Raw genomic sequence first — 115,343 nt, 5'->3', positions numbered from 1 at the left:
GAATTTGTTCATTTGTAGACGTTACATGTAGTTTCTTATCATCATGATTTAACGTTACAATAGAACGAATATCATCACCCAGCCCTTGGTATACAAGACTATCTCCATATGTTACTTCTACTGGTACTTCCGTTACTTTCTTATTTCCAAAACGGTCTTTCGTTTCTACTTTTACTGTTTGTTTACCGATTTTTGTTGTATTTGGTTTTTCTACAAATCCAATTACTTCTCTATCTTTCACTTGAACAAAGTTTTTTGCATCTAATTTATCAGCGTTTGTTGCGATTACTACTTTTTGCGGTATAGCTGTTACTTCTTGTTGTGCTTCCATTCTCTCAAAACCTTGCTCTGTCACTTTAAAGAGCACTTCATGAACACCATACTGCGCATTCATTAGTTCATTCTTTTTATACACTTTAAATCTATCAAACTCTCTTTGATATACCTTTATTACATCACCGTATTCAAAAGTCATTCCATTAAATTGTTCTGCAAATACTTTCGTATTCTCCGATGCTTTTACTGATAAATCTTTCTTCTCTTTTCCATCCTTATCATACACAGTCATTCCCATATACTTCTCATCTGCAAATGAAGTATGCATTGGACCTTCTGAATCTGTTGTACTGAATTTCTTTTCTTCATGATTTAATGTAACAATCGATTTAATATTCGTTTCGTCGTGCCATGTACCGAAGAACATAATGCTATCTCCGTAAATCACTTCTACTGGCACTTCTGTTATTTGCTTATTACCAAAGCGATCTTTCGTTTCTACTTTTACTGTTTGTTTTCCAACTTTTGCTGTAGTTGGTTTTTCTACAAATCCTACTACTTCTCCGTCTTTCACCTGAACAAAATTTTTCGCTTCTAATTTTTCAACATCTGTTCCGATTACTACTTGTTGAGGTTTCGCTGTGACTTCTTGCAACATGTCCATTCTCTCAAAACCTTTTTCTGTCACTTTGAAGAATAGTTCTTTTGTTCCTTTTTTCTCACCTTGACCAGTAAGTGTATTATTTTGATACCATTTCAAACGATCCGGTTCTGCGTGGAATACTTTCACTACATCTCCATACTCGAACTGTATACCATTCACTTGCTTCGCAAAGTTCTCTGATGTTTCTTGTCCCTCTGCTGTTACATGTTTTTTCTCTTTTCCTTCTCCATCGTATAACGCGATCCCCATGTATAGCTCTTTATTAAAATACTCATGAATTTCGCTATCCATATCAGTTGCATGGAATCTCTTCTCTTCGTGCTTTAAAGTTACAATTGAAGCAATATCATCGCCATTTCCTGCATATGCAATGCTATCTCCATAAACCACTTCTAATGAAACTTCCGTCACTTTCTTATTACCAAAGCGATCTTTCGTTTCTACTTTTACTGTTTGTTTGCCGATTTTCGTTGTATTTGGTTTCTCCGCAAATCCAACTACTTCTCCGTCTTTCACTTCAACAAAAGCTTTTGGATCTAACTTTTCAACATCTGTTCCGATTACTACTTGTTGAGGTTTCGCTGTGACTTCTTGCAATGATTTTAATCTCTCAAATCCATTTTCAGTAATTTCGAAGAATAATTCTTTTATTTCTTTATTTTTTCCTTCTCCCACATATAAACCTTTTTGATACCAATGTAAACGTGAAGACTCTGCATGGTATACTTTCACCACATCTCCATATTCAAATGCTAACCCATTTGCTTCCTTGGCAAAAGCTTCTGTATTCTCCAAGCCTTTTACCTCTATATTTTTCTTCTCTTTTCCCTCTTTATTGTACAAGGTGAATTCAAAATACTTCTCATCTCCAAAGTAATCATGAATCAAATTATCCGTATCTGTCGCACTCATTTTTTTCGTATCATGATGTAACGTTATAATCGATTTCATATCGTCACTACCATAACTTAATCCATATACAAATAGGCTATCTCCATAAGTTACTTCTACTGGCACTTCCGTCACTTTCTTATTTCCGAAACGATCTTTCGTTTCTACTTTTACTTTTTGTTCACCGATTTTCATTGTATTCGGTTTTTCTACAAATCCAATTACTTCTCCACCTTTTACTTGAACAAAGTTTTTCGCTTCTAATTTTTCAGCGTCTGCCCCGATTAATACTTTTTGCGGTACTGCTTCTACTTCCTGTATACCGTCTATTAGTTCATATCCTTGTGGAGTAATCTTAAAGAACTTTTCTTTTTTATTCTTAGCTCCACCTTGATCTACAAGTTTATTACTTTGATACCAATCGAAACGACTTGGTTCTGCATGATATACTTTCATAATATCGCCATATTGAAGTTCAACACCTTCAAGTTGCAAAGCAACTTTTTTAGAATTTTCTTGCCCTTCTATAGAAATATTTTTCTTTTCATTTCCATCCTTATCATATAAGGTAATCCCTACATACTTTTCATTTTTAAAGCGCTCATGAAACTCATTACCAACGAAAGAAACGTTGATTTTCTTTTCATCATGAAGGAGCGTTATAACAGAATTTACCTCATCACCGTAACCTTTAAATACCATAGTATCTCCATAAAGACTGTTAACTGGAACAGAAATGAAATTTCTCTGTCCTTTCTCATCCTCAATTTCTACTAATACCGCTCTTTTTCCAACCTCTAAATACGGCCACATAATTCTACCTGTTACTTTTACATTTTCACCTAAATTTTGAACAAGACTATTTGCTAGATTTTCATTAAAATTCGCACCAACGATGAGATCTTGTACCACAGTAGACGCTTCACCATAAGGAAGCCCGCCGTATGGTTTCACTTGTTTTTCACGAATAATATTACTATCTGTTGCTTTCCATATTTCTTTTTCTAATTTAGGTAAATTTAAATTTTCGATTTTCCCTCTAACCTCATCATTTGGACCTAATCCCCATTTCTCAAAAAACGGCACTAAGTTTTGTTTAGCCGCTTTCGATGCCATATAAATAAACATTTGCTTTTTATCTTCATCTGAAGCAGGCATTTCAGATTCTGGTAATAAGCGATACATTTGATGTAAATTAGGGTAAAAATGCTCTCCATAAGCTAAATCAAGTTGCCAAAACATTACTAGTTTCTCGAATTCTTCCATCTTTTTTTGAGCATCAGGATTATCTAAGTAAGCAAAAGCTTTTTTATAATGACCATCTTCTTCTAGACTTGATTTATTGCCTAACATTCTTTGAACCGATAATGAATATATATTTACTGTTACTTCTCCTACACCTGACCAAAACCAAGGAGCTTGCTGATGTAAATGCCCTACTTCATGCCACGGTCCCCAGCCATCTCCTTGTAATCTCTTTATATTTAAAACCCTATCCATAGTCTCTGGAACATACCCTGTATGATAATGAGTAGCAAACATCCAATCATCTTTATCTGGTTTTCTCTTTTCAACAAATTGGATATAGTGGTTTGGAGCTTTTGACACCCCTATACCATCTTCAGATAATCCTGCTACAGAATTTTCAAAGCGAATAATCTTATCATGTAGCCTCATTAATTCTACTGGATCCGTCTCTCCCATATAGTTTGCCACTGCTTCAGGACTTGCAGTAATTAAACTTCTCTCACCCTTCAATTCAACTGCATAAGGATTTTTATACTTTTTTAACATTGCATCCCAATCTTTTTTTGTGTGTTTCCCTAATACAAATAATGGAAAATGACTTCCTCCATGAATAACTGAAGCTGTTACTTCGCCATCATTATTCATGTTATAAAAATATAGTATTCCACCTCTTGAAGATGAAATATTATTTTCACCAGGTTTTAACTCAAATTCTTCAAACCCTTTTTCATCATATGACTTCGTTCCTATGAACGCTTTAATAGATTGCGTTCCTTTTATTTCAATTTTAATTTCTTCATTTGGACCAGCATAAATTCCAGTTGGTTCATTTGTTGAAAGTACATAACGTACTTTTAAGCGTTTTTGCTCTTCTTCAACACTACCTTTCCCAGGCAAATGAAACGTTCTCTGCTCCAAACGATTCTCTTTACTCTCTTCCAACTGCCCGCCCTTATTCTTTTCCAAAGGCGCCGCATATCCTTTCGATGCTTCGAAAGCTACTGGTGATAATAATGTAGATATACAAATACCAGCTACTAATACCCTACTCTTTTTCTGCTTTGACATAATCTGTGTCCCCTGTCCTTTTTTTAGACAAACCATCCTATATATTCATTTAATAAGAAATCCTATTATTTTTATAAAAACATTCATTGAATAGACTAACACCTCTCGCACCTATATCAATTACTACCGCATTTCTCTAAATGTATTCGCTTTCTTATATTGTAAATTTTTTATGTATTACGCCCTCCTCACTTCGCTCTACTTGTGATGAGTTCTCTTCTTACATAAAAGGAAAATAGTAAAAGATATATTTTAGTCTCGTCATCTATACATCTAAAAATAAAACCTTACATTTTCTTCATATATGACCATCTATAGGTAGTTTTTCCAACTGAATTTTACACGCTTTTACCTGTATTTAATAGCCTCCCCCCAAGAATAATATTACAATTTTGTGAATTTAATCTATTAATCGTAACGTTAGGATTTAGTTATATTTATATTATTTTAAAATATAATTTACTCTGTAAAAACACTATTTTATCTATTTTATTATTTTCTTAATATAACTTTAATCCTTGCGTACAAAAAGCATTGGCATAGGCCAATGCTTTTATTTACCTTTTATATTGATTCGGTTTATGCGGTTCATTTGGAGTATATGGCTTATTTGGTTTATTTGGAGCCTCAGCCTTTTTCCAACTTACCGCTAACTCAGGGCTCGTTTTCTCTTCACTACGCTCAAGTAATACTACTGCATTTTGAATAGTCGGTGTACCTTTATGCGCAATCCCTTGTAATTTCGTTAAATTTCCTGATACTTTAAAGCTAAATCCACCAGCTGGTGTTTGTTTCGGAATTAAAATGCGGAACTTCTCTCCTACATTAAATTCTGTTTTTGTTTCGCCTTTTTCATTTGCAAACTTCACGCCCGCTGGTGCACCTGTTGCTTGCACTTTATACGTTCCGCTTTTTGCATTTGTTTCTACTGTATATAAACCTGTTTCAAAGAAATCATTTTTTAATACTGCTTCTTGTTCTTCTGTAGGAGTTACACTCATCGTAATTTCTTGTAACTCTTCACTAGCGTTTGCTTTTGCAACGATGTCTTTCGTTACTTTCTCTACATTTTTATTGCGGAAATCTAAATCATTAACATCAATTTGTTTTAACGCATTCCACACTGCCAGTTGCGTTGCGTAATGCGCCTCTCTCCAATCAGATACCCCTAATTCTTGTGGGCTCTTTTGTGGATATCCATTCAACAGTACACGGTACACGTTAATATCTACTTTCCCCATTTCTGGTAAGTCTTGACCGCTCGGAGATTTTAAGTCTACATTTAAGCAAAATGCAATTTTTCCATCTGCCGTTTTAATAAGTTCTGTTCGGATTGGTTTCTTCTTTGACCTACTATAACTCCAATCCATTTCATACTTTGTATGGTCCATAACCTCTGCGAATGCTTTTTGAAGTGGGAATAATACAAATAAGACACTTAAAAACATAGCTAAAAGTTTGAACGATTGCTTTATATTCATATTTACAGCCCCTTAATAACAAACTTAATACTAAGTAGTATTTAATTAGAAAATATTTTTATGCACAAAAAAAGAGTGCATAAAAGCACTCTTTTTTCTTTCTTACTTTAATCTTAGAAATCGAAGTTATCAGGATCTGGACCAACGCGGTGATTTTCGTTTAACGCATCGATTGTTTCCATGTCTTCTTTTGTTAATTCAAAGTTAAATACATCCGCGTTTGCAATAATGCGGTGTTCTTTCGTTGATTTTGGAATTGTGATTATTCCGTTTTGAAGATCCCAACGTAAAATCACTTGTGCTGTTGTTTTACCGTGTTTCTCAGCAATTGCTTGTAATGTTTCGTTATCTAATAATTGACCTTGCATAAGTGGTGACCATGCTTCCATTTGAATACCTTGTTCTTTACAGAAAGCTTGTAATTCTTTTTGTGTTAAACGAGGGTGGTATTCTACTTGGTTAATCATTGGCTTAATTTCTGCATCTTTCATTACATCTTGTAAGTGGTGAATTTGGAAGTTACTTACGCCAATTGCACGTACGCGATCTTCTTTATAAAGTGTTTCTAGCGCTCTCCACGTATCTTTATATTTTCCTTCTACAGGCCAGTGAACAAGATATAGGTCTAAATAATCTAGTTCTAATTTCTTTAAGCTCTCTTCGTATGCAGCAATTGTTTCTTCGTATCCTTGATCTGCGTTCCATACTTTTGAAGTGATAAATAATTCTTCTCTTGAAATACCAGTCGCTTCAATACCGGCACGGATTCCTTCACCTACAGCTTTTTCATTTCCGTAAATTGCAGCTGTATCGATGCTACGGTATCCTGCTTTAATCGCTGATTTTACAGCTTCTACAAGTTCTGGTCCTTCTTCTACTTTAAATACACCTAAACCGAACCAAGGCATTTCTACACCATTATTTAATACTGTTTTACTTTGTAAGTTTTTCATTTTATTTTCTCTCCTTTTATTTTACTTGATCTCTTTTTTCTAATGTCATGCTCCACGCTGTTAAAATCACAGCACCTACTACCATAATTCCGCCTACCCAAGCCGTATGAATTAATCCTAACGAGTTCGTTACAATACCGCCCAAGTAAGCACCAAGAGCAATTCCTGCGTTAAATGCTGCAATGTTAATCGCTGATGCTACATCAACAGCGCTAGGTACAAACCTCTCAGCCAAGATAACGACATACACTTGTAGCCCTGGGACATTCATAAACGCAAATAGTCCCATAAAAATAATTGTAATGAATCCAGCAACTTTAAATGGCGCTGTAAATGTTAAAACAAATAATACAATCGCTTGAATAAAGAACATGTAAAATAACGCTCGAATCGGATTATAATTTGATAATTTTCCGCCGACCATATTCCCAATCGCAATTGCAATTCCGTATACTAACAAAATAATTGTAACGGTACTTGCTTTAAATCCTGTTACTTCTTGTAATAACGGAGATAAATACGTAAATGTTACGAATGTTCCCCCGTATCCTAATGCAGTAATGATAAATACAAGTAATAGTCTTCCGTTCGTAATCAACTTAAATTGATCGTGAAATGATACAGACGTACCCTTTTTTAAGTTAGAAGGAATTAGCATACTGTTGGCGATTAAAGCAACGACTCCAATTGCCACAATAACCATAAACGATGCTCTCCAGCCAAATTGTTGACCGATAAATGTTCCAATTGGTACACCTGTAATAGTCGCAACAGTTAAACCAGTAAACATAAATGCTATTGCACTTGCACGTTTATTCTCAGGTACAAGCGCAGCCGCAATTGTAGATCCAATTGACATAAAAACCCCATGCGCAAACGCAGATACAACCCTCGCGATAAGTAGCACAGTAAAACTTGTTGCTACTGCCGCAATACCATTGCCAATAATGAAAATAATCATAATCCACATTAACAACGTCTTTCGCGACATACTAGCTGTTAATGACGTCAATACTGGAGCACCAAACGCTACTCCTAATGCATATAAAGAAACGATTAAACCAGCTGTTGTAACCGAAACATTTAAATCTTTCGAAATAGATGGTAGTAAACCGACACTAATAAACTCGGTCGTACCAATCCCAAATGCACTAATTGCTAGTGCTAATAAAGCAAACATACTTCTTCGATTCGTCTGAACTTCTGAAGATGGTACTGTATATGAACTCAATTGAATTCCTCCTTATTACAAGAAATCCAATCATAATAGTGTGATAAAAAGGCCCTTTTATCTTCTAAAAAATATATTTTATACTTACAAATGCTATTATGAATGGTTTCATTTCTTTTTTGAAGAACGCACTTTAAAGTACGATAGGCACTAAAAAGTAACATAGTCACTTTTTGGTACCGTACTACTCACTTGCTTCTCACATGTGCTATTATGAAACATATTTAACATGATAAAAAGTACGTACTTTAAAGTGCTATAGGTACTAAAAAGTAACATTTGTATTATTAAGCTTACTTTACTCATAAAAGGAGGGTTTCATATGAAGAAATACAATATTCCTGTAGAGGCGACTTTAGAGGTTATCGGTGGAAAATGGAAGGTTGTTATCCTTTGTCATCTAACGAAAGGCACAAAAAGAACGAGTGAACTAAAACGTTTAATGCCTGGTATTACACAAAAAATGTTAACTCAGCAATTACGCGAATTAGAGGACGACGGGGTCATTCAAAGAAAAGTCTACAACCAAGTCCCGCCAAAAGTAGAATACTCCCTTACTGATTACGGTTGGTCTTTAGAATCAATTCTTGACTCTCTTTGTACTTGGGGCGAATGTCATCTTGAAAAAGAAGGTAATACATCGATGCTAATTGCAGAAGGTGAATAATAGGAAAAAAGGAAAAAACGAACATGAATTTGTTCGTTTTTTCCTTTTTTCCTATATATATATGTACATTTCTAACTAAAACAAAATATTTTATACGCTTTCATACCTTGTCAGCACTAGGTTATACACTCAATATCAAATAATTAGGAATCATTTTTATGTTAACATAGGTGCATATAGTATATAATATAGGATATATATTATATACACTTTCCGGTAGCGGAGCTTTTCCATTATGCGGACAAGCCATGTATCGGACAGTTCATAAACAATAGGTAAGAAAATGTGGTTTTAGATCTATGTCAGCTTGTTTGCTGCCATAGATTTAAAGGCATTTTATTGTGTTTTGTGAAACTTTGCATAAAGTTTCGTAAACATTTACTATCTTACTTATAAAAAATAAGAGTATTGCTATCGTAAAGGAGAATTGGAGATGCCAGAAACTATGACTCAAACAAAGCCAGAACAAGAAACTGTACAAATTTCTGCTAGCCAAGGACAACTTGATGTACTTGATCAGTTGTTAAAACCTGAGGTACAAGAATCATTAACAACACTAGTAGAACAGCTTCCAAAATTAACTGAGCTTGTTAACATTTTAACTAAGTCTTATGACTTCGCTCAAACTGTTGCTACTGATGAAGTATTAAAAAGCGACACTGTTGGTGCAATTACAGAGCTTGTAGAACCTGTAAAAGATACAGTGAAAAGCATGGCTGCAACTGCAATCGAAGCGAAAGATCGTGCTGACGAAAGTACTGAAGTTATCGGCCTATTCGGTCTATTAAAATTACTAAAAGATCCACAAGCACAAAAAATGTTCCGCTTTGTGAACGCATATCTTCAAATTAGTGCAGAACGTAACAATAAATAATTTAACTTATAACAACAATTAGTAAAGACGGGGGATATCATACTATGTCAAAACAAATTGTCATCTTAGGCGCTGGTTATGGCGGTCTTCTTGCCGCTTTAAACGTACGTAAATATTACAGCAAATCAGAAGCACAAGTTACAGTGATTAACCAATACCCAACACACCAAATCATCACTGAACTACACCGCCTTGCAGCTGGTAACGTTGCTGAGCAAGCAATTGCAATGCCACTTACAAAGCTTTTCAAAGGCAAAGATATCGATCTTAAAATCGCAACAGTTGAGTCATTCTCTGTTGATAGCAAAGAAATCAAACTAGCTGGCGGCACTAATTTATCTTACGATGCACTTGTAGTTGCTTTAGGAAGTAAAACTGCTTACTTCGGTATTCCAGGACTAGAAGAAAACAGCATGGTATTAAAATCTGCTGCTGATGCAAACAAAATCTACAAACACGTTGAAGACCGTATTCGTGAATACGCGAAAACGAAAAACGAAGCTGATGCTACAATCGTAATCGGTGGTGGCGGATTAACTGGCGTTGAGCTAGTTGGTGAGCTTGCTGACATTATGCCTAAACTTGCAAAAAGCCACGGCGTAAATCCAAAAGAAGTTAAACTTCTTCTTGTTGAAGCAGGTCCAAAAATCCTTCCAGTATTACCAGACCACTTAATCGAACGTGCAACTACTAGCCTAGAAGCACGCGGTGTTACATTCTTAACAGGTCTTCCTGTAACAAACGTTGCTGGCAATGAGATCGACTTAAAAGACGGTCAAAAACTTGTTGCTAACACATTCGTTTGGACAGGTGGCGTACAAGGTAACCCATTAATCGGTGAATCAGGTCTTGAAGTTAACCGTGGTCGTGCAACAGTTGATGCATACCTGCAATCTACTTCTCACAAAGACGTATTCGTTGCTGGAGACAGCGCTGTTGTCTTCTCTCCAGACGGTCGTCCATACCCACCAACTGCACAAATCGCTTGGCAAATGGGTGAGTTAATTGGATACAACTTATACGCAGCACTAGAAGGCAAAGCATTCGAAGAGTTCGCACCTGTAAACTCTGGAACACTTGCTAGTCTAGGACGTAAAGATGCGGTTGCTACAATTGGAGCAAGCAATACTCCACTTAAAGGCTTACCAGCATCATTAATGAAAGAAGCAAGTAACGTTCGTTACTTATCACATATTAAAGGTCTATTCAGCTTAGCTTACTAATCTGAATATAAGCCCGAATCATGCCCAGCATGGTTCGGGCTATTTTTATCCCGCATTAACGGGCAGTAAAACCTCCACCTTAAAATCCAGTGAATGCAGGGATGAAGTCGGAAGATTAACTGCCCGTAAAAGCCCGATTGGTTCAACTAATAATCAGTGGGGAGGAACAATCCCCCCACTGATTAAAGTTTCACTTTATCCGTAATTTTCTCTAACTTATATATTCGGCAGAAGAATAATATAACCCTTTTAATTATCTAAATTTACTGATTATTTTATGTCCAAATTGTGTATATGAAAGGGGTGGAAGTATTCTTCCTACTCCCACCCCTTTCACACAAACTATTCGCCTAACTTCACAAGGCTGTAGTTCTTCTTCCCTTTACGAATAATAATAAATCTTCCATCAAATGAATTTTCTACAGTAACATCCGTACCCACATCTGTTACTTTCTCACCATTCATAGAAATCGCACCATTATTAATGTCCTCGCGTGCTTGTCGTCTGGATGGTTCAATTCCTAAATCAACTAGCCACTCTACAATATTTTTTGTCTCTTTTGAAGAATGGAATGTTGGCATTTCTTTAAAACCTTGTTCAATTTCATCAGCTGTTAACGATTTAATATCTCCGCTAAATAACGCTGCTGTAATTTTCTCAGCTTGTAATAACGCCTCTTCTCCATGAACGAATTTCGTCATTTCTTCCGCTAGCACTTTTTGCGCTTCACGTTTATGAGGCTCGACTTCTACCTTCGCTGCTAATTCATCAATACGCTCTTTCTTTAAGAACGTAAAGTATTTCAAGTATTTAATTACGTCACGGTCATCTGTATTTACCCAGAACTGGTAAAATTCAAACGGTGTCGTTTTTTCAGGATCAAGCCAAACTGCACCACCTGCTGATTTACCAAACTTCGTACCGTCCGATTTTAATAATAACGGAATCGTTAATCCGAATACTTTAGCCTCATGACCTTCTAACTTACGAATTAAATCTAAACCACTCGTAATATTTCCCCATTGGTCACTACCACCAATTTGAAGTTGAACATCCTCTTTCGTGTATAAATGGTGAAAATCCATCGCTTGCAAAATTTGATATGTGAATTCTGTGAAAGAAATACCTGTATCTAAGCGGCTTGCTACAATATCCTTCGCTAACATGCTATTGATGCTAAAGTTTTTCCCGTAATCACGTAAAAACTCAATAATATTTATTTCATGTGTCCAATCATAGTTATTTACCATCTTCACTTCGCTATTTCCACCAAAATCAAATAGCTTTTTCATTTGTGCTGTTAACGCATCTACATTATGCTGAACCACTTCTAACGTTTGAAGTTGACGCTCTGATTGTCGTCCACTCGGATCACCAATTGTTCCTGTTGCCCCGCCAATTAAAATAACAGGATGATGGCCAGCTAATTGGAATCTCTTCATCATCATAAACGGAATCAAATGTCCGATATGCATACTATCACCAGTTGGATCAACTCCGCAGTATAGTGAAATCTTTTTCTCTTCTACTAGCTTACGTAAGCCTTCTTCGTCAGTCTGCTGATTAACGGCGCCGCGCCATTCTAATTCATCAATAATATTCATCTTTTGTCATCCCCTTTATTTTTTAAAAACAAAAAGCCCCTATGTCTACGATAGACATAGGGACGATTATTCACCGTGTTACCACCCAGTTTGCATAAATAGCATAGCTACTCATACCACTCTTAGCAATAATATCGATTGCTAGTCCGCTTAGCATTACCTAAGATACTCCAGAGTGTAATTCGCAAGTTTGTTTGTGCTAGGTTCCAGCAACCCCTAGCTCTCTCGTTAACAGTGACAAACTGCTACTGGGCTCTTTCAACGTATGTTATTTGTTAAATTATTAGCCATTATATTGAATTGAAAACAAATTGTCAACAATACCCAAATATTATTTTAAAATAATTCATATCTTCATACGTATTTCGTTATTCCTTATCTTCTCCAATAATCCTTACTTCTCGCTCTAACTTCACGCCAAATTTCTCTTCAACTGTCTTTTGTACGAAGTGAATTAAATCGATGTAATCTTGTGCTGTTCCGTTATCAACATTCACCATAAATCCAGCATGTTTTAAAGAAACTTCTACTCCACCAATTCGCTTACCTTGTAGTCCTGAGTCTTGAATCAACTTACCAGCAAAGTTATTTGGTGGGCGCTTAAATACGCTACCACAAGAAGGGTATTCTAGAGGCTGTTTTGACTCACGCTTAAACGTTAAATCATCCATTTTTGCTTTAATTTCTTCACGTACACCTTCTTCAAGTTCAAATCTCGCTTCAAGAATAATGTAATGGTTGTTCGCAAATACACTCTTACGATATCCAAATTCAAATGCTTCTTTCGTCAAAGTACGTAGCTCTCCATCACCTGTCATTACGACAGCTTCTGTTAATACAAACGAAATTTCACCGCCGTATGCACCAGCATTCATATATAATGCTCCGCCAACTGAACCTGGAATACCACAAGCAAACTCAAGACCCGTTAAATTATGATCTAATGCAATGCGTGATACATCAATAATTGCTGCGCCACACTGTGCTACAATCGTCGTTCCTGTTACAGTAACACCTGTAATATGAATTAAACTTACTGTAATCCCGCGAATTCCACCATCTTTAATAATGACATTCGATCCATTTCCTAAAAACGTAACTGGAATATTATATTCGTTCGCATATTTGATAACTTCTTGAATTTCATCATAATTTGTAGGCGCAACGAAAACATCTGCTTTTCCGCCAACTTTAATATGCGTATGATTCTTTAACATTTCATCTTGTTTAACATGTCCTTCAGGCAATACCGTACTTAAATATTTATAAACCTCTTGCATATTCATTTTACGATTCCTCTATTTCTATATTCATTTTATCCCGTTATACGGGCCCATAATATCCCCACGTACATGAAAGAACCTAAAGTGGTGGATACAGTGTACCCAAAATCAATTCGAGACACCTATAAACCTCTTAATTTATAAGAGGTGCCACTCATATTAAAATATATATTGCATAATAAAGCAACCCAAATGGACTACTAAACTTGACATGTCATCAGAAAGACAACAATTTGTAAAATATGTGACTTTTTCAAAACACTATCCCTCAGTATCTTACTATACCATACAAAAAGAAAGTGGTATTTTTTTGTACTTTTTACTTTATTTACATCAATGAAAAAAGAGCACATTCCACAGAATGTGCTCTTTCTATACTCATTAAATTATTTTTCGTTCTCTTCTTTTTCCTTATCAAACCATAATAGCTCATCGTCATCCACTTCACCATTATAATTGATTAAAATTTCTTCTCCCGCTTTTATATCCTTATACGCGAAGAAGTTAAAAGTATGATTCTCGAAGACAATTTCATACGTTGCATTCGGATTATATGCATGATTAAATAACATGCCATATCCTAACAGGAATGCCGTATGATTTACCCCATACTCAAATGCGTAGTCAGCAAGTAACGTTTTTTCAATGTGTTCATGCTGTTCATTCGGATAAGAGATAACTGGTGCTGAGTGAATCAACTCACCCTTTTTAATATCACGAGTTGCAAATACACCTCTATTAAATTCTCCATCACTAAGTTCAGAAGTCTTAACTTCAATCATATTCGTCACCTATATAATTCTTTCTTTGAAGTATTTTATCCCGCTATTTGCGAGGTTCAACTAATAATCAGTAGGTATTAGTCTCACTTTATCTCCTTAAGCTTGGCAGAAAACGCGCAGAAAAGCAATTAAATTACTATCAAGTATTCATTTAAATGAAAAAAGAGCACACATGGTGTGCCCTTTTCAAGAAATATTACTTTTCTAGAATATCTTCTAGTAACTTCACTTGCTCGCTAACAGTATGTAACGTCTTCACCGATATATCATTTCGATGTTTTTCTTCTTCCACACTCGCTAGCACTTCTTCTGTAGCTGTAGAAGTTTGCTGAATTACGTTAGAAGCATGCGTAACATCCTTTACAATATTCGTCGTTTTAACTTGGAAACTTTCTTGATGAATAACAACCTCTCGCATTACTTTATTAATCGCATCAATAAACTTCCCTAAATCAGTTACGTTTGTTAAAACGCTTGCTAACATTTCGTTACACTCTTCTTGTACTCTTTCTGACTTCTCTACCTGCACTTCTACCTTACTTGCTTGATTACTAAACTCCTTCAAAATCCCTTGAATTCTTCCCGCAGAATGATTTGATTCTTCAGCAAGCTGTAACACTTCACTCGCTACAATAGCAAAACCTTTTCCATGCTCACCTGCCCTCGCAGCTTCAATATTTGCATTTAAAGCTAGCAAACTCGTCTGACTTGAAATATTCGTTATTACATCTACAATTTCATTAATTTGTTTCGATTGCATCATTAAATCTCTAAATATAATTCCAGACTGTGAAACAACATCATTTAAACTTCTCATGTTAGCTTCAAAATTTCTTAAAGTATGTACACTACCTTTTGAAATGTCTAAACTTTCATCCACACGAGCCGATGCAGTTCTTACTTGAGAGATGATTTGTTCAATATTTCCCTCCATATCATTCAATACCTCTACCGAACGATACATCATTTCTGATTGTGATTGCGTACCAACTGCTACCTCTTCAAAGGCAAAATTAATTTCACTCATCGATTCCATCGACGTGTTCATATTTTGTCTTAAATGATTGAAATTACTATCTAGTTTCACAACTGTTTCTTCAATAAGTCTTTGCGTCTCTTCTAACTCCTGAGCTTTTCTCATTACTTCTTGCTTCTCATCACTTAAATGAAGGAGCAGATTAGAACCGATTTTCGTGACGCCCCACATAGCAATTGTTACAATCGCTAACAAACTTGCAAAATTAGCAGCTTCAGACGAGGCTGTATAAGCAAAAAATTGCTTCGGCCAATAGCTACAAAGAATAAATGTGATTACAACAGCTACCCCACCAAGAATTAAAATGAGGCGCTCACTTAAGTAAATAAGTGAAACAGCTAATGTAAAATAAACCATTTGAAATACAGCCGGGCTTTCATTAAAAGCTTGTACCATGATGTAAGACATGGTAAGCAACATAAATGTCATGATATATTTATACGCTGATTCCATACTTTTTATAAAAGTAAAAAGCGTTCCAAATGCAACGACAGAAATACCACAAATCCAAAACGCTATTGCTCTCTCTGTAAAAATATATCCATAATACCCAATCGCGATTATCCCAAGGCAGAAACTACAAATCGTTATAAACAGTAATAAATGATTTTTCTGTGATTCTTTCTCAAGGTTAGAAAAACAAGTCCTCTTTAACCACTCCATATGAAGCCCCACCTTCTACTTATACATATCAATTACTTCAGTTTAAATACCGCACTCACTGGGTTATGATCGCTATTTTCAAACTTTAAATCTTTCCCTTGTACATTTACAATCTCTACATTCGGTGAAACGATAAAGCCATCAATAATAGTGACGAAATTTTCACCTTCGACATATTTCTTTACATCATCTCTCACAGTCATAACAGACGGATCTACAGCCCACTTAAAGCCACCGTCCGTAAAATCCTTCGGTAACTCTACTAACCACTCAGGACGCTCTTTCACAAACTTCGGATCACTTAATTGAGCGTTCGAAACTAATTGATTCCAATCTCCGCCCATTATTACGTAATCACCATTTTCATAATGCTTGTTCATATATTCTTTTAAATACTCTACTTGCTGTTTTCTAATTTTCCCGCCTTCATCATAAGCAGACAAATGTAGATTTACGAGTCTAACATGTTTCCCATTATTAACAGGAATTTTATATTCCACAATTGCTCGATCTAAATCAAACAAACGCTTTGGCCAAGGCTCCATTCCAGGCAGCTGGAACCTCTTCGCTTCTTGAACAGTGTATTTAGAAAACGTACTTAATCCAGCCTCCGCATATCCCATTGGATTTGTTATTGGCACTGGAACCCATTTCGTATCGTAGTTCTTGCCAAATGACGAAACATAATCAGGTAATCCTTTTTTCAAAAATTCATGTCCATTTACATCAAATGAACGAAGTGACTTTATATCAACTTCTTGTAATAGCGCAAAATCACTATTCTCATTTTGTAAAAACGAAAGCATATTCTTTAAATTAATTTCCGTTTGCTCTTTACTACTTGAACCAGATCCCTTTCCACCATCCATAAAGAAATCTTGATCCTTATCTAACCCAGCATATCCAATATTAAATGTTGTAACTTTAAATTCATTTCCAGTCGCTAATACGCGCTCCTTATTATTCTCCACCTTCAAGCTTATAACATCAGCAGGCTGTTCTTTAGTAAGTGTCATATACGCTAGAAATCCTCCTACAATGCCCGCTAATACTAAAACACATATAAATACGATTTTTAAAAATTTCTTCAAATAAATGACTCCTTTTCACGCGAATTTATTTTTCTTTATTTTCAGTCAAATAAAATAAAACGACACACATAAGAAACATTTTATCATAATTAAAACTGTATATCACTATATTTAGTTGATAAGTAATCGATCTCATTTTAATTACTAAAAAACCTTCAGACATCAAAAAAAGAAAAGTTACACCCACCTCCTCACTAGAAATTAGACGGTATATTTAGTACACTATATGTAATAATCAGAGGCGATGGAGTTCGCCATAACTGCTGCTTAGCTAATGACTCCTACCAGTATAACTACTGGTAGGAGTCATTTTTTTGAGCAAGCTATTTAAAGAGGTGAAAAAATTGATTTATATTATCGTTGGCATAGCCGGTATATTAGGAGCCCTTTCTCGCTATTATTTAGGTCTTACTATTCATACTTCATGGAATCATTCATTTCCGCTAGCTACATTGCTCATCAACTTACTCGGCTGCTTCCTATTAGCGTGGCTAACTACCTATATCGCTCGGCGAAACATCTTACCATTAGAAATTATCACAGGCATTGGGACTGGATTCATCGGTTCCTTTACGACGTTTTCAACATTTAGTGTAGAAACTGTGCAACTAATCAATCATTCTGAATGGGATACGGCTTTCTTATATGTATCATGCAGCATACTTGGTGGTCTCATTATGTCTGGTCTTGGCTATACACTAGGTGATTTCTTAATTAAGAAACATCTTACGGAAGGTGATCACTTATGATAGAAGCTTTATTAGTGGCAACAGGTGGATTTTTCGGCGCGATTACACGATTTGCAATTAGCAATTGGTTTAAGAAAAGAAATAAAACACAATTTCCAATTGCTACATTCCTTATTAATATAACAGGGGCATTTTTACTTGGATATATAATTGGCAACGGAGTCACTACAGGCTGGCAACTATTATTAGGTACTGGATTTATGGGCGCATTCACTACATTTTCTACGCTTAAATTAGAATCTGTTCAGCTTCTCAATCGTAAAAAACTGTACATCTTCCTTTTATATTTAAGTGCTACTTACATAATTGGTATCGCCTTTGCCTTCCTTGGAATGAAGCTAGGCGGAATATAAAAAAAAGCGACTCTAACCAGTCGCTTTCTTTCATAAGAAGTATGTCCCGCCATATGGAATGGAAAATAAACCAGCTGGATGTACATCGTAATGTACAATTTGCATCGGAAGTTGTGAATACGGCATATACTGACTTTGCATCATTTGTGCAAAATATGCTTGTTGTTGCATTTGAATAGCCTGATTCACAGCATGAATTGTCCCTTGTGCCCCAGCCAGCGTAATAGCTGCTCCTACTTGTCTACCATTATAAAAATAATGATTCATCATGATTCATCTCACTTATTCTTTTTCTTCCATATGGTATGTTTCTATTTCATAGTGAGTGTTTTGTCCCTATTGGTAGCTCCTATCTATTGCCCTTTTTCAGCTTTGAAGTAATAAATCCAAATAGTAATACACCAATACCACTAAGGAACAATACATAACTTATCGGTACTAGGAAAAAGAAAGGTTCTTCAAGGAATCCATCCGCTCCTATTTTACTGTTTGAAGCATGTATAGTTAAAGAAATAATCGCTAAAATCATTAAAGAAATAGCTACTACGTATTTATTTTTCATTTCACATTCTCCTCTACTCATGTAATTCTCCTTAGATCGTTAACATCATATTATCTAAAACAACATTAACAGTCAATAATTATTTATTGTTTAACAATAAATAATTATTGACTAAACTAATAACAAAAAGGTTTACGAAGCATCTTAAATCACTTCGCAAACCTTCTAAATCATAAATATTTACACTTCAAACCTCTTGCTTAATACAACATACATTGCGCAAAATAGCACGAATATCCCAGCATAAATTAATAAAACCTCTACACTAAACATATCCGACAATGGACCAAATATTATCATTCCTAAAGGAAGCGCGCATGAATTCGCAATTTGTACAAGGCTAAACATCCGCCCGTGCATCGATGGTTCTACTTTCTCCTGCAATAACACAGTAACTGGTGTATTGAAGCACGGCATTGTTATACCAATTAAAAAATTAAATACTAAATACATAGTAAATATCGGTGCTATTCCGAGTCCAATCATAAGCAGTCCATATAATGCACAAGCTAGCGCTGTTGTATGCATACGATTAGGAAAACCACCCCACGCCGCAATCAATACGCCACCAGCTGCCGCACCCGCACTAAAGGTCATCTCACTCGCAGTAAGTCTCCACATTTCGGCCCCGAAAGAACGAGTTACCATTAAAGGCGTTAAAAAAGCAGCTGGACTTATTAAAATCATGACGATAATCAATAAAAGGATTAGCCTTTTAATAAATACATTTTCTTTTAAATAAGAGAACCCTTCTTTAATTCCTTGTAGATTAGATTTTTGCTTACTCTCTACATTCACATGTCCTTCGACCTGAATAACAAACATAATACTAATTCCAAACATGGCTGTAATAACATCAATAAAAAATGTTGTTTCAATGCTGGCAATAGAAAGAATCGCAGCACTTGCTGCTGGAGAAAGAAACATAATTAAAGATGTAATACTGCTATTTATTCCATTTACTTTCATAAGATACTCTTTCGGAACGATTTGCGGAATTAATGCATTCACAGCTGGCGTTTGTACTCCTGTTCCAGCTGAACGAATGAGTAACACAATAAAAAGTAACCAAATACTTTTATATCCTGTTAAAAATAAACTTGCTAAAACTAACGTCGCAATCGCTATAACCCCATCCGATAACATAATCATCTTTTTACGGTCATAACGATCAATCCAAACACCTGCAAACAAAGATATCGCAATTTGTGGTAGAAAACCGCAAACAGTTGAAATAGTCAACATCACTCCTGATGATGTTGTAAGGGTGATATACCATATAATCGCGTATTGCACGAGAGAGGAACCGAACAACGAAATAGTTTGAGCGGTCAAAAATAATATAATTTTCGTTTTCCAATTGTTTTCACTCATATGTTTCACACCCCCTTAACTAATCCTGTCTCTATATCAAAGATGCTATCTGCCCAATCAAGATAAAAACTTGCTTCGTGAGATACGAGTATAATGCTGCCCTTAAACTGAATTAGCGCCTTTTGCAAAGCTTCCTTCGCTTCTGCATCTAAATGATTTGTCGGCTCATCTAAAATTAAGAATTTACAAGGTGATAGTAATAATCCGCACAGTTTCACCTTCGATTGTTCACCACCACTTAACGTCCGAATTTCTTGCGAAACGTGCGTATCCTTCACACCACACGCAGCTAAATGATGGCGTATTTCCTTCATATTCAGTTTAGGAAACTGTTCTGAAATAATTTGAAGCGGCGTTAAAGAATCATTGCTCCAATTTAAATCTTGCTCATAATATCCAATCTTTATTTGCTCTGAAAAGTGAAACTCTCCAGAAATGCTAGCAATATTTCCAACGATTGTTTTTAATAAAGTAGATTTCCCTACTCCATTGAAACCTGTAATAACAAGTTTTTGCCCACCCATTACTGAAAAATTTAACTTTGGTAAGAGAGCGAAATCGTAACCAACTTCAAGGTTATTTACTTCAAGAACTGTCTGAACTGAAATGGGAAGTTCCTGAAAATGAATAGACGGTTTATGAGTAAAACTTGGTGGCGCAATTCTTTCCATACGCTCCAATTGTTTTCTACGACCTTGCGCTATTTTTGAATTCACCCCAGCAATATTTCTACGAATATACTCTTCCGTTTTTTCAATTTTCTTTCGCTGTGCATAATATTGGCGAATATAATCTTTTCGCAAATGCTCCTTTTGTCTTACAAAATCTGAGTATTTTCCGTAATACTTCTTAACCGTTCCGAACTCTACATCACATATGCAAGAAGTTACCTTTTCCAGAAAATCAAAATCATGTGATACGACAATAAACGCTCCTTCAAAATTCATTAAATAATTAGCAAGCCACTCCACATGCTCCTTATCGAGAAAATTCGTCGGTTCATCTAGTAATAAAATAGTAGGCTCTTCTAATAAAAGCTTTGCTAAAATTACCTTTGCACGCTGCCCTCCGCTTAATTCACCAATAACACGATCCATCCCAATCGCATCAATACCTAAACCGGCTGCCACCTTATTTATTACGCTGTCTACTGAATAAAAATCACGAGCCTCAAGCTGTTCTTGTATTTCAGCTGCTTTCAATAGTTGATTCTCATCTCCAGTCATCGCACTTTCTTCATATAACTTATTCATTCTCTTTTCCATTTCAAACAAATCATAAAAGGCTCGCTTTGCATATTGTGAAATAGTATAGCTCCCATCAATTTCTGCATATTGATCAAGATGTCCAATTTGAATATTAGGTTGCCACTTAATGCTCCCCTTATCAGAAATAATTTCCCCCACCAATATTTTCATTAATGTGCTTTTCCCTGCACCATTCTGTCCAACAATTCCCATATGCTCGCCTTTATGCAAATCAAAAGAAGCATTTTCGTATAATACTTTATCAATAAAACTATGTGATAAACTTTCAACTTTAAGTAAACTCATTTTTATTCCTCTTTTCCTGAAATTAAAAAAAGCAGAGAGATAGCGTCATTCGACACTAGCCCTCTGCTTCGTGGTTTTTCCTATACTACTCCAATTTACAGTAAATACTCATCGGAATAATATACACAAAGGGCCATAGACAAAGCATTGTCTATGGCCCCTTAATCTATTTTATACATCAACTGAAAAACCATAACCAAATAAGCATAGATAAACTATACTTTTTTAGAAAAGTTATTCAGTCGATGAATATAGGGATTTATGCCCCTTGATTAAGCTCCGTACAACGCTTCACCGTATACATTTGTGCGGAGCAAAGTTTTCTAATGAGTTTTACAAATTTTATATAAAGCATGTTCTGCACCTTCCTTAATACTTAAAAGGGATTTTAGCATACAGTTTTACGAAGCGTCAACATTACCTCCAAATCATTCAACTACTTATTTTTAAAATATTCCTTCTGAAACATACACATTCTTATCGCATTATGATAGTTACCATCAACGAAAAACTCGTCTAAAAGCTCGCCTTCCACTATAAATCCAACCTTTTTATACACATGGACTGCTTTCTCATTTTCTTTATCCACAACTAAATAAATCTTATGCATATTTAATACAGAAAAAGCGTAATCCATCGCTAAACGCGTCGCCTCTGCTGCATAACCATATCCTTGATAATTTGGATCAATAATAATTTGGAATTCTGTTCTACGATGAATATAATCGATTTCTACTAACTCAACTAATCCAACCATCTCATTGTCTTTCTCAACGATAAATCGGCGTTCGCTTTGATCATGTATATGTTTATCGTATAAGTCTTGCAGCTCCACAAATGCCTCATACGGCTCTTCAAACCAATACGACATAATATGGGCATTATTATTCAGTTCGTGTACAAACTTTAAATCTTCTCGTTCTAATGGACGTAACTTCAATTCCTGATTCATTCCTATAACCTCCAAGTAAAAGAAACCTCTTCACTTAATTTCTCAATTTTTTTCGATTTCAAACGCCCTAATTTCATTGTAAACTTTCAAGCAACTTGAAGGTCAAGATGTAAAAACTAATGTAAAAATATTATGCCGAAATTTATAACTAATTAATAAAGAATGTAGGTATTTACAGTAACTTAACGAAAAAAGAACAGTCTTTTTGCTTTCCAAAAAGCTCATTAAGATAAAATAAAATTATAAATATATCATCGTTAAAAATTAAGAAAAGGAGCTGAATCTATGAGAATACAATATAGAAAATATGCGTTATCTGTAATCTCATTAGCCTTATTTACTCTTATTGGTTGTACTAATAATGAGCAAAAAAACGATAAAAACGAGACATATACTTTTGAGGCTTCCAAAAAACGTGGTGATATTATTGAGAAAAACGATGAAGTTTATAACATAGAGAAATTAGATACTTTCGTAAAAAACTATAATTCAAATAAAGACGATTCAGTTAGAATTACTAAATTTAATAACAAGAACGAGCCTATTATTATTGATTTAACTGTAAAAAAAGAAAAGGAATCTACCTCCGTCTATTATGATGTCGACTACACAAAAACAAATGAGAAACATAATGAAAACCAAGAGATACAATATTCGAATACTACATGTCAAAAGATAAAGAAAGATATTGAAGACAACAAAGTAACTTATAAATTAGAATGTCCTGACACTATTCATTTGATTACAGCCCCAAAATCATAGGGTGGAAAATTCCACATAAAAAAGTAGTGCAAACTTACGTCTGCACTACTACTCTTTTCTCAAATCTCTCATATTCGATATGTATAAAGCAATAACTAAAACAAGAATTGCTCCTGCGTATAATAACGTCTCCATCGGTTCCTCATGAGACACAATAATCAACCGAATTAAAGCCGTAATTCCGATATAAATAAAATAACGTAACGGGAAATGATAATTCGATTTAAAATACTTAATAATTAATGCAATGAACTCGAAGTATAAGAAATAGACGATGATACTTTCAACCAATTTATAAGACGTATACTCTTTTGACGAAAAAATATACTGCACAAACGTGATCGTCTCATTCACTAAGAAAATCGATAACACAATGGATAATATAATTAAAGCTATATTTAATATCCATTGCAAAATACTAGCTATAACATGATCGATATTAAACGACTTCATTTTATCTTTAAACTCCCCTTCGTATAAGTACTTATTTATTATAGCAAAATTACGATTGGAAAGAAGTTAAATCATATATTCGTCCTTTGTTGTTGCCAGTATAGGCCAGATTTAGTGTGTGGAGAATTCTGTTTACAACCATACCTGACGAAACATGGAGAAACTCTTTCAAATTACCGTTCGTACATGTCGTACTAATGAGCAATGCATAATCTCGTATAGCACCCTCATGTGCCACTTTTGAAAAATCTTTACAACTTGTACAACGCCACCCCTTCTTAACTTTAACCATTGGAATAACTAAGCATTTCTCACATTGTACTCCATTTAGCAACTCCTCTTTTTCTATTTTATATTGCTCAAGTATATTTTGTTGAAGTGGAGAATGCTCCGCTATTATTTGATGAATGAGCCTATCTACATTATCTATAACTTTTTTCTTATATTTACTTTCAAACCACTTTATTTTATGAGGTAGATTTGCACTATGAATAATTGTATGAAGAAGATTGTGATCTGAAGATTTTATAATGGTACGGGGCGAGCTAATAACAACGAGGGACTCGATTGGAAGACTAGAAGAAAATCCATGTAAGCTTAACCATTTTTTAAGTTGTATTTCCTGCCTTTTTATTTGTAAAACAGGGTCTGGAAATCCCTCTGAATTTCCTTCTGTTATTCGGATAAGTTGATTAAACTTTGTATCAAATATTAATGTACCTGCTATATTTTTTATCTCAAGAAACAGAAGAAACTTTGTGGAAATGATAATAGTATCAATTTGAAAGTATTGATCATGATTAGATAAGCGAACATCATGTAAAACACTGTACTCTTTCTCAGAAATAAAACTAAGTGGATAATCAATCGCTTGCTCCCCTTTATACCCCGCCATGTGTTTTGCCAAGTTTTCTCCAATTATATTTCGTTTCGGATGATATACAGGTAACCTTCTAAGAAGCGCTTCTAACTGTCTTATATAAATCGGTATTTTTCTTTCTTTCACAATCACCTCAAACACCCCTTTACAAATATATCAACGATTTTTTCAATATATCTATCACAACTAGCAATATATCAACGATTTTTCCAATATATCTATCATAACTCACAATATATCAACGATTTTTCTAATATATCGATCGGTCGACAATATCCGACACTACCTCACTTCAATCACTCACAGCATATCCTAGAAAAACATCTTCAGCAAAAACTTAAAATCGCATTTCCTCATAAAAAAAACCATAACCCGATCCTCCAGCAAAGTTATGGTTTTTATCCTACAACGCCACTCTACCTATAACTTTGCCGTGAATTCCACAAAATCCATTTGTGCCTATACCAACTTTCACCTTTTTCACAATGAAACTATATACGTTAAAATCGTTTCATAACGCTATTACTTCCGCATACCTACACTTTATATAATAACGGTACAGTTCAAACAACGTACTGTACAAATATATGTGGGGGGATTAACTATGAACGAAGCGTTACTATTAGTCGACATACAAAATGATTACTTTGAAGGTGGCAATATGGAATTACATCAACCTGAAAAAGCCGCACAAAAAGCGAAAGAAGTTTTGAGAGTATTTCGCGAAAAGCATAAAACAGTTATTCACGTACAACATATTGCGAACAACGAAGGGGCTACTTTCTTCTTACCCGATACAGTAGGTGTTCAAATTTATGATGATGTACAACCGATTGCTAACGAAAGAGTCATTCAAAAACATCATCCTAACAGTTTTTTAAGAACAAATTTATTAGAAACATTAAAGACAGAAAAAATAGATCAACTAGTCATTTGCGGTATGATGACTCATGTATATATTGATGCAACAGTACGCGCTGCCAGTGACTTCGGATTTCAATGTATTGTAATTGAAGATGCTTGTACAACAAAAGATTTAGAATTTCAAGGAAATCTAATCCCCGCAGTACACGCTCATCAATCGTTCATGAGTGCATTAGAGTTTGGTGATATTTATGCAACAGTCATGTCAGCAAACTGTTTTATAAACAAGAGCAAATAAAAAATTACAGTTCAAAAAAAAGAAAGGATAAGTATCTTATTCTTTCTTTTTTTCCATTGTCTTAATGACAGTATTTATACGATAATCACCATAATGTAAAACATCTGCAAGAGTCTCTTCTAATTGCTGATGCGAAGATGTGTGAAGAGTCATGACATAGCACCCATCACCGCTTATACGATACATTTCAGTAATTACGTCCGTTTTTTCAAAAAATTTTTGAATTTGATTATGATAGTGCGGTGCATGCAAAAATAGTGTAACAAAGGTCATAATAGATCCTTCTAGCTTAGCCCTATCGATATTTATCGTATATTTTTGAATGACACCTGCCTCTTCTAATTTATGAATTCGTTTCCCGACAGCCTGACCAGTCAAATGTACTATCTCCCCAATTTCCTTCCAGTTCATTCTAGCGTTTTCTTGTAGTAATTGTATAATCTTAAAATCTGTTGAATCAAACATGGACATCCCCTTCCTATACGAAACGAATTCTATAAAATCTTCATTTCCCCTACAGTTTAGCTCGAAAATTTTGCAATACAATCGATTGGCTCCATTAGGAATTACATTATTGTTAGCGACTTTCCTTCTTCATTACAATGTATTTGTTGGATTACTCGTAGGCACTACAACAAGCTAGCGATTTTTTATAAATATGAACATTTTTTAGGAATTAGTTTATCTTTTTTTAATGTTTTATTTAGAGGCAGTTTATAGTCGGGTATTAACATAAGAAACGTAGCAACTAAGTTCATATATGACGCACTGCTACTATAATCGCAAACCGTACTACTTAAAATCATAAAATAAGGAGACGATAAAACATGAACAAAAAAACAAAAGCACTATCATCCGTACTGCTCGGATTCACATTAGCATTAACAGGGTGTGCTGGTACTAAAGCTGAAGAAAATCATAGTAAACAAAAACAAGAACAAGTTGCTAAAGAAACAAAAAAGGAAAATAAATTAACTAAAGGGCAAAAAATGGCTAATATTCTTAGCAAGACAAATTGGCAAGGTACACGAGTGTATGACAAAGATAAGAATGACTTAACAAAAGAGAATGCAAACTTCATTGGTCTTGCAAAATATGATGCGAAGTCAGGCAGATATGAATTTTTTGATGCTAAAACAGGTGCAAGTCGTGGCGATAAAGGAACTTTCTTTGTCACAAATGATGGGAAGAAGAGAATATTAATTTCAGAATCAATGAAGTATCAAGCTGTCGTTGACATGACAAAACTAAATAAAAATGTATTTACTTATAAACGAATGGGGAAAGACGCTAACGGTAAAGATGTAGAAGTTTTCGTTGAACATGTTCCATATAAAGAAAAAGAACTTTCTTTCACTGATCCGGACAAGCAGCTGAACACGACTACAGGAGATATTGTTAAAAATGTTGATGGAGATAAAATTTTAGGCGGTACCCTTTGGCACGGAACAAAGATATTAGACGAAGCTGGTAACGATGTAACACAATTTAATTCGAATTTTATAAGTCTAGCAAAATTTGATGACAAATCTAATAAATATGAGTTCTTCAATAGCGAAACAGGTCAAAGCCGCGGTGATTATGGCTACTTCGATGTTGTACATGAAAATAAAATAAGAGCCCATGTTTCAATTGGAAATAATAAATATGGTGCTGCTCTTGAACTTACTGAACTAAATAAGAATAAATTTACGTATAAAAGAACTGGTAAAGACCAAGCTGGTAAGGATATAACTATATTCGTTGAACATGAACCTTATAAAGGGGATATGAAACCACAATTTAGCTTTTAAAAACGTTTAATTAAAGATCCTGTACTGAGTTGCAAGATCTTCCTTAAGACAAAATCATTTATGATTCTCTTGAAAGAAATCGTCTCATATCCCCCCTCAACACTTCAGCTTAATTGTTGAATATAACAACTTTAAAAAGCCTTACTACACATAAATTGTAGTAAGGCTCTGACTATTTAAGATAAACATTAAACGACTTCATTATCTCTATACAAATAAAGTTTAGCAAATAACGTTACTATCTCCTCCAAAGAAAAGAAACCTTATTTCAACTTTCCTATTGATAAGTTAACACGATAGTTCCCGTATTTTAATAGTCGTCCTAGAAAGTTATCTAAGTCTTCGTTGGAAGCAAAATGTGTTTTTAATAAATAACACCCCTCACCACTTATACGGTGTACTTCAGAAATCCCTTCTTCTCCTTGAAAGAAATTCATAAACTCTTGGTGATTAGCTGTTGTTACGAACAAAGTAACAAATGCAGTCACTACTTGTCCTAATTTGATTCGGTTTATTGCAATTGTATACTGTTCAATAATCCCTAAATCCTCTAATCTTCGAATTCGATTTCCTACAGCTTGCCCCGTCATATGTATTTTTTGGCCAAGTTCTTTCCATTGTATTCTTGAGTTTTCTCCTAATAATTTCAGTATCTCAAAATCTGTTTGATCAATGATATAAACCAATCCTTTCACCGTGAAAGTAGAAAGCCCGAAAGTGTTTCGCCAACTTATTCTGCTTATCGATACAATTCACTATACTTAGTTTATCCTCTTACATCACATTATTTATCAGCTATATTTACTTATAACACAGAGGACACAACAAAAAAATACATCTAGATTTAAAGGAGGTTACAAATATGTTATTACAAGAAATTCTATCGTTCAATGAACATTTTGTAGAAAATAAGGAATACGCTCCTCGTGAAGCGACAAAAATGCCTAAAAAACGTATGGTTGTTGTTTCTTGCATGGATGCTCGTTTAATTGAGCTACTTCCAAAAGCTTTAGATATACACGATGGTGATGCAAAGGTTATCAGAAATGCAGGTGGTAAAATTGCTTCTGCTTTCGATAGTGTTATGCAAAGTGTTGTAGCATCAGTATACGATTTAAATGCAGATGAAATCTTCCTTATTGGACACCATAGATGTGGCGCGAGCCAAACGAATCCAAAAGGAACACTTCAAAAAATATTAGATCGCGGAGTAGCTTCATCAGAAATTTTATCAGCGATTGAATATGCTGGTATTGACCTTGAAAAATGGTTATTCGGATTCGATGATGTTTGCGACTCAACGCAAGCTAATGTTGATTTAGTAAGAAATCATCCACTTATCCCAAAAGATGTTCCTGTACATGGTTTAGTTATTGACCCTCACACAGGTAAATTAGATGTAGTGGTTGATGGATATAAAGCGTTAAATAGTAAAACAAAATAATAATTATCACGTATATGAAGGGAAGTTATGAGATATGAAAAAACAAGTATTAGATATGAATAGACAAGAAGCTACGCAAAAAATTTTAGCGGCAAAAATTGAAAAAGGGTTAACTTGGGAAGAAATTGCAAAAGTAAGTGAACACTCTGAGACTTGGGTTGTAACAGCGTTATTAGGACAAGCTACAATGACACGTCCAGAAGCAGAAAAAATTGGTAAACTATTAAAATTAGATGAAGAAGTAGTTCAATCATTAACAGTAGTTCCACTTCGCGGCCAAGTGATGGAAATGCCTCCTACGGACCCGATTGCATATCGTTTATATGAAATGATGTTACAATATGCACCAACTATTAGAGAGTTAATCTTAGAAAAAGCGGGCGAAGGTGTAATGAGTGCGATTAACTTCAACCTAGGTGTGGATACACAAGAAGATCCAAAAGGTGGCGATCCTCGTATCGTGATTACACTTAATGGGAAATTCTTACCATTCCGTACATGGTAATTAATTAAAAATCTATCTATATAATTAAAATAATTTTATAGATTTAATAAATCTATCCTTTTTAATCTAACTGTGTAGAAAGGATGGATTTTTACTATGAGATTCTTTTTCGGCAAAGGAGAATAATATGAATAAAAAACACTTTGATACGAGTTTTAGTATTCTACAATGGTTTGTGTTTCTATTAGCAAATGCAATTGCGTTACCTATCATTATTGGTGGCATATTCCATTTACCAATAGAGGATGTCTCAACATTAATGCAGCGAACTTTTTTAGTCGTGGGAGTAAGTTCGTTTCTACAAGCGTGGTTTGGGCATCGTTACCCCATTGCGGACGGGCCAGCCGGTTCATGGGTAAGTATATTTGTCATATTGGGACAAGTCGCTATGCATCAGGGACAAAGTGCAAAAGACGTATTGCAACTTTTAGAAGGCGGATTAATTATTGCAGGTATATTACTCTTCTTTCTTGGTATAACAGGGCTTGTTCATCGAATCTTACGCTTATTTACACCCTTGGTTACAGGAACCTTTCTTTTAATATTATCTCTTCAGCTTAGTGGTGTGTTACTAAAAGGAATGATAGGATTACAAGGATCTGCAACCCATCCTGACTATACAACAGCTACTATTGCTCTCTTTGTTTTTGCCCTTATTACTTTCTTATCAATTAAAGGGAAAGGATGGATGAAAAGTTACGCTGTGTTACTTGGAATTTCATGTGGTTGGCTTTTGTATGCAGTATTAGGAAAATCATCTCATATCCCTTCGCATACAACGCTAGTTAAGTTACCAGAGATATTTGCTTGGGGCACACCTAGATTCGATATTGGAATGACTCTAACTGCAACTTTATTTACATTTCTTTTAGTTGCAAATACAATCGCTGCTATTTCGGCTGTAAAACAAGTGGCTCCATTATCTAAAGAAAATGAAAAGCAAACACTGAACCGTGGTGTATGGGTCGGAGGTATATCACATATTATCTCGTCGTTGTTCTCTACAATTGGAATTGTACCATTACCTGCATCAGCAGGATTTATCCAACTAACAGGACAAAGAAAAGTGAAGTCATTCCTTATAGCAAGTCTTATATTAGCAGGAATTTCTTTTATTCCTTCAATTGTAAACTTTATATCCTTGCTACCAGGACCTATTGCTAATGCTGCACTTTTAGCTACATTTGTCCAAGTAATAGGCATTTCATTTCAATCCATTTTACGTGAAGATTTAAATCAACGCCGATTAACTATATTAGGAATTTCATTATTAATCAGTTTGGGAATATTGTTTCTTCCAGAAAGTGCATTTAGCGGAGTTCCTTCTTCCTTACAATATGTTTTAAGTAATGGCTTACTTGTGGGTACCATGCTTGTCATTCTATTAGAACAATTTTGGAAAGAGTAAAAAGCGCCCTACTTATAGGGCGCTTTTTTTATAACTAATGACTAATACTAGCAGTTGGATATAATGTTGTTCCTCCAATTGAAACTTTTATTTCATTTGTTAATGGAACGTTTTGTTCATTAATAATTGTTCTCCACCATTCCCATGCAAGACCTGTACATTCTCTTGCTACAATTTTTATATTTTTTGAGTTCGGTGGAAGAGGGATAACTGTAGAGTAATGAGCCGTTTTGTCTTTTCCGCTACCATCCCATGTTTTATGTGTTAGTACTTCGTTACCCTTTTGGTCAAATGTGAATTCATCCCAAGATACATCAAATTGAGCAACGTAAGCACCGTAATGATCAAGTGTCATTTTAGCACTTGAATATTCTGTAGTTTTCGTCTCAATATAATCTGTATTGTTATGAACAGCGGCAGTTGCATTATCTTTTAAGAAAGTGCTTGTATATGAAATTGGATATGCTGGATTTTTAAGACTTAATTCAGCATTATCTTTAATGATATTTCGGATTTCATTGAAATCTTTAGTAACAACCTTGTTATGCTCTTTCGCATCTCCGCCTAATACTACAGCAGTAAAGGTACTTTCTTCAAAAATATCTTTATACTGTCCACTCGTTTCGACGCTGTTATTCTTAAGTAAGGCTTTAAAAGCAGCTTGTACATCTTTACTCTTAGATGTTGTTTCTAATTTTACATAAACGGTTCTACCATAAGCTACATTTGAAACCATAACAGGTGGAGCCGAATTACTTACACCTTTACGAGTTAACTCGTCAAAAGTAACACTATTATCAAAAAGATCGGATGGATTGTTAGGTAGTTCAGCACTTACCGTATAAAATATTTGCTTATATGCCGCTACCATCACTTTCTTCTCTCCATTTGCAACCGCATTAAAATCAATGTTTAGAGTGTTATCAAGATATTTAGCGTTAACATTAAGAGCACTTGCGATTTGTGATTTACTATAAACCATAGATTCTGTATACTGCATTCTTGCAGGTAACGTATGTGTTGTAGAATACTTTTCATTCCAAGTAGATACTAAATCGTCTACTGCTCCAGCTACATTACCATATGTCGGATTTTGAACAGTGATTGTATTTTCTTTTCTCATGCCAGGTAAGTCTATACTAATATTCAAAGGCTTTCTCTTAGCCACTAATAAACTCGGTTGATTGTCTGCAAAAGCTTTATTTGCAAGTTGTACAGCTCCTGGATACGTGCGATTCACTACAGAATCAATAATTGAAATATCGACCGGTGACGTTGTAAGTGATTTTTTCTCGCGTTCCACTACTACAAATTTACCATTTGAATTGATACTTTCTTTCGGAACAAAACTCTCTACTTTATCACCATTTACAGCTAAAACCTCTTGATTATTATATTTAAGATTTGCTATACCAGTATCAATGCCACTAGCATTTTTAGTTACATCAGTTACATTACTTGCTTGTGTTTCTGCGAAGGAAATAGATGAATAATTAATAGTGCATAAACTAACTAATAAACATGCAAGGAACTTTCTTCTTTTAGTGTTTTTCTTAATATTCAGAAAAATCACCCCGTTCTTTTTTTAGTAAAATATGATAATGATTGATAAATGATAGCTAATTAATAAACTTACATAAATGCTTTTAAAAGTTCTTGAATTAACGGGATTACGCCACCTACAAATTTTAAAACTGCCATTGCGATTTCCATATTATTTCCTCCTTTTTCTTGCTACGATAATGTGGTTTATCTTTATGCCCTCATTATAGTGACACCTTACACTTTTATCAATACACTCTGATATGCAATATTACATATCAAAAACAAACTGAATTCTTTTAAAAAGTTATACAGAGATATTTTTTTCGTTTGGTACATACTTGAAAAGGTGAAGCATTCTTTTGCATTTTATGAGTAATCACATAAAAAAAGTTGCTGCCTATAAAATACAGACAGCAACTTCAACTAGAGTGTCTTGCATAATCTACGCAAGACATTTTATAACTAATAAACTGCTATTGGCCCATAAGGACCATTAATAATTTCTATTTTTGTTTCAAAAATATCTGTCAAAAGTGTTGGATCCATAACCTCTTCTACTGTTCCAAAAGCAGCAATTTGTCCATCTTTCATAGCACAAATTTTATCAGAGTATTTAGCCGCAAAATTTATGTCATGCATGACAGTCAAAATTGTTCGTCCAAATTCATTAGCTGCACGTCTCAAATGCTCCATCATTTGAACAGAACGAGCAACATCAAGGTTGTTCAAAGGTTCGTCCAAAAGTACATATTCCGTCTCTTGGCACAATACCATCGCTACATATGCCCTTTGTCTTTGACCACCAGAAAGCTCATCTAAATATCTATTCTCTAAACTAGTTAAATCTAAGAAATCAATATATTTAGAAATGATAACCTCATCTTCTTTAGTCAATCTTCCCTTTGAATAAGGAAAGCGCCCAAATCCAACTAATTGTCTAACAGTAAGCCTAGTTACAAAATGATTTTCTTGTCGCAATATAGTCAAAATTTTTGCTAAGTCTTTTGATTTGGATTCAGAAACATCCATATTTGCTACCTGAATTTGACCTTCATCCATATCTAAAAGTCTTCCAATCATCAAAAGTGTCGTAGACTTTCCAGCGCCATTTGGTCCAATTAAAGAAGTAAAGCCTGCTTTTGGTATTTCAATATCCAAAGGTCCTATCTTCACCTTATCAGTATAGAACTTTTTAACATTATCAATTTTTATCATAAAGCCCTCTTCCTTAAAACTATAGTTAAGAATATGATTCCACCAAATAATTCAATAATAACTGAAACTACACCTTGAGCATGGAATACATGATACATTAAAAAGTATGCACTCGTCATTATTAAAAATCCTATAGCAAAAGCCATCGGAAAAATGTATCTATGATCATAAGTTGACGCTGCCTGATAACTCAAAGTTGCTACTAAAAAGCCGTAGAAAGTAAGTGGTCCAATTAGAGCTGTTGAAATAGACATCAAAATAGCTACTAATACAAGCGTATAAATTACACTAGGTTGATATTTAACACCAAAAGAAGTAGCAACATCTTTTCCTAGTGACAAAACATTCAAATTCTTAGAATGAGCCAAAATTAATACTGCTACAATTATGATCATAGGAATTACAATAGGAAAATATGCAGGATCTGCATGATTAACAGAACCAAATAATCTTGCTTGTAAAATATCAAATTCTGAAGGCGCAAGTAGTTTTCTCATGAAAGTTGACACTGAATTTAGCCCGGTACCAATAATAATTCCAACTAAAAGCATAAGTTGTAAATTCCCGTATTTACCGGAAAGTAACCATCCATAAAGTATCAAACTCATGAAGACCATAACAACAACTTGGAATAAAAATGATCCAATTCCATTAAAATTTATTAATGCACTAGCACCAAAGAAGAATATTGTACTCGTTTGAATTGCTGAATAAAGTGATTCGAAACCTAAAAGCGATGGAGTAATAATTTTATTATTCGTAATAGATTGGAAAGCAACTGTCGACAAGCTATGGCAAACTGCAGCGATAATCATTGCAACAATAGCTACTATCCTTCTCTTAACGACTGGGATAAAAGAAGGTGAATCTATCGGAACTGGATTGTTATAAACTAAAAGTCCATATGAAGAAAGAAGACCTAAAGCAATCAATGTAATCAGTAAAATCCAATAACGTCTTGCTTCCTTCTTAGACCGAAAAGCGCTAGCTGATCTACTTTCATTATGAAGGCTAGAATCGATTTCGACATTTTCTTTTTTTCTATATTCTAATGTGATCATCGTAGCCTCCTTGGTTTTCTTTGTCTCAATAAAATAGTAATAAACACGACTGCTCCCACTGTTGCAAGTATTAAAGAAACAGGTAATTCAAAAGGCTGTATAATTGTTCGAGAAATGATGTCACAGGCAGTTATTGACCCCATTCCGATCACACAAACCCAAGGTAAATTACTCCTAAGATCATCACCTCTAAACATTGAAACGATATTTGGCACAATTAATCCTAAGAAAGGTAAGTGTCCAATAACAGCTGCAACAATTCCAACTGCAACAGATATAAGAGCAGTCCCAAAAAGAACAATTCTATTGTAATTAACTCCAAGGCTTGTTGCGACATCTTCTCCTAGTCCAGCTAAAGTCAATCTATTAGCATACATAAAAATAAGAAAAGTAATGATAACAATCAGCCATAAATATTCATATCTTCCTACCTGAACGTTCGCAAATGAACCTACGAACCAAGTTTCAATACTTTGCGTCTTTTGAAAAAGGAGTCCCAAAAAAGTAGACACTGCAGAAATAACTGCTCCAAGCATCAATCCAATAATCGGGACAATTAAAGACGAACGAAGCTTAACTCTTCTTAAAAATAGAAAAAAAATCATAGTTCCTATAAAAGAAAAAATGATTGCACCAGTCATTCTTTGAACTAAAGTTGGGGCAGGAAATAGTAAATACACAAAAAGCAGGCCTAAGCCTGACCATTCAATAGTCCCTGTTGTAGTAGGTTCAACAAAGCGATTCTGTGTAATGAGTTGCATTACGAGCCCTGCCATCGCCATTGCAGCTCCAGTAAGCATTAATGCAACTGTTCTTGGAACACGAGTGATGAAAAACATCTCCATTCCGTCCTCTTGTCCACGTATATCATAAACTCCAGTAAACAGTGATATAATCCCTAAAATTAGAACAACTATAATCGCTATTATAAAAGGTTTTGTCCATAATTTATTGTGATTATAAAACTGGGGTTGAGAAATATTCTCAACCCTAGAAATTATATTTTTTGACACTGCTTCGTACTCCTTTACACTACTTAGCTAAAGTTTTTGAAATATTTCCAAATAACTCTATATAAGTTTGAATTGATTCATTTGTGTAAGTATCTTCTGGTGCATAAATAACCTGGTTTTTAGAAACAGCAGTTGTGTTTTGAAGAGCAGGTGATTTAGAAATAACATCCTTAGCTGGAGCTGAAGTGGCTGCATCAGATGTTGCAGCATCACGATCTAATACGAAAATCCAATCAGGATTTGTTTGTGCAATAGCTTCAACAGAAACGTCGTCACCTTTATGACCTGCAGTAGAATTTGAAACTTCTAATGCTGGAGTCCAACCGAAAATTTCATACATTGGTCCCCAAACACGACCAGAGTGCGGCGCAGCAAAACCGATATTCCCACCAGTAACGATAACACTCATAACTTTATCTTTTCCGTTATAAGCAGATTTTGCGTTTTCAATAGATTTATCAAAATCAGCTACTAATTTTTTAGCTTCTTTATCTTTATCAAAGATTTTCCCTAAAGTAACTGTAGAATCTTTAAGTCCTTTTACTAAGTTTTCGCCAGGCTTAGTAGCCTTCTCAGATACATCAACATTAAGATCAATAACAGCTGCATTTGGTACTAATTTTTTGATTTCTTCGTAATGACCAGCAAATCTTTGACCAACGATTACAAGTTCAGGATTTGCAGCTGCAATAATTTCAAGATTTGGTTCACGGTGATTTCCAATGTTTTGAACTGAATCATCCTTTTTATATGCTGAATCTGCAGGCATGATATCCTTTGGAGCAGCCGCTAATTTAATTCCCCAATCAGATAAAGTTTCAAAAGTTCTGTTATCCAAAGCAACTACATTCTTTGGGTTTACAGGGACTTTAACAGTTCCATGAGCATCAGTGATTTCAACCGTTTTTGTCTTATCACTACCATTATCTTTATTAGCTTTTGACTCTTTAGTATCATTACTTGGATTTGAGCAAGCTACTAACATTAAAGTAAAAATTGCTAGAATACTCACTAATTTTAAAAGCATAGATTTTTTCATATGTATACTCCTTATAGTGTAATTTATTTCGAAAATGATGACATCCATAGATTGAATTAGAAATTAATTTTTATTCAATTGAATCGCTATTGATAATCATTTTCATTTGAACATCCTGTTAATTAGTATAGTCATTAATTCTGTGAAAATCTTGTGAATGGTGTGAATTCATAAAATCAGGCACCAAAAGTAATATGTGAAGTCAGGCGTGTTGATTAATCATGATTTCCTCTACAAAACACGCTCATTAATAGCTAATATTTTTATAATCCATTTTTTTACGTCTTTTAATACTTCTAAGAAACTATTTGATTATTAGATTCAATAGAAAAAAGAGTAAAACTGAATGAAACAGTTTTACTTTTTTTTCTATTACCTTATTTTATCATTCAATCATTGAATAACCTCTACCATGTATCGTTTGAATATATCTGTCTTTCTTCTCGCACTTTAACTTTTTTCTTACATACCCAATATATAAATCTACTACATTTGGATTTACTACTACGTTATATCCCCAAACTTGATTCAAAAGCATTTCACGGCTTAATATTGTGTTTTTATTCTTGATTAAAAATACAAGTAAGTCGTACTCGCGCTTAGTAAGCGAGAGGTTTTCGCCACCTTTTTTCACAATATTGCTAGATGCATCAACAAAGAGATCTTTAAACTGAAAAAAATTCGTCTCATTTTGCTGGTTACAATCACTTCTCCTTAAAATAGCTTGAACCCTTGCTACTAATTCTTCTTTCACAAATGGTTTTCTTATATAATCATCTGCACCTGCTTGTAGCCCTGCCACGCAATCCTCGCTAGAAATATTGTCGGTCACAATAATTATCGGTGTCGTTTTAACAAGTCGTATTTGTCTGCAAATTTCCGGTCCCGATATACTTAATGAATCCCAATCCAATACGATAATATCCCAATCTTGTTCATATATTATATTTAAACCTTCGTTTTCATTGTGAAGTTTTAAAATGAAATAGCCTTCTTGCGTTAGACCGCTTACGATTTTCTTCGCTAAAGACCTTTCATTCTTAATTACTAACACCTGCCTCACCGATGGTTCACCTCTACTTCAATATAACTTATTTAGATAAAAAATTATCCCGAAAAAACAATTTAAGATTTATAAATTTAAGATTCCTAAATAATCCATTAAAACAGCTTATTAGGAGAACTCTATATAATCTTACAATAGGTATGGTTAAAAACACAAAACATATGAAGATTGTAATAAATTAAAATTTTAATACAAACTCACCAGTTGGGCGTTTACTAGCAGCTATAGTACCTCCCTACTTATCATCAATAACCATTTTTTTATTCTCTGTTTCAAGGATACCGTCCCATCAACTTCAGCATTCTATAAAACCACAAACAAAAAAACCATAACCTCGCCAACCTGGCAAAGTTATGGTTCATATCATACAAAATAAAAAAACCACCAAATATGTATTGGTGGAGACGGTGGGAGTCGAACCCACGTCCAAAAATATCGGCACTTAAGCTTCTACGAGTGTAGTCGATATATTAGCATTTCGCGAACTCTTCGGCCTATCGACAGGCTTCCAAGTTGCTAGTCTGATTGTTCTCTTCCTTCGCCCTCAGACGGCGAACTCCGGCGTAGTCCACTTAGTTTGAGTCCCTTACCCTACCACATGGACGATGGAGGGAGGAACCTTTAGTGCAATTAAGCAGCTAAAGAAAGATTGTTTTGTTTGCCAATTATAGGCTTTGACGTTTTAACGAGGCCGATCCCCTCGACTCGCAACCTAAGCTCGAACTATCCCTGTCGAATCCGTAACGTCCCCATGATAAAAATGGAGCATACGAAGAAAATATCGTGATAGCTACTAAGAGCTGTTTTTCAATGTGCAACAACCTTACATAAGTTATTATATCATACGCGCGCCGTTTTACAAATGTAAATATCTGTATTACATCTTTTGGCGATCACGGAACACGCGTGCAATTTCACGTTTCGCTTCTTTCTCTTTTAAATCGTGACGTTTATCATATTGTTTCTTACCTTTTGCTAAACCAAGTGCCATTTTTGCAAATCCATTTTTCAAATAGATTCTAAGTGGAACTAATGCGTAACCTGTTTCTTTTGCAGCGCCCGCTAGCTTATCAATTTCTTTTTTATGAAGAAGTAATTTTCTCGTGCGAAGCGGATCATGGTTGAAACGATTCCCTTGTTCGTACGTATTAATGTGCATATTATGAACCCATACTTCACCATTATGTACACGTGCAAACGCATCTTTCAAGTTTACGCGTCCAGCGCGAATTGACTTAATTTCCGTTCCTTGAAGGACAAGCCCTGCCTCGTATGTTTCTTCGATGAAATAATCATGAAATGCTTTTTTATTTTGTGCAATAACCTTACCTGTACCCTTTGGCATATAACGTCCCTCCTCTATTTTTACTATTGTAACAAATGTTAATAAAAAGCGAAAGTGGCTCGTTCAGAATGTGAGACGGATGGAGCTTCTGACCTTGAGGCGCTCTTTGCCTCTCGGGAAGAAGTGAAGCCGCCGAACATTCTAGCCACTGTAGCTGGATTCCATTAGAAAGCGAAAGTGGCTCGCTCTCAAGCCACTAATAAAAAAAGAAAAAGCCTCGCTTTTCATCAAAGCGAAGCCATCCTTTTCTTACTTACGCTTTTTCTTTTTCTTCTTGAATCCTGGTACGTTTTCGAAGAATCCTTTTTTCTTCTTGCCATTACCATCTTTTTTCCCTGGCTGACTAGCAGACGTGGATGCTGTTGCTGATGCGGATCCTCTTCCTGTGCTTTTACCTTTGCCACCACGGTCAAACTTTCTACCTGTGCCACGTTCACCGCCGCGCTCATTACTGCGCTCGCTACGTCCACCGCGTTTCTTTCTGCCTGTTCTTGGCTGCTCGATAACGACTGGACGATCTTTGAACTTACGACGAGGCGTACCTTTCATGCCAACGATTTCAAAGTCGATTGCACGCTCGTCTTTGTTTACGTTAATAACGCGAATTGTAATTTCATCACCGATGCGGAATACGTTTCCTGTACGTTCTCCGATCATAGCGAAATGTTGCTCGTCATAACGGTAGTAATCATCCGTTAAATAACTAACGTGTACAAGACCTTCAATTGTATTTGGAAGCTCTACGAATAAACCGAAGTTTGTTACAGAGCTAATCATACCGTCATACTCTTCACCGATCTTATCAACCATATACTCTGCTTTTTTCATCTCATCTGTTTCACGCTCTGCTTCAACAGCACGGCGTTCCATATTAGAAGAGTGCTCTGCAATCTCAGGTAATTTTTCACGCCATTTTGCTTGCGTTTCATTGTCGACTTTACCATTAATAATGTATTCACGAATTAATCTATGAACGATTGTATCTGGGTAACGACGAATTGGTGATGTGAAATGTGTGTAGAACTCAGTTGATAAACCGAAATGCCCTAAACTATCCGCATCGTAACGAGCTTGCTTCATAGAACGAAGCATAACCGTTGAAATAACTACTTCTTCAGGCTGTCCTTGAACCATTTCAAGAATTTGTTGCAGCGCACGAGGGTGTACTTCATTCGCACGTCCTTTTACCGCATATCCGAAGTTCGTTACAAACTCGAAGAAACGCTCAAGCTTATCTTCTTTCGGATCTTCATGGACACGGTACATAAACGGTACGTTCATCCAGTGGAAGTGCTCTGCTACTGTTTCATTCGCAACAAGCATAAATTCTTCAATTAACTTCTCTGATACAGAACGATCGCGCATAACAACATCAGTCGGTTTTCCTTCTTCATCTACTAATACTTTCGCTTCTTTAAAGTCAAAGTCAATTGCACCACGGCGCATACGTTTTTCACGTAGAATTTGTGCCAATTGACCCATCTCTTTAAACATCGGTACTAATGGCTCATAACGCTTAATTAACTCTTCGTCCTCATCTTCTAAAATGCTTCTTACGTCAGCATACGTCATACGTTCTGTCGTTTTAATCACACTTTGGAAAATCTCGTGTTTAACAACATCACCTAAGTTGTTGATTTCCATTTCACAAGATAATGTCAGACGGTCTACTTTCGGATTTAATGAGCAAATACCGTTAGATAGACGATGTGGAATCATCGGAATTACACGGTCAACAAGATACACACTCGTCGCTCTTTCCGCTGCTTCTACATCAATTGGAGAACCTTCTTGAACGTAATGACTTACATCCGCAATGTGAACGCCAAGCTTGTAGTTACCGTTCTCAAGCTTCGTTACTGTAACAGCATCATCTAAGTCTTTCGCGTCTGCACCATCAATCGTTACGATCATTTGATCACGTAAATCACGACGATCCTTTAAATCTTCTTCTGAAATCGTTTCTGGTACACTGTTTGCATGCTCCATCACTTCTTCAGGGAATGCTAAAGGTAAATGATGTTTATGAATGACAGATAAAATATCTACTCCTGGATCATTTTTATGACCTAGAATTTGAATAACTTCACCTTCTGCGCTTAAACGATTTTCTGGATAGCTCGTAATTTTCACAACTACTTTATGACCTTCTACAGCACCCATTGATGCACTTTTCAAGATAAAGATATCACTCGTCCAGCGCTTATTGTCAGGTATAACAAATCCAAAGTTTTTCGATTCTGTATATGTACCAACAAGTTCTTTCGTTCCACGCTCTAAAATGCGTACAATTGAACCTTCTTGACGTGAACCGCTCGATTGAGAACTAAGGCGTGCTAATACTGTATCGCCATGAAGTGCACCGTTTAATTCTGTAGGAGGGATGAAAAGGTCATCGTCTCCAGTTTTCTTCTCTTCTGGCACAACGAAAGCAAAGCCACGTGCATGTCCAATTAACTTACCTCGTACTAAATTCATCTTTTCAGGAAGACCGTATCGATTACTACGTGTACGAATAACAAGTCCCTTCTCTTCCATCATTACAAGTGCTTTTACAAAATCTTTAAAGCCCTCAGAACCTTCAATTCCAAATGCCTCTTCTAACTCTTGTATCGTTAGCGGTTTATACGCTTCTTCTCTCATAAATAATAACAACTTATCAATATGTTCTTGTGTGATTTCTTCCAAGCAAAAATACCTCCTTTAAAACCTTATATTATTTAGTGTATCCGAAAGATAGGGGATGTATAAAGTGAAACTTCAATACTCCTCTTATGATTTTTACAGTTTTCACAAAAAATTCCTTATGAAAAAAAGAGGCAACTAGATCTTACCAATCTAGTTGCTCCAAGAAGTTATATACATCCTCATGTAGCTCGTCACGTTGTTTATCAAGTGTAATGACATGCGTAGAGTCTTCATACCATTTAATGTCTTTTAACGTAGATTCTACACCGTTATAAATAATGTTAGCACTATCTGTATTAATCATTTCGTCATGACGTGCTTGTACAACAAATGTTGGTGCATAAATCATATCCACATTGTTACGTACGTCAGCAATTAATTGTTGTAATGCTTTTAATGTATTCATCGGTGTCTTTTGGAATTCCAGCATTTCTTGTTCGATTTGCTCTGGTGACTTTTGCTCACGCTTTTTATATTCGCGGGCATATGCCAATATACCTTGGTACATCGTTTCTTCGCTCTTAATATACATCGGTGCACACATTGGTACTACACCTAAAACCGGTACTGTATAACCTAATTTTAAAGAAAATACGCCGCCAAGTGACAATCCAACAACAGCAATTTTCTCAAAACCTTTATCTTTTAAAAGCTGATATGCCTCCGTTACATCTTGCCACCAATCTGTAGGGCCTGTATGAACAAGCTCTTCTGGTGGTACACCGTGCCCTTTATAAATTGGCGCATGACAAGTGTAGCCTTTCTTCTCTAAGAAACGCCCTAACATACGTACATCAGCTGAGTTCCCTGTGAATCCATGTAGTAATAAAACAGCGCGGTCTCCACCCTCAAATGTAAATGGTTTCGGAGATGCTAATTTCATCATGTACTTCTCCTCTTTCTCTTCTGTAATCTAGTCGTATTCTTTCTATATCTAGTGTACCATATTTATATTTCTATAATCTAATTAGAAACATCTTTCAAATGGCAAAACAAAAAAGAAGAACCATTAGTACATCTTACTAACGCTTCTTCTTTCAATTCTATAAGTTTAAGTACGTAACAGCAATTGTTAATACAAAGAACAATACAGCTAAAACAATTGTGATACGGTTTAATACTGCTTCAATTCCACGTGCTTTTTGCTTACCAAATAATTGCTCTGCACCGCCTGAAATTGCACCTGAAAGGCCTGAGCTATTACTAGACTGCATAAGTACCATAACAATCATTAAAATCGATACAGTAATAAGTAAAACGGATAATAACGTATGCACTTGGCGTACCTCCTACAAAGATTCAGTTATTGTAACTGTAGCATAAATCCTATAGAAAAGCGAGAGCTATAGAGTCGCTCCCGCTTTTCTTCCATTACATAAACATCATTGCAAATAACGGTCCAAGTAAACATGTCAAAATTGCTGTTAATGTCATTGTTACCGATCCAATAACACCTTCATGTTCGTTATTTTTCATCGCTCTCATAACGCCCATAATATGAGAAGCACATCCAAATCCGATACCTTTACCAACTGAGTTTGTAACACGGCTCCATTTTAATAAGAGAGGTCCTGTAATCGTTCCAGTAATACCTGCGATAACAACGAAAGCTGCTGTTAAGGAAGGTACACCACCAACTTGTTCAGAAACGCTCATCGCAACTGGCATTGTCACCGATTTTGGTAAAGACGATAAGATTAAGCTTTTATCTGTTCCCATAAGTGAAGCAATGGCAAAATCACTAGCGATTGCAACTGTTGTACCTACTAATACCCCGCCGGCAATCGGTACAACATACTTTTGCAGAACATGACGTTGTTTATAAAGAGGAATTGCAAATGCTACAACACCGGGTCCAAGTAGCTTTGCAATCCAGCCACCACCACTTTCCATATAATGTTGATATGGTATATCAAGCACGATAAATAGGAAAGCCATTAATCCTGTTGCTACAAGCATTGGAATGGTGAATGGTGTTGGAAATAATTTATAGATTTTTTTAGATAATTGATATAATAGCACCGTAAAAAGAACCCAACCGATTCCGATTAATATTTGGCTCATCGCGACTTTCTTTCCTTCCTATTCGCAAGATATTGTCCTGTATGTCCTGCGACAATAATAATTAAAAATGTACTCGCTACAACTGTAATGAAAAGAGAAATTCCTTTACTCATAAAAAAAGCACCGTAATTCATTAAGCCAAGCGTTGGCGGAATTAATAAAAACGGCATAATAGCAACGAGTGTTTCTGCTCCTAAATCGAACCATTTCACTGGAAGAACTTTTAGGCTAAGTAAAACAAGTAAGAGGAACATCCCAATCAAACTTCCTGGAATTGGAATATTTAGCATTTCTTGCACCCAAGTTCCAACCATATAAAACACGTAAAGAGCAGCAATTTGGACAAGAATCTTTGTAAATTTCATGTTCATCATCCCTCATGTTTATACGATCTTCTGTTAATATCTTTATCATAGTATAAATTGTAAAAAGCTGCAATTTATCAACTTGACAGCAAAAACAGCCTGTGTTATACGCTTACAACCTTGATATGACTGCATTTCCAAACGAAAATTACGTCAAAAACCTTGACCTAATATAAAAAGTTTTTATTTTCTGAATTTATAAGACTATTATTTCAATAAAATAATCTTTTTATCCTTAAGCTTACATATATATAAAGTGAAACTTTAATCCATGAGGATTCCCACATCCATACTGATTGTTAGCCCTCATCAAGCGGGTTTGTAAGGGATAAACAAGATAGGTGGTGAACATATGCCAAAAAAAGTTCTCATTTTTTGTGATCCTGGGATTGATGATACGATGGCTCTCCTCTTAGCTTTCTTTATTGATGAAATAGAAATTATCGGTATTGTTGCTGATTACGGCAATGTCCCGAAAAAAATGGCCGTACAAAATGCTCATTTTTTTAATAACGAAACAAAGAATAGAAATATCAAGATATTCGGTGGTTCAGAACGTCCTCTTACTGGTGCCCCACCTGCGTTTTTTACGGATGTACATGGGAAACAGGGGCTCGGGCCAATTATTCCAAAGGTAAATGTGACTAACGGAGAAATGGAGAATTTTTTTGAAGTTATTCCTCTTATTGAGCAGTATAAAGATGAATTAATCATTGTAAGTTTAGGAAGACTTACCTCCCTAGCAATTTTATTCATCGTATGTAAACAGTTAATGAAGCAAGTTAAATCTTACTACGTAATGGGCGGTGCCTTTTTACACCCTGGTAATGTTACCCCTATTTCCGAAGCAAACTTTTATGGCGATCCTACTGCTGCTAATATAGTCCTCCAATCTACAGCTAACATGTACATATACCCATTAAACGTCACCCAATATTCCGTCATTACACCCGAGATGGCGGAGTATATTGAAACAAAAGGAAAAGCCCCACTTGTCAAACCTTTATTCGATCATTATTACTACGGATATTATAAAGACGCCCTACCACATTTAAAGGGTAGCCCCTTCCATGACACAATGCCAATACTCGCTTTACTTGATAACTCTATGTTTACCTATCACAAATCACCTATCGTTGTCATGACAGAATCTTATGCGCAGGGGGCAAGCATTGGAGAATTTCGCTCTTTAGGAGAATCTAAGCCATTTATTGATTGGCCGAGTCATCAAATCGCAATTGATTTTGATTATAACCGCTTCTTCAAACATTTCATGTCACTTATGACGGGCGAACAATTTTAGCATAAAAAAACAGACCGTGATTTCTCACGGTCTGTCGTTATTTTCTACAATTATCGTTTGATGTTATAGAAAGATTTGATACCATCGTAAACAGCGATTTCGCCTAGTTCGTCTTCGATGCGTAATAATTGGTTGTACTTAGCAATACGGTCAGTACGGCTCATAGAACCAGTTTTGATTTGGCCAGCGTTAGTTGCAACTGCGATGTCAGCAATTGTAGCATCTTCAGTTTCACCAGAACGGTGAGATACAACTGCTGTGTAACCAGCACGTTTAGCCATTTCGATAGCTTCGAAAGTCTCAGTTAAAGTACCGATTTGGTTAACTTTAATTAAGATTGAGTTAGAGATACCTTTTTCGATACCTTCAGCAAGTTTTTGAGTGTTAGTTACGAATAAATCGTCACCAACTAATTGTACTTTATCACCGATACGCTCAGTTAATAATTTGTGACCATCCCAGTCGTTTTCGTCTAAACCATCTTCGATAGAGATGATTGGGAAGTCTTTGCAAAGCTCTTCGTAGAAATCAACCATTTCTGCAGAAGTTAAGCCAGTACGGCCTTCGCCTGCAAGGTCATATTTACCAGTTTCTTTGTTGTAGAACTCAGAAGAAGCAACGTCCATTCCTAAGAATACGTTCTCGCCAGCTTTGTAACCAGCTTTTTCGATAGCTTCGATGATTACTTCTAAAGCTTCACGGTTAGAACCAAGGTTTGGAGCGAATCCACCTTCGTCACCTACTGCAGTGTTAAGACCTTTGTCATGTAATACAGCTTTAAGTGCATGGAATACTTCAGCACCCATACGGATTGATTCTTTGAATGTTGGAGCACCAACTGGTAAGATCATGAACTCTTGGAAGTCAACGTTGTTATCAGCGTGAGAACCACCGTTGATGATGTTCATCATTGGAGTTGGTAATTGTTTTGCATTGAATCCACCAAGGTAACGGTATAATGGAAGACCTACGAAGTCAGCTGCTGCGTGAGCTACTGCCATAGATACACCAAGGATAGCGTTAGCGCCTAGTTTACCTTTGTTTGGAGTGCCGTCTAATTCGATCATAGCACGGTCGATACCAGCTTGGTCAGTTACATCGAAACCAGCGATTTCTGGAGCGATAATTTCGTTAACGTTGTTTACTGCGTTAACAACACCTTTACCAAGGTAACGAGATTTGTCACCGTCACGTAATTCTACTGCTTCGTGCTCACCAGTAGATGCACCACTTGGTACGATAGCGCGTCCGAAAGCACCGCTTTCTGTGTAAACTTCTACTTCTACAGTTGGGTTACCACGAGAGTCAAGGACTTCGCGAGCATAAACATCAATAATTGTTGACATAATAAATTCTCTCCTTTTTATATAAGCAAATTATTTAATAATTGTTTTACCTGTCATTTCTTTCGGTTGTTCCACATTTAAAAGTGTAAGCATTGTTGGAGCGATATCTCCTAAAATACCACCTTCACGAAGCTCTACATCATTTTTTGTAACGATGAAAGGAACCGGGTTAGTTGTATGAGCTGTCATCGGCTCGCCATCAGCAGTTAACTCCTGATCGGCATTACCATGGTCAGCAGTAATAAGTGCTACACCATCTTTTGCAAGAATCGCTTCTACAACTTTTCCTAAACATTCGTCAGTTGCTTCTACTGCTTTAATTGTTGGTTCCATCATCCCAGAATGGCCAACCATATCACAGTTTGCAAAGTTAAGAATGATAACATCATGTTTATCATTTTCGATTTCATTTACTAAAGCGTCCGTTACTTCGTAAATGCTCATTTCAGGTTTCAAGTCATACGTTGCAACCTTCGGTGAGTTAATTAAGATACGCTCTTCTCCTGGGAATTCAGCCTCACGACCACCGCTAAAGAAGAATGTAACGTGCGGATACTTTTCGGTTTCCGCGATGCGAAGTTGCTTTAATCCCGCTTGCGCAACAACTTCACCTAAAGTGTTATCAAGGTTCATTGGCTTGAATGCCACGTAACCATTCACAGTTTCACTGAAGTGTGTCATACATACGAATTCTGGAATGTGAGGTACTTTTTCACCACGATCGAACTCACGGAAGTCTTCGTTTGTAAATACACGAGCAATTTGAATTGCACGGTCTGGACGGAAGTTATAGAAGATAACTGCATCATCATCATTGATTGTTGCAACTGGCGTGTTATCTTCGTTAACAATTACAGACGGCAATACGAATTCATCATAGATACCGTTCGCATAAGAGTCTTCTACACACTCTTCTGCTGATTTATAAGTAGGGCCTTCACCATTCACCATAGCACTGTAACATTTTTCTACGCGATCCCAACGCTTGTCACGGTCCATGGAGTAATAACGACCAGAGATAGTCGCGAATTGTCCTACTCCTGTTTCTTTAATTACTTCATTTGCTGCATCGATATAACCTTTTGCTGTTTGTGGTCCAACATCGCGGCCGTCTAAGAACGCATGGATGTAAACTTTCTCCACACCTTCTTTTGCTGCTAAGCGAAGAAGAGCAAACATATGGTTCATGTGACTGTGCACACCACCATCAGAAAGTAAACCGAATAAATGAAGAGCAGTACCTTTTTCTTTTACGCTTTTAATTGCATTTTGGAATGTTTCGTTCTGATCGAACTCACCTTCACGAATTGCAACGTTTACGCGTGTTAAGCTTTGATATACTATGCGGCCAGCACCAATATTTAAGTGACCAACCTCAGAGTTACCCATTTGACCTTCTGGAAGACCTACTTCCTCACCACAAGCTGTAAGCGTTGTATGAGGGAATTTGTTCCAGTAACCATCAAAATTAGGTTTCTTAGCTTGTGCTACAGCATTCCCGTGAGTTTCTTCACGAAGTCCGAAACCGTCAAGGATGATTAAAGCTGTTGGCTTTCTCATTTTACCGCCCCCAGAAGACCTAAGAACGAAGCAGGCTCTAAGCTAGCACCGCCAACTAAAGCGCCGTCGATGTCAGATTGTGCCATATACTCTTTAATGTTTTCTGGTTTTACGCTACCGCCGTATTGAATACGAACAGCTTCTGCAGCTTCTGGAGAAACAGCTTCTGCAACAACTTTACGGATGTGCGCACATACTTCATTTGCATCTGCAGAAGAAGAAGATTTACCTGTACCGATAGCCCAGATAGGCTCATAAGCGATAACAGTTGCTTTAACTTGCTCTTCTGTTAAACCTGCAAGTGCTTTTGTCACTTGACCTGCTACTAGATCAAATGTTTTTCCGCTTTCGCGCTCTTCTAAAGTCTCACCACAACATACGATTGGTGTTAAACCATGTTCAAATGCTGCTAGAGTCTTTTTGTTTACTGATTCGTCTGTTTCAGCAAACATTTCACGACGCTCAGAGTGGCCAAGTACTACGTAGCCTACTTTTAAGTCGCTAAGTGCTACTGGGCTAATTTCGCCAGTGAATGCACCATTTTTTTCGAAGTGCATGTTTTGTGCACCTACTTGTAAATCAGTTCCTTCAGTTGCTGCTACAAGGCGCTCTAAGAATAGAGCTGGAGAGCAAACTACTGCATCAACAGCTGAAGCTGCTGGGATTTGACCTTTAACTTCCTCTACGAAGCTAACTGCTTCAGATAGAGTTTTATTCATTTTCCAGTTACCTGCGATAATTGGTTTACGCATGCTTTGCACCGTCCTTTTTCTTTGGCTGCTACTTATTTGTCGTTAAGACAAACTACACCTGGAAGCTCTTTACCTTCCATGAATTCTAATGACGCACCGCCGCCAGTAGAAATGTGGCTCATTTTATCAGCCATACCGAATTTTTCAACAGCTGCTGCAGAGTCACCACCGCCGATAACAGAGTATGTATCTTCTGCATCTGCTAATGCTTGTCCTACTGCTTTTGTACCTTCTGCGAATGGAGTCATTTCGAATACACCCATTGGTCCATTCCATACAACAAGCTTAGAGTTTTTAATTACATCTGCATAAATTTCACGTGTTTTAGGACCGATGTCTACGCCTTCCCAGTTAGAAGGGATAGAGTCGATACCAACGATTTGAGTTGTTGCAGTTTCAGAGAATTCCTCAGTGATTACAACATCAACTGGCATGTAGAAGTTTACGCCTTTTTCTTTTGCAAGTTGCATAAATTCTTTAGCTAGTTCAATCTTGTCGTCTTCACATAGAGATAGACCAATTTCATGACCTAAAGCTTTAACGAACGTGTAAGCAAGTCCGCCACCGATGATTAAGTTATCTACTTTGTCTAATAGATGACGAATTACACCGATTTTATCTTTTACTTTCGCACCACCAATAATAGCTGTAAATGGACGTTCTGGGTTAGAAAGTGCTTTACCTAATACATCTAACTCTTTTTCCATTAATAGACCAGATACTGCTGGTAGGTAGTCTGCGATACCTGCTGTAGAAGCGTGAGCACGGTGAGCTGCACCGAATGCATCGTTTACGAAGATGTCAGCAAGTGCTGCAAATTCTTTCGCAAGTTCTGCATCGTTCTTTTCTTCGCCCGCATAGAAACGTACGTTTTCAAGAACTAATACGTCGCCTTCGTTCATTGCTGCAACCATTTCTTGTGCAACTGGTCCGAATGCTTCGTCTGCTTTTTTAACATCTTTACCAAGAAGCTCGCCTAAACGTGCTGCTACTGGAGTAAGACGTAATTCTTCTACCGCTTGACCTTTTGGACGGCCTAAGTGGCTTGCTAAAATAACTTTCGCACCTTGCTCTACTAAATATTGAATTGTAGGAAGAGCTGCACGGATACGAGTTTCATCTGTAATTTTGCCTTCTTTCATAGGTACGTTGAAATCAACGCGGCAAAATACACGCTTACCTTTTAAATCTACGTCACGAATTGATTTTTTGTTCATTGGATTTCCCTCCGACTACTAGTTAGGATTGACAAAACCCATTCAAAAGCTTAACACATTTGCTTTTAAAACGAAAGAAGAGAGAGAGGGAACAAACCCTCTCCCTCGTTTTGTCATTGATTGCTTATATAATTAAGAATTAAAGACCTTTAGAAGTCATGTAAGCTGCTAAGTCTACTACGCGGTTAGAGTAACCAGTTTCGTTATCGTACCAAGAAAGTACTTTAACCATGTTACCTTCCATTACCATTGTAGATAATGCATCGATTGTAGAAGAAGCTGTACATCCGTTATAGTCGATAGATACTAATGGCTCTTCGCTGTATCCAAGGATACCTTTTAATTCGCCTTCAGCTGCTGCTTTAAATGCTGCGTTTACATCTTCAACTGTTACTTCTTTGTCAAGTTCAACAACTAAGTCAACAAGAGAAACGTTAGCAGTTGGAACACGTACAGCGCCACCGTTTAATTTACCTTTAAGTTCTGGTAATACTAATGCTACAGCTTTAGCTGCACCAGTAGATGTTGGGATCATGTTTTCAGCTGCTGCACGAGCACGACGTAAATCTTTGTGTGGTAAATCTAAGATTTGTTGGTCGTTAGTGTAAGAGTGAATTGTTGTCATCATTCCGCGTTTTACGCCGAATTTTTCGTTTAATACTTTAGCGAATGGAGCTAGACAGTTTGTAGTACAAGAAGCGTTAGATACTACGTTGTGGTTAGCTGCATCGTATTGTTCGTGGTTAACACCCATAACTACAGTGATATCTTCGTCAGAAGCTGGAGCTGAGATGATAACTTTCTTAACTGATCCACCTAAGTGTTTTTCAGCGTCTGATTTTTTAGTGAAACGGCCAGTAGATTCTACTACTACTTCTACTCCGTAGTCGCTCCATGGTAATTGAGCTGGGTCACGCTCAGCGATAACTTTAATTTCTTTACCGTTAACAACGATGCTGTTTTCGTTAGCAGATACTTCTGCATTTAAAGTTCCGTGAACTGTGTCATATTTTAAAAGGTGAGCTAATGTTTTAGCATCTGTTAAGTCGTTGATTGCTACTACTTCTACCTCAGAGTTGTTAAGAGCTGCGCGGAATACGTTACGTCCGATACGTCCAAATCCATTAATACCAATTTTAGTCATTTGAATTTCCTCCTTGGGGGATTATATTAAAGGGTAAAACCCTTTGTTAACTGTTTTGCTGCACCTTCATCTGTAATTAGAATTGAAGTGTGCCCTTGTTTAATTACAGCCTGTATTGCTTTTGCCTTTGAAGAACCTCCAGCGACTGCAACAACGTGAGATACATTTTGTAAATCCTCTAATTGCATACCAACTGTTCTTACTTTATGAACAACATTTCCTTCTTCATTAAAGTAGTAACCGAAAGCTTCACCAACTGCTTCGCTTGCTTGAATCTTTAACCAATCTGCTTCCGAAGTACTTCTGCGACGTGCCATTGTTAACGCATCACCTATTCCATGAATGACGATATTGGAAGATCGAATCAACTCAAGAACTTCTTTCACGGAAGGCTCTGTCACAATAGACGCATATGCTTCGCTACTAACATGGTCTGGAACATACAATAAGCGATAATTACTCATCGTATTTTGCGCCATCTTGGCACAAATGGTATTGGCTTCTAATTCAACACCTTCTCCGATTCCACCACGTGCTGGGACAAATAGCATATGTAAATCTTTACAATCAAGTTGCATCATGTCCGCAGCAGCAGCTAGCGTAGTTCCTCCAGCCACAGCAACGATATTATTCGCTGTCAGACGGTCTTTTATACAAGTCACACAAGCACGGCCCATCTCCAGTTTGACCCAAGGTGATTCATCACTATCACCAGGGACAACGAAAACTTCATCCAAGTCTAATGTTTCCTTAAGTTGCTTTTCTAAAACCTTTAACCCGGAAATTTCTTTCATAAAGTCTTCCAAAGCAAGAACTAAAGCTGTTCCTTCTTCTGTCAAAGTCATTCCAGAAGAAGCGACGTGAACTAAGTTTTGTTCTTTCAAAACTTGAACTTCACTTCGCAATACTCGTTCTGTCATACCGAGGCTTGCTGATAAGTTTCTTCTTCCAATCGGCTGCATGAGCCTAATGTATTGAAGAATTTGCATTCTCGTTTGCATAACAGGTAGCAGATCAGGTAATAATTTTTTTGTGTTCTGAATCCATGAGCGCATATCTTTTCTCCTCACTACATTGGTTCATTTTTCCTCGGTGGTCACTTTACGTCCCGTAGTGACATTTTGTGTCCCACATAGGTTAAAAAAATAATCCCTGCTACGTGTATTATTGTAACAGGAGATAGAAACTTATTCAACTCTTAACTGCATTCTTTATATAGTTTATTATGACACCTTTGTGAATGTTACCATATTCTACTTGTTTTCCGTCTATTTCTACAACCGGAATCATTAAATGATATTTTTCTAAAAGGTCATTATCTTCATATATATCTATTTCCTCGATTTGAAAAGAATATTCACATTGTACTTCCTGCAAAACTTGTTTCGCCTGCACGCAAAGACCACAATTCTTTTTTGTATACAGCACAACTTTCATCTTCTTCACCTATCCGATTGTTTTTCGCAATGACGAAGCTGGGATATGCATTTGTTCTCTATACTTCGCCACCGTTCTTCGAGAAATAACAATTTCATGCTCTTCTTCTAATAATTTTGAAATCTTTTGATCTGAGAGTGGCTTTTTCTTATTCTCTGCTTCCACAAGCGTTTGAATAAACTGTTTCACTCGCTTCGTTGAAACTGCCTCATCCTCTGTCGTCGAAACTGCATTACTAAAGAACGATTTCATCTCAAATAAACCGTGTGGCGTTTGCACATACTTATTTCTTGTTGCACGACTAATCGTAGACTCATGCACACTTAGCTCTTCCGCCACCTCTTTTAAAGCGAGCGGCTTCAAATACGCTGGACCTTCCCAAAAGAAATCACGTTGTTTTTCCATAATAATCGTCATCACTTGCAGAAGTGTTTGTTTTCTCTGTTTCAAACTGCGCATAATCCATTGCACATGCTGATACTTTTCTGAAACGTAAGATGCTACTTCACTTTCACTATTATTAAGAAGCGCACTGTACTCAGAGTGAATTTCAATTCTCGGCATATTTCTCTCATTCATCTGTAAAACGAGGCGATCGCCTTCTTTTTTCACTGCCATGTCAGGCACAATATACAGTGGTTTATCCGAAGAATACGCAAGGCCCGGTTTCGGCTGCAATGATGTAATACAGTTCACCGCCGATTGTAATTCTTCATTACTACACTTCAGCACATGAACGAGCTTTCGCCAATCCTTCTTCACGAAATAAGCAAAGTGCTCCTCTACAATATCTTCCGCTAATCCATCCCTTCTTTGTAAGCGCTTCAATTGTAAGGTTAAACATTCCTGAATATTACGCGCCCCTACCCCTGCTGGCTCCAGTGATTGGACAAGCTCTACAGAGCGGTCAACTACATGAATATGCGCAGAAAGGAGCTCTGCTAACTCTTCATTCGTTTCTTGTAAATACCCGTTTCCATCCATGTTCATAATAATGAAAGAAGCCACTTTCCGCTCTTCTTCATCTATTTTATAATACTGTATTTGATTTAATAAATGTTGCTGAATCGTTGTAGAATCCACACTGTAGATTTCCATCTGATTCTCGACTTGTTTGCTGGTACTTTTACTGTTGTTAGAGCTCTTTTTCTTCTCCCTCTCAAAACCACCTAACTCAATAAGGGGATTCTCTAACGATTGCTCATACAAAAACTCCGATAATTCTTGTACATTATACTGAAGCATTGTAATCGCTTGCCTTAACTCTTGTGTCATTGCCAAACGTAAGCTTTGTTCTTGTAAAAGACTTGCCTTCAAACTAATCTCCCCCTTGTTTCTATTGTACAATAAGTTTGGTAAAAGGAGAATCCTCACGCAGACGCCCATTCCAAAATATTATTAATTTATATGTATTAATGATATTTACAACTTACAACCGAAATTTGAATAATATTGAAAGAAAATAATAAGTTATAAAAATTATTATCAAGTACTAATAGTAAATCTTATTATCAGATATAACAAGAGGGAAATAAAAAAAGTCCTAACCTACAAAACGTAAGTTAGGACTTTTTGACGCGCCCAGAGGGATTCGAACCCCCGACAGACGTGGTACCGGAAACCACCGCTCTATCCGACTGAGCTATGGGCGCATGATTATAGAAAACACTTCATTTTCTTCTCATAATAATAGCAATAAAATCCATCTAAATCAATAAAAATATCCCCGTAATACCTTATACATCTTAGCTAAAAGCATATAAAATCTATTCAACCCCTAAATTTTCCAATCATAAATTCATCCCAACTCACAAATTATAACCTATGAATTGATATTCCAAAGGGGGCTTCATTCAATGACTGTAATTACGAAACTAAAGCAAACTGTTTCTGGATTAAAAAGTGCACAAGCTAGCTTAGAGGGATTCGCTCTTGATACGGATAACCAACAAGCTAAGCAACTTTTTCAAACAGCTGCGCAGCAAACACAAACGATTATCGATTCTTTAAACCCACGTGTTGAAGAAGTCCAACAGGAAGAACCACAATACTCACAGCAATAACGAACCAATCTTGCTGTGAAATAGAAAAAGGATGATATGCAGTCATCCTTTTTCTATCACATTACATATTGCAATAGAAATGGAATGATAATTATGCGAAAACTCGGCCTCATAACCGCATTATTTGCACTTCTATTTAGCTCTTTTACCGGATGTGATAATAGTCCTTTAGATAAAAAAGTGAAAGAAGAAGCAAAACAAACGGAGAAAGAAAAAGGTCCAAAGTTAACAAAGACGAGTACGGAATCCTTTAATCAATCTATATCACAAGGAGCGAAGAAAAGAGCTCTCGCTATGGATGAAATTATAAAAAGCACAGCAGTGAATTCAAATTTAGATCTCTACATAGCAGTTACACCTGAGCATCACGAAAGGTTTGGATTAAAACCGCTTCGTAAAAAGCTTCAAAAGCAGCTAAGTGATGAGCACCCTACTTTCGATGTTCGTGTAAGTACAGATAAAAAAATCTTTATGTTACTCGAAAAGCTCGAAAGAAAGATTAAGGAAAAAAAAGTATCTAAAGATGAGATTAATAAGCAATTAAAACTCATTGGTAAAAAAATGGAGTCTAACACTTAACGCTTTTTAAAAGAAAAGGAAGGATTGCAATGTCTAGTAAAGATAAAAACTTAACCCCTGTACAACAGGAGTATAAAAAATTCGAACAAGAACGCGAACCGAAACGACCTGTCTTAAAAAATTGTATAAAAGCCTTTTTCGTTGGTGGTTTTATTTGCTTCATCGGACAACTCATTTCTACTTTTTACATCACATATTTTGATTTCACTGAACGTTCGGCAGGAAATCCAACCGTCGCAACTCTTATTTTCATTTCTATGTTACTAACTGGATTTGGTATATACGATCGTTTTGGACAGTTTGCTGGTGCTGGTACAGCTGTACCTGTTACTGGATTTGGTAACTCTGTTATTGCCGCATGTATTGAGCATCGAACGGAAGGATTTGTCCTTGGCGTTGGCGGCAATATGTTTAAACTAGCGGGTTCTGTTATTTTATTTGGTGTATTTTCGGCTTTTGTCATCGCACTTATTAAAACGATTCTCGTTCAATGGGGAGGGCTATAAATGTTACAAGGACACCGAACGTGGGTATTTGAAAACAAACCAGTCATTATCTCAACAGGGGTTGTCGGTGGACCATTTGAAGCAAAGGGAAACATCCCAGAAGACTTCGATATCCTTCATGAAGATTTATGGCTCGGGCAAGATTCCTATGAAAAAGCACATAAAATTTTATTCGAAGAAGCTTGTAGTCGCGCTACTGAAAAAGCAGAACTTCGTAAAGATGATATTCAATTTGTACTCGCAGGAGATTTAATTAATCAAATTACCCCTACAAGCTTTGCTTGCCGCACATTGGGCACTCCTTATCTCGGATTATTCGGAGCTTGTTCTACTTCTATGGAAGGTTTAGCACTTGGGGCAAGTATCGTAAATGCAAAAGGTGCAAAATATTTATTAACTGGAGCTTCAAGCCATAATACTGCTGTAGAAAAACAATTCCGCTACCCTACCGAATACGGTGGACAAAAGCCGCCTACTGCACAGTGGACAGTAACCGGAGCAGGAGCCGCTATTTTAAGCGATACTGGACACGGTCCAAGGGTAACCTCTGCAACAATCGGACGAGTGGTTGATATGGGATTAACGGATCCGTTTAATATGGGAGGCGCAATGGCTCCAGCTGCAGTTGATACAATTGAAGCCCATTTACGTGAACGCCAAATTGATGCCTCTTACTACGATTTAATCGTAACAGGCGATCTCGGACATGTAGGACGCGAAATTGCTTATGACTTACTACATAAACACGGAACGAAAGTAACGAGCGAACAATTTCAAGATTGCGGAATTATCATTTATAGAGAAGGACAACCTGTCATAGCTGGTGCTAGCGGGCCTGGATGTTCCGCAACAGTCGTGTACGGTCATTTATTAAACCGAATGAAAAGAGGAGAGTTCAAAAAAATACTTGTCGTTGCGACAGGCGCTTTACTATCTCCACTTACATTCCAACAAGAAGAAACGATTCCGTGTATCGCTCATGCCGTTTCGATTGAATTTGGAGGTGCAACGCAATGATTTTTTTCTGGGCTTTCGTCATTGGCGGACTCATATGTGTAATCGGCCAACTTATGTTTGATGTCGGCAAACTAACACCCGCTCATACAATGGCAACACTCGTTGTTGCTGGAGCTATATTAGATGGATTTAATTTGTATGAGCCATTAATTGATTTCGCTGGAGCCGGGGCAACTGTACCTATTACAAGCTTTGGTAATGCCCTCGTTCATGGCGCAATGGAAGAAGCTGCAAAACATGGCATCGTTGGCGTTATTACCGGCATGTTTAAAGTAACGAGCGCCGGTGTATCAGCAGCTATTATTTTCGGCTTCATTGGAGCATTGTTATTTAAACCGAAAGGATAAGAGGTGTTTATATGACTGTTATCGCTAGCGTAAAAACTTGCCTTGCTAGTGTAAGAGGCGCTCAAGCAAGCTTAAGTTCCCTTTCACTAAATTCTACAGACGATGAAGCTAAACGCGTATTTCATGAATGTATGTTAGAAATGGACAGTGTCATCGCTGATTTACAGGATAGAGTTTCAGTATTAGAACGTGAAGAACCTCAATATAAAGGGTTTTAAGTAGACTGGAGGAAATGACTATGTCTCACCTACCGGAATGGACACTTGTCATCCTTCGCTCTGTATTCATATTAATTATTTTATTCACTATTACAAAGTGCTTAGGAAAAAGGCAAATCTCTCAGCTTTCCTTTTTTGAATACATAGCGGGAATGACAATCGGTGATATCGCTGCTCAAATAGCTACAGGGCTTGATCAAAAGTTTTTCCACGGTGTCTTTGCAATACTTATTTTCGCCTCCGTACCTTTTTTCGTCGGAATTCTTTCCTTGAAAAACAAAACTGCTAGAGATTTCTTTGAAGGAAAATCTACAGTGTTAATAAAAGATGGAAAAGTACTTGAGGATAATTTAAAGAAAGAAAAATATACAAGTGATGAGTTACTTGAGCTTCTTAGAGGAAATGGTGCATTCAGTATAGCTGAAGTCGAATTTGCTGTCTTAGAACCGAGCGGAGAATTAAATGTATTATTAAAGAAAGATTCTCAGCCACTTACTGCAAAAGATCTCGGTTTAAAAGTGCCAAATGAAAAAGAACCACAAACTGTTATTATGGATGGAAATGTACTAGATGAACCACTTTCAGCAAGCGGGCATAACCGCGCTTGGCTACACTCTGAACTAGAAAAGCTCGGTGTTGTTATCGAAAATGTTTTTCTCGGTCAAGTAGATTCATACGGACAACTTACTATCGACATTTACAATGACAAACTACAAATGCCTTCTCCTCAAAATAAGCCTTTATTATTAGCATCTTTAAAAAAATGTCATGCTGATCTTGAACTATTTTCTCTAGAAACAAAGTCGAAATCAGCAAGCGAAATGTATAGTAAAAACGCGAAACAAATCGAAAAGATTTTAAATAGAGTTACCTATCTTTTAAAAGACTAATTATCGAAAGAACGCTTCAGTTAACAAGCGTTCTTTTCCTTTTTCTCCAGTTTTCATAACGTTTAAATTTATGTAATGCGGTTATGATGTTGAAGATACATAAGCAGGGAATTTCGAAAACATAGCGAATATTTCATGGTACAACTACATATTTTTTTGATTTAAAGTGGTTTCGTTTGACCTTTATTGACCATAATTGTATTATAAGACTAAGAAAGCTTTAGAAGGAGGAAATAACAGATGAATTTAATTCCTACAGTAATTGAACAAACAAATCGTGGAGAACGCGCTTACGATATTTACTCTCGACTATTAAAAGACCGCATCATTATGCTTGGTAGTGCAATTGATGACAACGTAGCTAACTCAATCGTTTCCCAGCTTTTATTCTTGGAATCTCAAGATCCAGAAAAAGATATTCACATCTACATCAACAGCCCTGGTGGTTCTATCACAGCAGGTATGGCAATCTATGATACAATGCAGTTTATTAAACCACAAGTATCAACAATCTGTATCGGTATGGCAGCATCTATGGGTGCATTCTTACTTGCAGCAGGTGAAAAAGGAAAACGTTATGCACTTCCAAACAGTGAAGTAATGATTCACCAACCACTTGGTGGAGCACAAGGTCAAGCGACTGAAATCGAAATCGCTGCAAAACGTATCCTATTCTTACGTGAAAAACTAAACCAAATTCTTGCTGACCGCACTGGTCAACCACTTGAAGTACTACAACGCGACACAGACCGCGACAACTTCATGACAGCAGAAAAAGCTTTAGAATACGGTTTAATCGATAAGATCTTTACAAATCGTTAATAACTAAAAGCGGAAGCGGCTCGTTCAGAATCGCAGGGCGATGGAGCACCTGATTCCGAGGCGCTTTTTGCCTCGAATGAAGGGGCGATTTTTGCCTCGAATGAAGGGCGAAACGACCGGAGATTCTAGCCGCTGGAGCTGGATATACTAAAAGCGGAAGCGGCTCGTTCAGAATGGGAGGAGGATGGAGCTTCTGACAAAGAGGTGCTTTTTACCTCGGCGGAAGAAGCGAAGCCACCGACCATTCTAGCCGCTGGAGCTGGATACAACTAAAAGCGGAAGCGCCCTATAATTGGGCGCTTTTTTATTATCATATACCTCCGTCTGTATACCCTATCCAGTATCCCTCTAAATATATCAACGATTTTTCAATTATATCGAACAAAACTCAAATTATATCAACGATTTTTTTAATATATCAACGGTTCGACACAACATATCGATTTACCGACAATCTCCGACAAGGACAAACCAACTACATACCCCCTCCCCGCTAATCCGCACAAACAACAAAACAAAAAACTATCGCATATACGCGATAGCTTCTTATTGTACATATGCAGCTAATGCTTCTAAAGCCTCTTCTGCATCTGAACCTTCTGTTGTAATTGTTATCATGCTACCAGTTCCAATTGCTAAGCTCATAATCCCCATTATGCTCTTTGCATTTACTGTCTTTCCGTCTTTCTCGATGAAGATATCTGCATGAAAGCGATTTGCCTCTTGTACAAACAACGCAGCCGGACGTGCTTGTAAACCGTTTTTTAATGAAACCTGAACTCGTTTTTGAACCACAGCTCCATTTCCCCTTTAACCTCTTATTTTTTTGCTACCGTTTCCCCCGCGCGTAATTTCTCTGCAATTTCATCGATTTTACGCAAACGATGATTAATACCCGATTTACTAATTTTCCCCCCGGATACCATCTCACCTAACTCTTTCAATGTTACATCTTGATAATCTCTTCGTAGCTGCGCAATTTCTCGTAGTTTATCTGGCAATATATCAAGACCAACCGTCTCATCAATATAGCGGATATTTTCAATTTGCCTTAGCGCTGCACCAATTGTTTTATTTAAATTAGCTGTTTCGCAGTTCACTAAACGATTTACGGAATTACGCATATCACGTACGATTCTAATATCTTCAAATCTTAAAAGCGCATTATGAGCACCAATAATATTTAAAAATTCCGTAATTTTCTCCGCTTCTTTCAAATACGTAATGTACCCTTTTCTTCTTTCCAGCGTCTTACTATTTAAATCAAATCCGTTCATCAGTTCACATATAGCATCATTATGTTCCTTATATAACGAAAAGATCTCTAAATGATAAGATGATGTTTCTGGGTTATTTACTGAACCACCTGCTAAAAATGCACCGCGTAAATACGATCGTTTACAACACTTCTTCTCAATCAATTCTTGTGATATATTTCGAATAAATGAAAAGTCATCTCGCACGATATGAAGATCGGCTAATATTTCGCGAGACTTCTCAACAAGCCTTACGATATATACATTATTTTTCTTCAATCGCATTTTTTTACGAACAAGCAATTCTACCGTTACGTCATATCCCTTTTTCAAAAGCGTATAAATTCTTCTTGCAATTGCCGCATTTTCTGTTTGAATATCAATAGATAGACGACGGTTTGAAAAAGAAAGCGATCCATTCATTCGAAGTAACGCTGATAATTCAGCTTTTTCACAGCATTCCTTCATTTCAAGGTTCGTCAGCTCTTTCTTTGTTTCTGATGCAAATGACACAGTCAACACCTCCTTATACGATTATTATGGAACAAAATTCTTGTCCTATATGAATGAGGAGCGCTACCTCAAACGAGGCAACGCATATTTATAACAATGAATATAAAATCGAAGCTAACTTTAACGTATCATGCCTTACAACACGATCATCATACTTCGCTAATCCACCTTGAATGACATCAATATTATTTTCAGCAAAACGTTCTTCATCCACTACAACTGGTGTAGACATTTCTTCCTCATATAACTTACGTAATTCACAAGGAATATCACGGTTATTTACAATTGCAGTATTAATAAATGGTTGCCCTAAATGATCGTGTAAAGCCTGCACATGATCAAAAGCAGTATATCCCATCGTTTCACCCGCTTGTGTCATAACGTTACATACATACACCTTCTTCGCCTTTGCAGCAAGAACAGCATCCCCAATTTTATTAACAACTAAGTTGGGTAATATACTTGTATACAAACTTCCTGGACCGAAAACGAGTAAATCAGCTCGTTTAATCTCAGCCAAGGTTTCATGCAATGGCTCTACATCTTCTGGAGTTAAAAAGACACGATTAATCTTCTTTCCGTAATAAGGAATCTTTGATTCGCCTGTTACAATTTCTCCATCTTCAAGTTCCGCATGAAGTACCGCACTTTGATTCGCTGCTGGTAATACACGTCCTCTGACATTTAATACTTTACTTGTTTCCGTAATTGCATGGAAAAAGTCTCCTGTAATTGAGGTCATACCTGCCAACAATAGATTTCCTAACGCATGACCTTTCAGTCCGTCCCCTGTTGTGAAACGGTGCTGAAATAAAGCTTCCACCAGTGGCTCTACATCCGATAACGCAACAAGTACGTTACGGATGTCACCTGGAGGTGGAATTTCTAGCTCATCACGTAATCTACCTGAACTGCCACCATCATCAGCGATTGTAACAACTGCTGTAATATCAACAGGATATTGCTTTAATCCTCTTAATAAAACAGAGAGTCCAGTTCCGCCTCCCATGATAACAATTTTAGGCTTTCTCTCTTTTTTCATCCCTTAATGGCCCTTTCTCTTCTCCACATCACGATGAGATACATGAACACTATACTCTGGTTTCAAATGTTTCCCAAGGTATTCTGTAAGCGTAACAGAACGATGCTGTCCACCTGTACATCCAATTGCAATTACAAGTTGACTTTTGCCTTCTCTTTTATAATGAGGCAACATGAAAGTAATCAGATCCGTCAACTTCTCTAAAAACTTATGTGTCTCATTAAATTTCAGTACATACGAAGAAACTTCTTCATCTAGTCCTGTTAATGGCTTCATATGTGGAATGTAATATGGATTTGGTAAAAAACGAACATCAAATACTAAATCTGCATCAATTGGAATACCGTACTTAAATCCAAATGACATAACATTTACACGAAATGCTTGCTCAGTTTCTGTTGAGAACAAGTGAACAATTTTTTCACGTAATTCTTTCGGTTTTAAATCCGATGTATCAAGCACAATATTCGCTCGTGCCTTCATATCTGTTAATAAATCGCGCTCTGCTTCGATTCCCTTTAACGGCAAACCAGTTGGTGCAAGTGGATGCGAACGTCTCGTTTCTTTATAACGAGTTACAAGCGTACTATCTTTCGCATCTAAAAATAAAATATGAGGAATAATCCATGTACGTTCTGATAAATCATCAAGCGCTCCCCATAAATGTTCGAAAAACTCGCGGCCACGTAAATCAATACCAAGTGCCACTTTATTCATTTTCCCTTTTGAATCCGCCATAAGTTCAATAAACTTTGGCAATAACATCGGTGGCAAATTATCTACACAAAAATATCCTAAATCTTCAAAACTTTGTAAAGCTACTGTTTTTCCAGCTCCAGACATCCCTGTAATAATTACCATTTTTATATCATTATTCTCTGTCATCGTATCCTCTCCTTGACGGTTTAACTCGGATCTAATCGATATGAAAGCAACTCAAAATCTGGGGTATATACAAATGTACCGTAGATTATGCCATTTCCTTTAATTAAGTAATCAATAATGTGATAATCTCCTGGCGCCATTGCTAAATCATCAATTTTGTCAAATGTATGCCAACCAATGATGCCTTCTTCGCTCTCTAGTTTGTTTTCTCCTGCAAAATCTGTCGCTAAAAAGGAGAACATCATCCATTCAGAAACAACTTTATCACCTTCTTGGATGACAAAGGTGAAGACCCCCTTTAACGCTGGGTTTTTCAAATAAATACCTGTTTCTTCACGATACTCGCGAACAACGGAATCTCTTACAGTCTCACCACGCTCCATTTTCCCGCCTGGTGCAACCCACCAATTTCGGCGAGGTTTTTGGAGTAAGAGTACTTCATTATCTCTAATTAACACACAGTTTGTCACTCTTTGCATGTTTCTTCACCTCAGCTACTTGCAGTAAAATTCCTCACTGCATACTTCTTTCATTATACTATCAAAAACAGTTTGCTACAACGAAGGAGCCAGTCCTCTTTCGTTAAGCATATGCTACTCAACAATTTTAAAAAAGCTTTCTATAACAAGCAATGTAAATGCTTAGACTTTCAATGAATAGCATAAAAAATCCCCTTAACGATTTTTATCGCCAAGGGGATTAAAGCCTTTATTTCTTACCGAAATAAGTAACAATCGCAAATCCTAAAATAAAGGTAATAATCGAACTTATAATTGAAAATCCGCCAGTCGGAATCCCAGGGAACACAATTACAATCGAACCGATTACAAGTCCAATAATTGCCGCAAATGTCATACTTTTATAACGATCTAATAAAAAACTAATGCCTTTACTACTTACAACAAATCCGACCATAACACCAGCACCGATAACCACGATTAAAGGTAAATTAAGTGTAGTTAAAGCGTTAATTGCTGTTGGATACACACCAATAATTAATAAAATAAACGATCCACTAATCCCAGGAAGCAGCATGGCCATACTAGCCATCCATCCTGCGAAAAATAAACCAATTGCATTTAAAATTGTTAACGTCGTAATTGGATCTGCTGCCTTATCTGGTTTAAAGAAAGCTGTAATCGCAACAAGAATTGCTGCAACTATTAATAAAACAATGTGCTTACCTTTAAACGATGACTTTGCATCAGCTTCTCTCATTAACATCGGTAATATACTAATAATTAAACCGAGGAAGAAAAATTGAGTCGGTTCATAATGATTTGCAAGTAAATATTTAATAACGTGACTTAACGTTAAAAATGCTGTTGCCACACCAGCTGCAAGGGGAATTAAAAATCCTAAATGTTTTTTCCATTCACGACTAAAGAATCCACTAATTGCCGCAAGCAATTGTTCATAAATCCCTAACACAACAGCGATTGTACCGCCGCTCACACCAGGAATTAAATCACTAACGCCCATACAAAATCCACGATATATATTACGCCATTCCATACTGAATAAATTCCTCATTTCTTATAGTGATTTTTTCCGTAAAGTCCAGTATATCAATAAGAAAGCTTATAATCCTAATATTTTTTGACAAAACTTTGACATTTTCAAACAAAAAAAGAAGAAAGCTCCTGTCGGTAGCTTTCTTCTCACAAGGTATATTATCCCTTATTTTTCTGATACAGTTTTTAATTCCTCTAATAATTCTTCTACGTAATGTTGAGCACTTTGTGCTGCAATACTACCGTCACCTGTTGCAGTTACAATTTGACGAAGCATTTTTTCACGAACATCACCAGCTGCAAAAATACCAGGAATTTTCGTTTCCATACGTTCGTTCGTTTCAAGGTAACCATTTTCATTTGTAATACCTAGTTCAACAAATGGTTTTGATAATGGTAACATACCGATGTATACGAATACGCCGTCAGTTTTGACTTCTTTCTCTTCTCCACTGTTTACGTCAACAAGTGTTACACTTCCTACTTTACCACTTGCTTCGTTGATTTCTTTTATAGTATGGTTCCAAATGAAATCTACTTTTTCATTTTGGAAAGCACGGTCTTGTAAAATTTTCTGTGCACGAAGCGTGTCACGACGGTGAACAATCGTTACTTTTGATGCAAAGCGCGTTAAGAATACACCCTCTTCAACAGCAGAATCTCCGCCGCCAATTACGATAAGTTCTTTTTCTTTAAAGAATGCCCCGTCACATACTGCACAATATGATACACCACGGCCGCCAAGTTCTGTTTCACCCGGTACACCAATTTTTTTATACTCTGCACCGCTTGCAACGATAATTGCACGTGCTTTATATTCTTTTTTACCAGCAATAATTGTTTTGTATTCTTTACCATCGATGACTTCTTTCACATCACCGTATGCATATTCAGCACCAAATTTCTTCGCATGCTCAAACATTTTATTTGATAAGTCTGGTCCTAAAATAGACTCATAACCTGGGTAGTTTTCTACATCTTCTGTGTTTGCCATTTGGCCACCTGGAATACCACGCTCAAGCATTAATGTGCTTAAATTTGCACGAGATGTATATACTGCAGCTGTCATACCAGCTGGTCCTGCACCAATAATAACGACATCATAAATTTTTTCTTCTGACACACTATTCACTCCTATCCATTCCTACACAATTAAGTTACCCTCATTATACTGTTAGCATCATTTTTTTCCCAATGATTTGCTTATCTTATGTGTGCGTACGCTTAACAGCTTGCACATACTTTCGGACAGTCGCTACAGATACATTATATACATCTCCAAGCTCCGACTGTGTCATTTTATTTCCTTGTTCGCCGCGTACAATGTATTCAATCGCAGCTGACCAGCCGTACACATTTGTAAATATATCTCCAGATGTATATAAACGTATGAACGTACAAAACCAAAAGTGTAAACACTCTTCAATTAATTCATCATCTTTTTTCGTATAATTGTATAATGCATCCGCGATTCGTACGCACTGCTCAAATTGTTGTAAATCAGCTGGAATACTCTTATGACTATTAAGTAAAAAGAAGTAATTTGCAAGTTGTGATACGATGGGAACACCGTTCTTCGCTTGCGTTATATCAAAGAAGAATCCAACCTTCTCCGGCGTTGACAATTCATTCATTAAATATAAAGCCAGCATTTGTTCTTCTAACGTCGCACTTTGCTGAAATGATTTTCGTAATTCTTCAAATAGCAAACTTTGTCCTTCATCTGCTAAATTCAGCGCATTCCAGGGCTCTTTTCCTTTTTTATCAGGGTGCAATTCCACGACATGTTGCCACATTTTTTCAGCTAGTTGCTGATCTTTCACCATATAAGCAGAATATGCAAACCAATAATAAAAACTAACGTCTCCCTCGTATCCTTGACGCTTTAATAATTTGAACCATTTATATGCATGCTCGAAATAACCAATCGTTGCAAGTGTGGTTCCCAGTTTCAAACGATGTTCAAATGAAATCGGATATACTGAAACTAGCTGTCCCGCTAACGCTTCTACTTGTTTATGCTCTCCAATTGAATATAGAAAAATAAGCGTATTACAAAGCGCATGTATATTACCAGGATTTTTCTCTAAAATCATTTCTGTTAACTTCAGTGCCTTGTCTACATTGCCAGATTGAAAATGTGCAATGGCTAAATTATTATGACCTGACCAAAATTCCGGATAATCTTTCGTAACAATTTCTAATGTAGCAATTGCTTCTTCCAATTGTCCATTACGAATATAACGATTCGCTTCTTCCTGCATAACAATTAAATCATCTTCATCTTCAATCTCTTCCGCACCCATTGCTTCTTCTTCCATAATCTCAAGAAGTTCTAATGTATCTTCTACGAATTCCTTCTCTTTTGCAAATTCTAAATAGCGATCCGCATATTTCTTCGCCTGTTGAAATAACCCCATATATGCATAATTATTTGCAATAAAATAATAGCACTGTTCAAGTTCTGGATTAGATCTAACTAACTTTAAGAAGATTTGATTCGATTCTTGATATTCACCAGCCTCAGATAATACTGATGCTAATTGACATAAAATAAACGGCTCCTTCTCACTTTGTGCCGCTCTTCGAAAATATTTAATTGCATCTTGCAATTTTTGCCCTTTGTAAGCTCTCATCCCTTTTTTATAAAAGAAGTCCGCTAGCTGATTAAAAGAGATAACTTGTCCGTTCTCCTTATATATTCTTTGATTTTTCCCCATATATCCTCCAGTTTTTTGTTTTCTTCGTTCACACATTCTTCTATCTATAAGTATAAACGATTCCGTAAAAAACAAAACAGTATATTCTACTCAATTATTTCCTTTTTATTCATAAAAAAAGAAGAGAAATGTTACATTTTCACCATGAACCTTCTCTTGCGGTCATTTGCTCTTTCGTATAAATAATACGCATTGGATTTCCACCTACGAAAGCTCCGCTCGGTACATCTCTATGAACAAGTGTGCCAGCTGAGACAGTCGCACCATCTCCAATTTTCACACCTGGTAATATTGTTACATTCGCTCCAATCATCACTTCATTTCCAATGATGATTTCCCCAAGTCGATATTCACGAATTAAATATTCATGTGCTAAAAGCGTTGTGTTATAACCAATAATCGAATTCTCTCCCACAGTTATCTTTTCTGGGAACATAATATCCGGCATTACCATAAGTGCAAATGATGTTTTCTTTCCTACTTTCATCCGTAAAAAAGTACGGTACAACCAATTCTTCACAGATAAAAATGGCGTGTAACGCGCAATTTGGATAATAATAAAGTTTTTCATTACCTTCCAAAAAGACACTGTTTTATACACATTCCATAATGAATTTCCTCCTGAAACAGGATAGCGCGTTGTCCGTCGCACTTAGCTCGCTCCTCTACTAACTTACTTGGACCTTTATGAACGGTTCATATTAGACAAAATCGGTAGCAAATCACTCATTTTATCTAGCATAAAGTCCGGCTTGTAAGCTTCTAAATACGCTCTACCTTTCAACGTCCATGAAACCGCAGCTGTTTTCGTCCCCGCATTTTGACCACCGACAATATCATGATGATTATCCCCAACCATCAATGCCTCTTCTGGTTTTGCATCTAATAATTCAAGCGCTTTTTGAAGTGGCTCTGGATGTGGTTTCACATGCTCTACATCATCAATTGTCACGACAACATCAAAAAATTCATCAAGCTTTGACAACTGTAATCCCATCTCAACGGTTTGTCTCGCTTTCGTTGTAACAATACCAACTTTATAACCTTGCTTCTTCAACTCTCGAACTGTTTCATATACAGTTTCATATTCTTCTACTAATTCATCATGATGATCATGGTTAAATTCGCGATAGCTTGTAATCATCTCTTCAACCTTACTTTCATCAATCTTGCTGAAAGTATCATGCAAAGATGGACCGATAAATGGCAACACATCTTCACGCTTATATTGATTTGGATAATATGTATGTAAAGTATGTAAAAAAGAAGAAATAATAAGTTCGTTTGTATTAATTAAAGTTCCATCTAAATCAAATAACACTGTATTTATTCTCATTGCCTTAGTCCTTTCGCTTTCCTGAATATGAAAGAAGCAGCATCTTACAATAAGATGCTACTTTTCTCTAATTTTCCGAATATCTTTTATCAGCTTGCCCCATTTTTCGTCTCACAATAATGAAAATAATAGAAATAACAACAAGTCCAATTGACATTACTTGTGCAATACGAAGTGGTCCTAGCATTAAACTATCTGTACGTAAGCCTTCTACGAAGAAGCGTCCTACTGAATACCAAATTAAATATGTGAAGAATAATTCCCCGCGGCGTAAATTCACTTTTCTTAATGCAAGTAGTAAAATTACACCTACAAAATTCCATAATGATTCATATAAAAACGTCGGATGATAGTACACACCCTCAATATACATTTGATTAATAATGAAATCTGGTAAATGAAGACCTTCTAAAAACTGTCTCGTTACTTCATCACCATGTGCCTCTTGGTTCATAAAGTTTCCCCATCGGCCAATTGCTTGTCCTAGTAAAATACTTGGCGCAGCAATATCCGCCAACTTCCAGAATGAAACCCCGCGTCGCTTTGCAAAAAGAATTCCGGTAATAACCGCTCCGATTAAACCACCATGAATCGCCAAGCCACCTTGACGAATATTAATAATTTGACTCGGGTTTTGCGCGTAATATTCCCATTCAAAAATAACATAATACATTCTCGCAAATAGAATAGCGATCGGTACTGCAATTAATACAAGGTCAACAAATGTATCTTTTGGAATACCTAGCCTTTCTCCCTCGCGAGTTGCTAGCCAAAGACCTAATAGCACACCTGTACCGATAATAATCCCGTACCAATAAACAGGAAACGGCCCAAGTTGGACAGCTACGCGGTCAAGCTGCGGTACAGAACCTAACAGCATATGTATGACCTCCCTCTCCAATGTTTACTCCTGATTCCCTAACTCAATCGCACTCATTAATCGTTCTGAGAACTGCTGTGCTGCATTGACTCCCATACGTTTTAAACGGAAGTTCATCGCTGCTACTTCAATAATAACAGCCAAGTTTCGACCAGGACGAACTGGAAGTGTAATCTTCGTAAGTTCTGTATCAATAATTTTCATCTTCTCTTCATCAAGACCTAAGCGATCATAATTTTTCTTTTGATCCCAAATTTCAAGATTAATAACAAGTGTAATACGCTTATAATTTCGCACTGCCCCTGCACCGAATAACGTCATAACGTTAATGATACCTAGACCACGAATTTCTAATAAATGCTCAATTAAATCTGGTGAGCTTCCTACTAATGTGTCTTCATCTTCTTGGCGAATTTCTACACTATCATCCGCAACAAGGCGATGGCCACGCTTCACAAGTTCAAGAGCTGTCTCACTTTTACCAACACCACTTTGACCTGTAATTAAAACACCAACACCGTAAATATCCACTAATACACCATGAACAGCAGTTGTTGGTGCTAGCTTACCTTCTAAATAATTGGTTAAACGACTTGATAATCTCGTTGTCGTTTGAGAAGAACGTAATAAAGGCATGCCTGATTCACGTGATGCTTGTAATAACTCATCTGGTACATCTTGATTACGAGTTATAATAATACATGGCGTCTCCTCGGTACAAAGCGCTTTCATTCTCTCTTGTTTTTGTTCTGTCGTTAACGTATCAAAGAACGTAAGCTCCGTTTTTCCAAGAAGCTGCACGCGATCAGCTGGATAATATGTAAAGAATCCTGCCATTTCAATTCCAGGTCGTGATAAATCACTTGTATCAATCGGACGATGAATTCCTTCCTCACCACTTATTAACTCCAATTGAAATTGTTCAATTAAATCTTTTGTCCTTACTTTTGGCATATGTATAAACCTCCACTCCGCTGCGGGTTCAGTCTCGTTTGATGTAAAATTCCATTCTACCGGATATTGTACCATTTTTTTCTGGAAACAAGAAATACGGTTTCTGATAAATAGAAAAAAACATTTCATACGAATAATGAAATGTTTTTCTTTTTGTCATTTTCTCTTTTTTTCATATAGAGGTTCCACAATTACCTTTTCAATAATCATATTAAAAATTGAAATACAAATTGCCGCAACAATCGCTACACCAAATCCTGATATATTAAAAGCATCTCCTAATAATGAATCTGCTATTTTTAACGTAATCGCATTAATAACAATTAAGAAGAAGCCGAAAGTTACAACAGTAATTGGTAGCGTAATTAAAATTAAAAACGGCTTTACGAACACATTTAAAACAGCCAAAATAATACTCGCAATAATTGCAGTTTGTATATTCGCTACGTAAAACGCGTCTGGTGCAATCCCTTTTAAAAGTCCCGATACAGCGATTAACACAACGCTATTTACAAGAAGTGATACAATCCATCTCATTTTCTTACACATCCTTTTAACATATATATTTCATCATACGCTAATAGACAATAAACGCAAGTATCATACAAATACTTATACCAACTTATTCTACTCTTCACGCTTGTATACCTACCAACATTTCTTTGTGAAATAGGGACCACACCATCTATGTTCATGAGTTTTTACAAAAGTCCAAGTGAAATCTTTATCTACAATATAGATATCACCTTTATACGCATCATCTGTCTCACACAATGTATCATCCATATGTAATAAACTCGCATCCTTTATTAATAGTACCTCATCACAGTGTTGGTAGAAAATGTAGCACTCCTTTTTCACTTCATTATGAAACGCGCTCTCTGCTTCTATTCCTTCTAAGCACTTCTTTTTCTCATAACTAAATATGTGCCAAAGATATCCACATACATACTTATCTCCGTAAAAAAAAATGTCTTCTTTTTCTTCATCACTTAAATGGTTTGCAAAGTTATTCTCCCAGCGCTTCCGAAAATATACACCCCACTTTTGGAACTTTCTTACCTTCATATTCTTCTTTCGCAACACATCTAAAAACTCCATCATCTCCCCCTATACAATAAAAACCGAGCGTCATTTCCACTCGGTTTTCATCAATAAACTTATTGCGATAACTCTACTTCTTTTATTTTCTCTTTCATTCTTGCTTTATCACGATTTAAAATCTCTTTTAAATACTTACCAGTATACGAGCGCTCTTCTTTTACTACTTGCTCTGGCGTTCCCGAAGCGACGATTTGTCCACCTTTGTCCCCGCCTTCTGGTCCAAGGTCAACAATATAATCAGCTGTTTTAATCACATCTAAATTATGTTCAATTACAAGTACCGTCTCACCACTCTCAACAAGACGTTGCAGCACTTCTAGAAGACGTGCAATATCATGCGCATGTAAACCAGTCGTTGGCTCATCTAAAATATATAACGTACGACCTGTAGAACGGCGGTGTAATTCAGAAGCTAATTTCACACGCTGTGCTTCCCCACCAGATAATGTTGTTGCTGGTTGACCTAATTTCATATAACCAAGCCCAACATCTACAAGCGTTTGAAGTTTACGCTTAATTTTAGGAATATTGGCGAAGAATTCTACTCCATCTTCAATTGTCATCCCTAACACTTCAGAAATATTCTTATCTTTATATTTCACTTCTAACGTTTCACGATTATATCGTTTACCGTGACAAACTTCACACGGAACATACACATCTGGTAAGAAATGCATTTCGATTTTAATAATTCCATCTCCACGGCACGCTTCACAACGGCCACCTTTTACGTTAAAGCTGAAACGTCCTTTTTGATATCCGCGCACTTTAGCTTCGTTCGTTTGTGCAAACACATCACGAATATCATCGAATACACCTGTGTACGTCGCTGGATTAGAACGTGGTGTACGACCAATTGGCGATTGATCAATATCAATTACTTTATCTAAATGTTCAAGACCTTTAATCTCTTTATGAGTACCTGGCTTCGCTTTCGCTTTATATAACTTTTGCGCTAACGATTTATATAGTACTTCATTAATCATCGTACTTTTACCTGATCCAGATACACCTGTTACCGCTACAAACGTACCGAGTGGGAATGACATCTTCGCGTTCTTTAAGTTATTCTCTTTTGCGCCGACAATCTCCACTTTACGTCCGTCACCTTTACGTCTTTCAAGTGGAACTGGAATAAACTCTTTACCGCTTAAATATTTTCCTGTTAACGAATTATCATCTTGCATCACTTCAGCTGGTGTCCCTGCCGATACAACTTGCCCACCGTGAATACCTGCACCCGGTCCGATATCAAGTAAATAATCAGCAGCCATCATTGTATCTTCATCATGCTCAACAACGATTAATGTATTACCTAAATCGCGCATTTCTTGCAATGTACGAATAAGACGATCGTTATCGCGCTGATGTAAACCGATAGAAGGCTCATCAAGAATGTAAAGTACGCCAGTAAGACGAGAACCAATTTGCGTCGCTAAACGAATACGCTGCGCCTCACCACCTGATAAAGTTCCTGCGGCACGACTTAACGTTAAATAATCTAAACCGACGTTCACTAAGAACCCAACGCGCTCTTGGATTTCTCTTAAAATTAAATGAGCAATTTTTTGTTGTTTCTCCGTTAGCTCCACATTCGAGAAGAATTCCTGTACTTCTTGAACAGAATACTTCGTTACATCAGCAATCGTTTTATCACCAACGAAAACAGCTAAACTCTCAGGCTTTAAGCGTCCACCTTTACACTTCGGACAAGCTTGCTCTGCCATATACTTTTCCATTTGCTCACGGACATAATCAGAACTCGTTTCACGATAACGACGTTCGATATTTGGAATAACACCTTCAAATAAAATCTCATTTTCCTTTACTTGACCAAATTCATTTACATAGCGGAAATAAACTTTCTCTTCACCGCTTCCGTACAACACTTTATCAAATAAATCTTTCGGTATATCTTTCACAGGCACATCCATATCAACGCCGTAATGATTACATACAGATTGTAAAAGCTGTGGGTAATATTGTGAGCTTGTCGGTTCCCATGGAGCAATCGCATGTTCATTTAATGATAAATCCCAGTTCGGAATAACAAGTTCTAAATCTACCTCTAGCTTTGAACCAAGTCCATCACAAGAAGGACATGCTCCGAACGGACTGTTGAATGAGAACATACGCGGCTCTAATTCTCCGATTGAAAAACCACAATGCGGACAAGCATGATGTTCACTAAATAGAAGTTCCTCTTCTCCCATTACATCGATTAACACTCGGCCTCCGCCAAGCTTTAATGCACTTTCAAGTGAATCAGCAAGACGGCTTGCGATTCCTTCTTTTACAACAATACGGTCAATTACAACTTCAATGGAATGCTTCTTATTTTTATCTAACGTAATCTCTTCAGACACATCAAGCATTTCACCATCAACACGTACACGAACATACCCTTGCTTCTTAATATCTTCAAGTACTTTCACATGCGCTCCTTTACGCCCAGACACGATAGGCGCTAACACTTGTAATTTCGTACGCTCAGGATATTCAAGAACACGGTCTACCATCTGCTCGACTGTTTGTGATGTAATTTCAATCCCATGATTCGGACAAATTGGCGTACCAATTCGTGCAAATAATAAACGTAAATAATCATAAATCTCCGTCACTGTTCCGACAGTTGAACGTGGATTACGACTCGTCGTTTTTTGATCGATTGAAATCGCTGGTGACAATCCTTCAATCGTATCTACATCCGGCTTATCCATTTGTCCTAAAAACTGGCGCGCATACGCAGATAACGATTCTACATATCTGCGCTGCCCTTCTGCATAAATCGTATCAAATGCTAATGATGATTTCCCCGAACCAGACAATCCCGTTACAACAACAAGCTGATTTCTCGGAATGGTTACATCAATATTTTTTAAGTTATGTGCTCTAGCACCTTTTACAACGATAAAATCCTTGCTCTTACTCACTCTTTTCACCCTTCCGCTTTTAATTCTAATAGTAAATCTCTTAGTTCAGCTGCACGCTCGAAGTCTAACGCTTTTGCTGCTTCTTTCATCTCTGCTTCCATCTTCGCAATTGTCTTTTCGCGCTCTTTTTTCGTCATTTTCTTAGCTGGAGTTGCTTCGTATGTTTCTGTCTCTTCAGCCGCTGTCGTTGCACGGATTACATCACGAACGCCTTTTTGAATCGTTTTCGGCGTGATACCATGCTCTTCATTGTAAGCTTCTTGTATAGTACGACGACGCTGCGTTTCTTCAATCGCAATTCCCATCGATCTCGTTATGCGATCTGCGTACATAATAACGCGGCCGTTTTCATTACGCGCCGCACGACCAATCGTTTGAATTAACGAACGTTCTGAACGCAAGAACCCTTCCTTATCTGCATCTAAAATCGCTACAAGTGATACTTCTGGAATATCTAATCCTTCTCGTAATAAGTTAATACCGACAAGTACATCAAACTTACCAAGGCGAAGGTCACGAATAATTTCAATACGTTCTAACGTTTTAATTTCAGAGTGAAGATAGTTCACTTTAATTCCTACATCTTTTAAGTAATCCGTTAAATCCTCTGACATTTTCTTCGTTAAAGTCGTAATTAGTACACGTTCATTTTTTGCAATACGATCTTGAATCTCTCCTAATAGATCGTCAATTTGACCTTCAATAGGTCGTATATCGATTGGTGGATCTAAAAGCCCTGTTGGACGAATAATTTGTTCTATTACTTCTGGTGACTGCTCTAACTCGTACGGTCCTGGCGTCGCCGAAACGTAAATAACTTGATTTGTTTTCTCCTCAAACTCATCAAACATGAGCGGTCTATTATCTAAAGCTGACGGAAGACGGAATCCATGATCCACAAGCACTTGCTTACGTGCTTGGTCCCCGTTATACATCGCTCTTACTTGTGGCACTGATACGTGCGACTCATCCATAACAATTAAGAAATCTTCCGGGAAATAGTCCAATAACGTATACGGTGTTGCACCCGCTGGACGAAGTGTTAAATGACGGGAATAGTTTTCAATCCCTGAACAAAAGCCCATCTCGCGCATCATTTCTAAATCATAACGTGTACGTTGCTCTATACGCTGTGCTTCTAGCAACTTACCGTTATCATTTAATTCCTTTAAACGCTCTTCTAATTCTTTTTCGATATTTTCAATAGCGACCTTCATTTTCTCTTCACGTGTAACGAAGTGAGATGCTGGGAAGATTGCTACATGATCACGTTCTGCTAATACTTCACCTGTTAACGCATTTACTTCACGAATACGATCAATTTCATCGCCGAAAAATTCAATCCGAATACAATGCTCATCAAGTGATGCTGGGAAGATTTCAACTACATCTCCGCGCACACGGAATGTACCACGCTTGAAATCAATATCATTACGTCCATACTGTACATCAACAAGTTCACGAAGCAATTGATTGCGGCCCTTCTCCATACCAACTCGAAGTGACACAACTAACTCGCGGTATTCTTCAGGAGAACCTAAACCATATATACACGATACACTCGCAACGATAATTACATCGTCCCGTTCAAATAATGCAGACGTTGCCGAGTGACGCAATTTATCAATTTCATCATTAATCTGCGCGTCCTTTTCAATAAACGTATCTGTTTGTGGTACATACGCTTCTGGCTGATAATAATCGTAATAACTAACAAAATATTCAACTGCATTATTCGGGAAAAAGTCTTTTAGCTCACTATATAACTGACCTGCTAATGTTTTATTGTGAGCCATGACAAGTGTTGGCTTTTGCACTTCTTTAATGACATTTGAAATCGTAAATGTCTTACCCGTTCCTGTCGCTCCAAGCAACACTTGCTTTTTCTTTCCACTATTAATTCCCTCTACAAGCTTCTCTATAGCTACCGGCTGATCACCTTGCGGGGAATACGCTGAGACAATTTCAAATTGACGTTCCAAGAAAATCCGACCTCCTCATAAAAATCTGTATTATTATTTTACCACGAATACCTATAAAAAACCTAAAAAAACGAACAGATATTCGGTAAAGTTTTCGACAATATACACATAGAAAAAGGAAGGAGTAAATACTTCCTTCCTCTACTAACTCTATTTTTTAGGTACATATACTAAGTCATATCCATTGCGCCCATTTTCATTCACACAGTCTATTAACCTATAAGCCGTTTGCGATTCACGCTGCTCTTTAACAATCCTTTTACAGCTATCTTTATATAACCTTTTATCCTCACCAGCAAATTTGTCTTGTCTACTATCTAACACATAAAGGATATCTTTCCCACTATGCTCTAACGTTTGAAAAACCGGGTCACCTTCATCGGTATACTGTACAATTCTTATTTCATCAACTTTCCCTTGTTCCACATTCCAAACGAACTGCTCGAATTTATCTAGATTGGAAATCCTGGTTCCCTTTACAATGACATCATTCTTCTTGTTAATTGTAGTGTTAGATGGTGCACATGCTACTAAACTAAAGAGAAATAGACATATAAAACTGATTCTTTTTCCTATTGTCATCCTCTCCTATAAAAATTATTTGTATACCCAAAAGCTACTTTCAACTATGAAAGTAGCTTTTCTTTTCCTTTCTCCTTCTTCGGAAAAATCACATATGAAAATGAAATCGCTGTATCAACTAAAAATATAATTGCCCACACTTGGCTCACGCGACTTGCAGCTTTATTTAAAACGATTCCCGATTCTAACCAATTACCCCATTGTTCAAACGAAATAAATCCATACGCAAAGAAAAAGAATATGTGCACACCAACGAATAAAACAAGATGTAATACCCAATTTTTTATTTCCTGCTTCGCATAGGCCATACCTGTTAATTCTACGTGCTCTTCCATAATTGGCGCTGGTTCATTACGCCATTTCGCAACTAGCTTTTGCGCAAATATATCCAGCTTCTTCAAATCCTTTTTCCCGTAGAAAACTGCATACAATAAAATAATTACAGTAATGATTTGAAAATTAGAGAACTTTCCTGTTTGATAATAGTCCACTACCCCTAATGTTAAAATAAACACTTCATTTACGAGGAGTACAATCCCCATAATAAAGCTCGCCTTTTTCAAACGGAATCCGTAACGGAGTAAAAAGAAACCGATAGCTGATAACCAAAATACAATTTCTGCCCCAATTAAAAAATACCAACGATATTCTGCGAGTATACTCATTTATCCTTCTCCTTTTCATCATAAATACGAAAAGCTTCATCCATATATATTAAAAGTTCTTCTTCAATTGGATACATGCTCATTTTCTGTGAATCTTCCTTCGATTTTCTAACTTCCCATAACTTATCTAAAAATGCTTCGTCACCATTAGCCATTTCTAAACACTTCTGCATTAATTTTTTCGTTGCCCCTTGTACCTCATCATTAGCAGCTTCTTTACCTTCCTTCATAAAAGTACGGAATTGCTTTAATAAATCTACCCATTCTAAAACATTCGGATCTTCTTCACTCATATTCGGCAAATTGTGAAGCAACTTTTGTTCTTCCTTTGAAAACACTTCATTTTGGAATATTTCACGTATACGAGGAGACTGTTTCGAAAGCTGAATAAGTTCAAACATAACTTTCCAATCAAGATCTCCCTCCACATCTACCGAATAAACAACAGCTTGTAAAACACGCTCCATTCGATTAAATTTCTTTTGTTCTTCCTGTACAAACCGAAGTTGTTTTTCAAGAGAATCCTTTAAGTTAAGCTCACCTTTTACTAACATATTCGCAGCCTCTTTTAATGAAAATCCCATTTCCTTTAAAAATAAAATTTGTTGCAGCCTTATTACGTCAACTTCACTATATAAACGATGCCCACCTTCTGTTTTCCCGCTCGGCTTTAACAAATCTATTTGATCGTAATAACGTAATGTACGTACTGTAACCCCTGTTTCTCTCGTCAATTCTTGTATTGAAATCACTACCATCACCTCTTCCCCTTCATTATAAAAGATGACGTTACGTAACTTTCAAGTAATTTGTAAAAAAATACAAAAAGCTGTTTATACAAAGTGTATAAACAGCTTTTATGGAAATAACCCCTTTTGTATGGCGCGCCCACAAAATAAAATAAGTGCTCCAACAACAACACTCGTTGCCGTTTTATGATAATGGGCTAATACTAATAAATAATACGTTAAACCTACAGTACCAATCATAATACAAATACTTGGCACTGGATTACGAGAAAAGTTTTGCATTCCCCAAAGAAGCGCAAATATAGCTGTAGCGACACATAACACCGGTAATTCCATCCCAGTTCCCCTTTTTCTATCTATTATTCTTTGTTGCTAACACGCTCGTTGATGCCATACTTATTAATAAACCAAAACCAATCCTTATATATTTAAACGTTTAATTTAATTGAAATCTCTCAAGCTTGTCAGTTATTTTCTTTCTCCTTACTCCAGCGTAAAGATTTCCTCCACCTTCACTCCAAAATATTTGGCGATTTTTAAGGATAGCTCTAGACTCGGGTTGTAATGATGATTTTCAATCGCCACGATCGTCTGCCGCGTCACCTGCATCGCCTTTGCCATTTCAACTTGCGTTATATGATTTTGCTTTCTTAATTCTTTTATTATATTTTTCACACCCATAGAATCCACCTTCAAAAGTAAAGATATCTTTACTTGAATTATAAGTATTTTCCAGTTTTAAGCAAAGATATCTTTACAAATTTTAGAAAAACGTTTCACTGAACATCTACTCTAACGAAGTACAAGAGTAATTCAATTTATATCAGCGTTTTTTTAATATATCGACATCGATAGCACTATAAGCATAAGAAAGAAGCTGTCCCAAAATATCTTTTGGAACAGCTTCTTCGTCCTACTACATAAATCCTAACGCATATACAAGAACGTATCCAAGAATAGAAAGGCAAACCGAGCCGATCAGCCCCGCCACGAATGCTTTACTTCCTAACTTACGGAACGTTTTAAACTCTACATTTAAACCAAGCCCCGCCATCGCCATTGCGATTAGCATATAAGCAATGACAACAATGTATCCCGCAACAACTTCTGGAATAATCCCAAGCGAATGCACTGCACTCATTGCTAAAAACCCGAAGATGAACCACGGAATTGGAAGTTCGCGCCATGATCTTTTTTCCTCGCTACCTTCACTCTTACCAAACCATAATCCGATTAAAATCGCTACTGGCACAAGCATTGCAACGCGCGTTAGCTTCACGATAACTGCGATATCTACAGCCGTGCTTCCTCCTGGCGCCGCAGCTGCGATGACATGAGCGATTTCGTGAAGCGTCGCACCTGAGAATACACCGTAACCGTATGGAGATAAACCAAGCACTGGATATAATAACGTATAAATAAGCGTAAATATAGTACCTAAAATTGCGATAATCGCTGCTCCAACTGCTGTTTCGTCATCTTTTGCTTTCACTTGCGGTGCAATTGCCACGACCGCTGCCGCACCGCAAATTGCTGTTCCACAAGCTGTTAAAATTCCGAGTTTCTTTTCTACTTTAAATACTTTCGTTAGTCCATATACAACGAAAATCGTAAATGCAATAACAACCGCAGCGATGACCAATACTTTCGGCCCTGCCTTCGCAATATCAACAAGATTTAATCGCATTCCAAGTAAGATGATCCCAAAGCGAAGTAACTTCTTACTCGCGAAATTCGTTCCAGCTATCGCTTCTTGTGGAACTCCGATAGCTGCTCGCCAAACCATCCCAATTAGAATAGCAATTACTAATTGTCCCATAATATTTAAAAATGGAAGCTCTGCTAAATATTTCGCGGCAATTGCGATTAATAATGTAATCCCAATTCCTTGCGAAAATCCAAAGCCCTTCTTCTTTTGTATAACAAGTGTTTGTTCCACTTTGAACCACTCCAATAATCGTATTGGAACATGCATGTTCTTTCTACTTACATTATAAGAGAGTTTCTATAATAAGTTTAATATCAATATTGAATCTCTATCATCAGAAATACTTATGATAAGATGATAGAAAAAGAAAGGAGCCCATTACATGAACGTAGACATTTTAAAAATATTTGTTACTGTCGTTGAACAGAAACACTTCTCACGTGCAGCAGAATTATTAAACCTTTCACAACCTGGCGTAAGTATGCATATACGCAACTTAGAAAACGAATTTGGCACTACTCTTATTCAGCGCTCCCCAAAGCACGTCCAAGTGACGGAGGCTGGAAACATACTATATATACATGCAAAGCAAATGCTCTCTCTTTACGAAGAAGCCAAACAAGAAATTAACGAATTACATAACGTTGTAACAGGAACTCTTCGCATCGGTGCTAGTTTCACAATTGGCGAATACTTACTTCCAAAAATACTGGCTAACTATGCGAATGAAAATCCACACGTCGAAGTTCATACCTTTATCTCAAATACAGAAGACGTTTTACAAAGCCTTCGCTCTAATCAAATCGATATCGGCTTAGTGGAAGGGCAAGTCGTATTCGCCGACGTTGACGTTGAAACGTTTATGCAAGATGAAATGAAGCTCGTCGTTCCGCCAAATCATCCACTGCTCCGCACAAATGAAATAAATGAAAGTACACTCCAAGATCAAGTATGGGTATTAAGAGAAAGTGGTTCTGGTACACGTGCTTATAGTGACCGCTTTATTCATCAACACCATTTGAAAATGAAACGATTCTTTACATTTAGTAGTATCCAAAGCGTTAAGGAAGCAGTTAGTGCCGGACTTGGCATCGCTATACTTTCTGATTGGACTGTACGAAAAGAGCTATTGGCAAAAGAGCTATTCCACGTCGAAGTTCCAAATGAACAACTCATCCGTCCATTCTCCATCGTGCGCGGCAAATACTTCATCCCGTCTAAAGCCATTCAGGTGTTTTTAAATCATGTAGACTCTTTTGCGAAAAAACAGCATTGACCTTCACATTAGTGTGAAGGTTTACAATACATGTAAAAGGAGTGAAACACATTGCGAATTGGAGAATTATCAAAAGAAACTGGCGTTAGTGAAAGATCACTAAGACATTACGAAGAAAAGGGACTACTCCCTTCTAAGCGCCTCGCAAATGGCTACCGTGATTTTAATGAAAGTGCCATCGAAAAAGTAGAACTTATTCAAATGTACTTACAAATTGGCTTAAATTTAGAAGAGACGGCAAGGATGCTGCGTTGCCTTGCAATTGAACCGCACCTATACGACAATCCGTGCAGCAGCATTCTTACGCTTTATGAAGATAAGCTCAATGAAGTAACAAAGCAAATCTCATTGCTTTCCAACATCCAAACAAATTTGCAAAAACACGTTTCACTCCTAAAACAAGCAAAAGAAAAGGGATGATTACATGTTTGTTATACATGGCAGTTCAAGACAAAACGGAAATACAGAAGCTTTAACACATATGATGATAGAGGGCATTGAAACAGAACAAATTCACTTGCGAGACCATACAGTCCATCCTATTACAGACCAACGTCATGATGCAGAAGGATTCCAACCTGTAAATGATGATTATGAGCAGTTAACGAAACGCATGTTAGAGCACGACACAATTATCTTTGCTACACCGCTATACTGGTACGGAATGAGCGGACATATGAAAAACTTCGTCGATCGTTGGTCACAAAGCTTGCGCGATACATCTCTTCATTTCAAAGAAAAAATGAAAGGCAAAAAAATGTATGTTGTCATCGTTGGCGGAGACAATCCTAAACTGAAAGCATTGCCGCTTATCGCTCAGTTTCAATACATCTTTGATTTTGTTGGTTCATCATTTGAAGGATATATTATTGGGGATGCGAATGGACTAGATGAAATCCAAAACGATGCTGAGGCGCTGGCAAAAGCACAATTGTATAATAATAAATTCAAAAATAGCGAACAGAAATAAGTTTGACAAACTATTTAGACTTAGCAACGCAAGAAGAATTAGAAATTATGTTACAAGAATACCCTGGCACAATACTTTTCATTAGCCATGACCGTGCCTTTATTCGCTCTGTTGCAGACCATATTCTACAAGTAGATGAGAGTGAACCAAGAATATTCCATGGTAATTACGAGCAATACACAAAAAGAACAACCGGGGATTCTGTAAACGTTACTGAACAAGAATTATTACGATTACAAACAAAATTAACAGAAATCATCGGCCGAATTTCCATACCAAATCATCACGATGACATCACATCTCTCGAACAAGAATACGAAACATTATTAGTTCAAATCCGAAAATGTAAAGAAGCGCTCTAATGTCTTCCCTATATATCGACAAGGCCTTCCGCATTTCCCAAGAAATATTGGAAATTCGACACAGAATAGCATTAATAAAAGTGAAAAAACCGTGCATCAGCACGGCTTTTTCACTTTTATATACGGACAGCAGTCCCGCTCACCGCAACCATTAACATCCCTTCGCGAACTACTTCGTAATCCACGTCGATACCAACAATTGCATTCGCATTTTTTTGTCTTGCGAAAGTTTTCATTTCTTCCATTGCGATGTCGCGCGCTTCTTTTAATTTACTTTCATAAGCACCCGCGCGGCCGCCGACAACGTCACGAACAGAAGCGAAAAGGTCACGAACGATATTCGCGCCCATAATCGCTTCTCCATTGACGATATCGATGTACTCAATAATTTCTTTTCCTTGAATTGTAGACGTTGTTGTTACAATCATGCTTTATAGCCTCCCATATAAGATTTTCACTTACTTATGGTGCACTAATTCAGCAGAAATTATATTTATGAACTGAACTGAGCTTCGTATAATCGGCTGTATCCTCCGCCTTGCTCAATTAGTTCCTCATGCGAACCTTGTTCTGCAATACCATCTTTATTTACAACGACGATACGATCTGCATTTTTAATCGTTGCAAGCCTGTGAGCGATAACTAATGTTGTACGGCCGACAGATAGTTCTGCAAGCGATTTTTGAATCGCTAGTTCCGTCTCTGTATCTAATGCAGAAGTCGCTTCATCTAATATTAAAATTGGTGGGTTTTTCAAGAACATACGAGCAATCGCTAGACGCTGTTTCTGTCCACCAGAAAGTTTCACACCACGCTCACCGATAACGGTATCTAAACCGTCTGGTTGTGAGTAAATTAAGTCTTCTAACTGCGCACGTTTTACCGCCTGCCAAATTTCAGCTTCTGACGCCTTTAAATTTCCGTAAGCAATATTTTCACGAATCGTTCCTGAGAATAAGAACACATCTTGCTGCACAATTCCAATTTGTTTACGAAGTGAAGATAATGTCATATCTTTCGTATCAATACCATCAATTTGGATTGAACCAGACGATTGTTCATAAAAACGTGGGAGTAAACTACATAACGTTGTTTTTCCAGCTCCTGATGGTCCAACGAACGCAACCGTTTCACCTGCATGTATGTTCAAACTAATGTCATTTAAAATCGGTTCTTTATTTTCATATCCGAACGTAATGTTGTTATATTGAATATCACCATGTACATGTTTAACTTCCATCGCACCTTTAGAGTCTACAATATCTGGCTCTGTTTCAAGAAGCTCTACATATCTCTTAAAACCAGCGATCCCTTTCGGATAGCTTTCGATTACCGCATTAATTTTTTCAATGGGGCGGAAGAAAATATTCGTTAATAGAACGAATCCAATAAATCCACCGTACGTTAATTCACCTTGCAGAACAAACCATGTACCGCATATTAAGACGAAGAGTGTTACGAGACGCATGAGCATATAACTAATCGATGAATTTAATGCCATAATTTTATACGCCATTAATTTCGTTGTGCGGAAACGAGCGTTGTTAACAGCAAATTGCTCTTTCTCAAACTTTTCATTTCCGAATGCTTGTACTACGCGAATACCACCAACATTATTCTCAATACATGCATTGAAATCAGCAACGTCTGAGAATAAACGTCTAAATGTACCTGTCATTTTTTTGTTGAAGTAAAGTGCTAACCATAATAAGAATGGAATGACGAAGAACGTTAATAGCGCTAACTTCCAGTTGATCATCATCATAAATGAAAATGCCCCAACTAAAGTCATAATAGCGATAAATAAATCTTCTGGTCCATGGTGAGCAATTTCCCCAATTTCCATTAAGTCGTTTGTAAGACGTGAAATTAAATGACCTGTTTTATTATTGTCAAAAAATCTAAATGATAGCTTTTGAATATGATCAAATAATTTCTGCCTCATATCCGTTTCAATGTTAACACCAAGCATATGTCCCCAATATGTAACAACATATTGTAAGCCTGCATTTAATATATACACTGCAAGTAAACCGAAACAAGCCCATAAAATAAGCGTCCAGTTTTGTCCTGGCAATAACTTATCAATAAATTGATTTACGATAAGCGGGAAGCCAAGTTCTAGTAATCCTGCGACAACCGCACAAGAAAAGTCGAGTATAAATAAACCTTTATACGGTTTATAGTAAGAAAAAAATTTACGCAGCATATCTTACCTCCATTTTCCAAAATTAAAAAGACTCTCTAAATGATAACCATTATCAAATAATTATTCAAGTTATCCGTCTATGAAACTAAAAATAAGATTTTTGGTATTTGTCATTTTTTCCAGAGAGTCGATATATTCAAATAATCGCCGATATAAATTTCATTTACTAACTACCCTCCCCCCAAACAAAAAAAGGTACCACCACAAGGTGATACCATTCCTTCTATTACATCGCTTCCGAATCCCACTCATGCTCCTGCTCAACGAATACAATACCTAATTCGTGATGTCCACCAGCATATAATGCAGTTTGTGCAAGACGAAGCTCACCATTTGTATCTAATACTTCTAATTTACAAAATGCTCCTGTCGTCTTCGTTTGAAGCGCATCATAAAATTCCTCGGCGCTTTTTGGAATGACTCCATTTACTTTCGTAATAATTTCTCCAGGTAGTAATTTTAGCTCTGCTCCAATTGTATTTGGGATTGTATCTAGTACAACGAGCCCATCATTGCGTGCAGCAAAATACGCTGGTCTTGTTTCATCAGTAATTTTCTCTTGCATCGAAATTGTGAAACGCCCAAGCATTGCGACTCCCATCGCGATAATTGCAAGTACATGCCACCAGTAACTTGCGATTCCTAAAACGAGCACAAGTCCTGCTAACCCATAAACACGTCTTCCTGTAAATAATAAAGCTTCCGTCGGCTCATAACTTTTAATCTTTCTCATAAATCCAATTAAAAATGGAACGAGAAATAGAGAATATGTATTTGAACCTATTGAAACGACAGGCCACCATGAAATAAACTGCGTTACCGCATCACCCGGTACAAGAATAAAAATAGGAACGATCCATAAACGCTTTGATTCGTGTAAACCAATCTTTAATCCACGCTTCCCCTTCCTAATCTTCGGTGTAGAATATCCTACTGCGTTTTTAGAAATCAATAAGCCTTCTACAATAAGCATAACGCCTAGCAAAATAGCAAGGGATACAATGGTATTCTCTTCACCTTCTCGAAGCTGTAAGAAGGAAACTGGTAGCTTAGAAGATAATAGAACACATACAATCGCAACGCTAAATGTATAAGCCGCCGATAAATATCGATACATAGCCGTTAATCCAAATAGTAATGTCCAAATTAAAATGGCCCATAAGCTTGCTTTAGAAACAACAAGTCCAAGCCCAATCGTAATAATAGATACTACTAATCCGTATCCAATCCCTGCAAATAGAGAGGTTCGCAGTTCAAACCAAATATCATAAACTTTAAAAGAAAAATCTTTTCGTTCTCTTAACATACGTAAGTATCCAACGAAGATACTACTTATTACAAATATATAGACAGCAGGGTGTAAGAAAAAACGTCCAACTGCCCGCATTATTTCAAAAATCCACGACTCCACGAACTCATTCACCACCATTTATATCATTCTTTCTTTTTATATTATCATAACTAAACAAACGTTTGTTTAACACAAAAAAATACAGGCAGCAAACTGCCTGTATTTCTTCTTATTTTGCCATTAATTTTAATGCTGACTGTAATTGTAGATCATTTTCTCCAGAACGGATTTTTTCAATAATTTTAGTTTGAATCGCTTCAGCTGTCTTTTTATCAAGCTGTCCTGTCGCTTCCATTTCATTCGCATTTTGGAATGCTTTCAGCGCTGATTCTGTCTCTTTACTAAAGTATCCATCTTCACGACCTGGTACATATCCTAAGCTCTTAAGCATTTCTTGAGCATGTTTTACTTGTACATCATTTGAATTGTATGAAAGTGTTTTTTCAATTTGAATTGGTGTCGCATGATAATAATTTGGTTGCTTCACTTCTACTGTTGGCGCGATTCCTTTTTTATGAATCCAGTTCCCATCCGGTGTTAACCATTTAAACATCGTTAATTTAATGTTGCTGCCGTCTTTAAATGGAACAGCTTGCTGGACAGTACCTTTACCAAATGTCTTTTCACCAATTAAATCGTATCCTTCTCCTTCTTTCAGTGCACCAGCTAAAATCTCTGAAGCAGAAGCACTTCCATTATCAATTAATACTGAAATTGGATATGGTTTTCTCTCTTTCAGTTCCGTAGAGAATTTCTTCTTCTCACCATTTCGCTGCTCTACTTGTAGCATCGGCTTTTTATTCGTCATAATTTCTCCCAGTATATCTTCTACACTATTTAAATAGCCACCAGGATTACCACGCACGTCAATAACTAAGCCTTTTATATTTTTCTTCTCTAACTCTTTTAACTGATCCTTAAATTCCTTCGCTGTATTTTCAGCAAAAGAAGTGATTTGCATATAACCGATATCTCTTCCGCTCTCTTGCTTCACAGAACTAAACACTGTAAAGATCGGAATTTTTTCACGCTTAATTTTAAATACAATCGGATCAGTTACTCCCGCACGTTTAATTTCAATTGCGACAGTCGTTCCTTTTTTACCACGGATCTTTAATACTGCTTCTTCACGTGATAAGTCTTTCACACTGTTTCCATCTACAGATAAAATTTGGTCATTCGGTTTAATTCCTATCTTTTCTGCTGGTGAACCTTTAATTGGTGATACGATAATAAGCTTATCGTCCGTTTTGTTCACCTCAGCCCCAATCCCCTCTAATTCAGGATCAAGCGATTCACTAAACTGTTTGGCTGTTTCTTTATCCATATACGTGGAATAAGGGTCCTTCAGCGTAGACAACATGCCTTGTATTGCACCTTCAACTAACTTTTCATCTTTCACGTCTTCCACATAACGTGAATCAATTAGTGCATACGCCTCATTAATTTTTGCCAAATTCCCTTGCGCAGTGCTAGCATTCCCACTCGAAATTGTTTGCGTTACTTCTGCTGGGTTAACCCCAAATACAGACATGCCTGCAAACATTCCGCCAGCACCAATTAAAAATGCAACAACCATTCCAATAATTGCAACTCTACGTTTCAATGCGGAATTCCCCTTTCCAAAACACACAGGTGGTGTAGCAAAAGGCATCACACAGTGTGTGATGCCTTTACCTATTTCTACTATATGATAAGCTTGTACGAATTATGTTTGCAACTTTTTATACTTTTAAGAAACGACGAATTGACATTACACTTCCCCACATACCGATTAACGCACCGATTAACACTAGTAAACCAGCTAATTGGAATACGAAAGGACTGTATGGTAGAAGCTCGAAAATTGTTCCGCCAAGTTTTTCGTTAAACACACCTTGCAACGAATTATACGTAACTAGAATTAGGCCAATTGGAATAATTGATCCTAATACTCCTAAGAATAACCCCTCTAGCAAGAATGGCCAACGAATGAACCAGTTTGTTGCACCAACAAGTTTCATAATTTCAATTTCTGTACTACGAGCATAAATTGTAATTTTAATTGTGTTAGAGATTAAGAACATTGCTGTGAATAAAAGACCAGCAATTAACGCAATCCCAATGTTACGACCAGTTTTTACAGTATCAAATAATCGTTCAACTTGCCCTTTTCCGTACTGAACATTACTGACAAACTGCATTTTTTCAACCTTCTTCGCGATTGTCGCTGTATCTGTTGGTTCTTTTGCTTTTACAACGAATACGTTTTTAAGTGGGTTATCTTGTTCAAATAACTCAAACGTTTTTCCGCTATCACCTAAGCTTTTAATTAAACGTTTTAACTCTTCTTCTTTAGAAGAATATTTAATAGAATCTACTTTTGCAATCTTACTCATATCTTCTTCTAATTTCTTTTGATCAGCTTCTTTCGCAGCTGGATCAATGTGTACACGAATCTCTACATCTTGCTCTACTTTCGTCGCAAAATGGTTCATATTCATAATCGCTGTTAAAAAGACACCTACAAGTAATAATGTAACTGTTACTGCACTAACAGAAGCAAATGTCATCCATCCGTTACGTGATAGATTCTTTACACCTTCTCGCAAATGTCGACTAAGGGTCTTAGCCTTCATATCCGTATCCTCCCTCAATCTCGTCTCGAACAATTTTTCCGCCTTCAATCGCGATTACACGATGACGGATTGTATTTACGATATCTGCATTATGCGTCGCCATAACAATTGTTGTACCACGCTCATTAATGCGAGTAAAAATCTTCATAATATCAAGAGCTGTTTCAATATCTAAGTTACCTGTTGGCTCATCGGCAATTACAACCTTTGGTCGATTTACAATCGCTCTTGCAATCGCAACACGTTGTTGCTCTCCACCTGAAAGTTCACTTGGAATTGCATCTGCACGATCTTCAAGACCTACAAGACCTAAAACCTCTGTTACACGCTCACGAATTGCATCTGGTTCTTCTTCAATTACTTCTAAAGCAAACGAAACATTCTCATATACCGTTAATTTAGGTAGTAATTTAAAATCTTGGAAAATTACGCCTAATTGACGACGAAAATATGGAACATCTCTTTCTGCCAATGTTTCAATAACAAGTCCATTTACATTAATTGATCCTGTAGATGGCTTCTCTTCACGATACATCATTTTAATAAATGTAGATTTTCCGGCTCCACTCGGTCCAACTACGTATACGAACTCACCTTGTTTAATGTTAACTGTAAGACCAGCAATGGCTTTCATACCATTCGGGTACTCCTTATAAACATTCGTCATTTTTATCATTATTTATCACCCAATACTTAATGATTTTTTTCGAAATACTTTTCTGTACATCTGAAAATAAAAGACATCCTTCATTTTCACTTAGTCATCCTTGTTGAAGGTAGTTTACTTATGCTTTCTCATAAGCAATACCACTCTATGTAATATATTTCAGCAAAATTCTACAAACCCCATTGTAACATCAAACGGTTTCCAGTTCGGATACATTTTTGTTACAGTTATGTTACATAAATGAAAAAGAAAACGAGTTGACCTATATTATCAACTCGTCCAGTTCACCTTTTTTATTTATGTTCAGCTAACCATTCAGATACTTTTTTCGCATCTTCACCTTGAATAAGTCCTGGTGACATTGAACCGCGGCCTTTTTTAATAATCTCTTCGATATCTGCAGCGTCGTACTTACCGCCTACTTTTCTTAAATCAGGTCCAGTTGCCCCTGATAAATCTGTCGCGTGACATCCAGCACAACTTCTTTGGAAAATTTGTTCTGCGCTGTCTGTGCTTGCAGACTGTTTCGAAGACTTACTCTCTTCTTTATTTCCGCATGCTCCTAAAGCAAAAACAACCGATGTCCCTAGCGCAATAGCCAACAATTTCTTTTTCACTTCTATCGCTCCCCATTGTTGATATTCTTTTTATTCCTAACACACTCATTTTCATTATAAGCATTATCTTTATATAGAAAAACTAAGGTGTATTTCATATTCCTCAAAAATACAGTGAGAACCTTGATAAAATAAAGCTTTCATAAGTTGTTTCAATTCTGTGAACAGCTTAAAAAACTTCTATAAAGAATCCTTTTTAAAAGGAAAATTAGAAATGTTCTATATAAATCTTTACCCTATTATCGCTCTATTTTACTATTCTCTACTTTTTACAAAACAATATACACCATTGTAATCTACATATAATCCCATCAAAAAGAGAAGTTGTCGTTTCCAACTTCTCTTCCTCTTTACTTCATCTATAAAAATAAAATCAAATTCTTTATATCCTCTATATCCTCAGCGTGGGCCAACAATTTAGTTGGCTTTTTTTCACTTATTAGATGCGAGAACGTAAGTAAGCATCAATAAATGGATCAATCTCTCCATCCATAACTGCTTGTACGTTACCAACCTCCGTATTTGTACGGTGGTCTTTTACAAGAGAATACGGGTGGAATACGTAAGAACGGATTTGGCTACCCCATCCGATTTCTTTTTGTTCCCCGCGGATTTCATCTAATTGTGCCTGTTGTTCTTCTAGTTTCTTTTGATATAATTTCGCTTTTAACATCTTCATCGCATGCTCACGGTTTTTAATTTGAGAACGTTCCGACTGACACGTTACAACTGTATTTGTCGGTGTATGTGTAATACGAACTGCTGAATCTGTCGTATTAACGTGCTGCCCACCCGCTCCACTTGCGCGGTACGTATCAATTTTTAAATCTTCTGTACGTACTTCGATTTCAACTTCATCATTGAACTCTGGTACAACTTCACAAGATACGAACGATGTATGACGACGACCTGAAGAATCAAATGGTGAAATACGTACAAGACGATGTACACCTTTCTCTGCTTTTAAGTAACCGTAAGCGTTATGACCTTTAATTAATAAAGTTACACTCTTAATACCAGCTTCATCACCCGGTAAATAGTCAACCGTTTCTACTTTAAATCCACGTTTTTCAGCCCAACGTGTATACATACGTAATAACATAGAACCCCAGTCTTGTGACTCAGTTCCACCTGCACCTGGATGTAATTCTAAAATTGCATTATTTTTATCATAAGGATCACTTAATAGTAACTGAAGCTCATACTCATTCATTTCTTGAATTAAGCCTTTTACTTCTGACTCTAATTCCTCATGTAAATCTTCATCGTATTCTTCTTTTAAAAGCTCATGCGTTACTTCTAAATTTTCGAACGTTTCATCTAATTGACGGAAACTTCCAACCATATCTTTTAACGCATTCGCTTCATTAATTACAGCTTGCGCACCTTGTTGGTCATCCCAAAATCCTGCGCTCATCATTTTTTCTTCTAATTCTGCAATTTGTTTCTCCTTAGTAGGAAGGTCAAAGAGACCCCCTAAAAGCCGCTAATCGCTTAGCCATTTTCTCTAATTCCTGTCTAATTTCTACTAATTCCATTTCCTTCACCTCTATGTAATTGCTGTTACTTTCGTATGAAAACAAGGGAAACTCTCTCCACTTATTACGGAGAGAGTTTAACCCTTCTTAATTATACATTTTTGATATAAAAGTTTGCAAAACAGCCAAAGCTACCGCCCTATATTACTGAACAATACCACAGCAGTTTTTATATTTTTTACCGCTACCACATTTACATAAATCGTTGCGGCCCACTTGGTCACCTTTTACAACTGGCTTTTTCTTCGCTTCTTCGCCATCGCTAGATGGATGAACAGCTTCACCTTGAACAACTTCTTGACGTTCTAAGTTTTGTTCAATTTCAGCTTTCATAATGTAACGAGAAATTTCCTCTTCAATAGAAGCAACCATTGACTCGAACATTGCAAATCCTTCCATTTGGTACTCACGAAGTGGATCAATTTGACCGTAAGCACGTAAATGAATACCTTCACGAAGATGATCCATCGCATCAATATGCTCTGTCCATTTTGTATCTACAACGCGGAATACAACAACCTTCTCAAACTCACGCATTTGCTCTTCTGGCATAAGCTTTTCTTTGTCATTGTAACGCTCTATTAATTTCGCGATAATCGGTTCGCTCATTTCCTCAGGAGCAAGGCGACGTAATTCTTCTTCTTTTACGTCTCCTTCTTGAAGAAGGTTTGTATTTAAGTAGTCAACAAGACCTTTAATGTTCCAATCTTCTTCAATTTCCTCTTGTGTATGAAGCGCAACAGCACGTTCTACTGTAGATTTCATCATACCTTCAATAATGCCACGTAAGTTTTCCGATTCCATTACTTCTTGGCGCTGCTTATAAATCACTTCACGTTGCTGACGAAGTACATCATCGTATTGTAATAACTGCTTACGTGCATCATAGTTATTTCCTTCAACACGTTTTTGTGCAGACTCTACCGCACGAGAAACCATTTTACTTTCAATTGGCTGAGAATCATCCATACCAAGACGATCCATCATTGCTTTCATATTATCTGAACCAAATCGGCGCATTAATTCATCTTCCATCGATAAGTAGAACTGCGTCACACCAGGGTCCCCTTGACGACCAGCACGACCACGTAACTGATTATCAATACGACGACTTTCATGACGTTCTGTACCAATAACCGCTAGACCGAAGATTTTCACATCATCTCCAAGCTTAATATCTGTACCACGACCAGCCATATTCGTCGCAATCGTTACAGCACCTTTCATACCAGCTTCCGCAATAATATCTGCTTCACGTGCATGGTTTTTCGCATTTAAAATGTTATGACGTACACCTTTACGCGTTAACATTTTTGAAATAAGCTCTGAAGTTTCAATTGCAACTGTACCTACAAGAACAGGTTGCCCTTGTTTATGACGATTTACAATATCCTCAACAACAGCATTGAACTTACCTTCCATTGATTTAAAGATTAAATCAGCACGATCATCACGAATAATCGGTTTGTTTGTTGGAATTACAATAACGTTCATATTGTAAATGTTACGGAATTCCTCTTCCTCTGTTTTCGCTGTACCAGTCATACCAGATAATTTTTCATACATACGGAAGTAGTTCTGAAATGTAATTGTCGCAAGCGTCATACTTTCATTTTGAATTTCTACACCTTCTTTTGCTTCAATTGCTTGGTGTAATCCTTCGCTATAACGACGACCTTTCATAAGACGACCAGTGAATTGGTCTACAATTACGATTTCGCCTTCTTGTACAACATAATCTGTATCACGGTGCATAACAACGTGTGCACGAAGCCCCTGATTAATATGGTGAAGAAGTGCTACATGTTTTAAATCGAATAAGTTTTCAATATGGAAAGCTTTCTCTGCTTTCGTAATACCATCTTCTGTTAACATTACATTTTTCGTTTTCACATCAAATGAATACTCTTTTTCATTTTCTAACGTACGAACGAATGCATTTGCAAACATGTATAGCTCTGTTGATTTTTGAGCTTGTCCCGAAATAATAAGCGGCGTACGTGCTTCATCGACTAAAATAGAATCGACTTCATCGATAATAGCAAAATGAAGTGGACGTTGAACGCACTGCTCTTTATATAAAACCATGTTGTCACGTAAGTAATCGAATCCAAGCTCATTATTTGTGCTATACGTAATATCAGCAGCATAAGCCTCTTGTTTCTCTTCGCGTGACATACTATTTAAGTTAATTCCTACCGTTAAGCCAAGGAACTCATGAAGTTGTCCCATTTCGTTCGCATCACGTTGTGCTAAGTATTCATTGACTGTAACAACGTGAACACCTTTTCCTGTTAAAGCATTTAAATATACAGGTAATGTAGATGTTAACGTTTTACCTTCACCCGTTTTCATCTCAGAAATATTCCCTTCATGTAAGGCAATACCACCCATTAACTGTACGCCATATGGACGCATTCCAAGAACACGAGTTGCCGCCTCGCGAACAACTGCAAAAGCTTCCGGTAGTAGATCATCTACTGTTTCACCTTTTGTTAGACGTTCTTTAAATTCAAGCGTCTTTCCTTTTAATTGTTCATCAGTTAGTGGCTTAATAGATGACTCTAATGCATCAATTTGCTCAACTGTCTTTTGCATACGTTTAATTTGGCGTTGGTTTACATCAAACACCTTTTTTAAAATACCGATCATAGGAAATACGCTCCTCTTTTATTAAAATAAAACTTCCGATTGTTTTCTTTTTCTCTATTACAATCAGTCGTTGTAAAAATCAAATGTATGTTATGCCAATTTTTCTCCTAATTAAAAAAACTAAAATGTATATACCTAATGATAATTGTAACACTTGTCTTATAACTATGACAACAATCGGCCGAATGTCTCGTTCTAAATTAAGAAAAGTTTTTTAAAAATCTATTTTCAGCAAAAAAAGCGCAGCCTCATTCGGCTGCGCTTTCGAATTATTATTTAGTTTCGATTAAACCGTATTTCCCATCTTTACGGCCATATACAACATTAGTTTCATTTGTATCAGCATTTGTGAAGACGAAGAAATTATGTCCTAGCATATCCATTTGTAGAATCGCTTCTTCAACGTCCATCGGTTTTAAATCGAATCGTTTTGTACGTACAAGTTCTAATTCATCCTCTTCTACCTCATCCATAACAGCTACTGCTTCTGGAAGGATAAAGTTTGTTTTCATAGAACCTTTCTCACGTAACTTACGATTTACTTTTGTTTTATGTTTACGAATTTGTCGCTCAATTTTATCAACTACTAAATCGATAGCAGCGTACATATCGCTATTAGTTTCTTCTGCACGAAGTAATAAATCAGTAAATGGTATTGTTACCTCGACACGTTGCTTGTCAGAGTATACTTTTAAATTAACTTTAATCTCTGGGAATGTATCAAAATAACGTTCTAACTTACTTAGTTTTTTCTCTACATATTCCTTTAATGCTGGAGTTACTTCAATATTTTCACCACGAATGTTGAATTTCATAGATGAATTCCTCCTTTCAAGCCTATGTACTATAATTTCGACACTGGCTTAAAAACTCCTTCTAACTTTTTTAAAAAAATTAGTGGAATTGCGATTTTTTTATCGTTTTTTGTTGAAATGAAAAGATGCATCGTTTCTATCTTTATTTTATCCTATTAACATCGTGAATAACGAATATAACTGTGGCCAATTCGTTACGGAAAAGAAACAACTTTTTGACAACTTACCCTATAACAAAAAACCCCTTGCGAAAAACAAGAGGTTCTACCATATATATAACGTTGCCACAAATGCAGCTTTCTCTTCCCAAAAACAATATTCCTACAGTTTTACAACATTAGCTGCTTGTGGTCCACGTGCTCCATCTACAATGTCAAACTCTACTTGTTGCCCTTCTTCTAATGACTTATACCCATCTTGTTGAATAGCAGAAAAATGGACAAATACATCGTCACCATCTTCGCGCTCAATAAATCCAAATCCCTTTTCTGCATTGAACCATTTCACTCGTCCTTGCATGTTCATTCCATTCCCTTCACTCTAAAAATCAGGGCATTCGCCCCATATTTTGACTATAACGAATGACAACATATGAAGTCAAAGAAGACTTATCGCCTTTTTATTATCCCTTTCGACACTGCCATATTAACTTCTACAAAGTGTCAAACTAGATACTTCCCTTGCCCCTCTTTCATATAACAAACTTCCGATTTGCCTAACTGTAATTCCTGTCGTATACACGTCATCAACGAGTAAAATATGTTGCCCACAAAACATCTCTTCTCCCTGAAAATAAAAAGGATTGCTTCCTGACACCCTTTCTTTACGCGTCTTCTTACTTTGCTTTTCTGTTTCTCGCCGTCTTAAGGAAAAATCAGAAATACGGACAGGCAAACAAGTTGCTAATAACTCTGCTTGATTAAAGCCACGTTCAACTTCCCTTTCCTTACTAAGCGGAACAGCGATAACGTTTGAAACATCAGCAAAATACTTTTGAAATAAACTTCGAAAAGGACGATAAAAAATGCGCACTAACTCTGCATCACCCCGAAACTTAAACTGTGCTACTATTTCTTTCATCTCATTATCGTACATGTATAACGAACGGTTTTTAAAAGGACGATACTTCTCCTTATTCATCCACCTTATACAATCTATGCAAATACCGTCTTCTTGAAATGAGGCAGGAACAAATTCTAAAGGTCGGCCGCACTCCATGCAAATTTCTCCTATAATATAGGAAAGTTTCTGCTCACATCTATCACATATATATTTTCTATGACACTTTACAAAAAAAGTGTACCAACTAACCTTTTCTACAAAACACTCATCACAAAGTAAACAATGCATTAATCGATCAATCCTTGTTCTTTGGCATTTTTATTCATACCTTGAATATGTTTTTTCGCGCGCACCATCGCCTCTGTCTTACCATAGTGAAAATAAATGACCTCTCCATACGGTGCTTCAAAGCTCCGCCCTGCTCGGCCCGCAATTTGTACGAGTGCACTTTCTGAGAATATTTCTTCTTCAGCCCCTAAAACCGCTACTTGCAAATTTTTCACCGTTACGCCTCGCTCTAAAATTGTCGTTGTAACTAATAATGGGATTTCTCCTTTTCTGAAAGCCGCTACTTTTTCTTTTCTCCCCGGATCTTCTGCATGTACACCTTCAATTCGCTTGTTTAATGATTTTAACAACAGGCTTATCTCTTCTATATATCGCACATGGGGGACAAATAAAAAAATAGGATGTTTTTTATTTAAGTATGTTTGTAACCACTGTAGTAAAACTCGAGGAATTCTTTTATGAATGAGGCTTTTTTTCCAATTCCCGCACCAACAAAATAAAGGAACTGGCAAAGGATGACGGTGATATCGTCCAGAAACAATAACACCTTTTTGTTCACCTTTTCTAAATTTTCGCTTCCACGTTTCATCTGGAGTCGCAGTTAAATAAATACGCGCCGCCCTTTCTTTCATCGCTTGTTTTACCGCGTACTGTAACATTTGATCTGCACAATATGGAAAAGCATCTATCTCATCTACAACCATGACATGAAACGCCCTATAATAACGCAATAATTGATGCGTGGTCGCAACGACTAGTACTGCATCTTTTTCTTTATCCACACTCCCTCCATATAAAGCCGCTACCTTTATATATGGAAATACTTCTTGTAATCTCGGTGCTAATTCCAGAACAACATCCGTTCTCGGCGTTGCGATACAAACTCTTTCTCCTTTTTGAAGCGCTTCGTTAATACCGTAAAACAACATCTCTGTTTTCCCAGCCCCGCATACAGCCCAAATAAAAAATGATTCTTTTTGCTTAATAGCCTCTACAACACCTTGTGCCGCCAAATTCTGACCAGTAGACAACTTCCCGTTCCACTGTAACAAGTTTAATTTCTTTTCTCTCTTTCTTTCAGCAATCCCGCGAACAAGTACAGCACATTCACTTACCCTCCCCATCGTTATACACTTCCGGCAATATGTGCACACTTTACTGCACCTTCTACATAAAAACGACGCAAATAGCCGCTGATCTACATTTCCGCAGCGTTGGCACATATATTTAGAATTCTTCTTTTTTACACCTTGTACACATATGACCTCTCCCTTCCTTTTCAAATCATTTAATTCCCTCTGTAAATCTGAAGAAAGTTCGTCTAATAGCAACTGTTTCCCCGCCAGCATCAACAATCACCTCCAGCACTACTATAAACCCTTCTTCAAATCCCGTAAAAACTCAAAAAAGCCGATAACCTACTTATAAAATAGTAAGCTATCGACTTTATACACGTTTTTTATTCTTTTATAAATCCTAGAATCGACCGTAACCTAAGAAATGTTTTTGGTTATATGAGCTGTTAATATCACCGTACGCAATTCCTTTATCACTAGCATGGATCATTTGGCCATTACCAACGTAAATACCGATGTGAGATGGACCTGCTTTATAAGTACCTTGGAAGAATACTAAGTCTCCTGGTTGTGGGCTACCTACTTTAGAAACTGAGTTCCAGTAACCTGCAACGTCTTGACGACCTACACCAAAGATGTAAGAAATGAATCCACTACAGTCAAAACCACCGTTTGATGGAGATGCACTTCCCCAAACATATGGTAAACCTAAATAGCTTTGTGCTTTACCAATTACGCCACCCACATTTTGAGCTGGCTTTTTCTCTTCTTGTTTAGGTGCTTCTTTCTTAGGCTCTTCTTTTTTTGGTTCCTCTTTTTTAGGCTCTTCTTTTTGAGCTTGTCCACCATTGTTTGCTGGTGCAGCTTGCTCTGCAGGTGCTTGTGCTGGCTGAGCTTGCGCAGCTTTAGCAGCTTCTTTTGCAGCTTTTGCTTGTGCTTCTTCTTCTGCAATGCGTTGTAATTGTAATGCTTGTTTCTCAAGCTCTTTCAATTGACCTTCCGTACTTGTCATCGAAGTTACAACTGTATCCATTTTACCGCTTAAATCGTTTACCGCTGTTGCTTTTTTCTCTTTTTCAGCGTCAAGTTCTTTCTTAGCAGTTTCAATTTGAGCTTGTGCTTCTTTTAATTCTTTTTGTTTCTCTTTTACCGTTGCAACATCTTTTTTCACACTAGCTTGATCTTCTTGCTGTGTTTTCATGATATCTTCATCAGACTCAAGAATTTTAGAAACAGAAGTTAAACGATCAACTAAATCTGCAACGTTTTTAGAGTTTACAAGAACTTCTGTTACAACGTTCGTATTTGGTTGTTCTTGAAGTGCAACTAAACGCTTTCTTAATAACTCTTCACGTTTTGCAATCTTTGTTTGTAATTCTGCAATATCTTTATTTTTCTTTTCAATTAATTGCTCAGTATCAGAAACTTTTTTCGTTGTTTCATCAAGTTTTGCAGCATTCTCTTGAACAGACTTATCTAAACCTTGAATTGTTTTGTTTAAGTCATTCATTTGTTTTTGTAATTCATCACGTTCTTGTTGTTGTTTATGTAAAGTGTCATTTTGTGTATTAATTTGTGATTTCACGTCAGAAATTTTATCTTCTGCAAATACATTTGGTGTTAGTCCTGAAAACATTAACCCTGCAACTAATGCGCAAGATGCCATTTTTAGCTTTTTCATTTTATTTTTTACACCGCTTTCTTTTTTCTTTTTCCGTATATAACCTATAAAATTTATACCATAATTCGGGATTTTTTTTGCTAATGTTACGTTTTTGTAAAACAAATGTAATATTATTTGTAGCTCTAGCGCAAAATTCGTATATTTTTGTATGTATGTGTAGAAATTTATATACTTTTCTCACTTCTGTGAACAAAGAAAAAACGTAAGGAATCCCTTACGTTTTATTAAATATACGAATACAAATGAAATGCTACTTCATCCATTTCTCAGCCCAATTTTGGACCTCATCCATAACACTTTCTAACGCTTTTCCCTTGTCAGTTAAGCCATACTCGATTCGAACTGGTACTTCTGGATAAACATTACGAACTACAATGCCCTCGCTTTCCAATTCCTTCAAACGCTCTGACAACATACGATCGCTCATATTTGGGATGATATCTGCGATTTCTCTAAAACGTTTCGACTCTTCAAGCAAAGATTTAATAATTAAGCCAGTCCATTTCTTACTAAGCAAAGTAAAAGCTGACTCAAACTTTGGACATAAACAAGAATTATGCTCCATATGTTTCACCTCTCTTCTATTATAATATAGTTTCTTGTAAAAAGTAAGTTATAAAACTTTCCTCATTATTTTATTTTACGTACATTTTACCATTTCCAAATATTAACTTGTCAACTAAACGTAACATACCCGTAAAAAAACCCTCTTAAAAAGAGAGCTTTTTATATCTTTATTACTTCGTATACCATCCAAGACCTAATGCACCTTCACCTAAGTGCGTACCAATTACAGCTCCAAAATAACCTGTACGAATTGTGACGTGAGGATATTTTGCTTCTAATTCTTTCTTCCATTCATTCGCTTCCTCTTCACGTTGCGCATGAATGATAACTGCTTCCATAGGTACACCTTTACTTGCTTGCTCATCAAAAATTTCAATGATACGTTTTAATGCTTTTTTACGTGTACGAATCTTTTCAAACGGAATAATGATTTTATTTCTAAAATATAAAACTGGCTTCACTTGTAACAGACTGCCGATGAAAGCTTGCGCGCTATTTAATCGACCACCACGTTGCAAATGATGTAAATCATCAACTACAAAATAGGCGTCCATCGTTTTCTTCATTTCATCAAAACGAGCGATAATCTCTTTTGGATTCTTTCCTTCACTTGCTAACTTTGCACCTTCACGCACATAAAATCCTTGTACTTCACAACTAATTTCAGAGTCATACGTATATACATCAATACCCTCTACCATCTGTCCAGCTGTTGTTGATGTTTGATATGTACCACTAATTCCACTTGATAGGTGAATACTAATAACTGCATCATAATCTTTAGCTAGTTCTTCATATAGCTCAACAAACTTTCCGATTGCTGGTTGAGAAGTTTTTGGAAGTTCCTCTTGTTCACGTACTTTCACATAAAAATCATCTGCTGAAATTTCAGCTTCTTCTTGATAAGATTCTGTTCCAAACACAACGTTTAATGGAATCATATATATATTGAGTTCATCACGAATTTGCTTCGGTATATATGCTGTACTATCAGTAACAATAGCTATTTTCATTTTCGTACCTGCCTTATAAAAAGTTTTATTTCCTAATTTTACACGAAAACTACAAATGGTGCATCCATACAGGGAAATGCCGGTTGAAATTATACTCACCATCTCGACAAATTACAACAAAAAGATAAAATAATCACCAAAAACTTCAACGTATTTAGAAAAAATGTTTGAATATAAAAAGGCTCGCTTTTAAAATGGAAAGTACTAGTCATTTTGATAGATAGGGGCGTATACAAGTGCTATTACAATATTTAACAATCAAAGACTACGGCGAACACGAAATCGTCATTCAAAAATCAAGATTTATTTGTTATATTAGTCGAGCAACGACTGAGGAAGAGGCTCAAGAATTTATACAAAAAATAAAAAAACAACATTGGAATGCAACACATAATTGTTCCGCTTATTTAATTGGCGAACAAGATCATATTCAAAAAGCAAATGATGACGGCGAGCCTAGCGGTACAGCTGGCGTACCAATGCTAGAAGTACTTAAAAAACGTGGACTAAAAGATACCGTTGTTGTCGTAACACGCTATTTTGGTGGCATTAAACTTGGCGCAGGTGGATTAATTCGTGCATATGGAAAGTGTACAAGCGAAGGCATTAATCATGTCGGTGTTGTCCAGCGAAAACTAATGCGTGTGATGCAAACCGAGATTGATTACACATTACTTGGCAAAGTGGAAAATGAATTACGCAATTCAAAATATGCCATTAAAGATATACATTATCTAGAAAATGTCACATTTGATACGTATGTTGAAGAAGACGGCAAACAAGCCTTTACAGATTGGATGATTGAATTAACAAACGGGAAATGTACAATTACAGAAGGAGATATGTTGTACTTAGAACAAGATGTTATCTAAGCATAACTCTTTTATCACCTTTAAAGATTAATGTAGTGAATTACTTCCCTACAAATGAACTAACGAACTAAGGAGATTATATATGGAAGAACGTTATTATCATCTCCAAAATAGCAGAATAAAAAAGAAACGAAGAAGGAAACTTTTCTTCTTCCTTATTTTCGCATTTTTATTTGGCAGTATAGGAGTTTATGTGTTAAATTCTTACTCTTCTCTTATGGGGATGTATAGTGGTTTTACTCGTGAAAAATCGGATTTAAGAAACAAAGATGTAGAAATTACAAAGGAACCTTTTACAATTCTCATTATGGGTATAGAAGATTATGCGACAGACGGCCAAAATGGTCGTACAGACTCATTAATGTTTGCAACAGTCAACCCGAAAACGCAAAAGATTTCACTTATGAGTATTCCTCGTGATTCTCGAGTTACAATTGTTGGTAAAAATAAAGAAGACAAAATTAACGCTGCCCATGCTTACGGCGGAGAAGAAATGGCAATCAAAACTGTCGAAGGCTTTCTAAAAGTTCCTGTAGACCATTATCTTAAAATTGATTTCCAAGGCTTTAAAGGCATCGTTGATGCTGTTGGCGGTGTTACTGTTGACGTACCCTTCGATTTCTGGGAGCGCTCTGACGTGGATTACTACAAAAAAATTCAATTTAAGCAAGGACAGCAAAACTTAAACGGTGAAGAAGCACTTGCTTACGTCCGTATGCGAAAGCAAGATCCAAATGGCGATTATGGTCGAGCTGCTAGACAAAGACAATTACTGGCCGCTGTTGCTCATAAACTAAACTCCACATCTACTGTATTTAAAATTAAAGATTTAACGGCTGTCGTTGGAAAATATATAAAAACCGACATTCCTATTTCAGACGGACTTGCTCTTTACAATAAAATTTCTGGATTTGATCCTTCTACAATGCAAACGTTAAAGCTTGAAGGCGAAGACAAAAAGATAGGCGGTATTTATTACTTCCTTCCAGATCCAATCAGTGTAGAAACGGTGCGTAACGAAATTGAAAAAGAATTAGGAGAAAAAGCAAAAAATCCAACTACAAAAAACAACTCAAATCCTGATTCAAATTCAAGTTCTAACGAACAAACAAAAAAAGAAACAAACCAAAATAAAACACCAACTGATCCGCCACCTTCTACAAATGCTCATGCAGAGTGGATTATGCGCAATCAGCCATAACAAAAAGGCCCAATCTATCCGATTGGGCCTTTTTTATTTACTTATTAAAGTGTTGTAAAATTGCTTCTACAATACGCTCTGATGCACGACCATCACCGTAAGGATTAGATGCTTTCGCCATCTTATCATGAGCTTCTTTATCTGATAACAACTCATCAGCAAGACCAAAGATTGTCTCTTCGTCTGTTCCTGCTAATTTCAGCGTACCTGCTTCAATACCTTCAGGGCGCTCTGTTGTATCACGAAGAACAAGAACTGGTACTCCAAGTGATGGAGCTTCTTCTTGTACACCACCAGAATCCGTTAACATTAAGTATGAACGAGCTGCAACATTGTGGAAATCAATTACATCTAGCGGCTCAATTAAATGAATACGGTTATGTTCACCTAAAATTTCATTTGCTATTTCACGAACAACAGGGTTCATATGAACAGGATACACAACTTGTACATCTTCATGCTTATCAACAAGACGCTTAATTGCACGGAACATATTACGCATCGGTTCACCTAAGTTTTCACGACGGTGAGCTGTCATAAGTACAAGACGATCATTTCCAAGTTTCTCTAGTACAGGATGACTATATGTTTCTTTTACAGTCGTTTGTAGCGCGTCAATCGCTGTATTTCCTGTGATGAAAATACGTGACTCATCTTTATTTTCCTTCTGTAAGTTCGTTGCTGATTTTGCTGTTGGCGAGAAATGAAGATCCGCCATTACACCTGTTAATTGACGATTCATCTCTTCTGGGTATGGAGAATACTTATCCCACGTACGAAGGCCCGCCTCAACATGACCTACTGGAATTTGATTATAAAAAGCAGCTAAGCTTGCAATAAATGTTGTTGTTGTATCACCATGTACAAGTACAATATCCGGCTTCGCTTCTTTCATTACTTTATCCAAACCTTCTAAGCCACGCGTTGTAACATCAATTAAAGTTTGGCGGTCTTTCATGATATTTAAATCGAAATCTGGCGTAATTCCAAAGATACTTAATACTTGGTCTAACATTTGGCGATGTTGTGCTGTTACAGTCACAATCGATTCAATTTTTTCTGGGTGTTTTTGCAACTCTAATACAAGAGGTGCCATTTTAATTGCTTCTGGACGTGTCCCGAAAATTGTCATTACTTTTAAACGTTCAGTCATGTGATTGCCTCTTTTCTTTCACTAATTACAGCTTCTATTATGACATATAAAAATATGTATGAGTACATCCCTTTTTAACGCATAACAGAAACTTTTCTATTACAAATACTTTTTCTTCCCACCGAGTAATAATCTATCTTTTGTTTCTTAACATCTTCATCAGTATAACAATTTCTCCCATCAAATAAAATAGGCTCCCTCATGAGTTGTACGTACTTTTCTAACGGATAAGTTTGAATATCTTCCCATTCTGTTACGATAAAAACCGCACTCGCATCTCTAATCGATTCATCTATACATCTACTATATTGTATAGCATCTCCAAATATATTTTTCACATATTGAATTGCTTTTGGGTCGTAAAGAACAATATCTGCACCTATATTAATTAATGCTTCTATTATAATAAGAGATGATGCCTCTCTAATATCATCCGTATTCGGTTTAAAGGATGCGCCAAGAACTGCAATCCGCTTTTTATTCATGTTCATGACTTTTTTCGCTTTTTCAATCAATAGCAGTTGTTGCTTATTATTTACTTCAATAACCGCTTTTAACAAACGAAAATCATGAGCAACATTTCCCGCAATTTGCACCAGCGCTTTCGTATCTTTTGGAAAACATGATCCCCCGTATCCAATACCTGCATTTAAAAAAGATGCACCGATCCTCTTATCCATTCCCATCCCTTTAGCAACATCCAATACATTTGCGCCTACCTTCTCACATATATTTGAAATTTCATTAATGAAACTAATCTTTGTAGCTAAAAAGGCATTCGACGCGTATTTAATCATCTCTGCACTTTTAATATCTGTAACATACGTTTCTAAGCGTAATTCGCTATACAAACTCTTTACTCTTCTTGCTACTTCCTCACTATCTGCTCCAATTACAATACGATCTCCATGAAAGAAATCATAAATACCTGAACCTTCACGCAAAAACTCTGGATTCGATACGATATGTAATGTATATCTCCCCTTTAACTCCTCCTCAATCCATCCTTTCATTACATCATTTGTACCTACTGGAACTGTACTTTTCGTAACAACAATAATATCGTTCGTCGCATATACTCCAATATCATTACAAGCACTCTGAATATATGTTAAATCCGCCGTCCCATCTAATAAAGGTGGTGTTCCAACTGCAATAAATATAAACTCTACATCCTCAAACGCCTCTTCTTTATTTGATGTGAAAGTTAAAGCATTATTCTCATATGCATGATTTATTAATTCATGTAATCTAACCTCATAAATAGGTAAATCCCCTTGTTTTATCCGTTCAATTTTCTCATCATCTATATCAAAACATGTAACTGAATGCCCCAACTTTGCCAATCCTACTCCTGTAATCAATCCAACATATCCAGTACCTACTATCGTAATTTTCATTTCCTTTTCGCACAGGAATATACAATAGAAAAGATATGAAATATAGAATTCTCCCTGTGCTTCCCCCTCTCACATTAAAAATGAGAAAACTCTTTTCCTTTTTCATTATATGAATTACTTCCCTCATTCTTTTTAAAGTTTTTGTAAAATTAAATGCACTATAATATAAAGTGAAACTTAATCATTGGGAATCCAGTTACCAGCTCACTCCAGATAAATTCCCACATTTTAACACGAGACTTACTCATTTCTACGTGTAACACTTATAATACTGAACTAAAAGTATTCACTATCGAAGAAAAAGAGGAAATGTCATATTCCAAAGTCCAGTACGATTAACCTTCTTATATGATTCAATATTCTATATACAATTGTCATATATTCTATCCGCTTCCATTAACCGTAAAAAGAAAAAAAGATTGAATTCTAATCTTTTTGTGATACCATATGTTATGAGCCTGTAAATAAACATCATAATTTTCAGATAAATATATTTTCAAAAAAAAAAATTACGTTAGACTATAAAGGGTGGGGTATTAATGGACTCACAAGTGATTTATGCCATTTTGGCATCTTTCATCACTGTACTCGTCGTTACTCCTTTAGTTATTAAATTAGCTTTTAAAATAGGAGCGACAGATAAGCCAAACGCACGTAAAGTGCACCAAAAGATTATGCCACGTCTTGGCGGGTTAGCAATCTTTATCGGTGTAGCTGTAGGATTTGTTGTCGGCGGCTTATATGAGCAAAGAATGTTATCGATAACGCTAGGTGCGATTATCATTGTAATCATTGGAATTTTAGATGATATGTACGAGTTATCTGCGAGAGTAAAATTCGGTGGACAACTGTTAGTTGCCATTATGATTGTAAAAAGTGGATTATTAGTGCAAGTATTATATATCCCATTCCTTGGGGATACTGAACTTGGATGGCTTGCTTATCCAATTACAGTATTTTGGCTTGTAGGTATTACGAATGCAATCAACTTAATTGACGGCTTAGATGGATTATCTGCTGGGATTTCATCTATCGTACTTGCAACGCTAGCATATATGGCCTTCACTAGCCCATGGGGTACTGGAACAGCGATTATCTTGCCACTCGCATTAATTATATTAGCAAGTACAATTGGATTTTTATTCTACAACTTCCATCCAGCAAAAATTTTCATGGGAGATACAGGAGCACTATTTTTAGGATACTGTATTTCTGTTATATCGTTACTTGGATTATACAAAAGTGTAACGTTATTCAGTTTTATTGTTCCAATTATCATTTTAGGTGTACCTATATTTGATACGATATTTGCAATCATCCGTCGTATCGTAAATAAAAAACCTATTTCAGCACCAGATAAATCGCATTTACATCACCGCTTACTTGCAATGGGATTCTCTCATCGCAAAACGGTACTAATAATATACGCATTCGGTATTTTCTTTAGTGTAAATGCCATTATTTTTACTAGTGCAACGTTATGGTTATCCATTATTCTTCTTTTCGCTTTGATTTTCTTCACAGAAATCATTGCTGAAATAATCGGGCTTGTACATGAACGTTACAAACCACTTATTTCCTTTTATAAAAAAGTGAAAAAACGCGAAGACTAATTGTAGTATAGCCTTTACCATTATGAAATATTCAAATAGCACCCTCTTTCTTATAAGAGGATGCTATTTTTTTATTCATTATTTTACATTTCCAAAATATAGATTGTTTGAGAGTTCCTCTATTGGAGAAAGATATACATAATAAGAAACGTATCAAGTTTTCTTTTTACATCTTGATTGTCAAACTGAGGGTGAATGTTATGATCAAGCGAGTATTGCAATGTATTATTTTATTTTTAACCATTACTATGTACGCATCATCTAATACTGAAGCAACAACTGTTATTCCTGCTGAATATCATCCAAATACTGAAACGACCTCTCCTACACAAAAAATTGCGTACTTAACATTTGATGACGGGCCAAACAAATATACTACACAAATTTTAAACATCTTAAAAGAAAAGAACGGAAAAGCAACTTTCTTTGTTATTGGCGGAAAAGTGCCACATTACACAAAAACGATGCAAAGATTAATTAAAGAAGGACATTATATCGGTCTCCACAGCATGTCACATGATGTAAAACGCCTTTACACTGGTGACCCTTCCACTTTAATTGCAGAAATGGAGCAAACACAAAGCATTGTCCAGCAAGTTACGAAATTAAATACACATCTCGTTCGCGTTCCATATGGTAGTATGCCTTACTTAAAAAAGAATTACCGTGACGCACTTGTATCGGCCCAGTATAAAATGTGGGATTGGACAATCGATACATACGACTGGAAAAGCTATGACAATCCTTCTGCCATACTCGAAAGAGTACGTAATCAAAGTGATGAACAAGTAGAAGTCATTTTAATGCATGATTCGAGTGTAACCGTACAAATACTGCCAAAAGTAATTGATTATTTACAGTCACAAGGATACAAACTTCTTCCCTATAATCCTTCTTCTCATCTCAAGGTAAATTTTTGGAAAGACACAAGATTGTAACAGCTTTAGTGCCTATGTGCTAAAGCTGTTTTATTTTTCTCTTCCCACCCTTCCCGTTTTTGTGTAAAATTTTAAATAGTGATGAAGTTTCGAGGTGAATAGAAATGAAACGAATAGATCTCATTTTTAACGCAATACAAGAAGGCAATTATACAGAAGGTGTAACCGCATCAGAACTAGCTACCCTGTTGCAACTAGATCGCGCCAATGTAAGTAGCGACTTAAACAAACTTGTAAAAGATAAACGTTTATTAAAAACAAATACGCGACCTGTTCGTTTTTACATAGAAACGAACACTTCGTTGGAAACGCATTCAAAAGAAGTAACTTCATTAGATACATTTGCAATTGAAAATACGAGCCTTAAAATCGCAATTGAAAAAGCGAAAGCTTCTATGCTCTATCCTCCAAACGGTATGCATACTTTACTACTGGGAGAAACAGGGGTCGGAAAGTCTATGTTCGCTTCTTTAATGCACGAATATGCAATTGAAGTTGAACAGCTTCCTAAAAATGCACCATTTATCGTCTTTAACTGTGCTGATTACGCAAATAATCCACAGCTACTACTCGGGCAATTATTTGGGATTAAAAAAGGAGCTTACACAGGAGCAAGTGATCAAAAAGGATTAATTGAAAAAGCACATGAAGGAATTCTTTTCTTAGATGAAGTACATCGCCTACCTCCAGAGGGACAAGAAATGCTTTTCACCTTTATTGACCGCGGAGTGTACCGCCGCCTTGGAGAAACAGAGAACGAACGTAAAGCACAAGTATTAATCATTACTGCAACAACAGAAGAACCAAATTCATTTTTATTAAAAACATTTACAAGACGTATACCGATGACTGTTACGCTGCCACCACTTCGTGAGCGTACACATAAAGAGCGCTTTGCTTTACTACAGCTATTTTTCACAAATGAAGCAATTCGTCTGCGAAAAGACATTCACGTTAGCCCAAATGCAATGCGTGCTTTCGTCTTTTATAATTGTCCCAATAACATTGGTCAATTAAAAACAGATGTTCAAATTGCCTGTGCGAAAGCCTATTCTGATTTGGTCACAAAGAAACGTGATTCTGTCTATGTTTCAAGTACAGATTTACCTTGGTATATGAAAGAAGGGTTGTTCATTGAAAGGAAGAGCCGTCACTTATACCAAATACCAAATGAAACATTTGTATTTACAGGTGAGGAAGGTTGGAGTAATCATAAAACAGAAGATGAAAAACGCTCTTCTATTTACGATTATATTGACTATAAATACGAAGAACTTCAAGCCCGTGGTATTGAAGAGGAAGAATTAGAATTACTAATAGAAAATGATGTTCAAAGCTTTTTCGTACAATATTTTAACCAAATATCCAAAAAAACAAGCCATGAAAATGTTTTTAAAATTGTGGATCGTAATATCGTTTCCGTATGTGAAAAAATAGCGGAACTTGCTGAAAAGCATTTATCTAAGACGTTTGATGAAAAAGTATTTCTCGCTTTAAGTTTACATGTACAGACAACTCTACAACGTTTACAAAGCGGAAAACAAATACATCACCCACAATTAAATCAAATTCGTACGAAATATAAAGAAGCTTTTTCCGTAGCTATGCAATGCATTCAACTACTGGAGGAAGAATTACAAATAACAATGCCTATTGATGAAGCTGGCTTTTTAACAATGTTCTTCGTTGTTGATCCAATTCCTGCCTCACAAACAGAAGTAAAAGTATTAATATTAGCACACGGTAATGGCATCGCAACTGAAATGGCAAACGTTGCAAACGAACTTCTCGGCATTGAGGAAGTAACCGGTATTGATATGCCGTTACACGAATCACCGAAAGATTTCTTGGAACGTGTGAAAGTGCATATGAAAACACTACAAAATGTAAATGGGCTTCTCTTACTTGTTGATATGGGGTCACTTGCTTATATCGGTGACATATTAGAAACGGAGTTCAAAATTCCTGTACGTGTTCTCTCGATGACGAGCACACCACATGCACTAGAAGCAGCTCGAAAAGCTCAGCTCGGTTATTCATTAGATGCACTGTATGAAACAGTAAAAAATTTAACACCGTTTTACTTAAACGTACAAGAAGAAAAGAAAAAACCTCTCTCTCCAATGAAATCTGTTATTTTAACAGCTTGTTTAACTGGTGAAGGAAGTGCTTTAGCTATTCAAAAAATGTTAGAGAACTATTTACGATTTGATAAAGACTTAATTGAAATTATTCCGATTAGTATCGTCCATGAAAAAGATTTAACGAAAATGATCGAGAACATAAAAAAAGAGCGTAACATCATTTGTATCGTCACGAATTTCGATGTGCAAGTGCCGTGCTTAACATATCATTTCCAAGACATCGTAAACTACACAGCGATTCAGCCCATTCAAGAATTAATTACGTATGAAGAAACATATGCAAAAATGGCGGATATTCTTGAACAACAAATGCAGCGTAACGATGGGGCATTACTGATCAAAACAATTCGTTACGCATTAAATACAATTCAAGAATTAATTTCCTTACAGCTAACTCCTGATAGCTTAATGGGTGTTATTCTGCATATGAGCTGTATGGTTGACCGTCTTCAAAAAGGAGAAAGCCTTCTTCCTCACCCTGATAAAGAGAAAAGAAGACAAGATGAATACTGGATGTATATGAAAGTAAAAAAAGCATTGCAACCAATTGAAAATACATTTGAAATACAAATACCTGATGACGAAGTATTTTACGTTATGGACTTCTTTATTAAAAATCAGCCTGCGAAAAATTAATCGAGGCAGTTTTTAAAAATATCGACCGTAACGCGAGTTATATCAGCGATTTTCAAAATATATCGCTTTACCGACAATAATCACTAAAACTAGCACCTTATATTAAGAAGAAAAGGCTGTTCCAACATATGGACAGCCTTTTCCTCTATTTCTTTACTTTTCTAACTCGCCCTCTTATTTCTCCTCTTTTTTGTGATTTCGTATGGACATTAACATATACGTTTGCTTGAATAATTTCTTGAAGTAAATGTACAAATGATTTCCCTTGTAAAGGTCCCTCAAAATCCTCCACATTCACTACACCAGTAATGCTTCCCTCGTTCAAGCTAATACCTTGCTCCAGTGGACCATACAAATATAAAACAACAGGACCAATTTGAGTAGACTTCCCTAAATGAATTTGACACGATGTAACCTTTTCTATATTTTTTAGTATGACTCTGTAATGTAATTTCGTTAAATCATCACTAAAAATAAACTCTGCTACCCCAAAAGCTTCTGTATTTACAGGAGGCACTTCCCTCTTACCTGTTAACCTGGCAAAGAAATGTGTTGTCATAAGGCATTCTCCTTATATAAATTTCCCAGCACTACTTCTACTACTTTATGGTTTAGACATAATCATTTATGACTTTTTCAATTTTAATTACAAAGAAAAGATTCACAAAATCTTTACATTGTAATTGTTCCTGTAGATTGAAAGTCTCTTGTATAATGCACATAGAAAAACATTATAGGAGGTTCCATTGAAAACTAACAAATACACTTTTCATACATTATTAGAGATTTTTCTCGTCTCATTTAAATTAGGATTTACTTCATTCGGCGGTCCTGTCGCTCATCTCGGCTATTTCCACCACGAATACGTGCAAAAAAGAAAATGGATGGATGAACGAAGCTATGGAGATTTAGTAGCACTATGTCAATTCCTTCCCGGTCCTGCCAGCAGTCAAGTCGGTATGGGGGTTGGATTATTACGGGGCGGGCTATTAGGAGCTATTATTTCATGGATTGGATTCACTTTACCGTCTGTGCTTGTTTTGGTTTTCTTCGCCTCATTCCTTAATCAGTTCGATCTTGGAAGTGCTGGCTGGATTCATGGACTAAAACTTGTAGCAGTCGCTATTGTCGCTCATGCCATATGGGGAATGGCGCGGAAGTTAACTCCAGATCGAAATCGTGCAACGATTGCGATTGTAACTGCCGCAATCGCCTTATTATGGCCAAGTAGTTGGACACAAGTCACCCTCATCATAATATGTGGCTTTATCGGCTGGTTGTTATATCGCAACCAACCAATTAGCCAATCTCAACATATAAAAGTACCTATTTCAAAAAAGATAGCAGTTTCTTGTCTCGTCTTATTCTTTGGACTATTACTACTGCTACCAATATTAAGACCGTTCTCTTATTACATCGCTTTATTTGATAGTTTCTATCGCTCTGGCGCACTTGTATTTGGAGGAGGACATGTCGTGCTGCCTCTTCTTGAAGGTGAGTTCGTACAAAACGGAATGATGACGAAAGAACAGTTCCTAGCTGGATACGGATTAACACAAGCAGTACCAGGACCACTGTTTACATTCGCCTCTTATATAGGAGCAGTGTTAGACGGGACGCTTGGGGCATTACTCGCAACAATTGCAATTTTCTTCCCTGCTTTCTTACTCGTTATTGGTGTTTTACCATTTTGGAACAGCGTGAGAAAAATATCATTCATACAAGGCGCACTACTTGGAGTCAATGCCGCTGTTGTCGGTATTTTACTAGCAGCTTTTTATGATCCTATTTGGACAAGCACAATTATGAACGCTGTAGATTTTGTTTTTGCATCTCTTCTATTTTGCTTGCTCGCTTTTTGGAAAACACCACCTTGGGTTATCGTTATACTCGGGGCATTTGGCGGATATGCTCTATCCATTTTATAAATAAAAAACGACGGCATGATGTAGCCGTCGTTTTTCTATTAAAACTTCACAAGCTCTATTCCTTCTGGTAATTTGCTCTCTGTTAAAATACGCAATTCCTTCACACGATTCATTACGTAAGAAGAACGCTTCACAAGCTCTGGATCAATATAAGCTGGATGAACCATAATTTCTACCGTTTGTTCACCTTGTACTCTTTCTTTTAACTTCACAAAGTAATCTTCCGTCACACCATCCGCATAAAAGTCACTGTAAAACACATCAGAAAATGGGCGCACCGCTCTATCTTCCTCACAACGACGAATCGGAACATTATATGTAGCCGCTAATCTCTCAAGAACATCATGTAAAATCGGTAAACCATGCACATGATGATGACTATCTAAATGAGTTGGTGTTAATCCGTAAGATAGGAATTTCTCAATTTGAGCAGTCCACTCTCTCTCAACTTCTTCTGGATTTATATTTCCTTCCCTTACGACACCTTGTTTATGAAACAATCCATCGCTACTTACAAGTGATGGTACGTCTCCAAGAAGTGGTTCTCCTGCCGTTAATACAAGATGTACTCCTACTCCTAGCGTTTCATACTCTTTGGCTAAGCGTACCGCATGCTCTGTTCCTGGCATATTCATCATCAGCGTCGTTGAATTTACAAGTCCGTTTATATGCCCATCAATAATGCCGTAATTTGTACCTTCTGTAAGACCGAAATCATCTGCGTTTACAATTAACTTAATCATCGTAATACCTCCTAATAAAGTGAAACTTTAATCAGTGGGGGGTTTTCTCCCCCCCACTGATTATTAGTTGAACCAATCGGACTTTTATGGGCAGTTGATCCCCCACCTAATTTCTTTGTTTTCGCTGAATTTTGAGGTAGTGGTCTTACTTCTTACTGCCCATTAAAGTGGGATAGAATAAAAAAAGCGGGCTAAATAGCGCCGCTTTTACTTCTCTACCTTTTTGAAGAACTGCGGAAGATATTCTTTATGTGCTTCCAACATTTCATCTAAAATTTGTTTTGCAACTGTATCTGATGGTACAAGTGGATTAATTGTCATAGCAAGCAGCGCTTTATGATAATCACCTGTAACAGCAGCTTCAATTGTTGTGCGCTCAAATGATTTAATTTGCTGTACTAAACCGCGAACTGGTACTGGAAGATCTCCGACCGCAATTGGTTTTGGACCTTCTTTCGTAATAATACAGTTCACTTCAACAGCAGAATCATCTGGTAAGCTTGCAATTGTTCCGTTGTTTCGTGTATTAACAGGCTGGATATCACCTTTATTGTTGTAAATAGACGTAATTAAGCTACATGCTGCGTCACTATAATAAGCGCCGCCACGTTTTTCTAATTGTGGTGGTTTAATATCTAAATTCGGGTCTTTATATAACTCAAATAAATCATTTTCTAATTGTTTTACTACTTCTGCACGTGTACCTTTTTCAACAGAAGCTTCTTTTTCTTCTTCTAACATTTCACGTGTTTTGTAGTAATAACGATGATATGGACATGGAATTGCACGAAGACCGCGAATAAAGTCTGGTTCCCAGTTAAGCGCTGCGATATTTTCCATCGTAATTTGCTTTTCCGGATCTGTTACAAGCTCTAACACACGATCCATTACACTTACGCCATCTAAGTATACATCTAGTCCGTATACCATATGATTTAAACCTGCAAAATCAACGTGGACACGACTTGCATCTACTTCAAGTAATCTTGCAAGACCCATGCGGATTCCGATTGGAACGTTACATAGACCAACTACTCTTTGAATATTTGTATAACGAAGGACAGCTTCTGTTACCATACCAGCTGGGTTCGCAAAGTTAATTAGCCATGCATTCGGACAAAGCTCCTCCATATCTTTACAAATATCTAAAATAACAGGAATCGTTCTCAGTGCTTTGAATAAACCACCAGGACCATTCGTTTCCTGACCGATTACATCATATTTTAATGGGATTGCTTCATCTTTTGCACGTGCTTCTAATAAACCAACGCGAAGTTGTGTTGTTACGAAGTCTGCATCTTTTAATGCCTCACGGCGATCAAGTGTTAAATGTACCTCGATTGGTAAACCAGATTTTTTCACCATACGTTTCGCTAAGTTACCAACAATTTCTAACTTTTCTTTTCCTGCCTCAATATCTACTAACCAAATTTCACGAACAGGAAGCTCATCATAACGTTTAATAAATCCTTCAATTAACTCTGGTGTATAACTAGATCCACCGCCGATTGTAGCAATTTTAATTCCAGTCATGCTTTA

Annotated in this window: 112 protein-coding genes, 1 tRNA gene, 1 other RNA gene, 1 riboswitch and 1 other annotated feature (2 of these 116 cut by a window edge); of the genes, 30 read left to right on the top strand and 84 right to left on the bottom strand. The window is 36.6% G+C overall.

Annotation, left to right across the window (positions count from 1 at the left end; translation table 11 throughout):
* The 4 genes from ASE54_RS28060 to ASE54_RS28045 all read right to left on the bottom strand — a co-directional run.
* Positions 1-4,147 carry the 5' portion of a putative mucin/carbohydrate-binding domain-containing protein gene (locus tag ASE54_RS28060; protein WP_000043251.1) on the bottom strand. 284 nt of this gene lie to the left of the window's left edge, so the window shows 4,147 of its 4,431 coding nt (coding positions 1-4,147); it begins with the start codon at positions 4,145-4,147; the stop codon falls past the left edge of the window.
* A gap of 557 nt (positions 4,148-4,704) precedes the next feature.
* The gene (locus ASE54_RS28055) at positions 4,705-5,628 is read right to left on the bottom strand and encodes a thioester domain-containing protein (protein WP_001022528.1); all 924 of its coding nucleotides are present in this window, start codon (positions 5,626-5,628) and stop codon (positions 4,705-4,707) included.
* Between the two features lie 113 nt (positions 5,629-5,741).
* The gene (locus ASE54_RS28050; RefSeq protein ID WP_000793558.1) at positions 5,742-6,581 is read right to left on the bottom strand and encodes an aldo/keto reductase; all 840 of its coding nucleotides are present in this window, start codon (positions 6,579-6,581) and stop codon (positions 5,742-5,744) included.
* Positions 6,582-6,597: 16 nt separating this feature from the next.
* Positions 6,598-7,761 carry an MFS transporter gene (locus ASE54_RS28045; protein ID WP_003310068.1) on the bottom strand — a complete coding sequence of 388 codons (1,164 nt, stop codon included), beginning with the start codon at positions 7,759-7,761 and terminating at the stop codon, positions 6,598-6,600.
* A gap of 373 nt (positions 7,762-8,134) precedes the next feature.
* Here ASE54_RS28045 and ASE54_RS28040 point away from each other — a divergent pair, with 373 nt between their 5' ends.
* The 3 genes from ASE54_RS28040 (at position 8,135) to ASE54_RS28030 (ending at position 10,576) form a co-directional block, all read left to right on the top strand.
* The gene (locus ASE54_RS28040; protein WP_000760473.1) at positions 8,135-8,479 is read left to right on the top strand and encodes a helix-turn-helix domain-containing protein; all 345 of its coding nucleotides are present in this window, start codon (positions 8,135-8,137) and stop codon (positions 8,477-8,479) included.
* A gap of 433 nt (positions 8,480-8,912) precedes the next feature.
* Entirely contained in the window at positions 8,913-9,353 is a 441-nt protein-coding gene (locus ASE54_RS28035) for a DUF1641 domain-containing protein (RefSeq protein ID WP_001115310.1), read from the top strand.
* Positions 9,354-9,397: 44 nt separating this feature from the next.
* Positions 9,398-10,576, top strand: coding sequence for an NAD(P)/FAD-dependent oxidoreductase (locus tag ASE54_RS28030; protein WP_000043192.1), 1,179 nt, complete (start codon positions 9,398-9,400; stop codon positions 10,574-10,576).
* Between the two features lie 342 nt (positions 10,577-10,918).
* On the opposite strand, the gene tyrS is transcribed toward ASE54_RS28030, so the two are convergent.
* From tyrS to ASE54_RS28005, 5 genes are all read right to left on the bottom strand, one after another.
* A complete protein-coding gene (gene tyrS / locus ASE54_RS28025; protein WP_001021089.1) occupies positions 10,919-12,181 on the bottom strand; it encodes a tyrosine--tRNA ligase in 1,263 nt (420 codons plus the stop codon).
* 55 nt (positions 12,182-12,236) lie between these two features.
* Positions 12,237-12,452: a binding site (T-box leader), on the bottom strand.
* A gap of 97 nt (positions 12,453-12,549) precedes the next feature.
* The gene (gene murB / locus ASE54_RS28020; protein WP_001057103.1) at positions 12,550-13,467 is read right to left on the bottom strand and encodes a UDP-N-acetylmuramate dehydrogenase; all 918 of its coding nucleotides are present in this window, start codon (positions 13,465-13,467) and stop codon (positions 12,550-12,552) included.
* 383 nt (positions 13,468-13,850) lie between these two features.
* Positions 13,851-14,246 carry an SET domain-containing protein gene (locus tag ASE54_RS28015; protein ID WP_000573651.1) on the bottom strand — a complete coding sequence of 132 codons (396 nt, stop codon included), beginning with the start codon at positions 14,244-14,246 and terminating at the stop codon, positions 13,851-13,853.
* Between the two features lie 196 nt (positions 14,247-14,442).
* Positions 14,443-15,945: a DUF4077 domain-containing protein gene (locus tag ASE54_RS28010; RefSeq protein WP_000455072.1), complete on the bottom strand. Its 1,503-nt coding sequence runs from the start codon at positions 15,943-15,945 to the stop codon at positions 14,443-14,445.
* A gap of 32 nt (positions 15,946-15,977) precedes the next feature.
* Positions 15,978-17,036: an endonuclease/exonuclease/phosphatase family protein gene (locus ASE54_RS28005; RefSeq protein ID WP_000714043.1), complete on the bottom strand. Its 1,059-nt coding sequence runs from the start codon at positions 17,034-17,036 to the stop codon at positions 15,978-15,980.
* 231 nt (positions 17,037-17,267) lie between these two features.
* A riboswitch (Fluoride riboswitch) is annotated at positions 17,268-17,327 on the top strand.
* Positions 17,328-17,380: 53 nt separating this feature from the next.
* On the opposite strand from ASE54_RS28005, the gene crcB (ASE54_RS28000) reads away from it, so the two are divergent.
* Together crcB (ASE54_RS28000) and crcB (ASE54_RS27995) are read left to right on the top strand one after the other, a co-directional pair.
* A complete protein-coding gene (gene crcB, locus ASE54_RS28000; RefSeq protein WP_000639338.1) occupies positions 17,381-17,785 on the top strand; it encodes a fluoride efflux transporter CrcB in 405 nt (134 codons plus the stop codon).
* A complete protein-coding gene (gene crcB, locus ASE54_RS27995; protein ID WP_000568584.1) occupies positions 17,782-18,138 on the top strand; it encodes a fluoride efflux transporter CrcB in 357 nt (118 codons plus the stop codon). Before crcB (ASE54_RS28000) ends, crcB (ASE54_RS27995) begins: the two co-directional genes overlap by 4 nt.
* Before the next feature lie 30 nt (positions 18,139-18,168).
* Here the strand turns inward: crcB (ASE54_RS27995) and ASE54_RS27990 are convergent, their stop codons facing one another.
* The 5 genes from ASE54_RS27990 to speG all read right to left on the bottom strand — a co-directional run bounded on the left by ASE54_RS27990 (position 18,169) and on the right by speG (position 22,579).
* Entirely contained in the window at positions 18,169-18,408 is a 240-nt protein-coding gene (locus ASE54_RS27990) for a DUF3947 family protein (RefSeq protein WP_000980956.1), read from the bottom strand.
* A gap of 79 nt (positions 18,409-18,487) precedes the next feature.
* Complete coding sequence (locus ASE54_RS27985) at positions 18,488-18,721, bottom strand: DUF3955 domain-containing protein (RefSeq protein ID WP_000086300.1); 234 nt, start codon at positions 18,719-18,721, stop codon at positions 18,488-18,490.
* 159 nt (positions 18,722-18,880) lie between these two features.
* The gene (locus ASE54_RS27980; RefSeq protein WP_001293765.1) at positions 18,881-20,074 is read right to left on the bottom strand and encodes an MFS transporter; all 1,194 of its coding nucleotides are present in this window, start codon (positions 20,072-20,074) and stop codon (positions 18,881-18,883) included.
* Between the two features lie 5 nt (positions 20,075-20,079).
* Complete coding sequence (locus tag ASE54_RS27975) at positions 20,080-21,627, bottom strand: ABC-F family ATP-binding cassette domain-containing protein (protein WP_000054880.1); 1,548 nt, start codon at positions 21,625-21,627, stop codon at positions 20,080-20,082.
* A gap of 436 nt (positions 21,628-22,063) precedes the next feature.
* The gene (gene speG / locus ASE54_RS27970; RefSeq protein WP_001071085.1) at positions 22,064-22,579 is read right to left on the bottom strand and encodes a spermidine N1-acetyltransferase; all 516 of its coding nucleotides are present in this window, start codon (positions 22,577-22,579) and stop codon (positions 22,064-22,066) included.
* A gap of 285 nt (positions 22,580-22,864) precedes the next feature.
* On the opposite strand from speG, the gene ASE54_RS27965 reads away from it, so the two are divergent.
* Complete coding sequence (locus ASE54_RS27965) at positions 22,865-23,341, top strand: DUF4362 domain-containing protein (protein WP_001222628.1); 477 nt, start codon at positions 22,865-22,867, stop codon at positions 23,339-23,341.
* Positions 23,342-23,389: 48 nt separating this feature from the next.
* On the opposite strand, the gene psiE is transcribed toward ASE54_RS27965, so the two are convergent.
* Both psiE and ASE54_RS27955 read right to left on the bottom strand, forming a co-directional pair.
* Entirely contained in the window at positions 23,390-23,794 is a 405-nt protein-coding gene (gene psiE, locus ASE54_RS27960; protein ID WP_000834707.1) for a phosphate-starvation-inducible protein PsiE, read from the bottom strand.
* Positions 23,795-23,843: 49 nt separating this feature from the next.
* Positions 23,844-24,800, bottom strand: a complete 957-nt coding sequence (locus ASE54_RS27955) for a nuclease-related domain-containing protein (protein ID WP_003256686.1) — start codon at positions 24,798-24,800, stop codon at positions 23,844-23,846.
* Between the two features lie 478 nt (positions 24,801-25,278).
* Between ASE54_RS27955 and ASE54_RS27950 the strand changes: the two genes are divergently transcribed.
* A complete protein-coding gene (locus ASE54_RS27950) occupies positions 25,279-25,836 on the top strand; it encodes a cysteine hydrolase family protein (RefSeq protein WP_001001095.1) in 558 nt (185 codons plus the stop codon).
* Positions 25,837-25,872: 36 nt separating this feature from the next.
* Here ASE54_RS27950 and ASE54_RS27945 read toward each other — a convergent pair whose 3' ends face one another.
* Positions 25,873-26,301 carry an Lrp/AsnC family transcriptional regulator gene (locus ASE54_RS27945; protein WP_000460471.1) on the bottom strand — a complete coding sequence of 143 codons (429 nt, stop codon included), beginning with the start codon at positions 26,299-26,301 and terminating at the stop codon, positions 25,873-25,875.
* Positions 26,302-26,663: 362 nt separating this feature from the next.
* On the opposite strand from ASE54_RS27945, the gene ASE54_RS27940 reads away from it, so the two are divergent.
* The gene (locus ASE54_RS27940; RefSeq protein WP_001036625.1) at positions 26,664-27,629 is read left to right on the top strand and encodes a DUF4822 domain-containing protein; all 966 of its coding nucleotides are present in this window, start codon (positions 26,664-26,666) and stop codon (positions 27,627-27,629) included.
* A gap of 263 nt (positions 27,630-27,892) precedes the next feature.
* On the opposite strand, the gene ASE54_RS27935 is transcribed toward ASE54_RS27940, so the two are convergent.
* Positions 27,893-28,324 (bottom strand): Lrp/AsnC family transcriptional regulator, encoded by a 432-nt coding sequence (locus tag ASE54_RS27935; protein WP_002008929.1) that lies wholly within the window; start codon positions 28,322-28,324, stop codon positions 27,893-27,895.
* 167 nt (positions 28,325-28,491) lie between these two features.
* Between ASE54_RS27935 and ASE54_RS27930 the strand changes: the two genes are divergently transcribed.
* From ASE54_RS27930 to ASE54_RS27920, 3 genes are all read left to right on the top strand, one after another.
* Positions 28,492-29,073, top strand: a complete 582-nt coding sequence (locus ASE54_RS27930; RefSeq protein ID WP_000926482.1) for a carbonic anhydrase — start codon at positions 28,492-28,494, stop codon at positions 29,071-29,073.
* Positions 29,074-29,128: 55 nt separating this feature from the next.
* Positions 29,129-29,578, top strand: coding sequence for a cyanase (gene cynS, locus ASE54_RS27925; RefSeq protein ID WP_033669095.1), 450 nt, complete (start codon positions 29,129-29,131; stop codon positions 29,576-29,578).
* Between the two features lie 127 nt (positions 29,579-29,705).
* Positions 29,706-30,986: a purine/pyrimidine permease gene (locus ASE54_RS27920; RefSeq protein ID WP_001034722.1), complete on the top strand. Its 1,281-nt coding sequence runs from the start codon at positions 29,706-29,708 to the stop codon at positions 30,984-30,986.
* A 34-nt stretch (positions 30,987-31,020) separates the two neighbouring features.
* Here ASE54_RS27920 and alo read toward each other — a convergent pair whose 3' ends face one another.
* The 13 genes from alo to ASE54_RS27860 all read right to left on the bottom strand — a co-directional run bounded on the left by alo (position 31,021) and on the right by ASE54_RS27860 (position 44,387).
* Entirely contained in the window at positions 31,021-32,559 is a 1,539-nt protein-coding gene (gene alo, locus ASE54_RS27915) for an anthrolysin O/cereolysin O family cholesterol-dependent cytolysin Alo (RefSeq protein ID WP_000576736.1), read from the bottom strand.
* 434 nt (positions 32,560-32,993) lie between these two features.
* Positions 32,994-33,746: an ATP-binding cassette domain-containing protein gene (locus ASE54_RS27910; protein WP_000590056.1), complete on the bottom strand. Its 753-nt coding sequence runs from the start codon at positions 33,744-33,746 to the stop codon at positions 32,994-32,996.
* Complete coding sequence (locus ASE54_RS27905; RefSeq protein WP_000631243.1) at positions 33,743-34,807, bottom strand: iron chelate uptake ABC transporter family permease subunit; 1,065 nt, start codon at positions 34,805-34,807, stop codon at positions 33,743-33,745. Before ASE54_RS27905 ends, ASE54_RS27910 begins: the two co-directional genes overlap by 4 nt.
* Positions 34,804-35,820: an iron chelate uptake ABC transporter family permease subunit gene (locus ASE54_RS27900; RefSeq protein WP_000041823.1), complete on the bottom strand. Its 1,017-nt coding sequence runs from the start codon at positions 35,818-35,820 to the stop codon at positions 34,804-34,806. The genes ASE54_RS27905 and ASE54_RS27900 overlap by 4 nt, the downstream gene beginning before the upstream one ends.
* A gap of 19 nt (positions 35,821-35,839) precedes the next feature.
* Positions 35,840-36,859, bottom strand: a complete 1,020-nt coding sequence (locus tag ASE54_RS27895; RefSeq protein ID WP_000749440.1) for a siderophore ABC transporter substrate-binding protein — start codon at positions 36,857-36,859, stop codon at positions 35,840-35,842.
* Positions 36,860-37,244: 385 nt separating this feature from the next.
* A complete protein-coding gene (locus tag ASE54_RS27890) occupies positions 37,245-37,922 on the bottom strand; it encodes a response regulator transcription factor (RefSeq protein ID WP_001250260.1) in 678 nt (225 codons plus the stop codon).
* Positions 37,923-38,321: 399 nt separating this feature from the next.
* Positions 38,322-38,676: a transfer-messenger RNA gene (gene ssrA, locus ASE54_RS35340) on the bottom strand.
* Between the two features lie 126 nt (positions 38,677-38,802).
* Positions 38,803-39,270, bottom strand: a complete 468-nt coding sequence (gene smpB, locus ASE54_RS27885; protein ID WP_001123920.1) for an SsrA-binding protein — start codon at positions 39,268-39,270, stop codon at positions 38,803-38,805.
* Between the two features lie 249 nt (positions 39,271-39,519).
* Entirely contained in the window at positions 39,520-41,958 is a 2,439-nt protein-coding gene (gene rnr, locus ASE54_RS27880; protein WP_000391343.1) for a ribonuclease R, read from the bottom strand.
* Between the two features lie 142 nt (positions 41,959-42,100).
* Positions 42,101-42,841, bottom strand: a complete 741-nt coding sequence (gene estA, locus ASE54_RS27875; RefSeq protein ID WP_000761986.1) for a carboxylesterase — start codon at positions 42,839-42,841, stop codon at positions 42,101-42,103.
* A gap of 160 nt (positions 42,842-43,001) precedes the next feature.
* Positions 43,002-43,235 (bottom strand): preprotein translocase subunit SecG, encoded by a 234-nt coding sequence (gene secG / locus ASE54_RS27870; protein WP_000557266.1) that lies wholly within the window; start codon positions 43,233-43,235, stop codon positions 43,002-43,004.
* A 94-nt stretch (positions 43,236-43,329) separates the two neighbouring features.
* Positions 43,330-44,022, bottom strand: a complete 693-nt coding sequence (locus ASE54_RS27865; protein WP_000078304.1) for an LrgB family protein — start codon at positions 44,020-44,022, stop codon at positions 43,330-43,332.
* On the bottom strand, positions 44,019-44,387 hold the full coding sequence (locus ASE54_RS27860) for a CidA/LrgA family holin-like protein (RefSeq protein WP_000673223.1): 369 nt from the start codon (positions 44,385-44,387) through the stop codon (positions 44,019-44,021). Before ASE54_RS27860 ends, ASE54_RS27865 begins: the two co-directional genes overlap by 4 nt.
* A 352-nt stretch (positions 44,388-44,739) precedes the next feature.
* Here ASE54_RS27860 and ASE54_RS27855 point away from each other — a divergent pair, with 352 nt between their 5' ends.
* Complete coding sequence (locus ASE54_RS27855; RefSeq protein WP_001125040.1) at positions 44,740-45,690, top strand: nucleoside hydrolase; 951 nt, start codon at positions 44,740-44,742, stop codon at positions 45,688-45,690.
* 50 nt (positions 45,691-45,740) lie between these two features.
* Here ASE54_RS27855 and eno read toward each other — a convergent pair whose 3' ends face one another.
* From eno to ASE54_RS27810, 9 genes are all read right to left on the bottom strand, one after another.
* The gene (gene eno, locus ASE54_RS27850) at positions 45,741-47,036 is read right to left on the bottom strand and encodes a phosphopyruvate hydratase (protein ID WP_000103951.1); all 1,296 of its coding nucleotides are present in this window, start codon (positions 47,034-47,036) and stop codon (positions 45,741-45,743) included.
* 30 nt (positions 47,037-47,066) lie between these two features.
* A complete protein-coding gene (gpmI, locus tag ASE54_RS27845; protein ID WP_001231141.1) occupies positions 47,067-48,596 on the bottom strand; it encodes a 2,3-bisphosphoglycerate-independent phosphoglycerate mutase in 1,530 nt (509 codons plus the stop codon).
* Positions 48,593-49,348 (bottom strand): triose-phosphate isomerase, encoded by a 756-nt coding sequence (gene tpiA / locus ASE54_RS27840; RefSeq protein WP_001231042.1) that lies wholly within the window; start codon positions 49,346-49,348, stop codon positions 48,593-48,595. Before tpiA ends, gpmI begins: the two co-directional genes overlap by 4 nt.
* 32 nt (positions 49,349-49,380) lie before the next feature.
* Positions 49,381-50,565, bottom strand: a complete 1,185-nt coding sequence (locus ASE54_RS27835; protein WP_001036332.1) for a phosphoglycerate kinase — start codon at positions 50,563-50,565, stop codon at positions 49,381-49,383.
* Positions 50,566-50,704: 139 nt separating this feature from the next.
* Entirely contained in the window at positions 50,705-51,709 is a 1,005-nt protein-coding gene (gene gap, locus ASE54_RS27830; RefSeq protein WP_000161234.1) for a type I glyceraldehyde-3-phosphate dehydrogenase, read from the bottom strand.
* Between the two features lie 26 nt (positions 51,710-51,735).
* Positions 51,736-52,764 carry a gapA transcriptional regulator CggR gene (gene cggR / locus ASE54_RS27825; RefSeq protein ID WP_001258185.1) on the bottom strand — a complete coding sequence of 343 codons (1,029 nt, stop codon included), beginning with the start codon at positions 52,762-52,764 and terminating at the stop codon, positions 51,736-51,738.
* A 136-nt stretch (positions 52,765-52,900) separates the two neighbouring features.
* The gene (locus ASE54_RS27820) at positions 52,901-53,146 is read right to left on the bottom strand and encodes a glutaredoxin family protein (protein WP_000869737.1); all 246 of its coding nucleotides are present in this window, start codon (positions 53,144-53,146) and stop codon (positions 52,901-52,903) included.
* A 9-nt stretch (positions 53,147-53,155) separates the two neighbouring features.
* Positions 53,156-54,463 carry an RNA polymerase factor sigma-54 gene (gene rpoN / locus ASE54_RS27815; protein ID WP_000647951.1) on the bottom strand — a complete coding sequence of 436 codons (1,308 nt, stop codon included), beginning with the start codon at positions 54,461-54,463 and terminating at the stop codon, positions 53,156-53,158.
* Positions 54,464-54,722: 259 nt separating this feature from the next.
* Positions 54,723-54,798 (bottom strand) — tRNA-Arg (locus tag ASE54_RS27810).
* Between the two features lie 204 nt (positions 54,799-55,002).
* Between ASE54_RS27810 and ASE54_RS27805 the strand changes: the two genes are divergently transcribed.
* The 8 genes from ASE54_RS27805 to clpP all read left to right on the top strand — a co-directional run bounded on the left by ASE54_RS27805 (position 55,003) and on the right by clpP (position 59,588).
* Positions 55,003-55,209 carry a DUF1657 domain-containing protein gene (locus tag ASE54_RS27805; RefSeq protein ID WP_000216166.1) on the top strand — a complete coding sequence of 69 codons (207 nt, stop codon included), beginning with the start codon at positions 55,003-55,005 and terminating at the stop codon, positions 55,207-55,209.
* A 93-nt stretch (positions 55,210-55,302) separates the two neighbouring features.
* Positions 55,303-55,788: a YhcN/YlaJ family sporulation lipoprotein gene (locus ASE54_RS27800; protein WP_001228537.1), complete on the top strand. Its 486-nt coding sequence runs from the start codon at positions 55,303-55,305 to the stop codon at positions 55,786-55,788.
* 29 nt (positions 55,789-55,817) lie between these two features.
* Entirely contained in the window at positions 55,818-56,294 is a 477-nt protein-coding gene (spoVAC, locus tag ASE54_RS27795) for a stage V sporulation protein AC (protein WP_000095399.1), read from the top strand.
* Complete coding sequence (gene spoVAD, locus ASE54_RS27790) at positions 56,295-57,311, top strand: stage V sporulation protein AD (protein ID WP_000938972.1); 1,017 nt, start codon at positions 56,295-56,297, stop codon at positions 57,309-57,311. It begins immediately after the preceding gene.
* Positions 57,308-57,658, top strand: a complete 351-nt coding sequence (spoVAE, locus tag ASE54_RS27785; protein ID WP_000575919.1) for a stage V sporulation protein AE — start codon at positions 57,308-57,310, stop codon at positions 57,656-57,658. The genes spoVAD and spoVAE overlap by 4 nt, the downstream gene beginning before the upstream one ends.
* Before the next feature lie 11 nt (positions 57,659-57,669).
* The gene (locus ASE54_RS27780; RefSeq protein ID WP_000215916.1) at positions 57,670-57,876 is read left to right on the top strand and encodes a DUF1657 domain-containing protein; all 207 of its coding nucleotides are present in this window, start codon (positions 57,670-57,672) and stop codon (positions 57,874-57,876) included.
* 20 nt (positions 57,877-57,896) lie between these two features.
* The gene (locus tag ASE54_RS27775) at positions 57,897-58,766 is read left to right on the top strand and encodes a DUF421 domain-containing protein (protein ID WP_000018932.1); all 870 of its coding nucleotides are present in this window, start codon (positions 57,897-57,899) and stop codon (positions 58,764-58,766) included.
* A gap of 240 nt (positions 58,767-59,006) precedes the next feature.
* Positions 59,007-59,588: an ATP-dependent Clp endopeptidase proteolytic subunit ClpP gene (gene clpP, locus ASE54_RS27770; RefSeq protein ID WP_001049162.1), complete on the top strand. Its 582-nt coding sequence runs from the start codon at positions 59,007-59,009 to the stop codon at positions 59,586-59,588.
* A 546-nt stretch (positions 59,589-60,134) separates the two neighbouring features.
* Here the strand turns inward: clpP and ASE54_RS27765 are convergent.
* From ASE54_RS27765 to ASE54_RS27660, 22 genes are all read right to left on the bottom strand, one after another.
* Positions 60,135-60,383 (bottom strand): HPr family phosphocarrier protein, encoded by a 249-nt coding sequence (locus tag ASE54_RS27765; RefSeq protein ID WP_000250307.1) that lies wholly within the window; start codon positions 60,381-60,383, stop codon positions 60,135-60,137.
* Between the two features lie 23 nt (positions 60,384-60,406).
* Positions 60,407-61,357, bottom strand: coding sequence for a DNA-binding protein WhiA (whiA, locus tag ASE54_RS27760; protein ID WP_000006563.1), 951 nt, complete (start codon positions 61,355-61,357; stop codon positions 60,407-60,409).
* Positions 61,358-61,445: 88 nt separating this feature from the next.
* Complete coding sequence (locus ASE54_RS27755) at positions 61,446-62,399, bottom strand: YvcK family protein (protein WP_000712185.1); 954 nt, start codon at positions 62,397-62,399, stop codon at positions 61,446-61,448.
* 3 nt (positions 62,400-62,402) lie between these two features.
* On the bottom strand, positions 62,403-63,284 hold the full coding sequence (rapZ, locus tag ASE54_RS27750; RefSeq protein WP_000138458.1) for an RNase adapter RapZ: 882 nt from the start codon (positions 63,282-63,284) through the stop codon (positions 62,403-62,405).
* 20 nt (positions 63,285-63,304) lie between these two features.
* On the bottom strand, positions 63,305-63,763 hold the full coding sequence (locus ASE54_RS27745; protein ID WP_001190080.1) for an 8-oxo-dGTP diphosphatase: 459 nt from the start codon (positions 63,761-63,763) through the stop codon (positions 63,305-63,307).
* A 229-nt stretch (positions 63,764-63,992) separates the two neighbouring features.
* On the bottom strand, positions 63,993-64,799 hold the full coding sequence (locus tag ASE54_RS27740; protein WP_000455207.1) for a DUF368 domain-containing protein: 807 nt from the start codon (positions 64,797-64,799) through the stop codon (positions 63,993-63,995).
* A gap of 165 nt (positions 64,800-64,964) precedes the next feature.
* A complete protein-coding gene (gene trxB, locus ASE54_RS27735; RefSeq protein WP_001288077.1) occupies positions 64,965-65,921 on the bottom strand; it encodes a thioredoxin-disulfide reductase in 957 nt (318 codons plus the stop codon).
* An 85-nt stretch (positions 65,922-66,006) separates the two neighbouring features.
* A complete protein-coding gene (locus ASE54_RS27730; protein ID WP_000517718.1) occupies positions 66,007-67,518 on the bottom strand; it encodes a tetratricopeptide repeat protein in 1,512 nt (503 codons plus the stop codon).
* A gap of 139 nt (positions 67,519-67,657) precedes the next feature.
* Positions 67,658-68,170 (bottom strand): DapH/DapD/GlmU-related protein, encoded by a 513-nt coding sequence (locus tag ASE54_RS27725; protein ID WP_001255086.1) that lies wholly within the window; start codon positions 68,168-68,170, stop codon positions 67,658-67,660.
* A 33-nt stretch (positions 68,171-68,203) separates the two neighbouring features.
* Positions 68,204-68,854 (bottom strand): pyrophosphatase PpaX, encoded by a 651-nt coding sequence (gene ppaX / locus ASE54_RS27720; RefSeq protein WP_003256046.1) that lies wholly within the window; start codon positions 68,852-68,854, stop codon positions 68,204-68,206.
* 67 nt (positions 68,855-68,921) lie between these two features.
* Positions 68,922-69,734 carry a prolipoprotein diacylglyceryl transferase gene (lgt, locus tag ASE54_RS27715; protein ID WP_000924241.1) on the bottom strand — a complete coding sequence of 271 codons (813 nt, stop codon included), beginning with the start codon at positions 69,732-69,734 and terminating at the stop codon, positions 68,922-68,924.
* A 24-nt stretch (positions 69,735-69,758) separates the two neighbouring features.
* Positions 69,759-70,688: an HPr(Ser) kinase/phosphatase gene (hprK, locus tag ASE54_RS27710; RefSeq protein WP_001127251.1), complete on the bottom strand. Its 930-nt coding sequence runs from the start codon at positions 70,686-70,688 to the stop codon at positions 69,759-69,761.
* A 156-nt stretch (positions 70,689-70,844) separates the two neighbouring features.
* The gene (locus tag ASE54_RS27705) at positions 70,845-71,225 is read right to left on the bottom strand and encodes a phage holin family protein (protein ID WP_001267311.1); all 381 of its coding nucleotides are present in this window, start codon (positions 71,223-71,225) and stop codon (positions 70,845-70,847) included.
* Between the two features lie 111 nt (positions 71,226-71,336).
* Positions 71,337-71,789: a DUF4275 family protein gene (locus tag ASE54_RS27700; RefSeq protein WP_000394721.1), complete on the bottom strand. Its 453-nt coding sequence runs from the start codon at positions 71,787-71,789 to the stop codon at positions 71,337-71,339.
* 59 nt (positions 71,790-71,848) lie between these two features.
* Positions 71,849-74,725: an excinuclease ABC subunit UvrA gene (uvrA, locus tag ASE54_RS27695; protein ID WP_000045589.1), complete on the bottom strand. Its 2,877-nt coding sequence runs from the start codon at positions 74,723-74,725 to the stop codon at positions 71,849-71,851.
* Between the two features lie 5 nt (positions 74,726-74,730).
* The gene (gene uvrB, locus ASE54_RS27690) at positions 74,731-76,707 is read right to left on the bottom strand and encodes an excinuclease ABC subunit B (protein WP_000441066.1); all 1,977 of its coding nucleotides are present in this window, start codon (positions 76,705-76,707) and stop codon (positions 74,731-74,733) included.
* A 150-nt stretch (positions 76,708-76,857) separates the two neighbouring features.
* Positions 76,858-77,289, bottom strand: a complete 432-nt coding sequence (locus ASE54_RS27685) for a DUF4362 domain-containing protein (protein ID WP_000151993.1) — start codon at positions 77,287-77,289, stop codon at positions 76,858-76,860.
* 44 nt (positions 77,290-77,333) lie between these two features.
* A complete protein-coding gene (locus ASE54_RS27680; RefSeq protein WP_000025208.1) occupies positions 77,334-77,954 on the bottom strand; it encodes a hypothetical protein in 621 nt (206 codons plus the stop codon).
* Positions 77,951-78,712: a MerR family transcriptional regulator gene (locus tag ASE54_RS27675; RefSeq protein ID WP_000260349.1), complete on the bottom strand. Its 762-nt coding sequence runs from the start codon at positions 78,710-78,712 to the stop codon at positions 77,951-77,953. The genes ASE54_RS27680 and ASE54_RS27675 overlap by 4 nt, the downstream gene beginning before the upstream one ends.
* A gap of 99 nt (positions 78,713-78,811) precedes the next feature.
* On the bottom strand, positions 78,812-79,039 hold the full coding sequence (locus ASE54_RS27670) for a hypothetical protein (RefSeq protein ID WP_000422656.1): 228 nt from the start codon (positions 79,037-79,039) through the stop codon (positions 78,812-78,814).
* Positions 79,040-79,186: 147 nt separating this feature from the next.
* Positions 79,187-79,384 (bottom strand): helix-turn-helix transcriptional regulator, encoded by a 198-nt coding sequence (locus ASE54_RS27665; protein ID WP_000538356.1) that lies wholly within the window; start codon positions 79,382-79,384, stop codon positions 79,187-79,189.
* A gap of 235 nt (positions 79,385-79,619) precedes the next feature.
* Positions 79,620-80,642: a YeiH family protein gene (locus ASE54_RS27660; protein ID WP_000438421.1), complete on the bottom strand. Its 1,023-nt coding sequence runs from the start codon at positions 80,640-80,642 to the stop codon at positions 79,620-79,622.
* Positions 80,643-80,793: 151 nt separating this feature from the next.
* Between ASE54_RS27660 and ASE54_RS27655 the strand changes: the two genes are divergently transcribed.
* Genes ASE54_RS27655 through ASE54_RS27640 form a run of 4 tightly spaced genes read left to right on the top strand, consistent with a single transcriptional unit; the run spans position 80,794 to position 83,019 of the window.
* Entirely contained in the window at positions 80,794-81,687 is an 894-nt protein-coding gene (locus ASE54_RS27655; protein ID WP_001100014.1) for a LysR family transcriptional regulator, read from the top strand.
* A 51-nt stretch (positions 81,688-81,738) separates the two neighbouring features.
* Complete coding sequence (locus tag ASE54_RS27650; RefSeq protein ID WP_001219215.1) at positions 81,739-82,107, top strand: MerR family transcriptional regulator; 369 nt, start codon at positions 81,739-81,741, stop codon at positions 82,105-82,107.
* A gap of 4 nt (positions 82,108-82,111) precedes the next feature.
* Positions 82,112-82,657 carry a flavodoxin family protein gene (locus ASE54_RS27645; protein WP_000497616.1) on the top strand — a complete coding sequence of 182 codons (546 nt, stop codon included), beginning with the start codon at positions 82,112-82,114 and terminating at the stop codon, positions 82,655-82,657.
* Between the two features lie 2 nt (positions 82,658-82,659).
* Positions 82,660-83,019, top strand: a complete 360-nt coding sequence (locus ASE54_RS27640) for a hypothetical protein (RefSeq protein WP_000186323.1) — start codon at positions 82,660-82,662, stop codon at positions 83,017-83,019.
* Between the two features lie 116 nt (positions 83,020-83,135).
* On the opposite strand, the gene ASE54_RS27635 is transcribed toward ASE54_RS27640, so the two are convergent.
* The 16 genes from ASE54_RS27635 to ASE54_RS27560 form a co-directional block, all read right to left on the bottom strand.
* Positions 83,136-83,447, bottom strand: a complete 312-nt coding sequence (locus ASE54_RS27635; protein WP_000637523.1) for a heavy metal-binding domain-containing protein — start codon at positions 83,445-83,447, stop codon at positions 83,136-83,138.
* 65 nt (positions 83,448-83,512) lie between these two features.
* Positions 83,513-85,228: an ABC transporter ATP-binding protein gene (locus tag ASE54_RS27630; protein WP_000944606.1), complete on the bottom strand. Its 1,716-nt coding sequence runs from the start codon at positions 85,226-85,228 to the stop codon at positions 83,513-83,515.
* A gap of 226 nt (positions 85,229-85,454) precedes the next feature.
* Entirely contained in the window at positions 85,455-86,657 is a 1,203-nt protein-coding gene (locus tag ASE54_RS27625; protein WP_003255226.1) for a PDZ domain-containing protein, read from the bottom strand.
* 91 nt (positions 86,658-86,748) lie between these two features.
* Complete coding sequence (locus ASE54_RS27620) at positions 86,749-88,233, bottom strand: S41 family peptidase (RefSeq protein ID WP_002083587.1); 1,485 nt, start codon at positions 88,231-88,233, stop codon at positions 86,749-86,751.
* Positions 88,234-88,303: 70 nt separating this feature from the next.
* Positions 88,304-89,197, bottom strand: a complete 894-nt coding sequence (gene ftsX / locus ASE54_RS27615; protein ID WP_000645028.1) for a permease-like cell division protein FtsX — start codon at positions 89,195-89,197, stop codon at positions 88,304-88,306.
* Positions 89,187-89,873: a cell division ATP-binding protein FtsE gene (ftsE, locus tag ASE54_RS27610; RefSeq protein WP_000594331.1), complete on the bottom strand. Its 687-nt coding sequence runs from the start codon at positions 89,871-89,873 to the stop codon at positions 89,187-89,189. Before ftsE ends, ftsX begins: the two co-directional genes overlap by 11 nt.
* 284 nt (positions 89,874-90,157) lie before the next feature.
* Positions 90,158-90,481, bottom strand: a complete 324-nt coding sequence (gene cccB / locus ASE54_RS27605; RefSeq protein ID WP_000727971.1) for a cytochrome c551 — start codon at positions 90,479-90,481, stop codon at positions 90,158-90,160.
* A 439-nt stretch (positions 90,482-90,920) separates the two neighbouring features.
* Positions 90,921-92,019 (bottom strand): peptide chain release factor 2 gene (gene prfB / locus ASE54_RS27600; protein WP_097807990.1). Its coding sequence is split into 2 segments (ribosomal slippage): positions 90,921-91,946 and positions 91,948-92,019, totalling 1,098 coding nucleotides; the frame shifts between segments, so codons are not numbered across the junction.
* 144 nt (positions 92,020-92,163) lie between these two features.
* The gene (secA, locus tag ASE54_RS27595; protein WP_000579374.1) at positions 92,164-94,671 is read right to left on the bottom strand and encodes a preprotein translocase subunit SecA; all 2,508 of its coding nucleotides are present in this window, start codon (positions 94,669-94,671) and stop codon (positions 92,164-92,166) included.
* Between the two features lie 272 nt (positions 94,672-94,943).
* Complete coding sequence (gene raiA, locus ASE54_RS27590) at positions 94,944-95,486, bottom strand: ribosome-associated translation inhibitor RaiA (RefSeq protein WP_000671187.1); 543 nt, start codon at positions 95,484-95,486, stop codon at positions 94,944-94,946.
* Between the two features lie 321 nt (positions 95,487-95,807).
* Complete coding sequence (gene cspC, locus ASE54_RS27585) at positions 95,808-96,005, bottom strand: cold shock protein CspC (RefSeq protein ID WP_001990088.1); 198 nt, start codon at positions 96,003-96,005, stop codon at positions 95,808-95,810.
* A gap of 126 nt (positions 96,006-96,131) precedes the next feature.
* Positions 96,132-96,836: a ComF family protein gene (locus ASE54_RS27580; protein WP_003255239.1), complete on the bottom strand. Its 705-nt coding sequence runs from the start codon at positions 96,834-96,836 to the stop codon at positions 96,132-96,134.
* Positions 96,836-98,185, bottom strand: a complete 1,350-nt coding sequence (gene comFA, locus ASE54_RS27575; protein WP_002083580.1) for an ATP-dependent helicase ComFA — start codon at positions 98,183-98,185, stop codon at positions 96,836-96,838. The genes ASE54_RS27580 and comFA overlap by 1 nt, the downstream gene beginning before the upstream one ends.
* Before the next feature lie 127 nt (positions 98,186-98,312).
* A complete protein-coding gene (locus tag ASE54_RS27570) occupies positions 98,313-99,698 on the bottom strand; it encodes a C40 family peptidase (protein WP_000499483.1) in 1,386 nt (461 codons plus the stop codon).
* A 148-nt stretch (positions 99,699-99,846) separates the two neighbouring features.
* Positions 99,847-100,161 (bottom strand): helix-turn-helix domain-containing protein, encoded by a 315-nt coding sequence (locus ASE54_RS27565; protein WP_000400857.1) that lies wholly within the window; start codon positions 100,159-100,161, stop codon positions 99,847-99,849.
* Between the two features lie 172 nt (positions 100,162-100,333).
* The gene (locus ASE54_RS27560) at positions 100,334-101,176 is read right to left on the bottom strand and encodes a DegV family protein (RefSeq protein ID WP_000684726.1); all 843 of its coding nucleotides are present in this window, start codon (positions 101,174-101,176) and stop codon (positions 100,334-100,336) included.
* 236 nt (positions 101,177-101,412) lie between these two features.
* Between ASE54_RS27560 and ASE54_RS27555 the strand changes: the two genes are divergently transcribed.
* Positions 101,413-102,048 (top strand): YigZ family protein, encoded by a 636-nt coding sequence (locus tag ASE54_RS27555; RefSeq protein ID WP_000926669.1) that lies wholly within the window; start codon positions 101,413-101,415, stop codon positions 102,046-102,048.
* An 82-nt stretch (positions 102,049-102,130) separates the two neighbouring features.
* Positions 102,131-103,249, top strand: coding sequence for an LCP family protein (locus ASE54_RS27550; protein ID WP_000392802.1), 1,119 nt, complete (start codon positions 102,131-102,133; stop codon positions 103,247-103,249).
* Positions 103,250-103,286: 37 nt separating this feature from the next.
* On the opposite strand, the gene wecB is transcribed toward ASE54_RS27550, so the two are convergent.
* On the bottom strand, positions 103,287-104,402 hold the full coding sequence (wecB, locus tag ASE54_RS27545; protein WP_000140145.1) for a UDP-N-acetylglucosamine 2-epimerase (non-hydrolyzing): 1,116 nt from the start codon (positions 104,400-104,402) through the stop codon (positions 103,287-103,289).
* 74 nt (positions 104,403-104,476) lie between these two features.
* Entirely contained in the window at positions 104,477-105,802 is a 1,326-nt protein-coding gene (locus ASE54_RS27540; RefSeq protein ID WP_000704926.1) for a UDP-glucose/GDP-mannose dehydrogenase family protein, read from the bottom strand.
* A gap of 539 nt (positions 105,803-106,341) precedes the next feature.
* On the opposite strand from ASE54_RS27540, the gene ASE54_RS27535 reads away from it, so the two are divergent.
* The 3 genes from ASE54_RS27535 to ASE54_RS27525 all read left to right on the top strand — a co-directional run bounded on the left by ASE54_RS27535 (position 106,342) and on the right by ASE54_RS27525 (position 111,133).
* The gene (locus ASE54_RS27535) at positions 106,342-107,415 is read left to right on the top strand and encodes an MraY family glycosyltransferase (RefSeq protein ID WP_000378320.1); all 1,074 of its coding nucleotides are present in this window, start codon (positions 106,342-106,344) and stop codon (positions 107,413-107,415) included.
* A gap of 200 nt (positions 107,416-107,615) precedes the next feature.
* Positions 107,616-108,353, top strand: coding sequence for a polysaccharide deacetylase family protein (locus ASE54_RS27530; RefSeq protein ID WP_000597185.1), 738 nt, complete (start codon positions 107,616-107,618; stop codon positions 108,351-108,353).
* A 104-nt stretch (positions 108,354-108,457) separates the two neighbouring features.
* Complete coding sequence (locus ASE54_RS27525; RefSeq protein WP_000820953.1) at positions 108,458-111,133, top strand: sigma-54-dependent transcriptional regulator; 2,676 nt, start codon at positions 108,458-108,460, stop codon at positions 111,131-111,133.
* A gap of 145 nt (positions 111,134-111,278) precedes the next feature.
* Here ASE54_RS27525 and exsM read toward each other — a convergent pair whose 3' ends face one another.
* Positions 111,279-111,692, bottom strand: a complete 414-nt coding sequence (gene exsM, locus ASE54_RS27520) for an exosporium regulatory protein ExsM (RefSeq protein ID WP_000207046.1) — start codon at positions 111,690-111,692, stop codon at positions 111,279-111,281.
* A 187-nt stretch (positions 111,693-111,879) separates the two neighbouring features.
* Here exsM and ASE54_RS27515 point away from each other — a divergent pair, with 187 nt between their 5' ends.
* Positions 111,880-113,061, top strand: coding sequence for a chromate transporter (locus ASE54_RS27515; protein ID WP_000856212.1), 1,182 nt, complete (start codon positions 111,880-111,882; stop codon positions 113,059-113,061).
* 38 nt (positions 113,062-113,099) lie between these two features.
* On the opposite strand, the gene chbG is transcribed toward ASE54_RS27515, so the two are convergent.
* From chbG to ASE54_RS27500, 3 genes are all read right to left on the bottom strand, one after another.
* Positions 113,100-113,804 carry a chitin disaccharide deacetylase gene (chbG, locus tag ASE54_RS27510; RefSeq protein WP_000593451.1) on the bottom strand — a complete coding sequence of 235 codons (705 nt, stop codon included), beginning with the start codon at positions 113,802-113,804 and terminating at the stop codon, positions 113,100-113,102.
* A gap of 207 nt (positions 113,805-114,011) precedes the next feature.
* The gene (gene celF / locus ASE54_RS27505; RefSeq protein ID WP_000145760.1) at positions 114,012-115,337 is read right to left on the bottom strand and encodes a 6-phospho-beta-glucosidase; all 1,326 of its coding nucleotides are present in this window, start codon (positions 115,335-115,337) and stop codon (positions 114,012-114,014) included.
* A 3-nt stretch (positions 115,338-115,340) separates the two neighbouring features.
* Positions 115,341-115,343, bottom strand: partial view of a PTS lactose/cellobiose transporter subunit IIA gene (locus ASE54_RS27500; protein WP_000989059.1) — the final stretch only. It continues 321 nt past the right edge of the window; the window shows 3 of its 324 coding nt (coding positions 322-324); its start codon lies beyond the right edge, outside the window; its stop codon occupies positions 115,341-115,343.

Origin of the sequence: Bacillus sp. Root131 (genome assembly GCF_001429475.1) — a bacterium.
Taxonomy (GTDB): Bacteria; Bacillota; Bacilli; order Bacillales; family Bacillaceae_G; genus Bacillus_A; species Bacillus_A thuringiensis_S.
The sequence above is the reverse complement of the archived record's forward strand: the minus strand, read 5'-3'. Positions and strand labels throughout refer to the sequence as shown.

Excerpts from the sequence above, each read along its gene's own strand:
- ASE54_RS27745 (WP_001190080.1), bottom strand. The coding sequence starts at position 63,763 with ATGCAAAGAGTGACAAACTGTGTGTTAATTAGAGATAATGAAGTACTC.
- eno (WP_000103951.1), bottom strand. The coding sequence starts at position 47,036 with ATGTCAACAATTATTGATGTTTATGCTCGCGAAGTCCTTGACTCTCGT.
- ASE54_RS27675 (WP_000260349.1), bottom strand. The coding sequence starts at position 78,712 with ATGGTAGTGATTTCAATACAAGAATTGACGAGAGAAACAGGGGTTACA.
- ASE54_RS28030 (WP_000043192.1), top strand. The coding sequence starts at position 9,398 with ATGTCAAAACAAATTGTCATCTTAGGCGCTGGTTATGGCGGTCTTCTT.
- ASE54_RS27865 (WP_000078304.1), bottom strand. The coding sequence starts at position 44,022 with ATGAGCCAAATATTAATCGGAATCGGTTGGGTTCTTTTTACGGTGCTA.
- ASE54_RS27860 (WP_000673223.1), bottom strand. The coding sequence starts at position 44,387 with ATGAAATTTACAAAGATTCTTGTCCAAATTGCTGCTCTTTACGTGTTT.
- ASE54_RS28050 (WP_000793558.1), bottom strand. The coding sequence starts at position 6,581 with ATGAAAAACTTACAAAGTAAAACAGTATTAAATAATGGTGTAGAAATG.
- ASE54_RS27730 (WP_000517718.1), bottom strand. The coding sequence starts at position 67,518 with ATGGGGAAAAATCAAAGAATATATAAGGAGAACGGACAAGTTATCTCT.
- comFA (WP_002083580.1), bottom strand. The coding sequence starts at position 98,185 with ATGCTGGCGGGGAAACAGTTGCTATTAGACGAACTTTCTTCAGATTTA.
- ASE54_RS28015 (WP_000573651.1), bottom strand. The coding sequence starts at position 14,246 with ATGATTGAAGTTAAGACTTCTGAACTTAGTGATGGAGAATTTAATAGA.
- ASE54_RS28040 (WP_000760473.1), top strand. The coding sequence starts at position 8,135 with ATGAAGAAATACAATATTCCTGTAGAGGCGACTTTAGAGGTTATCGGT.
- cspC (WP_001990088.1), bottom strand. The coding sequence starts at position 96,005 with ATGCAAGGACGAGTGAAATGGTTCAATGCAGAAAAGGGATTTGGATTT.
- ASE54_RS27525 (WP_000820953.1), top strand. The coding sequence starts at position 108,458 with ATGAAACGAATAGATCTCATTTTTAACGCAATACAAGAAGGCAATTAT.
- ASE54_RS27540 (WP_000704926.1), bottom strand. The coding sequence starts at position 105,802 with ATGAAAATTACGATAGTAGGTACTGGATATGTTGGATTGATTACAGGA.
- ASE54_RS27775 (WP_000018932.1), top strand. The coding sequence starts at position 57,897 with ATGTCTCACCTACCGGAATGGACACTTGTCATCCTTCGCTCTGTATTC.
- ASE54_RS27945 (WP_000460471.1), bottom strand. The coding sequence starts at position 26,301 with ATGTTTGATTCAACAGATTTTAAGATTATACAATTACTACAAGAAAAC.
- ASE54_RS27635 (WP_000637523.1), bottom strand. The coding sequence starts at position 83,447 with ATGATTGTAACAACAACGTCTACAATTCAAGGAAAAGAAATTATTGAG.
- psiE (WP_000834707.1), bottom strand. The coding sequence starts at position 23,794 with ATGAAGTCGTTTAATATCGATCATGTTATAGCTAGTATTTTGCAATGG.
- gap (WP_000161234.1), bottom strand. The coding sequence starts at position 51,709 with ATGACTAAAATTGGTATTAATGGATTTGGACGTATCGGACGTAACGTA.
- spoVAE (WP_000575919.1), top strand. The coding sequence starts at position 57,308 with ATGATTTTTTTCTGGGCTTTCGTCATTGGCGGACTCATATGTGTAATC.
- cynS (WP_033669095.1), top strand. The coding sequence starts at position 29,129 with ATGAATAGACAAGAAGCTACGCAAAAAATTTTAGCGGCAAAAATTGAA.
- ASE54_RS27560 (WP_000684726.1), bottom strand. The coding sequence starts at position 101,176 with ATGAAAATAGCTATTGTTACTGATAGTACAGCATATATACCGAAGCAA.
- ASE54_RS27980 (WP_001293765.1), bottom strand. The coding sequence starts at position 20,074 with ATGAGTGAAAACAATTGGAAAACGAAAATTATATTATTTTTGACCGCT.
- crcB (WP_000568584.1), top strand. The coding sequence starts at position 17,782 with ATGATAGAAGCTTTATTAGTGGCAACAGGTGGATTTTTCGGCGCGATT.
- ASE54_RS27920 (WP_001034722.1), top strand. The coding sequence starts at position 29,706 with ATGAATAAAAAACACTTTGATACGAGTTTTAGTATTCTACAATGGTTT.
- chbG (WP_000593451.1), bottom strand. The coding sequence starts at position 113,804 with ATGATTAAGTTAATTGTAAACGCAGATGATTTCGGTCTTACAGAAGGT.
- clpP (WP_001049162.1), top strand. The coding sequence starts at position 59,007 with ATGAATTTAATTCCTACAGTAATTGAACAAACAAATCGTGGAGAACGC.
- ASE54_RS27820 (WP_000869737.1), bottom strand. The coding sequence starts at position 53,146 with ATGAAAGTTGTGCTGTATACAAAAAAGAATTGTGGTCTTTGCGTGCAG.
- ASE54_RS27755 (WP_000712185.1), bottom strand. The coding sequence starts at position 62,399 with ATGAAAAAAGAGAGAAAGCCTAAAATTGTTATCATGGGAGGCGGAACT.
- spoVAD (WP_000938972.1), top strand. The coding sequence starts at position 56,295 with ATGTTACAAGGACACCGAACGTGGGTATTTGAAAACAAACCAGTCATT.
- ftsE (WP_000594331.1), bottom strand. The coding sequence starts at position 89,873 with ATGATAAAAATGACGAATGTTTATAAGGAGTACCCGAATGGTATGAAA.
- tyrS (WP_001021089.1), bottom strand. The coding sequence starts at position 12,181 with ATGAATATTATTGATGAATTAGAATGGCGCGGCGCCGTTAATCAGCAG.
- ASE54_RS27550 (WP_000392802.1), top strand. The coding sequence starts at position 102,131 with ATGGAAGAACGTTATTATCATCTCCAAAATAGCAGAATAAAAAAGAAA.
- ASE54_RS27835 (WP_001036332.1), bottom strand. The coding sequence starts at position 50,565 with ATGAACAAAAAATCAATTCGTGACGTAGATTTAAAAGGTAAGCGTGTA.
- ASE54_RS27740 (WP_000455207.1), bottom strand. The coding sequence starts at position 64,799 with ATGGAATGGCGTAATATATATCGTGGATTTTGTATGGGCGTTAGTGAT.
- ftsX (WP_000645028.1), bottom strand. The coding sequence starts at position 89,197 with ATGAAGGCTAAGACCCTTAGTCGACATTTGCGAGAAGGTGTAAAGAAT.
- ASE54_RS27990 (WP_000980956.1), bottom strand. The coding sequence starts at position 18,408 with ATGATGAATCATTATTTTTATAATGGTAGACAAGTAGGAGCAGCTATT.
- ASE54_RS27670 (WP_000422656.1), bottom strand. The coding sequence starts at position 79,039 with ATGGAATTACCGGTGTTATGTGTCGCTACAGCTATATTTGCGCTTCTT.
- ASE54_RS28010 (WP_000455072.1), bottom strand. The coding sequence starts at position 15,945 with ATGGAGTGGTTAAAGAGGACTTGTTTTTCTAACCTTGAGAAAGAATCA.
- murB (WP_001057103.1), bottom strand. The coding sequence starts at position 13,467 with ATGAATATGCAAGAGGTTTATAAATATTTAAGTACGGTATTGCCTGAA.
- spoVAC (WP_000095399.1), top strand. The coding sequence starts at position 55,818 with ATGTCTAGTAAAGATAAAAACTTAACCCCTGTACAACAGGAGTATAAA.
- ASE54_RS27655 (WP_001100014.1), top strand. The coding sequence starts at position 80,794 with ATGAACGTAGACATTTTAAAAATATTTGTTACTGTCGTTGAACAGAAA.
- ppaX (WP_003256046.1), bottom strand. The coding sequence starts at position 68,854 with ATGAGAATAAATACAGTGTTATTTGATTTAGATGGAACTTTAATTAAT.
- ASE54_RS28035 (WP_001115310.1), top strand. The coding sequence starts at position 8,913 with ATGCCAGAAACTATGACTCAAACAAAGCCAGAACAAGAAACTGTACAA.
- ASE54_RS27645 (WP_000497616.1), top strand. The coding sequence starts at position 82,112 with ATGTTTGTTATACATGGCAGTTCAAGACAAAACGGAAATACAGAAGCT.
- ASE54_RS27780 (WP_000215916.1), top strand. The coding sequence starts at position 57,670 with ATGACTGTTATCGCTAGCGTAAAAACTTGCCTTGCTAGTGTAAGAGGC.
- smpB (WP_001123920.1), bottom strand. The coding sequence starts at position 39,270 with ATGCCAAAGGGTACAGGTAAGGTTATTGCACAAAATAAAAAAGCATTT.
- ASE54_RS27805 (WP_000216166.1), top strand. The coding sequence starts at position 55,003 with ATGACTGTAATTACGAAACTAAAGCAAACTGTTTCTGGATTAAAAAGT.
- speG (WP_001071085.1), bottom strand. The coding sequence starts at position 22,579 with ATGAATCAGGAATTGAAGTTACGTCCATTAGAACGAGAAGATTTAAAG.
- ASE54_RS27965 (WP_001222628.1), top strand. The coding sequence starts at position 22,865 with ATGAGAATACAATATAGAAAATATGCGTTATCTGTAATCTCATTAGCC.
- ASE54_RS27895 (WP_000749440.1), bottom strand. The coding sequence starts at position 36,859 with ATGAAAAAATCTATGCTTTTAAAATTAGTGAGTATTCTAGCAATTTTT.
- hprK (WP_001127251.1), bottom strand. The coding sequence starts at position 70,688 with ATGCCAAAAGTAAGGACAAAAGATTTAATTGAACAATTTCAATTGGAG.
- estA (WP_000761986.1), bottom strand. The coding sequence starts at position 42,841 with ATGAAATTAGCATCTCCGAAACCATTTACATTTGAGGGTGGAGACCGC.
- tpiA (WP_001231042.1), bottom strand. The coding sequence starts at position 49,348 with ATGCGTAAACCAATTATCGCAGGTAACTGGAAAATGAATAAAACTCTA.
- rapZ (WP_000138458.1), bottom strand. The coding sequence starts at position 63,284 with ATGACAGAGAATAATGATATAAAAATGGTAATTATTACAGGGATGTCT.
- cggR (WP_001258185.1), bottom strand. The coding sequence starts at position 52,764 with ATGCGCTCATGGATTCAGAACACAAAAAAATTATTACCTGATCTGCTA.
- ASE54_RS27700 (WP_000394721.1), bottom strand. The coding sequence starts at position 71,789 with ATGGAGTTTTTAGATGTGTTGCGAAAGAAGAATATGAAGGTAAGAAAG.
- ASE54_RS27680 (WP_000025208.1), bottom strand. The coding sequence starts at position 77,954 with ATGAGTATACTCGCAGAATATCGTTGGTATTTTTTAATTGGGGCAGAA.
- ASE54_RS27665 (WP_000538356.1), bottom strand. The coding sequence starts at position 79,384 with ATGGGTGTGAAAAATATAATAAAAGAATTAAGAAAGCAAAATCATATA.
- raiA (WP_000671187.1), bottom strand. The coding sequence starts at position 95,486 with ATGAAATTCAACATTCGTGGTGAAAATATTGAAGTAACTCCAGCATTA.
- ASE54_RS27530 (WP_000597185.1), top strand. The coding sequence starts at position 107,616 with ATGATCAAGCGAGTATTGCAATGTATTATTTTATTTTTAACCATTACT.
- ASE54_RS27950 (WP_001001095.1), top strand. The coding sequence starts at position 25,279 with ATGAACGAAGCGTTACTATTAGTCGACATACAAAATGATTACTTTGAA.
- ASE54_RS27705 (WP_001267311.1), bottom strand. The coding sequence starts at position 71,225 with ATGAGATGGATTGTATCACTTCTTGTAAATAGCGTTGTGTTAATCGCT.
- ASE54_RS27905 (WP_000631243.1), bottom strand. The coding sequence starts at position 34,807 with ATGATCACATTAGAATATAGAAAAAAAGAAAATGTCGAAATCGATTCT.
- ASE54_RS27625 (WP_003255226.1), bottom strand. The coding sequence starts at position 86,657 with ATGGTGGTGAATGAGTTCGTGGAGTCGTGGATTTTTGAAATAATGCGG.
- ASE54_RS28055 (WP_001022528.1), bottom strand. The coding sequence starts at position 5,628 with ATGAATATAAAGCAATCGTTCAAACTTTTAGCTATGTTTTTAAGTGTC.
- ASE54_RS28045 (WP_003310068.1), bottom strand. The coding sequence starts at position 7,761 with ATGTTTGCTTTATTAGCACTAGCAATTAGTGCATTTGGGATTGGTACG.
- ASE54_RS27535 (WP_000378320.1), top strand. The coding sequence starts at position 106,342 with ATGGACTCACAAGTGATTTATGCCATTTTGGCATCTTTCATCACTGTA.
- ASE54_RS27930 (WP_000926482.1), top strand. The coding sequence starts at position 28,492 with ATGTTATTACAAGAAATTCTATCGTTCAATGAACATTTTGTAGAAAAT.
- ASE54_RS27855 (WP_001125040.1), top strand. The coding sequence starts at position 44,740 with ATGCCAAAAAAAGTTCTCATTTTTTGTGATCCTGGGATTGATGATACG.
- ASE54_RS27910 (WP_000590056.1), bottom strand. The coding sequence starts at position 33,746 with ATGATAAAAATTGATAATGTTAAAAAGTTCTATACTGATAAGGTGAAG.
- lgt (WP_000924241.1), bottom strand. The coding sequence starts at position 69,734 with ATGCTGTTAGGTTCTGTACCGCAGCTTGACCGCGTAGCTGTCCAACTT.
- ASE54_RS27685 (WP_000151993.1), bottom strand. The coding sequence starts at position 77,289 with ATGACAATAGGAAAAAGAATCAGTTTTATATGTCTATTTCTCTTTAGT.
- ASE54_RS27985 (WP_000086300.1), bottom strand. The coding sequence starts at position 18,721 with ATGAGTAGAGGAGAATGTGAAATGAAAAATAAATACGTAGTAGCTATT.
- ASE54_RS27620 (WP_002083587.1), bottom strand. The coding sequence starts at position 88,233 with ATGCCTTTTGCTACACCACCTGTGTGTTTTGGAAAGGGGAATTCCGCA.
- ASE54_RS27580 (WP_003255239.1), bottom strand. The coding sequence starts at position 96,836 with ATGCATTGTTTACTTTGTGATGAGTGTTTTGTAGAAAAGGTTAGTTGG.
- ASE54_RS27800 (WP_001228537.1), top strand. The coding sequence starts at position 55,303 with ATGCGAAAACTCGGCCTCATAACCGCATTATTTGCACTTCTATTTAGC.
- ASE54_RS27975 (WP_000054880.1), bottom strand. The coding sequence starts at position 21,627 with ATGAGTTTACTTAAAGTTGAAAGTTTATCACATAGTTTTATTGATAAA.
- ASE54_RS27630 (WP_000944606.1), bottom strand. The coding sequence starts at position 85,228 with ATGCTGCGTAAATTTTTTTCTTACTATAAACCGTATAAAGGTTTATTT.
- ASE54_RS27565 (WP_000400857.1), bottom strand. The coding sequence starts at position 100,161 with ATGGAGCATAATTCTTGTTTATGTCCAAAGTTTGAGTCAGCTTTTACT.
- secA (WP_000579374.1), bottom strand. The coding sequence starts at position 94,671 with ATGATCGGTATTTTAAAAAAGGTGTTTGATGTAAACCAACGCCAAATT.
- wecB (WP_000140145.1), bottom strand. The coding sequence starts at position 104,402 with ATGACTGAACGTTTAAAAGTAATGACAATTTTCGGGACACGTCCAGAA.
- exsM (WP_000207046.1), bottom strand. The coding sequence starts at position 111,692 with ATGACAACACATTTCTTTGCCAGGTTAACAGGTAAGAGGGAAGTGCCT.
- gpmI (WP_001231141.1), bottom strand. The coding sequence starts at position 48,596 with ATGAGAAAGCCAACAGCTTTAATCATCCTTGACGGTTTCGGACTTCGT.
- ASE54_RS27940 (WP_001036625.1), top strand. The coding sequence starts at position 26,664 with ATGAACAAAAAAACAAAAGCACTATCATCCGTACTGCTCGGATTCACA.
- celF (WP_000145760.1), bottom strand. The coding sequence starts at position 115,337 with ATGACTGGAATTAAAATTGCTACAATCGGCGGTGGATCTAGTTATACA.